This is a genomic window from Candidatus Hydrogenedentota bacterium (assembly GCA_013359265.1).
Taxonomy (GTDB): Bacteria; Hydrogenedentota; Hydrogenedentia; order Hydrogenedentales; family SLHB01; genus JABWCD01.
The window spans coordinates 1-114855 of the sequence record JABWCD010000018.1 but is presented as its reverse complement, the minus strand read 5'-3'; the positions used below and the strand labels follow the sequence as shown (position 1 = coordinate 114855).

At 60.5% G+C, this 114855-nt stretch carries 100 protein-coding genes; 31 read left to right on the top strand and 69 right to left on the bottom strand.

All coding sequences use genetic code 11. The annotated features are described in order from the left end of the window. Positions 1 to 521 precede the first annotated feature (521 nt). Together HUU46_16375 and HUU46_16370 are read right to left on the bottom strand one after the other, a co-directional pair. Positions 522 to 1487, bottom strand: a complete 966-nt coding sequence (locus tag HUU46_16375) for a fasciclin domain-containing protein (GenBank protein ID NUM55222.1) — start codon at positions 1485 to 1487, stop codon at positions 522 to 524. Positions 1488 to 1614: 127 nt separating this feature from the next. Further along, positions 1615 to 1809, bottom strand: a complete 195-nt coding sequence (locus HUU46_16370; GenBank protein NUM55221.1) for a hypothetical protein — start codon at positions 1807 to 1809, stop codon at positions 1615 to 1617. A gap of 48 nt (positions 1810 to 1857) precedes the next feature. Between HUU46_16370 and HUU46_16365 the strand changes: the two genes are divergently transcribed. Then, on the top strand, positions 1858 to 3090 hold the full coding sequence (locus HUU46_16365) for a metallophosphoesterase (protein NUM55220.1): 1233 nt from the start codon (positions 1858 to 1860) through the stop codon (positions 3088 to 3090). Between the two features lie 14 nt (positions 3091 to 3104). Here the strand turns inward: HUU46_16365 and HUU46_16360 are convergent, their stop codons facing one another. The 5 genes from HUU46_16360 to HUU46_16340 all read right to left on the bottom strand — a co-directional run bounded on the left by HUU46_16360 (position 3105) and on the right by HUU46_16340 (position 11418). After that, a complete protein-coding gene (locus HUU46_16360) occupies positions 3105 to 6311 on the bottom strand; it encodes a CusA/CzcA family heavy metal efflux RND transporter (protein ID NUM55219.1) in 3207 nt (1068 codons plus the stop codon). A gap of 12 nt (positions 6312 to 6323) precedes the next feature. Next, positions 6324 to 6665, bottom strand: coding sequence for a P-II family nitrogen regulator (locus HUU46_16355; GenBank protein ID NUM55218.1), 342 nt, complete (start codon positions 6663 to 6665; stop codon positions 6324 to 6326). Between the two features lie 14 nt (positions 6666 to 6679). Beyond that, a complete protein-coding gene (locus HUU46_16350; protein NUM55217.1) occupies positions 6680 to 8173 on the bottom strand; it encodes an efflux RND transporter periplasmic adaptor subunit in 1494 nt (497 codons plus the stop codon). Then, positions 8170 to 9819, bottom strand: coding sequence for a TolC family protein (locus HUU46_16345; protein NUM55216.1), 1650 nt, complete (start codon positions 9817 to 9819; stop codon positions 8170 to 8172). Before HUU46_16345 ends, HUU46_16350 begins: the two co-directional genes overlap by 4 nt. A gap of 660 nt (positions 9820 to 10479) precedes the next feature. Further along, the gene (locus HUU46_16340; protein NUM55215.1) at positions 10480 to 11418 is read right to left on the bottom strand and encodes an alpha/beta fold hydrolase; all 939 of its coding nucleotides are present in this window, start codon (positions 11416 to 11418) and stop codon (positions 10480 to 10482) included. A 176-nt stretch (positions 11419 to 11594) separates the two neighbouring features. Here HUU46_16340 and HUU46_16335 point away from each other — a divergent pair, with 176 nt between their 5' ends. Genes HUU46_16335 through HUU46_16325 form a run of 3 tightly spaced genes read left to right on the top strand, consistent with a single transcriptional unit; the run spans position 11595 to position 14221 of the window. Further along, complete coding sequence (locus tag HUU46_16335) at positions 11595 to 11993, top strand: cobalamin biosynthesis protein CbiX (protein ID NUM55214.1); 399 nt, start codon at positions 11595 to 11597, stop codon at positions 11991 to 11993. Then, the gene (locus HUU46_16330) at positions 11990 to 13588 is read left to right on the top strand and encodes an FAD-binding oxidoreductase (protein ID NUM55213.1); all 1599 of its coding nucleotides are present in this window, start codon (positions 11990 to 11992) and stop codon (positions 13586 to 13588) included. Before HUU46_16335 ends, HUU46_16330 begins: the two co-directional genes overlap by 4 nt. Before the next feature lie 60 nt (positions 13589 to 13648). Further along, positions 13649 to 14221: a peroxiredoxin gene (locus HUU46_16325; protein NUM55212.1), complete on the top strand. Its 573-nt coding sequence runs from the start codon at positions 13649 to 13651 to the stop codon at positions 14219 to 14221. Between the two features lie 76 nt (positions 14222 to 14297). Here the strand turns inward: HUU46_16325 and HUU46_16320 are convergent, their stop codons facing one another. From HUU46_16320 to HUU46_16310, 3 genes are read right to left on the bottom strand one after another with little or no spacing between them, the layout of a single operon-like run. Then, positions 14298 to 15359, bottom strand: a complete 1062-nt coding sequence (locus HUU46_16320) for a hypothetical protein (protein ID NUM55211.1) — start codon at positions 15357 to 15359, stop codon at positions 14298 to 14300. Between the two features lie 55 nt (positions 15360 to 15414). Beyond that, positions 15415 to 16035, bottom strand: coding sequence for a redoxin domain-containing protein (locus HUU46_16315; GenBank protein ID NUM55210.1), 621 nt, complete (start codon positions 16033 to 16035; stop codon positions 15415 to 15417). Between the two features lie 24 nt (positions 16036 to 16059). Beyond that, positions 16060 to 16692, bottom strand: coding sequence for a redoxin domain-containing protein (locus HUU46_16310; protein NUM55209.1), 633 nt, complete (start codon positions 16690 to 16692; stop codon positions 16060 to 16062). 238 nt (positions 16693 to 16930) lie between these two features. Here HUU46_16310 and HUU46_16305 point away from each other — a divergent pair, with 238 nt between their 5' ends. Further along, positions 16931 to 17518 (top strand): acyloxyacyl hydrolase, encoded by a 588-nt coding sequence (locus tag HUU46_16305; GenBank protein ID NUM55208.1) that lies wholly within the window; start codon positions 16931 to 16933, stop codon positions 17516 to 17518. A 74-nt stretch (positions 17519 to 17592) separates the two neighbouring features. On the opposite strand, the gene mutY is transcribed toward HUU46_16305, so the two are convergent. Beyond that, positions 17593 to 18678 (bottom strand): A/G-specific adenine glycosylase, encoded by a 1086-nt coding sequence (mutY, locus tag HUU46_16300; protein NUM55207.1) that lies wholly within the window; start codon positions 18676 to 18678, stop codon positions 17593 to 17595. A 133-nt stretch (positions 18679 to 18811) separates the two neighbouring features. Here mutY and HUU46_16295 point away from each other — a divergent pair, with 133 nt between their 5' ends. Next, the gene (locus HUU46_16295; GenBank protein ID NUM55206.1) at positions 18812 to 19435 is read left to right on the top strand and encodes a hypothetical protein; all 624 of its coding nucleotides are present in this window, start codon (positions 18812 to 18814) and stop codon (positions 19433 to 19435) included. A 275-nt stretch (positions 19436 to 19710) separates the two neighbouring features. Here HUU46_16295 and HUU46_16290 read toward each other — a convergent pair whose 3' ends face one another. Next, positions 19711 to 20655, bottom strand: a complete 945-nt coding sequence (locus HUU46_16290) for a hypothetical protein (protein ID NUM55205.1) — start codon at positions 20653 to 20655, stop codon at positions 19711 to 19713. A 16-nt stretch (positions 20656 to 20671) separates the two neighbouring features. Then, positions 20672 to 21955 carry a DUF1080 domain-containing protein gene (locus HUU46_16285; protein ID NUM55204.1) on the bottom strand — a complete coding sequence of 428 codons (1284 nt, stop codon included), beginning with the start codon at positions 21953 to 21955 and terminating at the stop codon, positions 20672 to 20674. A 265-nt stretch (positions 21956 to 22220) separates the two neighbouring features. Between HUU46_16285 and HUU46_16280 the strand changes: the two genes are divergently transcribed. The 4 genes from HUU46_16280 (at position 22221) to HUU46_16265 (ending at position 27542) form a co-directional block, all read left to right on the top strand. After that, entirely contained in the window at positions 22221 to 23894 is a 1674-nt protein-coding gene (locus HUU46_16280; GenBank protein ID NUM55203.1) for a TolC family protein, read from the top strand. A gap of 39 nt (positions 23895 to 23933) precedes the next feature. Next, positions 23934 to 24623 (top strand): inorganic pyrophosphatase, encoded by a 690-nt coding sequence (locus tag HUU46_16275; protein NUM55202.1) that lies wholly within the window; start codon positions 23934 to 23936, stop codon positions 24621 to 24623. A 191-nt stretch (positions 24624 to 24814) separates the two neighbouring features. Further along, positions 24815 to 25864, top strand: a complete 1050-nt coding sequence (locus tag HUU46_16270) for a type II secretion system protein (GenBank protein ID NUM55201.1) — start codon at positions 24815 to 24817, stop codon at positions 25862 to 25864. A gap of 64 nt (positions 25865 to 25928) precedes the next feature. Further along, positions 25929 to 27542: a hypothetical protein gene (locus HUU46_16265; GenBank protein NUM55200.1), complete on the top strand. Its 1614-nt coding sequence runs from the start codon at positions 25929 to 25931 to the stop codon at positions 27540 to 27542. Between the two features lie 104 nt (positions 27543 to 27646). Here the strand turns inward: HUU46_16265 and HUU46_16260 are convergent, their stop codons facing one another. The 11 genes from HUU46_16260 to rpsF form a co-directional block, all read right to left on the bottom strand. Continuing rightward, positions 27647 to 28411 (bottom strand): Hsp20/alpha crystallin family protein, encoded by a 765-nt coding sequence (locus tag HUU46_16260; GenBank protein ID NUM55199.1) that lies wholly within the window; start codon positions 28409 to 28411, stop codon positions 27647 to 27649. A gap of 205 nt (positions 28412 to 28616) precedes the next feature. Next, on the bottom strand, positions 28617 to 29795 hold the full coding sequence (locus HUU46_16255; protein NUM55198.1) for an SDR family oxidoreductase: 1179 nt from the start codon (positions 29793 to 29795) through the stop codon (positions 28617 to 28619). Positions 29796 to 30047: 252 nt separating this feature from the next. Continuing rightward, on the bottom strand, positions 30048 to 31058 hold the full coding sequence (gene rfbB, locus HUU46_16250; protein ID NUM55197.1) for a dTDP-glucose 4,6-dehydratase: 1011 nt from the start codon (positions 31056 to 31058) through the stop codon (positions 30048 to 30050). After that, complete coding sequence (gene rfbD / locus HUU46_16245) at positions 31055 to 31903, bottom strand: dTDP-4-dehydrorhamnose reductase (GenBank protein NUM55196.1); 849 nt, start codon at positions 31901 to 31903, stop codon at positions 31055 to 31057. The genes rfbB and rfbD overlap by 4 nt, the downstream gene beginning before the upstream one ends. A 372-nt stretch (positions 31904 to 32275) precedes the next feature. Further along, positions 32276 to 32749 carry a type II toxin-antitoxin system VapC family toxin gene (locus tag HUU46_16240; GenBank protein ID NUM55195.1) on the bottom strand — a complete coding sequence of 158 codons (474 nt, stop codon included), beginning with the start codon at positions 32747 to 32749 and terminating at the stop codon, positions 32276 to 32278. A gap of 420 nt (positions 32750 to 33169) precedes the next feature. Next, positions 33170 to 34570: a replicative DNA helicase gene (gene dnaB / locus HUU46_16235; protein NUM55194.1), complete on the bottom strand. Its 1401-nt coding sequence runs from the start codon at positions 34568 to 34570 to the stop codon at positions 33170 to 33172. 91 nt (positions 34571 to 34661) lie between these two features. Further along, the gene (locus tag HUU46_16230) at positions 34662 to 35198 is read right to left on the bottom strand and encodes a 50S ribosomal protein L9 (GenBank protein ID NUM55193.1); all 537 of its coding nucleotides are present in this window, start codon (positions 35196 to 35198) and stop codon (positions 34662 to 34664) included. A gap of 241 nt (positions 35199 to 35439) precedes the next feature. Next, entirely contained in the window at positions 35440 to 36471 is a 1032-nt protein-coding gene (locus HUU46_16225; protein ID NUM55192.1) for a DUF2232 domain-containing protein, read from the bottom strand. A gap of 18 nt (positions 36472 to 36489) precedes the next feature. Then, positions 36490 to 36756, bottom strand: coding sequence for a 30S ribosomal protein S18 (locus HUU46_16220; GenBank protein ID NUM55191.1), 267 nt, complete (start codon positions 36754 to 36756; stop codon positions 36490 to 36492). Between the two features lie 24 nt (positions 36757 to 36780). Then, complete coding sequence (gene ssb, locus HUU46_16215; protein ID NUM55190.1) at positions 36781 to 37227, bottom strand: single-stranded DNA-binding protein; 447 nt, start codon at positions 37225 to 37227, stop codon at positions 36781 to 36783. Between the two features lie 109 nt (positions 37228 to 37336). After that, entirely contained in the window at positions 37337 to 37777 is a 441-nt protein-coding gene (rpsF, locus tag HUU46_16210; protein NUM55189.1) for a 30S ribosomal protein S6, read from the bottom strand. Between the two features lie 225 nt (positions 37778 to 38002). Between rpsF and HUU46_16205 the strand changes: the two genes are divergently transcribed. Both HUU46_16205 and HUU46_16200 read left to right on the top strand, forming a co-directional pair. Next, on the top strand, positions 38003 to 39946 hold the full coding sequence (locus HUU46_16205) for a sigma 54-interacting transcriptional regulator (GenBank protein NUM55188.1): 1944 nt from the start codon (positions 38003 to 38005) through the stop codon (positions 39944 to 39946). A gap of 387 nt (positions 39947 to 40333) precedes the next feature. After that, on the top strand, positions 40334 to 41110 hold the full coding sequence (locus HUU46_16200) for an isoprenylcysteine carboxylmethyltransferase family protein (protein NUM55187.1): 777 nt from the start codon (positions 40334 to 40336) through the stop codon (positions 41108 to 41110). Positions 41111 to 41200: 90 nt separating this feature from the next. Here HUU46_16200 and HUU46_16195 read toward each other — a convergent pair whose 3' ends face one another. From HUU46_16195 to HUU46_16160, 8 genes are all read right to left on the bottom strand, one after another. Beyond that, positions 41201 to 42517, bottom strand: a complete 1317-nt coding sequence (locus HUU46_16195) for a GntP family permease (protein NUM55186.1) — start codon at positions 42515 to 42517, stop codon at positions 41201 to 41203. A 215-nt stretch (positions 42518 to 42732) separates the two neighbouring features. Further along, positions 42733 to 44331, bottom strand: coding sequence for an exo-alpha-sialidase (locus HUU46_16190; GenBank protein ID NUM55185.1), 1599 nt, complete (start codon positions 44329 to 44331; stop codon positions 42733 to 42735). 393 nt (positions 44332 to 44724) lie between these two features. Continuing rightward, a complete protein-coding gene (locus HUU46_16185) occupies positions 44725 to 46905 on the bottom strand; it encodes a sigma-70 family RNA polymerase sigma factor (GenBank protein ID NUM55184.1) in 2181 nt (726 codons plus the stop codon). Between the two features lie 75 nt (positions 46906 to 46980). Beyond that, a complete protein-coding gene (locus tag HUU46_16180) occupies positions 46981 to 48417 on the bottom strand; it encodes a DUF1501 domain-containing protein (GenBank protein NUM55183.1) in 1437 nt (478 codons plus the stop codon). Further along, positions 48404 to 48814, bottom strand: coding sequence for a HEPN domain-containing protein (locus HUU46_16175; protein ID NUM55182.1), 411 nt, complete (start codon positions 48812 to 48814; stop codon positions 48404 to 48406). Before HUU46_16175 ends, HUU46_16180 begins: the two co-directional genes overlap by 14 nt. Further along, complete coding sequence (locus HUU46_16170; GenBank protein NUM55181.1) at positions 48804 to 49130, bottom strand: nucleotidyltransferase domain-containing protein; 327 nt, start codon at positions 49128 to 49130, stop codon at positions 48804 to 48806. The genes HUU46_16175 and HUU46_16170 overlap by 11 nt, the downstream gene beginning before the upstream one ends. 305 nt (positions 49131 to 49435) lie before the next feature. Continuing rightward, entirely contained in the window at positions 49436 to 49702 is a 267-nt protein-coding gene (locus tag HUU46_16165) for a hypothetical protein (GenBank protein NUM55180.1), read from the bottom strand. Positions 49703 to 49739: 37 nt separating this feature from the next. Beyond that, entirely contained in the window at positions 49740 to 49997 is a 258-nt protein-coding gene (locus HUU46_16160; GenBank protein NUM55179.1) for a hypothetical protein, read from the bottom strand. A gap of 211 nt (positions 49998 to 50208) precedes the next feature. On the opposite strand from HUU46_16160, the gene HUU46_16155 reads away from it, so the two are divergent. The 3 genes from HUU46_16155 to HUU46_16145 are packed head-to-tail and all read left to right on the top strand — an operon-like array spanning position 50209 to position 53226. Further along, complete coding sequence (locus tag HUU46_16155) at positions 50209 to 51354, top strand: glycosyltransferase family 4 protein (GenBank protein ID NUM55178.1); 1146 nt, start codon at positions 50209 to 50211, stop codon at positions 51352 to 51354. Next, a complete protein-coding gene (locus tag HUU46_16150) occupies positions 51351 to 52514 on the top strand; it encodes a glycosyltransferase family 4 protein (protein NUM55177.1) in 1164 nt (387 codons plus the stop codon). Before HUU46_16155 ends, HUU46_16150 begins: the two co-directional genes overlap by 4 nt. After that, on the top strand, positions 52504 to 53226 hold the full coding sequence (locus tag HUU46_16145; GenBank protein ID NUM55176.1) for a PIG-L family deacetylase: 723 nt from the start codon (positions 52504 to 52506) through the stop codon (positions 53224 to 53226). The genes HUU46_16150 and HUU46_16145 overlap by 11 nt, the downstream gene beginning before the upstream one ends. A gap of 5 nt (positions 53227 to 53231) precedes the next feature. Here the strand turns inward: HUU46_16145 and HUU46_16140 are convergent, their stop codons facing one another. Continuing rightward, entirely contained in the window at positions 53232 to 54431 is a 1200-nt protein-coding gene (locus HUU46_16140; GenBank protein ID NUM55175.1) for a TonB-dependent receptor, read from the bottom strand. 135 nt (positions 54432 to 54566) lie between these two features. On the opposite strand from HUU46_16140, the gene HUU46_16135 reads away from it, so the two are divergent. From HUU46_16135 to HUU46_16125, 3 genes are all read left to right on the top strand, one after another. Then, on the top strand, positions 54567 to 55637 hold the full coding sequence (locus tag HUU46_16135) for a YjgP/YjgQ family permease (protein ID NUM55174.1): 1071 nt from the start codon (positions 54567 to 54569) through the stop codon (positions 55635 to 55637). A 15-nt stretch (positions 55638 to 55652) separates the two neighbouring features. Further along, on the top strand, positions 55653 to 56879 hold the full coding sequence (gene rhaI / locus HUU46_16130) for an L-rhamnose isomerase (GenBank protein ID NUM55173.1): 1227 nt from the start codon (positions 55653 to 55655) through the stop codon (positions 56877 to 56879). A gap of 127 nt (positions 56880 to 57006) precedes the next feature. Further along, a complete protein-coding gene (locus HUU46_16125; GenBank protein NUM55172.1) occupies positions 57007 to 57594 on the top strand; it encodes a hypothetical protein in 588 nt (195 codons plus the stop codon). A gap of 178 nt (positions 57595 to 57772) precedes the next feature. On the opposite strand, the gene gyrA is transcribed toward HUU46_16125, so the two are convergent. The 6 genes from gyrA to HUU46_16095 form a co-directional block, all read right to left on the bottom strand. Continuing rightward, positions 57773 to 60286, bottom strand: a complete 2514-nt coding sequence (gene gyrA / locus HUU46_16120) for a DNA gyrase subunit A (protein NUM55171.1) — start codon at positions 60284 to 60286, stop codon at positions 57773 to 57775. Between the two features lie 21 nt (positions 60287 to 60307). After that, entirely contained in the window at positions 60308 to 60763 is a 456-nt protein-coding gene (locus HUU46_16115; protein ID NUM55170.1) for a GNAT family N-acetyltransferase, read from the bottom strand. Positions 60764 to 60790: 27 nt separating this feature from the next. Further along, positions 60791 to 61297, bottom strand: a complete 507-nt coding sequence (locus HUU46_16110) for a hypothetical protein (protein NUM55169.1) — start codon at positions 61295 to 61297, stop codon at positions 60791 to 60793. 29 nt (positions 61298 to 61326) lie between these two features. After that, entirely contained in the window at positions 61327 to 63801 is a 2475-nt protein-coding gene (gene gyrB / locus HUU46_16105) for a DNA topoisomerase (ATP-hydrolyzing) subunit B (protein ID NUM55168.1), read from the bottom strand. Between the two features lie 199 nt (positions 63802 to 64000). Then, positions 64001 to 64786 carry an HAD-IIA family hydrolase gene (locus tag HUU46_16100; protein ID NUM55167.1) on the bottom strand — a complete coding sequence of 262 codons (786 nt, stop codon included), beginning with the start codon at positions 64784 to 64786 and terminating at the stop codon, positions 64001 to 64003. Positions 64787 to 64808: 22 nt separating this feature from the next. After that, positions 64809 to 65813, bottom strand: coding sequence for a hypothetical protein (locus tag HUU46_16095; GenBank protein NUM55166.1), 1005 nt, complete (start codon positions 65811 to 65813; stop codon positions 64809 to 64811). A 150-nt stretch (positions 65814 to 65963) separates the two neighbouring features. On the opposite strand from HUU46_16095, the gene HUU46_16090 reads away from it, so the two are divergent. The 5 genes from HUU46_16090 (at position 65964) to HUU46_16070 (ending at position 70767) form a co-directional block, all read left to right on the top strand. Next, entirely contained in the window at positions 65964 to 66263 is a 300-nt protein-coding gene (locus HUU46_16090) for a hypothetical protein (GenBank protein NUM55165.1), read from the top strand. Further along, entirely contained in the window at positions 66263 to 67171 is a 909-nt protein-coding gene (locus HUU46_16085) for an alpha/beta hydrolase (protein ID NUM55164.1), read from the top strand. The genes HUU46_16090 and HUU46_16085 overlap by 1 nt, the downstream gene beginning before the upstream one ends. A gap of 94 nt (positions 67172 to 67265) precedes the next feature. Further along, complete coding sequence (locus HUU46_16080) at positions 67266 to 69956, top strand: DUF4091 domain-containing protein (protein ID NUM55163.1); 2691 nt, start codon at positions 67266 to 67268, stop codon at positions 69954 to 69956. Positions 69957 to 70034: 78 nt separating this feature from the next. Continuing rightward, complete coding sequence (locus HUU46_16075) at positions 70035 to 70349, top strand: type II toxin-antitoxin system MqsR family toxin (GenBank protein ID NUM55162.1); 315 nt, start codon at positions 70035 to 70037, stop codon at positions 70347 to 70349. A gap of 52 nt (positions 70350 to 70401) precedes the next feature. Continuing rightward, positions 70402 to 70767, top strand: a complete 366-nt coding sequence (locus tag HUU46_16070; protein ID NUM55161.1) for a hypothetical protein — start codon at positions 70402 to 70404, stop codon at positions 70765 to 70767. A gap of 13 nt (positions 70768 to 70780) precedes the next feature. Here the strand turns inward: HUU46_16070 and HUU46_16065 are convergent, their stop codons facing one another. From HUU46_16065 to HUU46_16045, 5 genes are all read right to left on the bottom strand, one after another. Then, entirely contained in the window at positions 70781 to 72223 is a 1443-nt protein-coding gene (locus HUU46_16065; GenBank protein NUM55160.1) for a hypothetical protein, read from the bottom strand. Between the two features lie 5 nt (positions 72224 to 72228). Further along, positions 72229 to 72504: a hypothetical protein gene (locus tag HUU46_16060; GenBank protein NUM55159.1), complete on the bottom strand. Its 276-nt coding sequence runs from the start codon at positions 72502 to 72504 to the stop codon at positions 72229 to 72231. A 10-nt stretch (positions 72505 to 72514) separates the two neighbouring features. Next, on the bottom strand, positions 72515 to 72805 hold the full coding sequence (locus HUU46_16055) for a hypothetical protein (protein ID NUM55158.1): 291 nt from the start codon (positions 72803 to 72805) through the stop codon (positions 72515 to 72517). A 4-nt stretch (positions 72806 to 72809) separates the two neighbouring features. Beyond that, complete coding sequence (locus HUU46_16050; protein ID NUM55157.1) at positions 72810 to 73505, bottom strand: hypothetical protein; 696 nt, start codon at positions 73503 to 73505, stop codon at positions 72810 to 72812. A 374-nt stretch (positions 73506 to 73879) separates the two neighbouring features. Further along, entirely contained in the window at positions 73880 to 75400 is a 1521-nt protein-coding gene (locus HUU46_16045) for an amidohydrolase (GenBank protein ID NUM55156.1), read from the bottom strand. Positions 75401 to 75559: 159 nt separating this feature from the next. Here HUU46_16045 and HUU46_16040 point away from each other — a divergent pair, with 159 nt between their 5' ends. Both HUU46_16040 and HUU46_16035 read left to right on the top strand, forming a co-directional pair. Next, the gene (locus HUU46_16040) at positions 75560 to 76462 is read left to right on the top strand and encodes an alpha/beta hydrolase (GenBank protein ID NUM55155.1); all 903 of its coding nucleotides are present in this window, start codon (positions 75560 to 75562) and stop codon (positions 76460 to 76462) included. A gap of 409 nt (positions 76463 to 76871) precedes the next feature. Beyond that, positions 76872 to 77822, top strand: coding sequence for a DUF1559 domain-containing protein (locus HUU46_16035; GenBank protein NUM55154.1), 951 nt, complete (start codon positions 76872 to 76874; stop codon positions 77820 to 77822). Between the two features lie 249 nt (positions 77823 to 78071). Here the strand turns inward: HUU46_16035 and HUU46_16030 are convergent, their stop codons facing one another. The 11 genes from HUU46_16030 to HUU46_15980 all read right to left on the bottom strand — a co-directional run bounded on the left by HUU46_16030 (position 78072) and on the right by HUU46_15980 (position 93135). Next, entirely contained in the window at positions 78072 to 81326 is a 3255-nt protein-coding gene (locus HUU46_16030) for an ABC transporter permease (protein NUM55153.1), read from the bottom strand. Next, positions 81319 to 81996 (bottom strand): ABC transporter ATP-binding protein, encoded by a 678-nt coding sequence (locus tag HUU46_16025; protein ID NUM55152.1) that lies wholly within the window; start codon positions 81994 to 81996, stop codon positions 81319 to 81321. Before HUU46_16025 ends, HUU46_16030 begins: the two co-directional genes overlap by 8 nt. A 17-nt stretch (positions 81997 to 82013) precedes the next feature. Then, on the bottom strand, positions 82014 to 83234 hold the full coding sequence (locus tag HUU46_16020; protein NUM55151.1) for a PQQ-binding-like beta-propeller repeat protein: 1221 nt from the start codon (positions 83232 to 83234) through the stop codon (positions 82014 to 82016). Positions 83235 to 83312: 78 nt separating this feature from the next. Then, positions 83313 to 84659 carry a glycosyltransferase family 4 protein gene (locus HUU46_16015; protein ID NUM55150.1) on the bottom strand — a complete coding sequence of 449 codons (1347 nt, stop codon included), beginning with the start codon at positions 84657 to 84659 and terminating at the stop codon, positions 83313 to 83315. A gap of 81 nt (positions 84660 to 84740) precedes the next feature. Further along, positions 84741 to 86048 carry a PQQ-binding-like beta-propeller repeat protein gene (locus HUU46_16010; GenBank protein ID NUM55149.1) on the bottom strand — a complete coding sequence of 436 codons (1308 nt, stop codon included), beginning with the start codon at positions 86046 to 86048 and terminating at the stop codon, positions 84741 to 84743. Positions 86049 to 86249: 201 nt separating this feature from the next. Further along, a complete protein-coding gene (locus tag HUU46_16005) occupies positions 86250 to 87866 on the bottom strand; it encodes an iron ABC transporter permease (protein ID NUM55148.1) in 1617 nt (538 codons plus the stop codon). Next, on the bottom strand, positions 87848 to 88840 hold the full coding sequence (locus HUU46_16000) for an extracellular solute-binding protein (protein NUM55147.1): 993 nt from the start codon (positions 88838 to 88840) through the stop codon (positions 87848 to 87850). The genes HUU46_16005 and HUU46_16000 overlap by 19 nt, the downstream gene beginning before the upstream one ends. Before the next feature lie 97 nt (positions 88841 to 88937). Beyond that, positions 88938 to 89834, bottom strand: coding sequence for a DUF1259 domain-containing protein (locus HUU46_15995; protein NUM55146.1), 897 nt, complete (start codon positions 89832 to 89834; stop codon positions 88938 to 88940). 22 nt (positions 89835 to 89856) lie between these two features. Further along, a complete protein-coding gene (locus HUU46_15990; protein NUM55145.1) occupies positions 89857 to 90558 on the bottom strand; it encodes a DUF1080 domain-containing protein in 702 nt (233 codons plus the stop codon). Positions 90559 to 90779: 221 nt separating this feature from the next. Beyond that, positions 90780 to 92135 carry a chromate efflux transporter gene (gene chrA / locus HUU46_15985; GenBank protein ID NUM55144.1) on the bottom strand — a complete coding sequence of 452 codons (1356 nt, stop codon included), beginning with the start codon at positions 92133 to 92135 and terminating at the stop codon, positions 90780 to 90782. After that, a complete protein-coding gene (locus HUU46_15980; GenBank protein NUM55143.1) occupies positions 92104 to 93135 on the bottom strand; it encodes a chromate resistance protein in 1032 nt (343 codons plus the stop codon). The genes chrA and HUU46_15980 overlap by 32 nt, the downstream gene beginning before the upstream one ends. A 198-nt stretch (positions 93136 to 93333) precedes the next feature. On the opposite strand from HUU46_15980, the gene HUU46_15975 reads away from it, so the two are divergent. After that, the gene (locus HUU46_15975; GenBank protein NUM55142.1) at positions 93334 to 94572 is read left to right on the top strand and encodes a PQQ-like beta-propeller repeat protein; all 1239 of its coding nucleotides are present in this window, start codon (positions 93334 to 93336) and stop codon (positions 94570 to 94572) included. 104 nt (positions 94573 to 94676) lie between these two features. Here HUU46_15975 and HUU46_15970 read toward each other — a convergent pair whose 3' ends face one another. From HUU46_15970 to HUU46_15960, 3 genes are all read right to left on the bottom strand, one after another. Next, positions 94677 to 95807 carry an alginate lyase family protein gene (locus tag HUU46_15970; GenBank protein ID NUM55141.1) on the bottom strand — a complete coding sequence of 377 codons (1131 nt, stop codon included), beginning with the start codon at positions 95805 to 95807 and terminating at the stop codon, positions 94677 to 94679. Between the two features lie 112 nt (positions 95808 to 95919). Beyond that, a complete protein-coding gene (locus HUU46_15965; GenBank protein ID NUM55140.1) occupies positions 95920 to 97311 on the bottom strand; it encodes a PmoA family protein in 1392 nt (463 codons plus the stop codon). Between the two features lie 57 nt (positions 97312 to 97368). Continuing rightward, the gene (locus HUU46_15960) at positions 97369 to 98145 is read right to left on the bottom strand and encodes a hypothetical protein (GenBank protein NUM55139.1); all 777 of its coding nucleotides are present in this window, start codon (positions 98143 to 98145) and stop codon (positions 97369 to 97371) included. A 265-nt stretch (positions 98146 to 98410) separates the two neighbouring features. Here HUU46_15960 and HUU46_15955 point away from each other — a divergent pair, with 265 nt between their 5' ends. Continuing rightward, on the top strand, positions 98411 to 99787 hold the full coding sequence (locus HUU46_15955) for a hypothetical protein (GenBank protein ID NUM55138.1): 1377 nt from the start codon (positions 98411 to 98413) through the stop codon (positions 99785 to 99787). 182 nt (positions 99788 to 99969) lie between these two features. On the opposite strand, the gene HUU46_15950 is transcribed toward HUU46_15955, so the two are convergent. From HUU46_15950 to HUU46_15935, 4 genes are all read right to left on the bottom strand, one after another. Continuing rightward, a complete protein-coding gene (locus HUU46_15950) occupies positions 99970 to 100653 on the bottom strand; it encodes a class I SAM-dependent methyltransferase (GenBank protein NUM55137.1) in 684 nt (227 codons plus the stop codon). Beyond that, positions 100650 to 101339, bottom strand: coding sequence for a class I SAM-dependent methyltransferase (locus HUU46_15945; protein NUM55136.1), 690 nt, complete (start codon positions 101337 to 101339; stop codon positions 100650 to 100652). Before HUU46_15945 ends, HUU46_15950 begins: the two co-directional genes overlap by 4 nt. Positions 101340 to 101445: 106 nt before the next feature. Then, positions 101446 to 103017 (bottom strand): glycosyltransferase family 39 protein, encoded by a 1572-nt coding sequence (locus HUU46_15940; protein NUM55135.1) that lies wholly within the window; start codon positions 103015 to 103017, stop codon positions 101446 to 101448. Next, positions 103010 to 103810 (bottom strand): class I SAM-dependent methyltransferase, encoded by an 801-nt coding sequence (locus HUU46_15935; protein ID NUM55134.1) that lies wholly within the window; start codon positions 103808 to 103810, stop codon positions 103010 to 103012. Before HUU46_15935 ends, HUU46_15940 begins: the two co-directional genes overlap by 8 nt. Before the next feature lie 268 nt (positions 103811 to 104078). Here HUU46_15935 and HUU46_15930 point away from each other — a divergent pair, with 268 nt between their 5' ends. Beyond that, on the top strand, positions 104079 to 104246 hold the full coding sequence (locus tag HUU46_15930; GenBank protein ID NUM55133.1) for a hypothetical protein: 168 nt from the start codon (positions 104079 to 104081) through the stop codon (positions 104244 to 104246). Positions 104247 to 104305: 59 nt separating this feature from the next. After that, positions 104306 to 105325: a tRNA preQ1(34) S-adenosylmethionine ribosyltransferase-isomerase QueA gene (queA, locus tag HUU46_15925; GenBank protein ID NUM55132.1), complete on the top strand. Its 1020-nt coding sequence runs from the start codon at positions 104306 to 104308 to the stop codon at positions 105323 to 105325. Here queA and HUU46_15920 read toward each other — a convergent pair. The 7 genes from HUU46_15920 to HUU46_15890 all read right to left on the bottom strand — a co-directional run bounded on the left by HUU46_15920 (position 105314) and on the right by HUU46_15890 (position 112123). Continuing rightward, complete coding sequence (locus tag HUU46_15920; protein NUM55131.1) at positions 105314 to 107524, bottom strand: PBP1A family penicillin-binding protein; 2211 nt, start codon at positions 107522 to 107524, stop codon at positions 105314 to 105316. The genes queA and HUU46_15920 overlap by 12 nt on opposite strands. Positions 107525 to 107605: 81 nt before the next feature. Continuing rightward, complete coding sequence (locus HUU46_15915) at positions 107606 to 108028, bottom strand: VanZ family protein (GenBank protein ID NUM55130.1); 423 nt, start codon at positions 108026 to 108028, stop codon at positions 107606 to 107608. An 8-nt stretch (positions 108029 to 108036) separates the two neighbouring features. Beyond that, positions 108037 to 109473, bottom strand: coding sequence for a hypothetical protein (locus HUU46_15910; protein ID NUM55129.1), 1437 nt, complete (start codon positions 109471 to 109473; stop codon positions 108037 to 108039). A gap of 80 nt (positions 109474 to 109553) precedes the next feature. Then, complete coding sequence (locus HUU46_15905) at positions 109554 to 109970, bottom strand: STAS domain-containing protein (protein ID NUM55128.1); 417 nt, start codon at positions 109968 to 109970, stop codon at positions 109554 to 109556. Then, entirely contained in the window at positions 109963 to 110391 is a 429-nt protein-coding gene (locus tag HUU46_15900) for an ATP-binding protein (protein ID NUM55127.1), read from the bottom strand. Before HUU46_15900 ends, HUU46_15905 begins: the two co-directional genes overlap by 8 nt. A 61-nt stretch (positions 110392 to 110452) precedes the next feature. Beyond that, a complete protein-coding gene (locus HUU46_15895; protein NUM55126.1) occupies positions 110453 to 110950 on the bottom strand; it encodes a glutathione peroxidase in 498 nt (165 codons plus the stop codon). A gap of 90 nt (positions 110951 to 111040) precedes the next feature. Beyond that, a complete protein-coding gene (locus HUU46_15890; protein NUM55125.1) occupies positions 111041 to 112123 on the bottom strand; it encodes a DUF1573 domain-containing protein in 1083 nt (360 codons plus the stop codon). A gap of 198 nt (positions 112124 to 112321) precedes the next feature. Here HUU46_15890 and trxB point away from each other — a divergent pair, with 198 nt between their 5' ends. Both trxB and HUU46_15880 read left to right on the top strand, forming a co-directional pair. Continuing rightward, entirely contained in the window at positions 112322 to 113281 is a 960-nt protein-coding gene (gene trxB / locus HUU46_15885) for a thioredoxin-disulfide reductase (protein ID NUM55124.1), read from the top strand. A gap of 95 nt (positions 113282 to 113376) precedes the next feature. After that, the gene (locus tag HUU46_15880) at positions 113377 to 114408 is read left to right on the top strand and encodes an IS110 family transposase (GenBank protein NUM55123.1); all 1032 of its coding nucleotides are present in this window, start codon (positions 113377 to 113379) and stop codon (positions 114406 to 114408) included. The last annotated feature ends 447 nt before the right edge of the window (positions 114409 to 114855 follow it).

Below are 114855 nucleotides of genomic sequence, written 5' to 3'. Positions count from 1 at the left end.
CGAATGGAAGCAAGGCGAAACGGATACGGACCCAACAAGGAAGACCGCCACGCCGGTCAAGGTTGATTTACCTTCTCATGGAAGCACGAGCACGACGAAATGTGCGAATTTCAGACTCATGGTGCTGGAGCAGGTTAAGAAAGGTCGTAGCCGGTATGTCCTTTCGGATACCAAGAAGCCATGAGAAATCAATTTCAAATTTGAAATCTCAAATTTCAAAGCAACACGAGCAGAATGTCTTAGACGTCTATTTTCGGGACAGCACGGGCACGAGAATTCGGCTACGCAATATCTCGAATTGCTCTGGTGTCGTGAATACCAAGTTCGTTCGAAAGGTCGAGCGCGCATAGAGGTTGTGCGGGAGTTCGAATGCTCGATTACGATTACGAGCACGAGCATGAGCACGACTGAACCCGTGTGACACATCCGCTTTTCGAGGGGTGCGTGAGTCTATTGATGCAGAAAGGGCGCGCCCACCGTCGTGGACGCGCCCTTCGGAATATCTTTCGGCAAAACTGCGATTACTCGGCGGCGGCTACTTGCACCGCATCTTCGGCTTCCGCCTTCGCGACCTGCATATCGGCGGGAAGCAGCACATTGTCGATCGCGAGAACGTTGCCGTTGCTGGCGACCATCGCGTCCCCGACGATGCCGGCGTTGTTCACGCTTACCTTACCGGAGACGGGGCACTGGCTGACGGCGAGGTCCGCGCCGCCGGCGCTCTTCGCAGTCTTGGCCTCGGCAAGGCACCCGGACTTCAGCGCGGCGCCCTTGATAATGTGGTTGGCGACGAGGGCTTTCAGCTTGGCGTCATCCTGAAGGATTGCGGCCCATTGTTCGGCCGGGATTTTCTGGAAGGCTTCGTTCGTGGGCGCGAGGACTGTCTTTGGGTCCGGGCATGTGAACTCGCCCGACATGCCGGCGGCCTTCACCGCGAGCGCGAGCGTCGTGAAGCGGCTATCGCTCGTGACCAGCTTCGCGATGTCCTTGCCTTCGCACGCGGAACCATCCGCGCACGCGCCGTCCTTCGCCGCGACCTGCTTTGCGGCTCCGTCCGCACAACATGCGCCCTTCTCTTCTTTGGCGAGACTTGCGTTCTTTGCGGAGGATGGGCAGGTCCCGGCGGCCTTATCCGCGCAGGTACCGCCTTTTTCGTCTTTCGCGAGGCTCGCGTTTTTCGCATCCGCGCAGGCGCCGCCCTTTTCACCCTTCGCCAGGCTGGCGTTCTTGGCGGACGACGGGCACGTGCCGGCGGCGGCCTTGCTGGCGCTGCACGTGCCGCCCTTGGCATCGGCGAGCTGAATCCGGCCGTTTTCCAACGCTTCGCCGCGTTCCGCGGCTTCCTCAGCTTGCCATTTCGGGCATGACTTGCCGCCGTACGCGGTCGAACCCGCGTTGGTTGGCAGGGCACTCCACCCCAGCGCAACCGTGAGTGCGACGCCCGCCGAGATGATCGCGCCATACGATGCAAGCTTTTTCAACAACATACGAATGCCCTCCGTTGATGAGACAGAATTAGTACCACCTTCTGTATTCGTAAACCCGCCAGGGCCATGTCAGGGTTCCCGCAGGCGCCCAGCTTTGCAGTGCCGCCAGTCTACCACAAATCGGGCGTTACGCAAATGGGGATATAAGGACGGCGAAGAAGATGCCGAGGCCGTCCGCGGCGAGGTCGTATACGTCGGCTACGCCACCGGTGACGACGTCAATAATCTCCTTGCCGACACCGGCGATCATTGCGAGGCCGGGTTTGAAAAATGCTATAGCGAAGCTAATCCAGAAATGCAGGAGCTTGTCTGTCTCGACCATACGTACCCCCTATGGTGACGGCTGCGTTGGCAGAGTATGCTATCGCGGATGGAAACAAAACAAGAGGTTCGCCGGCACTTTCTTAGAAAGACCGTGCGCCTGTTTGCGGCGCTGCTCGTCGCAGGCGCCATCATCTTTGTACCCACCGCGCTATCCGAAAACCTATCAGCCCCGGCGTGGGCGGAGCCAATTATCCGGGGTCTTTCTCGCATAGCCTATATGTTGCGGATGCCGGTGATGATGGTTGCGGCATCAATTGCGCCTTTCGAGGGCGCGCACGTGAAATCGCCGAATCTCTACTATGCGTGGACTTCGTTAGCCGCGCCGATTTTCTGGGCGGCGATGTCGCTGCCGCTGATACGTATCGGAAGGAACGTTCGCCGTAGGCACGAGAAACGCCGGCTGGCGAAGGGCAAACCCGCGATGTCGCGCAGGACGTTTCTTGCGGGCGCGGCGACGTGCGTGGCGGGCGCGGGCGGGTTGGGCGGTTACGGTGTCTTGGTCGAACCGCAGCGGGTGCGGCTCGCGCGATACACCGTGGCAGTGCGAGACCTGCCCGCATCGATGGACGGGTTCCGCATTGTGCATATTTCCGACACGCATTACGGCCCGTTCATTTCGTTGCCGTTTATCCGCGCGGTGATCGATCAGGCGAATTCGCTCGACGGCGATCTCGTGATTCTCACGGGCGATTATGTTCACCGCACGCCGCTCGCGATTGGCGCGGGCGTGGATGTCTTGAAATTCGTGAGGGCAAGGCTCGGCGTCGTCGCCACACTCGGCAACCACGATCATTGGGAAGGCGCGGACGGCGTGCGCGCGGCGTTCGACGAGATCAAACTGCTGCTGATCGATAATGCGCGGCGCTTCGTCACGCGCGACGGCATCCACGACGAACCGGTCATCGGCGAATCAATCTGCATCGGCGGCGTCGGCGATCTCTGGGAAGACGCGAACGATTTCACCCGGGCGCTCGCGGACGCGCCGGACGGCATGCCGCGCATCGTTCTCGCGCACAACCCCGACTCCGCGGAACACGTCGCGCCGGGCACTCGCATCGATTTGATGTGCAGCGGCCACACCCACGGCGGACAGGTCTGGGTGCCTGGCTTCGGCACGCCCGTCACGCCCAGCGCCTACGGCCAGAAATACGCCGGCGGGATGTGCCGGGGCCCGCATTGTCCCGTCCTCGTCTCCCGCGGTGTGGGTATGGCGATCATGCCGGTACGTTTCGGCGTGCCGCCGGAGATCGGGGAAATCACGTTGGCGAAGCCTGCCTAGCGCGGCTCGCTCGCCTATGCACGGCTGATTGTATCGGCGCCAACGGCATCCGCGGGAACGTGTGGCGTGGACGTATTGAACATTCGATACAGGACCGGCAATACGATCAGCGTCAGCAGTGTGGACGAGATGATTCCTCCAATGACGACCGTAGCAAGCGGGCGCTGGACCTCGGCGCCGGTACCCGTGGCCATGGCCATTGGCAAGAAGCCTACGGATGCAACCAGCGCTGTCATCAAGACGGGGCGCAGCCGCGTGACGGCGCCTTCGGTCACCGCTTGCTGAAGTGGAGTACCCTCTGCCAGAAGCTTTTTGATGAAGGAGATCATCACCAGCCCATTGAGCACGGCTACGCCGGACAACGCAATGAACCCGACACCGGCCGATATCGAGAGCGGCAGGTCGCGCATCCAGAGGGCGATTACGCCGCCCGTGAGCGCCAGCGGGACGCCGGTGAACACCAGCAGACAGTCCTTGATGTTGCCGAACATCATGAAGAGAAGGATGAGAATGAGGAACAGCGCGAGAGGGACGACGAGTTGGAGCCGTTGCGCCGCGGAGATCATTTGCTCGAATGTGCCGCCCCATGTCACCCAGTAGCCGGCGGGAATGCTCACCTCTTCTCGGACCCTGCGTTGCGCCTCGCTGACGAACGACCCGATATCGCGTCCGCGCACGTTGGCGGTGACGACGACACGGCGTTTGCCGCTCTCACGGCTCACCTGGTTCGGTCCCGGTGCAACCGAGAAGTCAGCGACGCTTCCAAGGCTCACATAGCTCTGGCCGGCGCCCGCCGAAATGTCGTTCAGGTTGGAAGCCAGGACGATGTTGCCGCCGCTGGGAAGCGGCACGGGAAGCCGCTTTAGCATTTCCACATCGGACCGTAGATCCTCGGGCATTCTGACGATAATGTCGAACCGTTTGTCCCCTTCGAAGATGCTGCCCACTTCCTTTCCTCCGACAGCGACTTCGATGACGTCCTGGACGTCCGCGACGCTCAGGCCCAACCGCGATATGGCCGCGCGATTGGGCGTGATGCTGAGCAGGGGAAGACCGGTGACCTGTTCGACCTTGACGTCCTGCGCCCCCGGCACCTTCTCGATGATCTTCGAGGCGGCTTTCGCCGTATCGAGAAGAACTTCCATGTCGTCGCCGAATATTTTGAGCGCCACGTCGGTCCGCACACCGGCGATGAGTTCGTTGAATCGCATTTGAATGGGCTGAAGGATTTCGTAATTGTTCCCCGGGACATTCGCGATAATCGCAGACAGTTCCTGAACGATTTCCGGTCCGGTCTTTTCCGGGTTGGGCCACTCTTCGCGCGGTTTCATGATGATGAAATTGTCCGCAACGCTGGGCGGCATTGGGTCCGTGGCGATTTCGGCGGTGCCCATTTTTGCGACAATCTTGTTTACTTCCGGCATCTTTTTGATTTCGGACTCGAGCACATTCTGCATCTCGATGGCCTGGCTGAGGCTGGTCCCGGGAATGCGCAGCGCGTGCAACGCGATGTCGCCCTCGTAGAGATGCGGAATGAATTCGGTGCCCATGCGGGTGGCCAACGCGGCGCAGATGCAGAGCAGCGCGACGGCGCCCGTGAGCACGGGGGCCTTAAGCTGCAGCGCCCACCGCAGCGAGGGGACATATAGCGCCTTTACTGCCTGGACCAGCAGGTTCTCCTTTTCCGCGACTTTTCCGCGCAGCAAGATGGCCACCGCGGCGGGAACGAACGTAATCGAGAAGATCATCGCGCCGCCGAGCGCGGCCAGTACGGTGAACGCCATCGGCCGGAACATCTTCCCTTCGACCCCCGTGAGGGTGAGAATCGGCAGATAGACGACCATGATGATAAGTTGGCCGAAGAGAATCGCCCGGCGCGTTTCCGCCGACGCCTGAAACACGACGTCCAACCGTTCCGCGAAATTCAGCCGCCGGCCCAAACGGTGTTGTTCCTCGGCCAGACGGCGGATGCAGTTTTCGACGATGACGACCGCGCCATCGACGATGATGCCGAAATCGAGTGCGCCGAGGCTCATGAGGTTCGCGCTGACGTGATTCGTCACCATGCCGGTGATGGTAAACAGCATGGCGAGCGGGATGATCGACGCCGTGATGATCGCCGCGCGTATGTTGCCCAAGAACAGAAACAGGATGACGATGACCAGCAGCGCGCCTTCGCTGAGGTTCGTCCAAACGGTCTGGATCGTCTTGTTGACCAGTATGGTGCGGTCGTACACCGTTTCCGCGACCACCCCTTCCGGCAGCGACCGATTGATCTCGTCGATCTTTTTGTCTACGCCTTGCGAGACCGTTCGGCTGTTCTCGCCGACGAGCATGAAGACGGTGCCGAGCACCGCTTCCTTTCCGTTTTCCGTGGCCGCTCCCGTGCGAAGTTCCTGGCCCAATCCCACTTTCGCGATGTCGTGCAAGTGAATGGGCACGCCGTCCTTGGCCGTGACAACAATTTGCGACAGATCGTCCGCCGTGGACGCCTGGCCCGGCGCCCGAACAAGCCATTGAGAGCCGGACCGTTCGATATAGCCGGCCCCAACGGTCGAGTTGTTTCGTTTCAGCGCTTCCAGCACGTCCTGAAACGTCAGACCGTATTCGATCATGCTTTTGGTGTCGGGCGTGACGTGATACTGTTTCTCGTACCCGCCGATCGTGTTTACGTCGGTTACGCCCTTGACGGTCCGTAACTGCGGTTTGACCACCCAATCCTGAATTGTCCGCAGGTCCGTGGGCGTGTAGGGAGTGCCGTCGGGTTTGAGCGCTCCTTCCTTGGCCTCGACGGTGTACATGTAGATTTCGCCCAGTCCGGTGGCGATGGGGCCCATCGTTGGGTCGATGCCTTCGGGAAGGTTTCCCTTCGCCTCCTGGAGTTTTTCGTTGACCAACTGCCGCGCGAAATAAATGTCCGTGCCATCCTCGAATACGATGGTCAATTGTGAGAGACCGTAACGGGAGAGTGAACGGGTGCTTTCGAGGCGCGGCAAACCGGCCATAACCGTTTCGAGCGGGAACGTAATGCGCTGTTCGACCTCGAAGGGCGAATACCCAACGGCTTCGGTGTTGACTTGCACCTGCACGTTGGTGATGTCGGGGACCGCGTCGATTGGCAGCAGGAACGCGTTGTATACCCCGAGGCACGCTATGGCGAACGTTACACCGACTACAAACCATCGGTGTTCGAGCGAAAACCGCACGAGTCGATCGAACATGGGTTCCTTTCCTTACAGCGCGTTGTCTTGTTGCTGTCCGGTGTGAATTCGGACGGCACGCGTCATTTCCGTTACGGCGATGATGCCGTCGCCGGAGTTGCCCGTGTGTGCCGCTTCCCGTATTGTCTCTACGAGGTGGTCGCAAACGTCATCGCCGCAGAAAATTTCGATCCGTTTTCGCGGTTTCAGGAAGAGCGACTCCATCGTGGCGACATAGTGTCCGTCCGGACCGCGCCCTCGGCCGTCGCCGTCGCAATCCGAAATCGTCATTCCCGGATAGTGTGTGCACTCGTGCAAGCGCCTTACGACGCGTTGCAGCATATGTGGTTGAATAACCGCCAGGATGTGTTTCATGTCACGCCTTTCGATCAGTGGTCGTGGGTAGCGCCCGACTTCTCAATATCCGCCTTGATCAGGTAGCTGTTCTTGCTTACGTACGTCACGCCCGCCTCGAGTCCGGAGGTCACTTCGACCCAGTCGCCGAAATTCCTCCCCAATTCGATTGGACATATTTCGTACAGGTCGCCGTCCCGCATAAAGACGACTGACCAGTCCCGAAACTCCTGGATCGCATCGGCCGGCACCGCGATTGGAAGCTCCAATTCGGCGTCGTCAACGAGTTCCACGGTGACATAAAGGCCGGGGCGCCAGAGGCCCTCGGGGTTGGGGATATTTACGATCGCGTGTGCGGTCCGGGTTTCCTGACCGACTAAGTCGCCGATGAAGGACACGGCGCCTTCGGCGGAGATGTCCAAGTCTGCGGAGCGTACGACCGCTTTCTGGCCGGGCCGCAAGCGTTTGAGATCGGTCGCGTAGACGACGATCTTCACCCAGACGTTGCTCAGGTCTGCGATGACAAAGCAGTCGTCGCTTTCCTGGACGGCCTCGCCGAGCGCCAGGTGTTTCTCGATAATCGTGCCGTTAATCGGCGAGCGCAGTTCGAAGTGGGTGAGGGAGTTTCCGCCGGACGTAATCGCGGTATCCGGCAATCCGAGCGATTCGAGCTTTTGTTTTGCGCTTCGGACGGCGATTCCCGCTTCCGCCAGGACTTGCCGGGCTTGAAGCAGTTCCTGGTCCGCCGAGATTTTTTTCGCGTGCAGGTCGCTTTCAATTTTGTATCGGGCTTGCGCGAGTTCCTGCCGCTCGACGGCGGCCAGGTATTCGCTCTTGATATCGGCAAGTTCTTTGCTGTCGATCACCGCGAGCAACTCGTTCGCCTGCACCTTGTCGCCCATTGCTTTCTTGACTTCACGGGCAACGCCGGACAGGCGCGGGGTAATGTGCACGAGCCGGTCGGCGTCCAATGCGATCTCACCGGGCAGTTCGATCGAGTCGTTCACAGAGATTGGGCCCGCTACGGCGAACTCGACCCCTGCCTGGACCGCGGCGGCCTCCGCCATCGTGGTGCGGCCCTCGTAGCTTGCGAATTGCCAATCGTGGGATTGGCCATTGTAGGTTGCCTTGACGTCCACGTCGAAGGAGTGGGGTTCCTCGACGACTTGCTGGCCGAGGAGGTAGTCCTCCCGCGAAACAAACGCGATGCGGTCGGTCCGCCCGCCGAACCGGTGGAGATCAATTGTCAACTGGACGTCGTCCGGCGGAAGCGGTTTGCCGTCGCTATACGGGAAGATGTGGAATTCGGGCGGAATGCCGGACTCGAAGATCGTGATCTCCAACTCCAGATCGCCGCTCCGCAGGAGTCGTCCATTGTGAGGTCCGCGTTCGTATTCCGCCTTGGCGGGCGCTCCGGCATGTTCCTCGCTCGTGTCAACCGACGGCGGCTCCGAATTGACGATGTAAACGAAAACGGCGCCGCCGGCAATCAGCAGAATTGCGGTAAGCGCCAGACTAATAGCCTTCATCGAGTAACTCCTTCAGCCGGGTTTGCGGGGGCGACGCCGTCGTTAACGGCCTGGCCGGTATAGCGCTCCATTTCGACCTTCGCGTCGTAGTGCCGCCCAACGGTCTCGAGCAGTTCGCGCTTCGCGTCGAACAACGCCCGCTGACTCAGCAACACGTCCACCAAGCCGAATTTGCCCTGACGATACCCTTCTTGTGTTGCATCGAACGCGTCTTGGGCTTTGGGCAGTATGACTTCTTCCAAGGTCTTTGCTTCTGCATAGGTCGCGTTTAACGTCTGCCAGTGCGCGGCAATTGCCGCTTGAATACGGACGCGAAGCGCGCGCTCTTCGTCCGACACCTGCGAGACGGCGGCTTCGGCTTCGCGTATGCGTCCCTGATTTCGATTAAAGAATTGCAGCGGAACGGACACGCCGAACAGGACACTGAATTCCCGATCGTGCGAGTTGTCAACGTTTCCGCGGTACAGTTGAAGTCCGTCGCCGAGGGACCAAGCATATCCACTGGCGCCGGCGCGGCCGCCCGTGCCGGTGGCGCGAACGCCCGCGGACACCGTGACGTCCGGTTTTCCGTTTGCGCGTTCGAGATGCACCTCGGACTCGCGGCGCTCCCGTTCGGCGATCCACCGCTGCACGTCCGGCGATTGTTCGATTCGCGAGAGGAAGCTTTCGACGGTCTCGGGAGCGGCAGGCACGCGCAAGGACCCTAAGACCTTGGCGAAGCGGGGCGTGGTCGAGCCCCAGTGCGCCGCGAGCCGTATGCGGGCGGAACCGAGTTCATGTTCGGCATGTTCGGCCTCGAGCTGTATACCGCGCAGGTCTACTTCGCTTCGCGTTTCCTCGAGCGGCGACAGTTTCCCCGCGGCAACGCGCTCGCGCGTTATACGATGGGCCTCTTCGGCGAATTGCGCGAACGACGTCGCCGTGTCGAAGCGATGCTGCAGCAACAAGACTTCGTAAAAGGCCCTGGCAGCCGACGCCAGGACTTCCGCGCGGCGGACCTCGTAATCCATGTCCACCACACGCTGTTCGTCCTGAGCGACACGGATTCGCTTCATTCGCTTTCCGCCCAACTCGATAACTTGCGAAAGGCTCAATGTAATCTCGGCGGAATCGAAACCGCTCGACGAGTCGGCTACTCTGTCCTTATCGAATCCAACCGCGATCGGCCGGGACGGACTTAACGAGACGCTGGTCGTACCCGTATTCGGATCGCGATCCACGCTCACGCTGCCAAGTGCGCTCGACGGATTCAGCGTAACGCTGGACGCGGATTGCGTCTCGCCTCCGTACTTCCCGATGCCAATGTCCTGAACTTCAACATTCAGAACCGGATTCGGCCGCAACCCTGCTTGAATCGTGCGCGCCTCCGCCAATCGCGGTTCCCATGCGTAGGCGGCAAGATCTGGATTGTGTTCGAGCACCAGGCCAAGGCAATCCGCGAGCGCCAAGTCGCCGGCCGGATCGGGCGCGACGAGCGAAGGCTGGGACGGCCCGTCCTGCGCCAAGCACATCGTGCCCATCGCGGCAACGGCGCAAAGCCGGATCGTTCGCAAATACAACGTCACTCGGATCGATCGCTTTCGTTCGCGCATCGCGTCGAGCGGATCAGTTTGGATGCAATTTGAGAGACTGCGCTCTTCAATCATGTTTGATTTCCAGTGAGTCGGCTACACTCTTTTGTTTACTGGAGACGGACAGGGACTTGGGCTGCTCTTCCCGCGGACATTCGTGCGTCAGCGAAGACGCGCGCGCCTGCAAGGAGAACAGTAGCTCCCGCCCAAACGGCGCGCGGCCTTTGGCGCGGGACAGGGATTGCCTATAAAAGGAGGGAACAGATGTGAGGGGATTGGGCCGCCGCGCGCGGATACGTTCGGAAGACCGAACGATCGACGACGCTTTGGGGCGGCTGCGGGACCGCCGCGAGCACTGGAGACAGCGCACAACTTGCTACGCCGGCGGAATGACCCGATGTGCTGCCACTCGGCGCCCAGGAGTAATGGTGATCGTGATCGCCCGATTGTCCGCCGCCTGGTAGCGGCTCTTCGCAGCCGCGGTGGTGGATTTCCAGATGGAGAGCAGAGCAGTACCCATGAACATCGTGATAGCCCGCCTGCTGAGCGTGGCCAGGCAAATGACGAACACCATGATGCCCAGACACTGCGTGCTGCGAAAGGCACAGAACGGCGAGACAACACACTATGGATACGGACAGCCGCATGTACCACAGGCTACCGGATTCACCGGGTAAAGTCAACTTGCGTTCGCCTCCTTAGATTGCAGCGTTGCGGGCCAGGATATGAGAGTCGTTACAGGTGTGACTTGATCCACGCGAGCGCGTCCTTCACGTAGACGCGCGTCAGTTTGTGGTCCTGGTTGTACCATTTGATCTGTGAGTTGGGGCTTTCGATGTAGGCGGCATACGTCGCGTTCATCTCGGGCACCGTGTAGAAGCCGTCTTTTTCGCCCAGGAGCATGAGGATCGATTTGCCTTTCACGCCCCACGTGAAGTCGACGGGCGCTACCGGGCCGTAATCGAGCGACCGCATCGGCGGGACGCACGCGACGGCGGTCTTGATGCGCGGCTCCGTGGCCAGGAGATAGATCGAATCCATGCCGCCCATGCTGTACCCGACGATGCCGATGCGGCGCATATCGATGTCGCCGCGGGTGGAGACATAGTCGAGCGCGCGGCGGTAGTCCTTCACCGTTTGCACGGCGATTTCCGTAAAGTTGAAGTAGTTGATTTTCTCCGGCGCCGTTGGGTCTTTGTAGGCGTTCACGTGGAGGTAATCGATTTCGTTGCTGCGTTCGCCGTGCGCGGGTGCGTCGAGCGCGAGCACTGCGAACCCGTCGTCAAGCAGGCCCTTGCGCACCTCGCCGCCGTTGATGTAGTTGCCGTCCTCCCACCAGTTCTCCTTGCCGCCGGACCAGCCGTGCAGCAGCAAGACGAGGGCGCAGGGTTTCGGCGCGTGTTTCGGGATTTCGATGTAGCCGGGCACGAGGAACCCTTGTGCGCCGCGAAACACGACCTTCTGTCTCACGGAGGGATCGCGTTCGGCGTCCCAGTCGCGCACGATGCGCGCCTCGAGCGGGACGTTCTTGTTGTAGTCGAAGAACGGGAGGCGCGCCTTGTAGGCTTCCTCCGTGATGCGCGGGTACGGCTGCGCCGATTGCGCCGTCGCGCCGGCCGCACAATAGAAGAAGATTAGGCCCAGAACGGTGTGAAGAATTGCGTAGGGTTTCATGGCCGTTTCCCCGAGTAGTCCGATTATGATTACGAAGCACGAGCAGGAAGATACTACAACAAGACGATTTGAATGTGCGCAAGAAGGGTCTACAAATCTGCAACGAAGCAGAGACGCACGCTTTGAAATCTCAGATTTCGGATTTGAGATTTTGGATTGAGGTACAATGCCGCGGTATGAGGACGCATTCGAAGATCGCAATAATACTCGTTGACCACGGGTCGCAGCATGCGGAGGCGAACGACATGCTCGTCGAGGTTGCGCGCCTGGTGAAGACCCAGGCTGGCGGGGCGATTGTCGAGCATGCGCACATGGAGTTGGCCGAGCCGACCGTCGAGCAGGCGTTCGAGGCGTGTCTCGCGAAGGGAGCGGAACATGTTGCCGTTCTTCCGTACTTTCTTGCGCCGGGACGGCACAGTACCGTTGACATTCCGCGTTTGGCGGCGGAGGCGGCCGGCAAATTTCCCGGGATAACCTACACGGTGACGGAGCCGCTGGGAATCGATTGGCGCATGATCGACCTTGTACTGCGGCGGGTTGACGAAGCGTTGGCGCCCGAGGCTTCGCGTCGATGAGCAATGCGATAGACGCATGGCGCTCGGCGCTCGGGCCCGACAAAGTCGACGACGCGCCGGCGACGCTCGAACGCTATGCGCGCACAACCTTGCCCACCGCGACGCGGCCCGCGTGCGTGCTTTATCCGGCGACTACAGAGGAAGTGCAAGCGATTGTGCGCATCGCATCCGAACATCGGGTGGTCGTGTATCCGATATCCCGGGGGCGGAACTGGGGATACGGGGATGCATGCGCGCCGACGGACGGCGCGGCTATCGTCGACATGAGCCGAATGAACCGGATTCTCGAAGTGAACACCGAACTCGCCTATACGGTTATCGAGCCGGGCGTGACGCAGGGCCAACTCAACACCTATCTCAAAGAGAACCGCACGGGATTGTGGATGGACTGCACCGGCGCGGGCTGCGAAGCGAGCGTCGTCGGCAATGCCATTGACCGCGGATTCGGTCACACGCGCTACGGCGATCACGTTCAGACGACGTGTGGGATGGAAATCGTGCTCGCCGATGGGCGCGTACTGAATACAGGTTTCGGGCATTACGCCAACGCGAAAGCGGCGCGCGTGTACGGCTACGGCATTGGACCGTCGCTGGACGGGATTTTCTACCAGTCGAATTTCGGCATTGTCACAAAGGTTGGACTTTGGCTTCTGCCCGAGCCGGAAGCGTTCAACTTCTTCTTCGCGCGGCTGGACCGCGACGAGGACATTGGCGTCTTCGTGGATCGCATGCGCCCGCTGCGGCTTGCGGGCGTCGTTCAATCCGCCGTGCACATGGGTAACGACTACCGCATCTTTTCCAGCCGCGGCCGTTACCCGTGGGAGGCGACAAACGGCAAGACACCGTTGCCGCAGGACCTTCGCGAGCGGTTGCGCAAGAAATACGGACTCGGCGCCTGGAACGTGGCCGGGGCCTTGACCGGCACCCGCGGGCAGGTCCGCGCGTCGCGCACAGCGGTGAAGCGCGCGTTGAACGGCCTGGGCGGCGTGCGCTTCGTAAGCGACAAACAACTCGACTTCGCGGACCGCGTGTTCGGGCTGCTGAGCAAGTTCGGCATCGCGCGCGAGACGGCGCACTTCATCACCTCGGCCAAGCCCGTGCTCGACGCGGCCAAAGGGGTGCCCGCGGACCAGCCCGTCCGTGGGACCTATTGGCGCCTGCGCCACGAACCGCCGGCGCATGTGAACGATCCGATCGAGGCGGGCGCGGGATTAATGTGGGCGTCGCCGGTGTTGCCGATGCGCGGCGAAGACGTGCGGCGCGTGTTGCAGATCGCCGATCCCATCTTCGCGCGCCACGGGTTCGAGCCGATGACCACGCTGACGCTGTTGAACGAGCGTTCGCTCATCGCGGTGTTGAACGTTTACTTCGACAAGAGCGCGCCAGACGAGGCCGCGCAGGCCACCGCGTGCCACAACGAATTGATCGATGCATTGGCGAAGGAAGGGTACTATCCGTATCGCGTGGGATTGGACACCATGCCGAAGATGGTCCACGAAGGGGACGTCTTCTGGGAGGTCGCCGGGGCGCTCAAACAGGCGCTCGATCCGCTGGACATCATTGCGCGGGGACGTTATATCCCGCCGCGGCAATAGGTTACTGCGTCCTGAATTCCTGTGGTATTATGTTCGTCTAATTCTGCAAGGAGTAACACCATGTTCAAACGAATTTCCATAGTGGTCGCGGCCGCGTTCATGGCGATGCCGCTGATCGCGATTGCCCAGGACGATGCCGCCGCGAAGTTGAAAGTCGGCGATACTGCTCCGGACTTCGACATTCCGGAACAGAAAGCCGTCGAGGGCGCGCCGAAAAAACTGTCCGATCTGAAGGGCAAAAAGAACGCGCTGATTGCGTTCTATCCCAAGGCGGATACGCCCGGCTGTACAAAACAGATGTGCGGGTACCGCGACGACATCCAGCAAATCCAGAGCGCGAACACGGAAGTGATTGCGATCAGCGTCGACCAGCAGATGGACAGCGAGAAGTTTCAAGAGAAGCACAAGCTGCCGTTCTCGCTGGTCGGGGATCCGCAACACAAGATCATCGAGGCGTACGGCGTGCCGTTGAAGGACTACAGCGGCAACAAGTTTGCGCAACGGTCCGTGTTTCTCGTCGACAAGGAAGGCAAGATTACGTACGTCGACTTGGACTACAAGGTCGCCGAGGACAAGGATGCGCTTTACGGGCAGATGAAGGCGCTCGACGGCGGCGGGAAGAAAGAGTCGTAGCCAAGCCCGAAACAAAGCCGGCGGCGCGCCGCTCGAAGTGGCGCGCCGCCGAATCGTTTTCCAGAAGTGGCCGGCGCTACTGCTGGGCGCCGTACATTCCCGGGTCGGCGAGTTTTTCCTCGAAGATTTCGACGCCGTTGTCCTTGCGAAGCTGGTCCATCACTTTGGCGTAGAGGATGTTTCGCTGCAGTTCCGGCTTCGATTCGTCGAGCGTCTTGGGCATTTCCTCCGTGCGGCCCGTCACGACGCAAACAAGCATGCCGTCCGGGTAGGGGCGCTGCGTGACCTTGCCCTGCGCGTCCTGTGTCGCTTCCGTCCAGCCTTGAATGAAGATGGGGCCGATGACGTCGCCGACGTTCGCGCCCGAGGCCTGTTGCCAGAACGGCGCGAATTTGATCTTCATCGGATCGTTCTCGAGTTCCGCCTCGACAATCGCGGCGCCAGGGAGCGGCGTCGGACCGTTCACGAACTCCCGCGGGGACGCGCCGGCCTTCAGTTTCTTCGCCAATTCCGTGCTGGCGCCGCGAACCTCGCTGGAGTCGCCCGGGATAAGCACGCCCGTGAACGCAACGCGCTCCGGGTGCTTGAGCTGCGCCTTGCGGACTTCGAACTCGTCCGCATATTCCTTGTCGCTGATGGCGATCGTATTCTCGGCTACCGCCTGTTCAATGCGCAGGTAGACGCCCTGCTCGGCTTCGAGGTCCTTGACCATTTCGTCGATACGAATTTCCTTCTCCTGCTCGAAGTACTTCAGGTCCTCTTCTTTCATCTTGTAATCTTCCGGGTTTTCGATCTTGATGAAAACCTCGGGATCGTTAATGCGAAGCACGGCCTCGGCCAATTCGCGCGGCACGTGGAGTCTGTTCGCCGCGACCAGTTCTTCGGCGTTTTGTTCGCGCACGCGCCGATCGAGGTAGTCCTGCACGGCTTTGAGCATGTCGCCCTTGGTGCGGATAAGCGGACGTTCCTTCGGAGACATCTCGCGCAGCACTTTGTCGAAATCGCCTCGCGTGATGGGTTTGCCGTTCAGCATGGCGATCTTGATGCGGTCTTTGTCTGCGATGAATCCGCACGACGACATAAGCACGAATACGGCAAGCGCGGCGGCCGCGGCGCCGCGAAAAGACTGGGTAAGCACTACTGACTCCTTCAAATCCCAAAGAACCAAGTCTATCATTCGGCGCGGGAGCCAGTCATCCTTTCGTGATTTCGGCGACAGCCTGAGTCAGGTCGTTCAGGTGGACGAGTTCGAGCCAGTGCCTTTTCAGAGCGCCGCTGGTATCGAATACGAAGGTCGCCGGGAGTTCGCCGTCCCAACCGGATGTACCGGCGCCGAGCGCTTTGACCAGTTTGTCCGGCGGCAGGTCTTGGAGCACGAACGCGGGAAACGGCAGCTTCTGTTCGACGACAAACGGTTTCACGGTATCGTCGAGCGCGTATTCGGCATCGGCGCTAAAGCTCAAGAATGCGACGTTCTCCGCGTCGCGCTCGCGGTAGAACCGCGCGAGTTCGGGCATCTCTTCAATGCACGGGATGCAATAGGTCGCCCAGACGTTCACAACGAGGACCTTACCCTTGGCGGCGGCGAGCAACTCAGCCACCTTCACGCCGTTCGCGAGCGACACACCGGGACTGGCAACCGGCACTCGATCTATCGCGGGGGCTGACGGTACCTCGGATACGGTTTGCGCGGCCGGGGCTTCGGCGCCATCCGGCGATGGTGCGCCGCATCCGAGCTCCAGCACGGCGGTGACAAGGAGCAACGCGGCAGTGCGCCGGACCGTAAACGATCCGGCGCACGCGCCACGTGCCATAACGCGTATTGAAGTCACTCGGGGTTACGCGGCTTTGCGTTTGATGCCACAGCCATATGCACTGTGCTTGGGTTCGGAGACGGGTTTGCCGGCAAGCAATTCGTCGAGCGCGGCGGCCACGTAGTTCTTGTAGTCCGCGTCGGTCGGCTTTTTCTGATTGTCGATGCTGCCGTGGTAGGCGAGTTTGCCGTCCTTGTCCGCGATGTAGATTTCCGGCGTGCGCTTCGCCCCCATCACGTCGGCGTATTTGTTGTCCACATCCTTGAGGATCGGGTATGGAAGCTTCTTTCCGGTCCGGTTGTCGGACGTGGCGTATTTTGCGATCTCCGCAGTTGTCGTGCTCGCATGCGAGTCGATGCTCAGGAAGACCACCCCCTTGTCGCCGTATTTCTCCGCCAATTCGGCATAGCGCGGTTCGCACTCGTGCGATACGGGGCACTGCTGTGACGTGAACGACATGACGACAATCTTGCCCTTGTGCGCGGACAGGGAGTGTTCCTTGCCCTCGTAATCGGTCAGCTTGAAATCGGATACCGCTGTCCCGATTTCGGGCGCGTCCGATATAGCCGCTCTCACGGGGCCGGGTGTAACGAAGGCGAGAGCCAACGCCATCCCCGCGACGGCAAGGCCAAATAAGCCGAACTTCTGTTGCTTCATGTCAGGGTTCCTCCGTTGGATGCGGCGCCGCGCATCGTTGGTTTGCTGAACGGAAATGGTAACACCACCGGACGATGTTTTGTGCCCAATGGAACGGCATTGACGATTGGGGGATAGTGACTGGGAGAAGGTGATAGCGCAGGGCTGGGAACGACAGCGACCCAGTATTTAATTGACAAAATATGTGGATTTCGCTACCCTGTCGTGTGACAGCCAGGCATTCTGGGAGTTTATCGAAATGCGTCGGTTTCGTTTGCGAACGCTTCGCGTCATTGCGATCCCTGTGGTATTTCTTGCGGCGGCTATGCTGGCGCCGGTGGAGACGTCTGGGGACGAATCGTACGGCGTAATTGATGGATTCAGCGATGGACGGTGGCGGACGGAAGTCAGCGTTTCGACCGGGTTCCATTCGGGACGCCGCTCACGAACTGGTGACGTGCAGGTGACGGGTAACGTCGAATACGAATGGCCGGTGTTCGCTCGGTGCACGCTGGGCCTGCGCGCCTACCCCCTGTTCCTGTATAAACAAAACGACCCGAACGACACGCTGTGGGGCGGGGGCGTCGGCGGGGTTGGCCGCGTGTACCAAAACGCGGGCGACCGGAACGGCTGGTTTGGCGAGGCCGGTGCGGGTGTTATCTGGCACACGAACCATATCGAGGGCAACTCCGCCACGATGGACTTCCTGCTCGAGGCGGGGGTGGGATACCAGTTCAAGAACAACTGGCACGTGACGCTGCAGGCGTCGCACCTTTCGAACGCGGGGTTGAGCGACGACAATGCGGGGGCAAACAGTTTGGGATTGGCAGTCGGGTTTACGTTTTAGCGCCTTCGCAGACGCGGATGATGGGAGCTGTACGAGGAGTGCAAGCAGCAGGAAGCGTTGGCAATCCAACTAGGTTACAGCGCGCCCAGGAACTTGTGAACGACTTTAGGTAGCGCCAGCCGATTGAGTTGCTGCCTCGTACTCCACCGCATCTCGTCATGATGTTTTGCCGTCAATTCGCCGCGGGATATGGCGCACGCATACACGTGCAACGACACCCGGAAGTGCGAGTATGCATGTTGGACGCTGGCGATTAACCCTCCCACTTTCACGCGCACGCCAAGGCTTTCGCCAAGTCCGCGTATAAGCGCCGATTGATGTGTCTCGCCGTTGTGCACGGTTCCGCACGGGAATTCCCAGAGTCCGCCGAGCAGCCCGTTGCTTGGCCGCTTTACGAGCAGGTAGCGTCCATTCTGATTGATAACCGCCGCGACCATTTCGCGGCGTGGCGTTTCGGCCTTCGCTTTGCGCACGGGACGTTGATCGACGACGCCGGCGACGCGCGCGGCGCAAAACCGTCTGGCCGGGCACGTACCGCACTGCGCGGACTTCGGCGTGCAGATGCGCGCCCCGAGCTCCATCATCGCTTGATTGAAATCGCCCGGGTGTTTCGCGGGCACGAGTCTGTCCGCGAGTTTCCACAATCGATCGCGCACCTTTGCGTCGTCCGTGCAATCGGCGATGTTGTAGAGGCGCGAGAGCACGCGGATGACGTTACCGTCGAGCACGGGGACGCGCTCGCCGTACGCGATACTCGCAATTGCGCCGGCGGTGTAGCGGCCTACGCCGGGGAGGGACTGCAGTTCTTCGGCGGTGCGCGGGAATACTCCCCCGCATTCGTCGGCTACGATTTTTGCGGCGCGATGGAGGTTGCGCGCACGCGAGTAATACCCGAGCCCTTCCCACAATTTGAGGACGCGGTCTTCCTTCGCGGCGGCGAGTGCCTGCACCGTCGGGAATGCGGAGATAAAGCGTTCGAAATATGGTAATCCCTGATCGACGCGAGTCTGCTGGAGCATAATCTCGGAAAGCCATATTGCGTACGGGTCCGTGGTGCGGCGCCACGGCAGATCGCGCGCGGCGCGCCGATACCACGTGAGCAGGGCGCGGCGGAATTGCGAAGGGGACGATTGTGGCGTTCGTTTGTTCTTCGTCGTCATGATGCAGCCGATCGAACCATGCAAGGCGGTACTACCGTACCGCACTCGACGGCGCGCCGCGCAAATTTTCGCGGTGGGCGGCGCGCTCTGTTAGTGTTTCTCGATGGGCGCCGTAAATGGGAGAAGTTCGTAGATGGGCCGGCTGAGACGGGTATCGATTGTCGTTGCGATTGTCGCGCTTACGTTTGTCATTGTGGCGGCAACACTGGATTTTCAGTTGGCACGCGCGGCAACGAGTTCGCGCACGAACTTTGCGGAAGCGAGCGTCGCCCGCGGAGGAGCGCTGCACGTGTTGTCCGGCGATCGCATCTACCTCCACGCCGAGAACCGCGAAGGGCTCGGTGGGAACCTCGTATGGGAAATGAGGCGTCAGTTGCAGGACGTCTGCGGGGTGACGGTGACATTACTGAACAACAAGCCCGGGCCGGAGGACTTTCCGCTGGTGATGACCGCTGTGCGCGACGACGCTGCGTTTTGGACGCCGTTCTACGCGAGCGGGTCGGCAAAGGTCTTCGCGAAGTTTGCGTCGAACACGAGCCACATAACAGTCGATACCGGGGCGGCGGTGTTCGATGAAGACAATGGAGGCTCAAAAGTCATTCCACTGGTTGTTTCGCTGAATGCGACCGTCGAGAATTCGACCTTTGGGTTGGTATCGCTGCCCGCGTTTCGGAAATTGATGCTGCGGGACGCGGCACGGGGGTTTGCGGAATATTTGAAGAAGGCCATCGAAAAGGCGGAGGCAGGTGGAGCGTAGGAGCTATAGGTCCTGATGCATTCCAAGATTGCATGCAAGTGGCTGACATCCCCCTAAATCCCCCTTCAAAGGGGGACTTAATGCGGCGCAAATGACGTCGTTCCGCAATTCTTAAAGTCCCCCTTTGAAGGGGGATTTAGGGGGATGTTGAAGGCGAATGTTGAAGGCGGACTTAGGGGGATGTTGAAGGCGGACTTAGGGGGATGTTGAAGGGGGATTTAGGGGGATGCGGTTTACCGCAATCCGTTGCGCCAAAGCTTGACGCGCCAAACGGTCTATGGGTTGAGGTAGGCGCGCACTTCGTTGAGCACGTCCGCGCGATCTTTCCAGGGCTTGTACGCGAGGCGCATCTGCCAGTCGTATTCTCTGCCCACTTCGAAATTCGGCACGACCAATTGGAAGTCCCACGCGGGGCAGGAATCGTCTTTGGCCGCGTTATCGCCACCACCACTGGGGGAGTGCGCAAAGCGAAGGTATGGATTTGGCTTCCACATGAAGATCAGCACCATGTTCCTGAAGCGCCCGTAAAAGAACGGCTCGGAGAACCGCAGCGGCGAAAAACCTTGATAGAGTGTGTCTGATGGCGGGGGCATGGGCAGTTCCGCGGTGTCGCCTTCCCAACGCACGGTGCTGTCGCGTCCGTGCTGCGCGGTGCAGAGCTGCGCCCACTTCGGGGCGTCGAGCGTCGATCCTTCGCGCAGGAAATACATGCTCTTGTCGAGCGGGCCATTGATGTACGACGCCCAGAACACGCCGAAGTATCCGCCCTCGAACACGTCCTCCGTCGGTACGCATTTGAAAGTTGCGTCGATGTAGTACGGCTCCGCGAGCGTGAACGTGGTCCAGCTCTCGACCTTATAGAACGGTGTCGGTGCCTGATGCAGTTCTGCCGTCTTATCGTTTACCTTTCGAAACGTGATGGGAGAATTTCGCGGCTCGAAGAAGATATTGGAATCTTCGTGACGCGGGCGCGCATCGAAGTAGTGCTCCAGATTCAGACCTGCGTACGCGGGAACGAACGGGCTCTCGGCTTCGTCCGGCGAGGTGATACTGAACACGCCGTTGTACCGTTGGCGGTGCGGATTGTTGCCGAGGTTGTTGCCGATGAGGCATGTAAGGCGCGAGACCGAAAACGTATCGAAGTCGACGCCTTGCTTCCCTTGCACGTCATCGGCCGGGCCCGCGGCGATTACCGCGGCGCACAGGACTTGGATCAGCATCGTGCCTTCCTCCGGGCTATGGCAATTCCTTGATGCGAATGTTGCGGTACATGACCTGGTCGTTATGTTCGGTAAGGACGATAAACCCTTCGCGCAGGCGCGGGCGGAGTTCGTCGACAGCGTCCATGTCGGCCTCGTTTACTTTTTGTCCGTTGAGGTAGTAGGAGATGTGCGTGCCATCGAAGATCGCCTCGGATGCGTTCCATTCGCCGTGCGGTTTGGATGCGTTCACCGCGGGCGCCTGCACGTCGTAGATCGCGCCGGTGCTGTTCTTATCCGGATCCTTGCCGTAATCGCCGAGCATCTGGTATTCGAAACCGACTTTCGAGGCGCGTTGCGCGCGCGGCGCGCGGAAGTGGACGCCATTGTTGCCGCCGGTGGGCAGGTTCCATTCCCACTTCATATGGAAGTTCTTAAAGCGGCGTATCGTGCGAAGGCCCTGCGAACCGCCGGTGTTGCGGCTCAGCGCACCGTCCGCAATCGTCCACGCGTCTTTCTTGGCGCCAAGGACAATCCAACCATTGAAAGTCGTGCCGTCGAACAGCGCGACAAACCCTTCGGCGCGCTCTTCCGGTGACAGCCCCGAGTTATCCGGCGTCCATTGTTGCGATTCCTCGGGCAAGGCGGAGGCCGTCTCGAGCGTGTCGTAGCTTGATTGGTCCGCCATGAGCACAAAGTGCGCCGCATCGTCCAATTGGTGCGGCAAGCCACCGAGCACGAGTTGGGGCTTCTTCCACGATTTTTCGTCCGGCGCGATCACATCCAAGTCGCCGTACCGTTCGCACGCGAGTGTGAGATGTTTCGACACGCGGTTAAACGCGCGCGCGCACTGCTTGGCGTCACCGCCCGTGATGAGAAATAGGAACCCGGTATCTTTCGCGAAGGCCTTCGCAACGGTCCGCGCCCATTCGAGCCTGGCCTTCTCGCCATGCGGCGCGGGCGCGCCCATCACGTTTATCACGCTGACCACGGCGCGGTCCGCGCCTACGGCGTGCACCTGGCGCGCGGCTTCCACCGCGTCATTGGCGATCGACTTGCCATCGTCGGAGGCGCCGTACACGTCGAAGCAGATCGAGTTCCCGCCTACGGTGGCGATCCGGTTCATGGCGCGGGCAACGTCTTCTCTCGTGACGCCCGGCTTGCCGATCTCCGGCACGCTGATGGCGCGAACGGTGTAGGCGTTGGCGCCACGCTTGAGCGTTCGGGCGGCGACGGAGACCGCGTTCTTGTCCTGCGCGTACGCGTTCCACGAAAGGGCCGAGGCCAGCACGCATGCAATCACAAAAGTAGGACGTGACATACCCGAATAACCCCTTTCTTGCGCCGCAGTTGGAGAGACAACTGTAGCAAATGACGGACAAAAGGTCGAAAGTCCGCGACCCGGCGTCAGGGCACGCGGGGTGCCGATAGTGCGACCCGCGGTGAGCGCGCTTGCGAGAGTCCTTGCAGGCGAATTAATTGTGGCGCCCGCAGACATTCGACCATCGGGCGATGCCCCGAACGGCTTTGATTGGTATTCGGGCACTGACGTATCATTGGTGGACGTGGAAGGAAGTAACCATTCGATGTTTAGAACCTGCACTCTCGCCCTCGCGATGGCGTTTTGCTCCGGCGTTTCACTGGCGGACGACGCCGCGCCGGCGGCTGCGTCGCCCGAGCCGGCTGCGACCGAAAGCGTCAACGAGCCCATCGGCCCGGTGACGTCGGATGCCGTGCTCGAGATGATGAAGTCGCTCGAGGATTTCATGGCGCAACAACCCCAGGACGTGCCGAAGGGCGAACCATTGGTGCTCGACGCGCGCAAAGCGGTCGAGCTCGCGACCACGCAGAATGCCAAAGTGCTGGTCGCCGAGGACGACGTGGAGGCAGCACATGCCAAGATCGGGCAGGCCCGATCTCGAATTCTCCCGCAGGTCACGGTGTCGTCGACGCAAACGTGGACCGAGTTTAACGAACGCGACCAGAATTTCCTTCAGGAACTGATCTATGGCGGCAGTCTGGGCGGTGGCGGCCTTGGCGGAATCGGTGGCGGCGGGCTTGGCGGCGGCCTGGGTGGAGGCGGCGGCTTGGGTGGAGGCGGCGGCTCGAACCAGATACCGGGCAGCCGCGTTGCGCGATTTGTGCTGGGCAGGGTTGTGACCGAATTGCTCGATATCGACAGCCTGTACGAGCGGCCGGACGATTTTCGAACGGACAAGCTGACAATTAATCAGGTGATCTTCGCGGGCGGCCAAATCAAGGCGGCGATTCGCGCGTCGAAATACCTCGCGGAGTCGCAGGAATTTCAGCAGGAGGCAACTCTGGCGCAACTCGAGTACGACGCGAAAGAGGCGTACTACACGGCGGCGGCGTCGCAGGCCCTCGTGCGCGTGGCCGAGGAAAGCGTGCGGACGTTCGAGCGGCAGTTGAACGATACGAAGCAGATGTTTGACGTTGGGATGGTGAGCAACTTCGAGGTGCTGCGAGCGGAAACCGAACTTGGCAGCCGCAAGTCGAGTCTTGTCCAGGCGCGCAACGGACAACGTCTCGCGTTTGCCAACCTGTGCCGTGTCGTTGGCGTCCCGCAGGATACGCCGCTGACGCTCGACACCAAATTCGACTATGTGCCGAACACGCAGGACCTCGACGCGTTGGTCGCGTACGCGTACGAACACCGGCCGGAAATCCTCGCGTTGAAGAAAGGCATCGACGCGGGCAAGGAAGATGTAAAGCGGGTCCGCGGCCAGTATCTGCCGCAGGTAGCGGGCAACATCCAATGGCAAAACGTCGACAACGGCGGGCTGACGCAGCCCGATGGCTGGACCTTCAGCATCGGCGGCCAGTGGGACGTTGCGACGGGCGGCCGGCGCAAATACGAGCGCATCGAATCGAAGGCGCGCCTGAGCAGCCTCGAGCATCAACTGAACGATCTGGAAGCGCTGGTCGAACTCGATGTGAAGGCCGCACAAATCCAGATTCAGGACGCGATGGCGCGCGTCGCGAGCGAACGCGGCACGCGCGAACTTGCCAAAGAGGGGCTGCGTCTGGCGGAACTGAGGTTCCAGGAAGGCGCGGGCACGCAAACAGAAACGCTGGACGCGGAACTCGCGCTGACCAGTGCGGACACCGCGTTGGTGCAGGCGCTGCGCGATTTTGCGGTGGCGAACGGTTCGCTCGAGCGCGCCATCGGCAAGAGCTGGGTGCGCGATGAGGGCCAGACCGGCGAAGCGGCCGCGACACCCCCTGCCGGCAACGAGTAGCAGACACTCCACGCACACGTTCGGTTCAAGGTAGTACGCATGAGCGAATCGAAAGAAACCATCTCGGCCCTACTGAGTTTATTGTACCGCGCGCACCCCTGGCACGGCGTACCGATTGGGGAACGCGCGCCGGACGTCGTGACAGCCTACATTGAAATGACTCCGACTGACCCGGTGAAGTACGAGCTCGATAAGGGGACCGGGCTGTTAAAGGTAGACCGGCCGCAGAAGTTTTCGAGCACCTGCCCGACGCTGTATGGGTTTGTGCCGCAAACCTATTGCGCGGAGCGATCCGGCGCATACTGCGCGGAACGCACGGGGCGGACCAACATTATCGGCGACGGCGACCCGCTGGACATCTGCGTGCTGACCGAGAAACCGATTCGCAAAAGTAACGTGCTGATTCAAGCCATTCCGATAGGCGGGCTGCGCATGCTCGACGGCAGCGAGGCGGACGACAAAATTATCGCCGTGATGGTGGACGACGAGACGTTCGGCGAGATGCGGGACATTGCGGACTGTCCCAAACGGCTGATCGATCGGCTGCGCCATTACTTCCTGACCTACAAGCAGGCGCCGGACGCCCAGGACAAGGTTTGCGAGATAACGCACGTCTACGACCGCGTGGAGGCGCGCGAGGTCATCATCCGCGGGCGGGAGGATTACCTGCGGCGCTTCGCGAATATTGGCAATTTGTTGAACAAAACTCTAAAATTTGGCGAAGCGTAGGCGGGTCGCGGTTCAGCCGATTGCGGGAGCGCTTGTTTGCCGTTTGACTCGACAGCGCGAACGTATTCGATTGACGGACTCCCGCGCCTTATGCTACTGTGCGGGCTGTAGTTAGACGTATAATCCCCGGCGCGGCATTCCTCGTTCCGGCGCCTTTGGGGTCGGGGTGTGCGCAAACCAGTAGGTGGGCGATGCGGCAAGCTAAGAGGCGGCGCGGCTTCACGCTGATCGAACTCATGATGGTGATCACCATCATTTCGATACTTGCGGCGCTATTGCTTCCGGCACTGGCCCGCGCGCGCGAACGCGCCCGGCGCGTGGTGTGCTCGAACAACCTCAAGCAACTGGGCCTCACGTTTATCATGTTCGCCAATGAACACCAGGGAAAGTTTCCGCCGGGGCACCCCAACCACTACTACGGCGAACCGGACACCCGCCCGCCCGCCAACGATGACGCCGTACTCATCCGAAATAATCTGACCTTCGATCCGCGCGGCATGTTCCCGGATTATCTCAGCGATGCCAAGGTGCTGCGCTGTCCGTCGAACGCGCAATTGCTCGAGGACCCCCAAGTGAACTGGTTCTCGGACCTGACGTTCGTGCCCCGCTACGTATCGCCTGTCGTGGCAAACGACCCGCGAAACGCGACGCTGCTTCCCAAGCTCATGAAGGAACGTACGGATTACGAATGCATCACGAGCCAGTTTTACATCTATTTGCCATTTGCCGTCGAGACCGAGGAGAATCTGCTGTTTTTGAAGGACGAAATCGACCGCCAGATGTCGCTGGGAAACACGGATTTTCTTCGCGAAGACTTTACGATGACAGGCGGTCACGGGACAGCGGGATCGGACCAGTTCTACAGACTCGACGTCGGCATCGCGCGCCGGTTCATCGAGGACATTAACGATCCCGCGGCGTCCGCCGTATCCGACACGCAGATTCCCGTCATGTTCGATACGATGGCGTGGGACGACGACCTCGATCCGAACCACTTCGCGCCGTACGGCGGAAACGTGCTGTATCTGGATGGGCACGTGGAATGGTACGAGCTGAAAGACAACGAACTTCGACCGCCGTATACGTTGCTGTTACTGGAGTTTTGGAAGGCGAACGTCTACACGAACGAGGGTATCAAGAACATTCCTCCGTGGTGCAGCAACCGGGCGAAGGGCACACCGTTCCGTCCGCGTTACGAGTTCTATCCAAGCGACGAGATGTATAAGGGATTGTATTTCTGAGGAACGCGCCCGGCAGGCGGTGCGCCGCCGGCCGCGCGAGGAACTGGGGAGAAAGAGATTGAACATGGTCCATCGGTATAAACGAATCGCGTTGCCGGCCGCGTTGGCGCTTCTCGTGTGCGGGCAGGCGTACGCGTGGGGCCCCGTCGCGCAGCGCTCGATAGTGGCGACCGCATTTCAGGTGATCGGCCGGGGATTCGCCGACCCATTCAAGACCACCGACTACAACTACGAGAGAGACGTGCTGGCCGGCGCGGAAGCCGGCCGTGCGGTGCTCAATTCCGAGGGCCAGCTCGGGTCCAAGCAGGACGTGCTAAACGCCATCGGCACGGAAATGCAGTTGCTTCGCGAGGTGCGAAAGCGCGGGAGCGGCGGCAGTTACTTCGCGTACCGAATGGGCGTGCTGGCGTCCATGGCGTCGGACGTTATGTTTCCGTTGACGTTCGAGAAGGATACGGCGGGTGCGCGCCTTGCCAAACAGGTCGAAGACGACATCGACAAGCATCTGAAGTCGTATCAGTCGCGGACGAAATCGCCACGGCTCGAATACATCCGCAATCCCGCGCAGTACTTCCAGCAGCGCGAGGCGACCTTTGCGGACGCGCGGTTGTTGCTTGAGAACGATTACGCGGCCGGCAGCGGTTACGCGGGGTATGCGAGTTCCGCGTCGCCCGCGATGATGCAGTCCTCGGTCGAAGCGGTCGCCGACGTCTGGTTCACGGTGATGCGTCCCGAGGGCGATTCGAGCGATGTGAAGCCGTCGGACAAGTCGTTGACCGCGTATTTCACGGAGCAGGTCGTCTACCAGCTTCGGACGAAGAAGAACCTGCGCGAGGCGGAGCGCGCGTACAAGCAGTTCGCGGAATTGAAGACGACTTCTCTGGCGGCGTACGACAAGATTGGCGACGCGTTTTACGCGTTCGGCGGCGAAGGCCGCGACCGCGCGGTCCAGGAGTGGACGAACGCGCTCACGCTGCCGGGACCCGGACGCAACGACGTGATGAAAAAGCTTTCGCAGCATTACCTTAATCTTGGAAAGGCATATCTGGCGGCGGCGCCAAAACCGAACGCGCCAAAAGATTCGTTGCCGAATGCGTTGGCGAATTTCACGAAAGCGCTCGAGTTCGACCAATCGAACGAAGAGGCCGGTCAACTTATTAACGAAACACAGATTCAAATCTCCGAACGTGACCAGCGCCTCGAACTCGCGATCCGCACGCTTTCGGCCGCGGAGTCCGTGGTGAAACAGGCGGAACAAAGCAAAGTAGACCAACAATTCGCCGAGGCAATTGCGCAGTACAAGAAAGCCATCACGGTCTACGAGCAGGTGGGCGACGAGTTCACCGAGCAGTTTGAAGCCGCGGATGCGGGAAAAGAAGACGCCAAGCTGCGCATCGCCCAGATTATCAAGGCCGTTTTGGATTTGGCTTCCGATCGCATCGAGGACGGCGACCGGCTTATCGATACGAAGAAGTTCGACGACGCGATCAATCAGTTCAATAGCGTCGAGACTCTGCTGAAGGTTGTACCGGAGGACTTGCAGGGATCGCAATTACAGGAGAAGAACACGCTGATCGAGCAGGCCGCGCAAAAAGTACAGGATGCGGAAAAGGCCAAACGCGCCGAGGAACAATTGCAGCAGAACAAGGCTGCGGTGGGCGGCCCGCCGGCGCGCTGATACGCGGATCGGAACTTCCAGAAACACGTGCGGGGCGTTGGGTGTGTGAACTACTCAACGCCCCGCCTATATTTCGTGGGCCTTTGACCGCGGCCTCGAATTAATCAGTTCCGCACACTCTGCGACAGGCCCGAATTGCCGGCTGCGCCGGCGCGACCTGCCTTGGGAATGACAACGGTTAGCACGCCGTCGTCAATGGACCATTTCATTGCGGCGCCGTCGACCGGGCCGGGCATCGTTACACGCTGTGTGCATTGGCCCGCCAACCGCTGACGGTCGGCGCCGCTGCCATCCGCGCTTTGCACCTTCTTCTCGTGCTTCACGCAGATATACAACGTCTGGTCTTCCACGCGCACATTGACGTTGGCGGAGTCAATGCCGGTGAGTTCCGCCTTCACCAGATATGCACCGGCTTGTTCGTTCATACGCAACTGGCGCGCGGCGCCAACGATTCTCGGAATGCTCTCGGCCTGCGGCGCGATGTCCGATTGTGCGCGCATTTGGTCCATCATACGCTCGAGTTGCGCGCGCATCTGGTGAATATCGGAGAAAGGCAGACCGATTCGGCGATCGAGACTGGCGTACGGATCCGCGGACTGCGGCAAATAGATTGGCGATCGTGGAGTTGTTTGCGTAGTGTTCGCAGCGTCGGGCGGGTTCGATTTCGGAATCACGTTCCACTCGGCGTTGTCCGCGAGGTCTCGGACATGCTCCAACTCGGCGACTGTCGCGCTGAGTTTTTCGTTGGTCTCCCAGAGCACATACGCTTGAACGCAGAACGCCGTCGCGAGCAGAAACACAAGCGCGTTCAGCGCACGTTGCTTCTTCCCTTGGCGCCTCTCCGCTGATTCTGTCTGTAGCTCGTCCACAACGTAATTCTCTCTATGCGAGACAAAATAAGCAAGGTGTGTGCCGTCGGCGCAACGTGGAACCGTATGGCGTAAGTAGTTGATAAGAAGCGAGTTGCCAAAACGCTCGCGCCGGCCAAGCTTGTACAAATGTGGACGATTTCAGGCCCGGCAATGCTGCTCCTGCCTCAAATGCGATGATCGTCTGGAGCGGGCGTGGCCCAATCTATGCAGGCAATGCGGCGGCCTCAAGTTCGGCGGGCGAGTCCAATAGAACTTGCGGGACGTGGGCGGAAGACAGCGCCCCTTTCCAGCGGCGGGTGCGGGCGAAGTGGTAGAGGGTCTCGAAGTAGTCCTGGTCGAGCGTGGGCAGTTCGAGATGCTCGCCCGTCGCGCGCAGGGTGTTTTCCATGTCGAACCGGGGTTGCCGGAACGCGTATGGGCGGTAATGCGCGAGGGCGGCGCGGGCCATGGTCTCGAGGGCCGTCGCGTTGCCGTTGAGGCGGTCCACGAGTTCGAAGCGCAGGCCAAACGCCTCGACGAAGTCATTGACCCATGTGAAGAGATCGGCGATGGTCGCGCCGCTGGAATCCGTGAGGTGATAACTCTGATTGCTTGGACCTTCGCTCTCGATAATTCTCCACAACGCTTTTGCAGTCCAATCGACGGGCACGAAGTTGCACAGTGTATCCGCGTTGCCTTCGAGGCGGATGACGCTTTCGCGGCCCGCAAGCCGCGTCTGCGCGAGGTGCACCAGGCGGAAGAACGCGTAGATGTTCTGGAAGTCAGCAATGGCGCCGTCCGCGCTCGATCCGACGATAATGCCGGGGCGGAACACGGCGCCGCGCACGCGCCCCGAATCGAACGCTTCGCGCACGGCGGATTCCGCGTGCCATTTGCTGCGTTCGTAGGCGTTGGTGAACCCGTGGCGATCATCGAGTTCGCGTTCGTAGGCGGTTCCGGCGCGCGAGCCGGCAACGTACGCGGTGCTGACGTGATAGAAGGGCACGCCGCGATTGGAAAGCAGATCGAGCACGTTTTGGACGCCGCCGACGTTTGATTCCCAAACGCAGTGATTGTCTTTTGGATTGAAACTTGTGGACGCGGCGCAGTGGATGAACGCGCGCGCGCACCCAAGCAATCCCCCGGCAATGCGGGGTTCCATGCCGAGCCACATGCGGCGCACGTCGCCTCGCACGATGCCAACTTCATCAGCCTCGGAGCGAAGTCCAAAAACGCTGAGCACGGCGCGTATGCGCACACGGGCCTGTTCGAGGGACATATCGCGCATGATGGCGATGGGCCGGTGGCCGCGTTGGAGCGCTTCGGCCATCACGGCGCTGCCAAGAATGCCGGTCGCTCCCGTTATCACAACGGCGGGTTTGGACAGGGCGGTAGTGCGCACAATCTCTCCTTAAGACAACACCTTAGGTTCAGGCCCCTGAACACCCTAATAGACAGGGTGCGTGCGGGATGGGTTTCACCAGGCAAATCACACGCACGCTACACAACGACGCGTAAAATGTTACGCGGATAGAGTACCGCAAACCGGGGGGACAAATGGATAGGGAGTAACCCCGATGTGGCGTTTTTCGCGAAATGCGCGGTATTAGCTCGCATTTCTCACGAAGTAACCCAGGAGCGCGTGGCGAGAGGATTAGCCCGCCTTCTCGCGATCCTCGTACTGGCGCTTGTAGTACTCTCTAAATGCACCGCTCTTAATGGGCCGCCACCACCATTCGTTGTCTTTGTACCACTTCACCGTGAGCGCGACGCCGTCGTCCCAATTCATGAGCGGCTTCCATCCGAGCGCTTTCAGCTTGTGCGAATCGATCGAGTAACGACGGTCGTGCCCCGCGCGGTCCTTCACGGGCTTGATGAGATCGGCGCCCTTCCCCACTTCCTTGAGTATGCGATGCGTAAGTACGACGTTTTCGCGTTCGTTCTCGCCCGCGATGTTGTACACGTTGCCCGGTTCGCCATGGCGCAACGCATGATCGATGCCGCGGGCGTGGTCTTCGACGAACAACCAGTCGCGCACGTTTTTGCCGTCGCCGTAGAGCGGAAGGGGTTCGTTGTCAATCGCGTTGGTGACGAAAAGAGGCATGACTTTTTCGGGATACTGGTACGGGCCATAGGTGTTCGATCCGCGTGTGACGATCACGGGGAGATTGAACGTGTGAAAGTACGACATGCCGAGCAGCTCGCCGCCGGCCTTGCTCGCGGAGTAGGGATTGCGCGGATTGAGGGGATCGGTTTCTTTGAACGACCCCTGCGCGATGCTGCCGTAGACCTCGTCCGTCGAGACAAGCAGGATGCGCTGTGTGCCGAGTTTCTTCGCGGCTTCAAGAATGTTGTGAACGCCGCGGACGTTCGTCGCGATGAAATCGCTCGCTTCCATGATGCTGCGATCGACGTGGCTGTCGGCGGCGAAGTTTACGACGGCATCACACCCTTCCATCGCTTTTTCCATCGCGGCGGCGTCCGCGATGTCGGCCTTCACAAACGTGTGGCGTTTCGGATCGACTTCCTTCAGATTATCGAGGTTGCCGGCGTAGGTGAGTTTGTCAACCGTGACGACGTGAACGTCAGGATAGGTCTTCAGCGCAAAGCGGACGTAGCACGATCCGATAAAGCCGGCGCCCCCGGTCACGACAATGCGGTTCATTCGGTGTTCTCCCTCTGCTTCATATAGCGCGCCAGGCCGTCGCGCCAGTCGGGCATGACGATACCACTCGCGGATTCCAATTTCTTGTTTGACAACACCGAATAGGCGGGACGCGCCGCTTTCATCGGGTACTCGTTCGCGGAACACGGCTCTATCGGTGTGTCAAGGCCGGCCTCCCGCACAATCGCCTGCGCAAACTCGTATCGGGAGCAACTGCCGTTATTGACGCCGTGGTAGATGCCGTAGGCCTTCGTTTTCACGAGCGCGAGCGTGGCCATTGCGAGGTCGCGCGTGTACGTGGGCGATCCGACTTCGTCGTCGACAACGCGCAACGAGGGGCGCGACTTCGCCGCCGTCAGGATTTTCTCCACGAAGTTGTTGCCGCCGGGGCCGTAGAGCCACGCGGTGCGGATTACGAAGGACTGCGGGTTGCCCCAGCGGGAGTTCTCTTCCCCGCGGAGTTTCGATTTTGCGTAGACGCTTTTCGGCGAGGTTTTGTCTTCCGGCGTGTACGGCTCGCGCTTGGTGCCGTCGAACACGAAGTCGGTGCTGAAATACACGACCGGCACCTCGATCGCCGCCGCCGCTTCCGCGATGCGCTGTGCGCCGTTTGCGTTGACATGGAACGCGCCGCGCTCGTCGTCCTCCGCCTTTTCGACGTCGGTATACGCGGCGGCGTTCAACACGAGATCGGGCCGTGCGTCGCGAACGGCAAGGCGCACCGCCTCGCCCTCAACAATGTTGAGTTGGGAACGGGTCAACCCAATGACGGTGGAGTCCGCCTGAAACACGCGGAGCAGGTCGCGCCCGAGTTGGCCGCCTGCCCCGAAAATTAATACGCGCATGCAGTAGTTCCGGTCGGCATTCGGCGCAGATTGTAGCAGGAAGAAGTGCGCATTGAAACCGGCGTACCCGCTGGGGACAGGCTCGGTAAATAGTGTGCTGTCGCCTGACTTAACGCGATGGCATCGCGCGCGTCATGGTGCGATGAACAAGGCAGTCGGTGCATTTCATTTTGAGTATTCTTCCACAGATCAACGGTTCGACACGGTTTGTGTCCGCTTTGGCTTCGTTGCGAAGGAAGCAGTCTTGGACCCCGACCGGCTTTGCCGTTTTTTAGCGGCTGCTAGAATCGCATCGAGGTCGAACTCGTACTTTGCCGCGAGCTGCTCGCGTATACGTCGTACTTCTTCTACTACAGGGTCCTTTGTCATGTTTCAAGCTCCCATCAATTCTTCCGGCGTGCAAATTACCGGGCACTCGAAACCGTTTTGCGAGCAAATCTTTGCCACCTTCTTCGATATGGCTGCGTTCGCCAAATGCACACAGTTCCACGTCATCAGGAAGTCCATCGCGTGGACCGCGGCAATAGCTATATGCGTCGCATCGATTGCCGCTTTCTTCGGCATGACACCGGAAGCCAAGAGTTCGGCCGCCAGCGTGCCAACTTCCGGAGTGATATCCAGCGATCGCAGGCCCGCAATCGCTTGTAGCCTTTCGCGCGCCGCCTTCTTGTCTCCTGCTTTGGCCTCGTCAAGTACGAACTGGGACACGTAAATCTCGAAGGCATGGCGACGTTTCCTCCACCATTCCTTTGTGATTTGCTGGTGTCCCGCGATAACAAGATCGCGGCTCGGCCATGAGACGAGATAGCTCGGAATGGTGGTTTCGAGATACAACCTGGGCTTCATTTGGTCCCAATACTACGCGAAACGCCCTGTTGCGCGAAACGCACGCTTTTCGTTGTCTGCGGATCGACTACAATTAGAGCATCATCGCTGTCTTGAGGGCTCAAGTTGTTGGCCAACCTGCCGATATATAAGGCATAAGCCAAGGCACGGAGGCCGAGGCTAGACCAAAGACACGGATGTCGCGACAGTTGAACTCGAGGTTGGGTTGCGCAAGCGCCCAACACTCGGAAATTCGGCGGGTGCCATCCCTCACCCGCCATCCCATAGCGGGCGTGTGAATCCCTGCACACGATCGCACGAGACTCTTGCAGGTCTTCCCTCCCACGAGTGGCGCCACAATCCCATAGTTGTGGCGCACTTCTTTTTTATTGCTTCACCATTACGGGCACGATATTCGTTTGCGCGGGGGAGCGCAACGAATCAGAAAGGAATACCTTCGTCTTCGTCGGCGGGTTCGTCGACGTCGTACGGCGGTTCGTCGTCGCGCGCGCCGGGCACGTAGGGCGGGGCTTCGGCGCCGCCCGCGGCGGGGTCCTGGAAGCGCTGCGTGTTGCGGTCGAAAAACAAATCGAGTTTGCCGGTCGGGCCGTTACGCTGTTTCGCGACATTGACGTGGATCAGCTTTTCGTGTCCGCCACCGCCACCCTCGTCGTCGTCCTCTCCCCCGCCCTGACGCTTGTACGCGGGCGGGCGCGACAACATGATCACGACATCGGCGTCCTGCTCGATGGCGCCGGATTCGCGCAGATGCGAGAGCTTGGGCGCGCCGGTGTCGTCTTTCTCGGCCTCGCGGCTGAGTTGCGACAGCGCGATGACGGGGACGCGGAGTTCGCGCGCGATACCCTTGATCGAGCGCGAGATTTCGGCAATCTCCGTCTGGCGGCTTTCGGTGCGGCCGGGCGCGCGCATGAGCTGGAGATAGTCGATCACGACGAGATCGAGATTGTGCTGCGCCGCATGTCGGCGCGCCTTCGATCGCAGTTCGAGGATGCTGATATTCGGGGTATCGTCGATGAAGATCGGCGCGGCGCTGAGTTTGTTCGCGCCGAGCTGGACTTTTGGAAATTCGTTGCGCGCAAGATAGCCGGATCGCAGGCGTTGCGAATCGATGCCGCCGGCCATGCACAGCAGGCGCTGCACGAGTTGTTCCTTCGACATTTCAAGGCTGAAGACCAGCACCGCCTTCTTCTCGTGTATCGCGACGTGCGACGCGATGTTGAGCGAAAACGCGGTCTTGCCTACCGAGGGACGCGCCGCGAGCACAATCATGTCCGAGGGTTGGAACCCGGAAAGCATCTGGTCGAGTTCGTGAAATCCGGAGGGCACCCCGGTGTAGCCCTTGTGCGAGCGGATGATCGCCTCGATGCGATCGATGGCATCGGGCACCAGTTCGCCGACAGGGAAGATAGGACTGAGCTGGCGCGTCTCCGCGATGGAGAACATCGCCGCTTCGGCCTTGTCGAGGAGCGCGTTCACATCGCCGGGCGATTCGTAGGCCTCGCCCGCCAGCGTGCTGCACGCGGTAATCAGGCGGCGCAGGACGGCGGCATCGAGCACAATCTTGGCGTAGTGCTCGACGTTTGCGGAGGTGGGGACTACGCCCGCGAGGTCCGCGATGTAACTTGGGCCGCCGGCTTTTTCGACCGCGTCGTCGCGGCTCAGGCGCTCCATGAGCGTGACGACGTCCACGGGCGTGGCGTCGCGGTACAGTCCGACAATCGCGTTATAAACAAGCTGATGCGGCTCAGCGTAGAACACGCTGGCCGCATCGTCTTTCAGAATCTCGATGGCCGTGCCGACGGCTTCGGGGTTGAGCAGCATCGCGCCGAGCACGGACTTCTCCGCGTCGATGCTCTGCGGCGGGACCCGATCGAATACGGGAACGGGCTTTCGCTGCTTGACGGTCGCCACGTTATTCCCCGGCCTCCTCCTCCACTACTTCGACTTCGGCTGCTTCCGCCGCGGGCGCTTCCGCGACAATCGTCTCGACGACGGGGACTTCCTCCTCGTCCTTCACGACATTGACGGTGACCTTCGCCTCGATGCCGCGCATTAGTTTAACACTAACTTCGTGCGCGCCGAGCGAGCGGATGGGTTCGTCGATATGAATGCTCTTGCGGTCAACGGCATATCCGAGCGGTCGAAGCGCTTCGGCGATTTGCACGTTGGTGACGGAACCGAATATCTTGCCTTCTTCGCCGGCCTTGGCCTTGATCTCGATGGAAATGGACGCGAGCTTCTTCGCTTCTTCGGCGAGGTGCGCGCGGACCTTTTCCTCGCGCCGCTTGATGTTGCGCAGCTCGTGTTCGATCTGCTTGGCGCTGCCGGACTCGGCGGGCACCGCGAGCTTGCGCGGCAGCAGGTAATTGCGCGCATAGCCCGGCGCGACTTTAACGGTAGTCCCCATTTCGCCGAGGTTCGGCACGTTCTCGCACAGAATTACTTTCATGTCGTCGTCTCCTTTTGCGCAACGCATGCCGCGTGGCGCCTAGCCTTGGGGTGTTTGCCGCAACCGCGCGGCAACCGTAAAGGTTTACCCCGTTTTCAAAAACCTACATCAATTCTCCAATGCCTATGGAGTCGTACTCTTAATCCTATCTCGTAATCGAGTTTTGGGTTTGGGGCTTGGCAGAGAAGAACCCCAACTCCATACTCGCCCGAGACTCTTTGCTTCCCGGCTTCCTCGCTACCTAGCTCTCTCCCGACTGCGCATTTCGGATGGCTTCAGCAAGCCGATCCATCCGCATGCGGAAATTCGCCCACGTATCGAAGAGGCCAATAAAGCTCAACGCCGGGTATAGTCCCGACATCAGGAACACGACCACGAGCATCGCGATTAAGAACAGACTCGGCGCCAATACCTGCAAGCCGTATAGGAAGATTGCACACCCATTCAAAAAGTAGATTGAGCTCAATCCTACGGCCACGTTCCAAGTCACGAAGCGCAATTCGAACCCGCCGTACTCGCGATCGACGAACCACGCCAGCGCAGTCACGATTCCCACCCATACAAGCCAATCGGGGGGGTGCATGTCTCGAAACGCGCCGACGGGCCCGGGATCGGCAAAGCGCCGCCGCAAAACGATTGCGGTGATCGAAACAAATGCACACGTCAGCGCAAGGTACACGGCGAATTCGACGCCCACGACGAACGCGAACTTGTTCTGCCCGAACCAGCGAATGCTTTCGAGCTGGCGATCGACGATTTCTCGATCGAGGTTCGCGGCGTTTGTATTCAACTGTTCCACAAATAGTGCGATCATCGAGTCGATGATGCGATTAAACGCATCCCAACACAGCGCGAGGTACGTTCCGACCACGGCGGTTACCGCCGCCGCGGCTGCCGCAACTACGCGTCCGTAGCTCCAGCCGCGCCCGGTACCAACGCCAATGGGCAGCCCCAGCGCGGCGACGACTACGGCATTCGCCGATGTCATCGCGACCATGCCGGCAATCTGCGCGGTCGATAGCTGCACGCTGTTCGCGTCGCCCCGCCCGGGCATGGCGGCTATCAGCAGTCCGCACCCTGCAAGCGCGGCCAACGGGGCGCCGGCAATCAGTCCCGCGGCCCTGCGCCATTCGCGAAAATGCGTATAGACCGCAACAGGCACCACGTACAAGAGCGCGGGGCAACTCACCGTCAACACCGACAGCGGGTTCGGCAGCAGGTTGAACAGCGCCGTGACCGCGAACAGCAGCGTCCACAGGCCGGGGTACGGCATAGCGCCGCGCTCCGCGGCCTAGTCGGCCACGTAGGGCAACATGGCGATCTGCCGCGCCAACTTGATCGCGCGGGTCAGCATGCGCTGGTGCCGCGCGGTCGCGCCGGTGATGCGGCGCGGAATGATCTTGCCGCGCTCCGTCACGTAGTGCTTGAGCAGACCGATGTCTTTGTAATCAATATAGACGACGCGGTCCACCGTCAACCGGCAAACCTTGTTGCGCGACATCGCCTTCTTCTTCTTCTTCTTGGCGCGCGCTTTCGCCTTCACAGCAAATCGAGCCATTATCCGGATATCTCCTGTATTCGCTTAAAATGGAATGTCATCATCCGCGGGCGGAACGGGTTCTTCGATCGTGCGCGGGGCCGGTTTCGATCCGCCTCCGCCACCGGACGGACCACCCTTGCTATCGCCCCAATCGAGTTGTTGCACACGGTCGCCATTGACTTCGATTACGGTGCGCTTCTGGCCGGACTTGTCTTCGAAATCGTTGCTGCGCAACGATCCTTCGACCAAAACCGGCCGGCCCTTGCGCAGGTACTCGTTGTTGTACTCCGCGGTCTTGCCCCACGTCGTGACGTTGATGAACATCGTCTCCTCGCGTTTTTCGCCGTCCTTTGTCTTGTAGACGCGCGAAACGGCAAGGCCCATTTTGCACACCGCCATGCCCGAAGGCAGGTAGCGCAGCTCCGGATCGCGCGTAAGGCGCCCCGCGAGGAAAACCTTGTTCACGTCCGGCATGCGGAAGTCCGACATTCGACCGATCCCTCCTTAGGTGTTGGCACGAGCGGTAGTGCGGCTCGGACGGAGCCTCGCCCCACCCGGGAGCACCGTTTGTGCCCGTCTTCGCAATCGAATTCGAGTACTACTCGTCGTCGTCTTCGTCTCTGCGGCGGCCGCGCTGCGGACGGCGATCGTCTTCTTCCTCGTCGTCCTCGTCGCGTTCCGCGGTGCGCGCGGCGCTGGCGCGCAACTCGGCCTCGGTGCGCCGTTTCTGCTCCTCCTCGAGCCGCAGGGTCTTGTCGTCGAAATAGACGATGACGTCCCGGATGATGCTCTCCGTGAGCCGGAAATGGTTGGCGAGTTTGCCGACGAAACTGGCTGGCGACTGAAATCGCAACAGCACGTACACCCCTTCGGTGTACCGGTCCACTTCGTAGGCCATCTTTCGCTTGCCCCAGGTCTCCGAGCGCACGATAGCTCCGCCACTGGACGTGACAAGTGTCTCGACGTCCTTCGCTACCGTCTGGATCTCATCGTCTTTCATGTCTGGCTTGACGATGTAGAGCGCTTCGTAAGTTCTCAATGCAATTCACCTCCTCCAAACGCAGTTCTGCCATACCGGCGGTATTGGGCGTAAACCGAAAGTCTATCAAATGAACGGAACTTGACTCAACCTGCCCGCGGGCGCGCGCTTACCGTTACCGGCGCAGTGCCCCGGGGGTTGAGTCACCCCCGGATCGGCGGTATCCTACGGGAGCGAGCTGTCTGTCCAGTGCCGGTAACTCCGGCGTCTTCGGAGGGTTGGGCCATGTCTGCTCATACGGATGCAGCCGCCAATGAGCCCACGCGCGCGCCATTCGACGAACACGTAGTCCTGCGCAGAATTCTCGAAGGCACGGCCACGGAAACCGGCCAGCAATTCTTTGCTGCGCTCGTCAAAAACCTGGCCGCGGCACTGGGTACGCACGGGGCATGGGTAACCGAGTATATCGAATCCCGGCGGGTACTCCGGTCGCTCGCCTTCTGGATTGGTGGCGAATTCGCCCCGCCGCAAGATGAACCAATTGATGGCACTCCGTGCGAGCGCGTGGTGCAGGGATTTGACATCGTTCATTACCCCGACGACTTAACCGCGCTGTTCCCGGACGATGCGCATCTCAAAGTATTCGGCTTCGAAAGTTACATGGGGGCGCCGCTCTTGGACGCCAATCGGAATGTAATGGGACATCTCGCCGTGTTGGATACGAAGCCGATGCCGGAAGCCCCGGACTTGTTTGCGGTATTTCGTATTTTCGCCGCGAGGGCGGCGGCCGAACTGCAACGCATTCGCGCGGAAGATGCGTTGCGCGAGCGGGAAGCGAAATTGAATCGCACCTTGACCGGCGCGATGGATGCAATCATTGAATTGGACGACGCGCTGCGCGTCACGCTCATTAACCCTGCTGGAGAACGAGCGTTCGGCGTGCGCGCGGCGGACATTTCGTGTGGTTCGTTTGAAAAGTTCTTCGAGAAAGCTGATGCCGCGCGGCTCGCGTCGATGACGGAGGACCTAAAGTCGCAACCGGCCGGGAAGCAACACGTCTGGATCAAGGGCGGCCTGCGCGCAAAGACTGCCGTGGGCCAGACGTTTATGGCGGAGGCGACGATGTCGCGGACCGAATCGAATGGAAAGGCTTTCTATACACTCGTGTTGCGCAACGTTAACGATCGCATCGAAGCGGAACGCAAGATCGAAACATTAATGGTTCAGACGGAGTACCTGCGCCGGGAAGTGCAGGAATTGCAGAATCACGGCTCGATCCTCGGCGCCAGCACGCCGATGAAGCAATTGATGGAAGACATCGCGCAGGTCGCGGCGACAGACGCCACCGTGCTCGTGCTCGGCGAGACCGGCACCGGGAAGGAGCTCATTGCCCGTGCAATTCACAGTGAAAGCGCGCGCAAGAATGGTCCACTCGTCCGCGTAAACTGCGCGGCAATTCCGGCCATGCTGATGGAAAGCGAATTCTTCGGCCATGAGAGGGGCGCTTTCACCGGCGCGACGGCAAAGCGCGAGGGACGTTTCGCGCTCGCCCACGAGGGCACGATCTTTCTCGATGAAATCGGTGAGTTGCCTCTTGACCTCCAGGCGAAATTGCTGCGTGTATTGCAGGATGGCGAGTTTGAACCGGTCGGCAGCTCCAGGACGCGAACGGTGGACGTGCGGGTCGTCGCGGCGTCGAATCGCGATCTCGAAGAGGAAATACGCGGCGGCACGTTTCGTGAGGACCTGTATTACCGGCTCAATGTGTTTCCGATCCGCGTGCCGCCGTTGCGCGAGCGCGGCAACGATATTCCACTGTTGGCGCAGGAATTCGCGAACCGGTTCGCACGGCGCATGGGAAAGCGTCTTGCACCGTTGACCCCGCGGTGCTGCGATCGGTTGAAGGCGTACACATGGCCGGGCAATGTGCGCGAGCTTCAAAACATCATGGAACGCGCCGTCATCACCGCGCGCGACGGCCACCTCAATCTTGACCGCTGCCTGCCCGATATTACCGACACGCACACCATTGACGCGGTGAACGACGCGGGCGCGCGAATTCTCACAGTCAACGATCTCCGCAACCTGGAGCGCGCCAACATTCTCCGCGCGCTCAACGGGACAAACTGGAAGATCGCGGGTGATGACGGGGCGGCGCGGGCGCTCGGTATGAACGCAAGCACGCTGTCCTCGCGAATTAAGGCGTTGGGAATTGTGCGGCAGCGCTGATTCGCGACTCGTGAGATTTCCACGAGGTACTCGCGAGATTTCGCGAATCGCGAGTTTTCACGGTCTTCTGTAGTCCCAGCGGGGTCCTTCAAGCCGCACTGTGCAAAGAAGTTAACCAAACCCTCCGCGGCTTGGCACAGTATGTGCTCTTCCCAAGTGTGAAGGTTGGTCCAGACATGTCGACGATTCGGTGCCACGGGGAACGGGCCCCCGTGACACAGCAAACGGACGATATACATCAACAAGGTGATTCGCAGCCCACGGCGCACGATGCGAAGGATGATGACGGGACGACGGCCAAGAGTGTGAGCAACCTGAGTGCATGGCGCCACGCAAACATCGCGCTCTGGCGGGCGTTCACGAAAAAGGAAAGTGAGGGAACCGAGTATGAGTAGGACATTCTCATTGCTGTACGGAATTGCATGCTACGCGCTGTTTCTCGTGACATACCTTTACTTCATCGGGTTTGTCGGAAACGCGATCGTGCCGACGACGCTCGACGGTACGCCACGCGTTCCGCTGGCATGGGCGTTGATCAACAACGTCGCGCTCATCGCTGTGTTTGGCGTCCAGCACAGTGTCATGGCGCGGCCCGCCTTCAAGCGCGTGTGGACGACCATCGTGCCGCAGCATCTCGAACGCAGCACATACGTGTTGTTCTCGTGTATAGCGCTCTTCGCCATGTGCTGGTTCTGGCAGCCGCTGGGCGGAACGGTGTGGCGGGTGCACAACGAGATAGGCCGAAATGTGCTGTATGCCCTTTTCGCAATGGGCTGGCTGATGGTTCCATTGGCGAGCATGTTAATCAATCACTTCGACCTGTTCGGCGTGCGCCAGGTGTGGCTGCACTTCCAACGCAAGCCCTATTCACCGCTCGCCTTCAGAACGCCCGGGCCCTACAAGTATTTGCGTCACCCGCTGTACGTGGGCTGGCTGCTGGCCTTCTGGGCGACGCCGGACATGACGCTGGCGCACTTGCTGATGGCGACGGGATTGACGGCGTACATCCTCGTGGCGATTCCATACGAGGAACGCGACTTAGAAGAGTTCCACGGCACGCCGTACACCGAATACCGCAAACGCACGCCAATGTTCGTGCCGCGCGTTATGGGTGGAATTAGCAGGCGCCCGCGGGTTGAAGCGGAAGAAACGAAGTCTGCGTAATTGAACTCGACCGAATGCTCACCGGACGGTGGGTCGTATATGCGTCCGCGGCCCGGTTTCTCTTTTCTTGCGAAGTCCTGCCCGCGCAAGTTAGTTCAACGAGAACAAAAGTATGGCGAGTGCCGCGCCTAACGCGGGGACGACCACCGTCAGGGCGGCGAAGGCCGGGTAAGCGCCGGCGTAAGGTTCGCGGCAGATGGATCGGATCGTCGTCACGACGTAGCCGTTGTGCGGCAGCGTGTCGAGCGCGCCCGAAGATATTGCGACGACGCGGTGCAGCGCGTCCGCGTTCACGCCCAACGAAAGATAATGGTGCGCGAATAGCGGCAACGCAATGGTCTGACCGCCGGACGCGGAGCCGGTGAGCCCGGCGATGACGCTGACAGCAACTGCGGCGCCGACCAATGGCGGTCCGGGGAGGTTCGTCATGAATTCGACGGCGGCCTGAAACCCGCCGGTGAGTTTCGCTACGCCGCCAAAACCGACAACCGCCGCCGTGTTGGCGATAGCGACGAGCGCGCCGAGCGCACCGGCGGATGCGACATCGGCGAGTTGTGCGCGTCGAAGAAAGCGTGCGTTCAACAGGAGGCCGGCCGCGACGCCCGCGCCGAGCGCGACGATCAGCGCGGATTCCTTGAGCGATTCGTGCAGGAAAAACGACGCCACGAGCACACCAAGCAACGGAAGCACTCCACGCCATACCGCGGGAAGTTCGCGATCTTCGACGACAGGATCGGCGGGATTTGCCTCGAACTGTTCGCCGGCCGCCGTCGCGCGGCGCACCATGCGCGTCAACCACCAGTAGCCAAAGCCGGCCATGAGAATCGCGACAACGAGACTTACCTCCCACGCCGCGTACGGGGTTGTCCCGAGATATTTGGTGGGAATCCAGTTCTGAATTTCGGGTGAACCGGCGGATGTCATCGTGAATGTAACAGAGCCGAACGCGAGCGATGCGGGGATGAACCGGCGCGGGATATTGGCGGTTCGGAACAGGCTCAGCGCCATCGGGTACACGGAGAACGCGACAACGAACAGACTGACCCCGCCGTAGGTGAGCACGGCACACGCCATGACCACCGCCCCGACAGCGTGTTGCGCGCCAAGCGTCGAAACAATCCATCGCGCGACACTGTCTGCCGCGCCACTGGCTTCCATCACCTTGCCGAAGACCGAACCGAGCAGAAACATGAAGAACCATGTCTTCACGAACGAAACAAAGCCGTCCATGTACGCCGTGGTGAAGTTAGGCGCGCCTTCCGCAGCGCCTTGGGGAAAGACGGGGAAACCGCCCGCCACCGCGACGAGCAACGCGCACAACGGCGCGGCGATGAGCAACTCCACCCCGCGCATCGTGAGATACACGAGCAGTACAAGACCCAGCAGCAGTCCGGCAAGGCTCAGCATTAGTTTGCACCCGGGTTACCTTGACAACAGCGTGTCAGACTAACGCAAGGCCTTGCGTCATTTCGATTCGATCGGGAAAGCGGCGTAGATGAACTGGAGTACGCAAGTACTCGCGAATGACGTGAGCGTGCACGTCGGTGGGGCGGAGGTCAGTCTTTTCGGCGCAAGCAGTTGACTCCGCGCATTCGCGCGACGGCGTCGGAATTCGGCGGCACTTACGCGGCCAATTGCGACTGCCTGATTGTCCAAACCACGCACGCGCCCAACGCAGCAATGAGCAGCGTCAAAAGCGCCAACGCAAACGCCCGCGATGCGGGCAGAGGAGCGTCTGGACTGGTCGGATCTGTGCGGTTCGTGAACTCCTGCAAATTGGTCATGCCGTCGCCGTCAAAGTCGTCGTCTGGCAAGACGCTCGCAATTGAGTCGAAGGTGTCGCTCTCGTCGAAGTTAACGATGAGTTTTTCAAAGACATCATTCATACTATCGCCATCAGAGTCGACGTAGAACGACACGGTCTCTATGTGCCTGACACCGGTCAGCGGATGGTCGAAGATCCAAATTCCGACCCAGTTGCCGTTGCCATCGGTGACGAGTTGCGGCGGCTTTTCATGCACTTCATGATCTGCCGCGTTTTCACGTATCGAGACTGGTGCGGACCACGTGGAGCCGTCGTCGGCTGAATGCGCCGCGAGTACGTGGCAGTGGGGGCCAATTTGGTCGATGTTGGACCACCATGCGGCAACCCAGTTACCGAATTCATCTTGAGCAATAAATGGGCTTTGGTCGTCGCGCGAGTTCGGTACGGTCGAGCTGAGGAAGCTTGGATCGCTCCATGTGACTCCGGCATCGTTTGAATGAGTAATGAGCAATTCTGCATCGGCGAGTGAACCGCCGATATCCTCCTTGATTTCCCACGCGGCCAGCCAGTGCCCATTTCCATCCGTTTCGACGTGCGGCAGGCGGGCATAACGGCTGGGTTGCGTCAAGGGTGCAGGGGCTGTCCACGACAGACCGTTGTCGGTTGAGCGCGCTGCTACAATCTGCGCTAAGCGGGGAGACTGAGGAATTGACCTCGGCCAAACAGCAACCCAAATGCCGTGTTTATCGGTTGCCAACACCGGAGAGATGTCTGCAGCGTTATCCGTAGGGGCACCCGGATCCAAAGTGACAGGCGAGGTCCACGTAGAGCCATTGTCGGTTGAGCGCGATATATAGACATCGCGTTCCATTCCGTCCCCGAGGACTTTGTCGAAGCAGTCCCAGGTTGTTATCCACGTGCCATTCTCGTCTGTTTCGATTCTGGGCCGTTCATCGTCCAATGAATCTAATTCGGCATCGGTATTCAACGGCGCCGGATCGGTCCAAGTAATACCATTGTCCTCGGACCTTGAGAACACAATATCGGCGTCCATGCCGAGCGGACCGCCCGGAAACGTTGAGAAATTGTTCGATTCCCATACCGCAATCCAATGCCCGTACGAATCCGTCGCCAGACTCACGTTCATATCATCGCGATCATCGATGGATGCGTTGTTATTCAAATGGGTAGGCGTTGTCCACGTTGCACCGTTATCGGTTGAACGCGCGACGAGGATATCCCAATCCCTGAAAGTTGGCCTGGGCAGGAACGTATTGCGCGTAGTCCATACGGCGACCCAGTGTCCGGCCCCGTCTGTTGCGAGAGCAGGCTCGTCATCGTCTGAATACGAAAGCTGCACTGGCGAGTTGACGTTGAATTGAGCATGCGCGCTGCCGCTGGAAAGGAAGATTGTTAGGAGCATCGCGCCGATTCGAAAAGTCTCTGGGGCTCTCATAGAATCTTCTCGACTTTCTGACCCATCGGAAGCAGGTCCAGCACAGAATCCATAGACGCCCGGTGACCTCGTAGGGATTCTCGTGACTACACAGTGCCGCATATCCCATACCAAGCGTCACATTAGACGGCGGAAAAGTGTGCAAAATACTGAAAGATATGGGATTAAGCGACAGGCCTTTCTTGAAATGCTGCCGTGCCGGATAGGTGCCCTCATGTCCCGATTCCAGAATCGGGACGGCGCTTTGTTCAGTATCTGGACATCAAACTTGAGTAGCGTCGGATGAAGTTACTTACGTGAAAAGCAGGGGGCGGCGGGCGATGCCGTTGTTTCTGTAGGCAGGCTGTGAGCCGGTCGGCGCGTCGCGGTGCGATTGCTCGTGACAGTGTTGGTCTAGCGCAACGCTCTCAGTATGCTGCCCGATCCGTTCGGCGCGGTGGTCGCGATATAGATGGTACCATCCGGCGCGAGCGCGATGCTCTCCCCCACATCGCCGTGCGGCGGACTTACGCTCATCTGCCAGAGGATTCGGCCGTCGTCGCGATCAAGGCAATAGAGCGCGTTCGTGCCCGGGAAATCGTCGCTGCCGCCACCGAGAATGTAGACGGCATCGTTCGTAACAACCGGACTGCCCGCGACAACATCGCCTTCGAGTGGTGTGTGCCAGATGGACTGGCCGTCCATGCTAACCGCGTGTACCGATGCCGGGTAGCCTCCAAAAGCGTGATTTCCAAATACGCCCATGTACACGGCCTCGCCGTCGGTCGCAACAAGCCGGGGACTGTCGCCGGTCGCATTGTAGATCACGAATTCTGCCGAAGTTGGTTCAAAGGGCTGAGATGCGTGGGCTGTCGCGGGCCAGAATTCCCAGAGTTGCGATGCCGAGTCACCGTTGTCCCGAATCGCGTACAATACGTTCAACCCGGCATCCTGAATGAATACGGTCCCGTCGCCACCGACCACGGGCGTGGCCCAATTGCTCATGAAGTCATCGTTCCCTTCAGGTACGTAGCGCCACAATACGTCGCCATTCTCTGCGTTAATGGCCTGAAGGCTAAAGTCAACCGTAAGGAAGCCGTTGGGTTGTTGCGCGCGCGCATACAGGGTGTGTTCGTCAAGCGACAGCGCGGCGGGCGGAGTTACCTGCGCGAGCGGTTCCCACAGCGCGACGCCTGAAGAAGCATCTACCTTCTCCAGCCCCGCACGGGAACTGGTATAGACATTGCCCTTGCTGTCCACAAGTAGTTCCCGACTTGCAAATTCTGCGCTCCAGGCAGTGGCGCCGGTTATGGGATCGAACGCGCGCGTGACGTGATCGTTAAACGCAAACAGCACGTTGCCATCTGGCGTAATCGCAGGGGCGCCGGTGCTGCGTATGTAATCGACAGGGCCGTAATCCCAAAGCGGTTCTCCGTTGGGAGAAAACGCACTGAGCCAGTCCGGTCCACGCGCGTCACCGTGGCTCATGAAGATTCTGCCCTGAGCATCGATCGCCGAGGTTGTCCCGGGGGACCCGCTCATTTCGGATGTCCAGCGCACGGTGGGCAACGTCAGCGGCGCGGGCACGTCGAAAAAACCCGTGCGTTGTGGATTGCCGCCCACCATTGACGATCGATCGGACTTCGCGACGCGATGGTTCGAGGCCGCCGGTACCGTTGACGGTGCATTGGTCGCGGGAATAGCGGTTACATTGGCTCGATTCGGTGTCGGTTCGCTGCGAGAGGCCGTTTCCAATGACGTGTCATTCGCATTCACCGCACGCGCCGCATAAGGACGCGCACCCTTCACTGCGCTCGTTTCGCGGTCCCGGACCGAGAGTGAATACGACACGATGCCCAGTCCAGCGAGCAACGCCACCGTACCCATTACCGCCAACGTCTTCGCTTTCATGACAAGTGTGCTCCAACCGGTTAATGCCGACGCAGCTCCGGTTTTCGAGGTGAGCAGCCATACCGGCTGCGCCATGGCGATTGCGCCCGACACCTTCGCGGCGTGCTCCTTATGCGGCGCATATGCTTCCAGCAATTCGCCGACCTGTGATGTGATATGCGACTCCAATACTGCCCGCGCGCGTTGCAACCGCTTCTTGGCCGCCTCGCGGGGGATGTCGAGAATCGCTTCGATTTCCCCCATATCCTTTTTCGAGAAGTAGTAAAGGAGAAGAATTTCGCGGTGTTGCACGTCGAGATCGTGCACAGCTTGTTCGAGCATTTGGTGTAGCTCCCGTTTTGCAGGGTCATCGGTCGTGGAAGCGGGCGACGTGTTGCGCCACGCGACGGCGTTGCGTTGCGCGCGTTGGCGGACCTTTGCGTAACGAACGCACTCATGGCGCGTGATGGACGCGAGCCAACCGGCGAATTTTTCGGGATTGCGCAGCTTATCCAGTGAATGGAACGCGGAAAGAAACGCGTCCTGCGCGATGTCGTCGATATCGCCCATCAAACCGAGGTTCGCACGCACCAGGGCATGAACCATGGGCATGTATCGCTCGACCAATCGACCAAACTCGTCTCGTTGGCCGGACAACACCCGCCCGACTATCTCGGCGTCGTCGCGATGTAAAAAGTCGGCCATGCGCTAAAGGCTCCTGAGTCTATTCTACAGAGAGCCTTTGGTCGAATTTGGGGACAGAATCAAAAATTGCAGCCGTCAGGCGATGATCTCGCGAATCACGTGTCCGTGCACATCCGTCAACCGCCGGTCAATGCCATTGTTGCGGTAGGTGAGTTGGGTGTGGTCGATGCCGAGAAGGTGGAGGACGGTAGCGTGGAGGTCGTAGCAGTAGGTGGGGTTTTCGGCGGCTTTGTAGGACCATTCATCACTCGTGCCGTAGCTTGTTCCGCCTTTGATGCCGCCGCCGGCGAGCCATGAGGTAAACGTAAACGGATTGTGATCGCGGCCCGCGCCGCCTTGGCTGCAGGGCATGCGCCCGAACTCCGTGGTCCAGATGACGATGGTGTCGTCGAGCATGCCGCGCGATTTGAGATCGATGAGCAGCGCGGCAGCGGGTTTGTCCATACCCTTGGCCATGATGGCGTGGTCGCGCGCGAGGTCTTCGTGCGAGTCCCAGTTGCGGCGCGGGTGGCCGTTGTCCGCCCCGCTCCACACCTGCACGAAGCGCACGCCGCGTTCGAGCAGACGCCGCGCGACAAGGCAGTTGCGCCCGAAATCTTCCGTTTCGTGCTCGTCGAGGCCGTAGAGTCTTTTCGTCGCTTCCGTTTCGCCGGAGAGGTCGAGCACTTCCGGCGCGCTGACCTGCAGTTTCGCGGCGAGTTCGTAACTTGCAATGCGCGCGTCGAGTCGCGAATCGCCCTCGCGCGTTTGCGCATGTTCCCAGTTCAGTTGGTTCAACACCGCGAGCGCGTCGCGATCGTTCTCCGGCGTGACGAAGGAGTCTTTCGGAGGAAACAGATCGGCAATGGGATTCGGCGCGCTGGGCCGGATCATCGTGCCTTGATACGAGGACGGCAGGAAGCCCGCGCTCCAGTTCTTCGGACCGTTCGGCGCAAACCCGCGCGAATCGGGCAACACGACAAAGGTCGGCAGATTGTCGTTCATGCTGCCGAGGCCGTACGCGATCCACGCGCCCATACCGGGGAAACCAGGCAAGACGAAACCCGTGGCCTGCATGAACGTCGCGGGGCCGTGCACGTTCGACTTCGAAATCATCGAATGCAGAAAGGCCATGTCGTCCGCGCACTCGGCGAGGTGCGGGACGAGATCGGAAATCCACTTACCACACTGTCCCCGCTGTTTCCACGCCCACGGCGACGGCATCACCACGCCGGCCTCGCTCTGAAACAGTTCGACCTTCTCGCCCGGATCGAACTTCTGACCCGCCTTTTCGATTAAGAGCGGCTTGTAGTCGAAGGTGTCGCACTGGCTCGCCGCGCCGGACATGAACAACTGCACCACGCGTGTCGCCCGCGGCGTATGGTGCAGGCCGTCCGGCAACCCCGCGCCCAATCCGCCGCGGCGGACCGCCGCCTCCGCGCGCGGCAACAGACCGTCCCGCGCCAGCATCTGCGCCAGCGCGATCCCGCCCAAGCCCCCGCCCAGTTTCCATAAGAAATCACGGCGATTCATGTTCTTCCACTTCAGCCTCGGCCCAAGCCAAAATCTGTTTCGCCTGCTCTTTCGCTACCAGGTATTCCTCGTAGCTAACGGCTTCCATGAGTCCCGGGTACCGCGACTCCCATGCGTAATCCGTCAGATCGGCTGCAAGCTTTACATCGTCAGGAATCACAACCGAGTTTTCGCCAAGCGTATCGAGTAACACTTCAAGATCATGCGTATACCGGAACGTTAGACCGTGAACTCGATAGACGGCCTTGATAGCCTTCTCCGCGGCTTGCTGCAAGTGATAACATAGATCTTCGTAGAAACCGCCTTCCGGTAACGTCACACATGCCAAGGCGAAATCGCCCTTCGCGCGCGAGAGCCAGTCCGAAGGAGTTCCTGGTATCGGCGGCTCAACCGGCACTGTAGATTTCCTTGCCCTCGCGCAAAGCCGGATAAATCACCAATGACGGCTCGTCACCGAATCGCCGCAAGTCGTCTTCCGTGACGACGATGATGTCTTTGGACACGCCCAGCCCGCCAAGCGCACGGTAAACTTTCCGCGCAGTGTCGCGACGATGGGTCCCATCGGGCATGACCAACAAAAGATCAACGTCGCTGTTCTCATTCATCTCGCCCCGCGCCGCCGATCCAAACAATACCACGCGAAGCGGACGCACGGCCTCCACTGTACGGCCAACAATCCTCTGAAGAAGAGTGTCTTCTATCGATGCGCTCATGTTCCCGTACCTGCGTCCCTCAATCATACTTGGATCGGTATTGCCGATTCGTATTTCCGTTTTCGGGTCGTGACCAACTCGGCCGTATTCATCCACTCCCGCACTGGCTCGCTGCGCTGAACATCAACAACTGCACCTCCCGCGTCGCCCGCGGCGCATGGTGCAGCCCACCCCGGCAAGGCCGGCCCGAACCCGCCGCGGCGGACCGCCGCGTCCGCCACAGCTTTCGAGCCATGCGTTCACCGCCTGCGCGCTGGTGTCGCTCTCCACGAATATCGCAAACCATGCGCTTGTATCGACGAACGTCACCAGTCGCGCCTGTAGATCGCTTTATCGTGTTGCGACGCGTCAAAACCATCATCGGGGCTTTCATCGGAAAGTGCGTCCAGTTCGACTAGGAGCGCTTCGATTGCACGGCGCTGATTCTCGGCAACGGCAGCGCTGTACTTCCGCGGTGTTTCCGAGAGGGCCCTTTTCACCAGTTCTTCGAAAACCTCGTCGACAGTCTTGCCGGTAGCCGCGGCGAGACTTTCTATTTGTTGCTCGTATTTTGGGTCGAGATAAATGATCATGTCCGTGACCTGTTTGCTTGAGTATACCCCAACCGGGTCAGCGTGCGGTGAAGAAGTAGTTCTTGGTCGACGCGACAAGGATGACGAGGACAAGGTTGATCATCGCCACGCCCGGCGCGGAGGCCGCAAATCCGAGGACGTGGATTGCGCCAAAGACGAGGTTCAACGCATGCACCGGGCGCCAACGCCGAAAGAAGCCCACGATGAACAGGACTTTCCACGCCAGCCATGTCGCTGCTACCGGCGCGGTGAACATGGATACGAAGTTCCCCATGCCTTCGATTCCGAGAACCATGGTAACGACCCAGAGTTGCCACGGTAACGGCGGGCGCGGCGAGCGGTCTAGCGAACGAAGGTGCGTGTGTGCCGGTTGCGTCGAGCATGACCTGTTCCTCCCGGGACGGGGCCAGCGTAGCACATCGAGGCGGCATGTCATAGCCCGCGCGGCACTTCCGAAGAACGCGGCTTGTGCCGCCGCGGCATGCATTTGTTTACAATGTCGGCGCATGACCGGCAAACGAATCCGCATACTTGTTGCTACGGTGGACTACCCGCCCATTGACGGCGGAATCAGCACGCTCGCATTGGAACTCTCGCGCGAATTGGCGCGGCAGGGTTTCGAGGTTACGGTATTGGCGCCGCGCTTTCCCGGCATGGAGACGTTCGATGCGAGCGAACCCGCGCGCGTAGTGCGTTTCGGGGGATACGGTTCGGGTTGGTTCCGCTTGTTTCCGATGCTGGCCGCCGCGCGTGCGCTGATTCCGCACCACGACCTGGTGCTGGCGATCAATGTGGCCTACGGCGGAATCGTCGGGCTGTTTGCGCGGAGCCTGTTCGGCGTGCCGTACGCGGCGTTTGCGTACGGGTACGAGTTTTTGAAGTTCAAACGGTTCTGGCCGGCGGCGGCGCTTCTGCGCTACATCTACGCGCAGTCGCGCGGCGTCATCGCCATCAGCCGTTACACGCGCGACCAATTGGCCGCGTTCGGCGTTCGCGAGAAGCAGATCGCCGCAATTTTGCCCGGCGCGGCGCCGAGTCCCGATGTCGAGGGTTCCGCGCTGGAAGCTGTTCGCGCGAAGTATCCGCTCGATGGTAAGCGCCTGATTCTGTCGGTCGGCCGCATGGTGCCGCGCAAAGGGCACCTGACGCTCGTGCGCGCGATGGCTCGCGTAATCAATCGCGTGCCCAACGCACACCTTGTAATCGTCGGGCAGGGGCCCGCAATGGCGGCGTGCTCGCGCGCGGCCTTTCGCATGGGCGTGCGCGATAACATCACCTTCGCGGGCTCGATGCGCCGCGACTACGTGCAGGCGTTGTACGCGTTGTGCGAAGTCTTTGCATTGCCCACGGGCGAAGACCGGGGCGGGCACGTCGAGGGGTTTGGCCTCGTGTTCGCGGAAGCGCACGCGCACGGCAAGCCGGTCGTCGCCGGTAGGTCGGGTGGCGCGACGGAGGCGGTGATAAACGAAGAAAGCGGATTGCTTGTCGAACCGGACGACGCCGAAGGGCTCGCCGACGCGATCGTGCGCATTCTTCTCGACGCGGAACTTGCGCGGCGGCTCGGCGAGATTGGGCGTTTGCGCGTGGACAACGAACTCAACTGGCGCGTGTTCGCGAACCAGATGCTGGCGGTGCTCGGGGTGCGGAAATGAGGCGCATCCGCGTCGCGCACGTGATCACGCGAATGTGCAAAGGCGGCGCGCAGGAGAATACTTTTCATACGGTGCGCCTAGCGAACCGCGAGCGGTTCGAGGTCGATCTGATTAGCGGTTATACTGCGCCGGGCGAACCCAGCATGGAAGACGCGGTGCGCGCGGCGGGGATCGAAATCGTCCGCGTGGCGAGTCTTGTGCGGAATCCGTCGCCGCTGCGCGACCTGCGCGCGTATGGAGAACTCACGCGCATCTTCGCCCAGCGCAAGTACGACATTGTCCACACACACACATCCAAGGCGGGATACCTCGGGCGAATCGCCGCCGCCAAAGCGCGCGTGCCAATCATCGTGCACACGCCGCACGGGCACGTGTTCTTCGGCTACTTCAACGCCGCGCTGACGGCGCTCTATACGATGCTCGAACGAAACGTTGCGCGAAAATCGGACAGGCTGATCGAGTTGACGCGGCGCGGCGTCGAACAGCATCTTGCCGAGGGCGTGGGGACCGCGGAGCAGTGGACATCGATTTTCAGCGGGATCGATCTTGCGCCGTTCACGGCGGCAATCGAACATCGCGATGCCACGCGCACGAAGCTGGGCATTGGTCGCGACGATTTCGTGGTAGGCGGCGTGGGACGCCTTGAACCCGTGAAGGGTTTCTCGTATTTTGTGCAGGCAGCGCACATCGTCGCGGAATCATTGCCGAACGCGCGATTCGTTCTCGCGGGCGACGGCGCGGAGCGGAAGTCGCTGGAATCGGAGGCGAAGTCGCTGGGGTTGCGCATCCAGTTCCTGGGAATTCGCGACGACGTTTCCGAACTGATGGCAGCGATGGACGTGTGCGTGGTGCCGTCGCTTAACGAGGGGATGGGGCGTGTCATTCTCGAGGCAGGCGCGGCCGGCACGCCGGTGGTGGCAACCAACGTTGGCGGAATTCCGGAAGTCCTGATCGAAACAAAGACCGGCCTGCTGGTGCGCCCCCGCGATGAAACGGGAATCGCGTCCGCCGTACTGTCGCTGGCCGCCGACCCTGCGCAACGCGAACGCCTTGGCGGCGCCGCGCGCGAGCATGCGCAGCAGTTCAGCATTGCGCGGATGGTGGAGCAGATCGAATCGCTGTACGAAACGTTGATCCGGGAGAAACGACTTGACGCCTGAAGACGTCTTCCTTTCCAAGCAACGCTTGTTGGTCATTGCGCCGCACGCCGACGACGAGTGTTTTGGCTGCGCGGGCACAATGGCGCGCATCAAGCACCTTGGCGGCGAGGTCTACTGCATCGTGTGTTCCGTCGGGGATTTGAAGCATTACGACGGCAAACCGGGAGAAGTCAGCGGCGGCACGCGCGAAGCCGAATTGAAATCGGTGATGGACTACCTGAAGGTCGACGATTGGGAAATCCTGTTCCGCGACGAGCAGACGCACCTGCGTCTCGACGCGATGCCGCGGCGCGATTTGATTGCGCTGTTCGAGCGCGACGCCAAGTTGGCCCTGGATCGGTTGAAACCGACGATGGTCGCGATTCCGGTGTCATCATACAATCAGGATCATGACGCGGTTTTTCGCGCCGCGTGGACGGCGCTGCGTCCGGGCGTGCCGTCGGCGAAGCCGTTTCAACGGATCGTGCTGGGATACGACAACACCTCGCTGTTCTGGAGTCTCGAGCGCGAGAAGTTTCACCCGAACTTTTACGTCGATATCAGCGCGTTCCTGGAGCACAAGCTGAAGGCGCTGTCAATGCACAAATCGCAAATGCGCGACGCGATCCACCATTCGAGTTTGCAGAACGTCGAGTACACCGCGCGGGTGCGTGGGCGAGAGATCAGCGTCGAAGCCGCTGAGGGATATATGGTCTTCCGGCACGTGTTGTAGTCGGATCAGAATTTGAACGTGTACTGGAACGTGTACGCGTCTTCTTCGTATTGCACGCGCGAGCCGCGGCCGAGTTTCGAGAAGATGTCGCCGGTGCCGTCATCGGCCCTATCTTCGGGAAATGTGTGGGTCCACGCGAAATGGAACTCGGAGCGTTCGGTGAGTCTCTTGGTGAAGCCGAACGTGAAGTGGTCTTCGGCGATCGCGGGCGTCAAGATGTTCGCGAAGATATGCTGTTCGTCCACGGCGGGGTTGCCGCGCGAGTAGCCCGCGCGCAGAATCCAGTTGTCATTCACCGTGTAGATTGCGCCGACCTTGTAGATGTCCTGATCGTTCCACCCCAACCCGCCCTTAATCGTGGGGTTGTGAAACTGCTTGAGCTTGGACCAATGCTGGAACTTGTAGTCGGCGAGAAGTTGCAGTTTGTCCGTCACCTTCCACGCCGCGCCCACCTGAATGACTTCCGGCAGATCGAGGTTCCAACGGATGGGTTCTTCGTACAGCTTGTACTGTTCGACAAACTGGCGCGAGCGCCACGTTGCGCCAAAGCTCAAGCGCTCCCACTCCTTGTACAGGGCGAGCTGGACGCCGATGCCGAAGCCCACCTCGCGCTTGTAGTCGCCCTCGGTCGGCCGTAGCTGCAGTGTAAGCGAATCGGTGCGGAACACCGTGAAGACCGGCATGATTGACCCGCCAATGGTCCAGCCGTTGTCGAACTGGTACGCGTAGGATATTGGCATGCGCGCGACCTGAAGGTCGGAGCGGCGATCGTTACCGCGCGAAAACGGCAAAGTCGTACGCGAGCGGTCATAGTCGGCATTGTTGCCCTGTGTCCCGAGAATTCCAAAGCCCAAGGTGCCGTGTTCGAGCGGCCAGACCATCGCGATCGAAGGCACAAAGATCGTGCCGTGGTCCGCGAGTTGGAACGCGCGGGGGTTCACGATAATCGGCAGGCCGTGGGGTTCGGCCCCGCGGTAGAGGTCGAGGAACTCGCCGGACACGTCAATCCGCTTGTCGAGCGCGATGATGCCGGCAGGATTGAGCAGTATCCACGTGGCGTCCTGCGGAACAGCTACGCCCGCGCCGGCGGTGCCCTTCTGGATGGCGCCGATGCCAATTAACTCGTTGCCGTCCGTGGCAAGGGCATGCCGGACGGCGAAGAGCACGAGAAATGCGTGGGCGTACGCATACCGCTGAAGGCGCACGACTGGGGTCTCCGTTGCAGCAAAGAGAACCTTCCCGCTCCAATGTACCACCGCGATTCCCGATTATCACAGCAGGTCAGGAAGCATGGTCTGCCCATCTGGTAGAATTGGCGATTGAGTGGGAATCCCCGGCACGTGAAAACGCTTGACAGATACCTCCTGTTTCGCATGACAACCACGCTCCTCCAGGCGCTGGTTGCACTGTCGCTGGTCTATGTGTTCATCGATCTGTTTACACATCGTCTGGTAGATATTCGTAAGTACAATGTTCCCAGTGACGTCGTCATTCAGTACTATCTCAATTTCCTGCCGTCCGTGATTCAGCGGGTTGCGCCGTTCTCCCTGCTGATTTCCGCGCTGTTGGTGCTGGGGGACGCCGCGCAACACAACGAAGTCACCGCAGTGACCGCGAGTGGGATCAGCCTGCGGCGGTTCGTGCGGATGCCAATTGTGCTATCGATGGTCTTTGCGGGCGGACAGTTCGTGCTGAACGAGACGTGGGGCACCTCCGCGGCCGTCGAGGCGGAGCACATCGACCGGAACTACTTTTCGCTGAGCGACCCCCGCGATCGCAGGGGCAGGACCTGGTCCAACCTCGAAGGCGGCTGGACGTGCAACCTCGAAAAGTTCAACCGCGTCGCGCTGACCGGCGAGGGCGTGCTGATGTTCGCGCGGGAAGGAGACACAATCCGCCAGGTCCGGGCGCGCCGGATGTACTGGGACGAGAACCAGCGCCAATGGATGCTTGAAGACGGGTTATGGTGCGAGATCAGCGACGTGTTGCTGTCGCGCGCGATTCGCCGCGCGCCCGCGCCAATCACGGAAACGCCGGACGCGCTGTTTGCGCTCGACAAGCCGGCGGAGACCAAGACGGCGAAACAGCTCAAGGAGGATATCGTGATTGCGTCCGAGCGCAACATTCCTTCCGCGCGGCTTCAGGTAGACTACTACGCGAAGTACTCGCAGCCCGTGCTGAGTTTCGCGATGATCTGGCTGGCGATTCCGTTTGCAGTGCGGCTGCGCCGCGGCGGGCTCGCGATCGGCTTTGGGACGAGCGTCGTGATTGCCATTACGTACATGCTGGTGTTCTCGTTCACGACGGGCTTGGGTTACGCGGAACGCATTTCGCCAGTCGCCGCGGCGTGGTCCGCAAACGCGGTCTTTCTCGCCGCCGGAATGTTCATGTACTGGCGAACGCCAACCTAGTTTCGGAGTCGTGCCGTGAAGAATTCGGACCACAACGCGCTTTCAGCGCTCGAAGAACTATTCGGCGATCTCGGGCCGATAAAGGAGCGCATTAAACGCCACCACATCGAAACGCCGTCGTGGGCGTACGGCAATTCAGGCACGCGATTCAAGGTGTTTCCGCAGGAAGGCGTGCCGCGCAATCCGTTCGAGAAGATGGAGGACGCGGCAATCGTCCACAAATTCACGGGCGTGGCGCCGTCGGTGGCAATTCACATTCCGTGGGACAAAGTGGACGATTTCACCGCGTTAAACGCCTACGCGAAACAATTGGGCGTGCGCATCGGCGCGATCAATCCGAACCTGTTTCAAGACGATGACTACAAGCTGGGGAGCTTGACGCACGAAGACGCGCGCGTGCGGAGGAAGGCGCTCGAACATTTGATCGAGTGCATCGAGATCGCGAAAGCCTCCGACTCGGACATTCTGAGCCTTTGGTTTGCGGACGGCACGAATTATCCGGGTCAGGGCGATTTTCGGCGGCGCAAGCGGTGGATGCAGGAAGGACTGCAGGCGTGTTACGACGCCATGCCACCGAATATGCGGATGTTGGTCGAGTACAAGTTTTTCGAGCCGGCGTTTTACCACACGGATATCGCGGATTGGGGCATGTCGTATGCCTTCTGCAAACGACTCGGCGATCGCGCGCAGGTGCTCATCGATCTCGGTCACCATGCCCTCGGCACGAACATCGAGCACATCGTCGCGTTTCTTATCGACGAAGGCAAGCTGGGCGGGTTCCATTTCAACAACAAGAAGTACGCGGATGACGACGTGAGCGTCGGCAGCATCAACCCCTACGAGCTCTTCCTAATCTATAACGAACTTGTCGCGGCAGAGGACGACCCGGCGGCCCGCATGAATGTCGCATACATGATCGATCAGAGCCACAACCTTAAATCGAAAATCGAGGAAATGATTCAGTCCGTGGTGAACTGCCAGGCGGCGTACGCCCGCGCGTCGCTGGTCGATCGCAGGGCGCTGCGCGAAGCGCAGGAGAATGGCGACATCGTCGCGGCGGAAGAGACGCTGCAAGCGGCCTATCAGACGGACGTGCGGCCGCTGCTTGGGCAGGTTCGCGCCGAGATGGGTATTGACCCCAGCCCGCTGGCGGCATTCCGCGCGAGCGGCTACCTGGAAAAGGTGCGGAAGGCGCGAGCAGCGAACACGGGAAGCTCGTTTGCGTCGGGCTATCCCGGGTAGTTCGGCGCCACGAACGCGGTTGTACCGGAAGGTTGCTATTGTACCGCCGCGTGGATCGCGGTAGAGTGTGGTACGTGTGAAGGGGCCGCGCAATCGTGCGCGGCGGGACTACCGGGGAGATCGCGCCATGTTACGTCGGGGTTGGATTGCATGCCTGTTCGTTGCCTTGCTTGTCGCCAGTGCGCCCGCGCACGGAGAAGTAACCGTCTCGATCACGATTTCGGGACCGGTCGAGGAGTTGGTGCCCATACTTCAGAAGTTGCAGGAGCTTGGTCTCGGCGGCGCAACCGCGACTGCCGACCCTCTCAAGTTGAACGTCCACAGCGTGATGACCGAGGAGGAGAAGGCCGCGGCCCCCGCGGATGCCACGCAGCCGGCGATCAAGTCCGTGACGGTTGAACCAGCGTCGGCCAAAGCGGGGGAAAACGTCCTCATCACCGCGATCGTCGCCGACCCGAACCGCGCCATCGACACGGTGGCCGCGACCGTTGGCGATAGCAAGGTGGACTTGTTCGACAACGGCACCGAAGGCGACGTAACAGCGGGAGACGGGGTTTGGTCACGCAGCACGGCGCTTCCCGCGGCGCTCGCGGCGGGGGAGGTTGCGGTTGCGGTGAACGCCTACAATGCGAATGGCGAGGCCGTTCAGGCCCCCGGAGCCGACGGCCAGCCCGCGCCACTGACTGCCGCCGCAACGTTGACAGTCACGCTGTAGGGCATTGGGTCCGGGGCGGTAGTTTGCGCTACGGCATTGGCCCGCGTGGCGCTGCGTCGGATTGAGCTACGTTCACGGTGTGCGCGAAGAACTCCGGCTCTGCCGGGAGCCAAAGCGGTAGCGCCGTCCGAAGCGGACTCTGCTACCGCACTCCATAGAATCCTCGCGTCGAGGGTGCTTATTCTTCCTCTTCCGTGGCATCCGCGTCGCTCGCGGGCACGCCTTCGGGCGCGGCGGCGTCCGCGGCTTGATCGCCCTTCTCTTCGGGCACGGCCCGCGCGACGGCACTGACCTTCGCGCCCGCGCCGGGCGTCATGACCTTCACGCCCTGCGTATTGCGGCCGATCGTGCGGATGTCCCTCACCGAGCAGCGCATGACAATGCCGTCCGTCGATACGCAGACGATGTCGTCGCTGTCGTCAACGGTCATCATCGCGACGACGTTGCCGTTGCGTTCGGTGGTTTTGATGTTGATGATGCCGGACCCGCCGCGGTGTTGCAGGCGGTACTCACCGACCTGCGTGCGCTTGCCGTAGCCGTTTTCAACGACGCTCAGGACGGTCTTGTCATCGCCCGCGATGGACACGCCAATCACGCGGTCGCCTTCCTCGAGGCGGATACCGATAACGCCTGCGGCGGCGCGGCCCATCGGGCGCACGTCTTTCTCCGGGAAGCGAATCGACATGCCGAGATACGTGGCGATGAGGATGTTGTCCTCGCCGGAGGTGATTTGCACGTCGATGAGTTTGTCGTCCTTTTCGAGACCCAGCGCTATGATGCCGGTCGCGCGCGGGTTACTGAACGCCTTGAGTTCGGTCTTCTTTACCGTGCCTTTCTCGGTGACCATGAAGACGTACTTGTTTTCTTCTTCGAGATTGCGGACGGGCAGGCACGCGGTCACGACTTCGTCGCCGGAGAGGTCGAGCACGTTCACGATCGCGCGGCCGCGCGCGGTGCGGCTGGCTTTTGGCAGTTCGTGCACCTTGCGCCAGTAGACGCGGCCCTTGTTCGTGAAGAACAGCATGTACTGGTGCGCGGACGCGATGAACAGGTCGCGGACAAAGTCCTCGTCCTTCGTGTCCATACCGGTGACGCCTTTGCCGCCGCGGCGTTGCTTGCGGTATGCGGCGACGGGCACGCGCTTGATGTAGCCCATGTTCGAGACGGTGACGACCATCTCTTCGTCGGCGATAAGGTCTTCGACGCTGAACTCGGTGCGCTCGCCGAGGATTTGCGTGCGGCGCGCGTCGCCGTACTTGTCCTTAATCGCGACGAGTTCCTTGCGTACTTCGGCGAGAATCGTGCGTTCGCTTGAGAGGATGTGCTTGAACATTTCGATCTGTTTCAACAGATCGGCGTATTCCTTTTCGAGTTCCTCGCGTTCGAGACCGGTCAGGCGGCGCAGGCGCATCGCGAGGATTTCGTTCGCCTGAATGTGCGTGAACTTGAACCGTTCCATCAATCGGTCGCGCGCGGACTCCGGCGTTTCCGAACTGCGAATGATCTGGATGACTTCGTCGATGTGGTCGATCGCTTTGAGCAGGCCCTCGACGATGTGCGCGCGCTCTTCCGCTTTGCGCAGGTCGAACTCCGTCCTCCGGCGCACAATCTCCGCGCGGTGCTTGACGTAGTAGTGGATGACCTCGTAGAGCGACAACACGCGCGGCTGGTTATTCACGAGCGCCAGCATGAGGATGCTGAACGTCTCCTGCATCTGCGTGTGCTTGTAGAGCTGGTTCAGGATCACCTGCGGTTCGTCGCCTTTGCGCACTTCAATGAGGATGCGCATGCCGTCGCGGTCGGATTCGTCGCGCAGATCGGTAATGCCCTCGACCGTCTTCTCGCGCACGAGCGCGGCGATGGATTCGATGAGGCGTGACTTGTTCACCTGGTAGGGAATCTCGGTGACGATGATGCGGTCTTTGCCGGACGCTTTGTCGTGCTCGAACAGGACCTTCGCGCGCACGCTTATTTTGCCGCGGCCGGTGTGATACGCCTCGCCGAGACCTTCGCGGCCGTAGATGATACCGCCGGTCGGGAAGTCCGGCCCTTCGATGAAGCGCATCAGGTCGTTCGTGTTGCACTCGGGATTGTCGATGTAGTGAATGACGGCGTCGCACACCTCGGTGATGTTGTGCGGCGGACAACTCGTCGCCATGCCGACGGCGATGCCGTAGGAACCGTTGACGAGCAGGTTCGGGAACGCCGACGGCAGCACGGTCGGTTCTTGGAACTTTTCGTCGTAGTTCGGCGCCATGTCGACGGTCTGCTTCTCGATGTCCTGAAGCAGCAGGGCGGTGATGGGCGCCATACGGCACTCGGTGTACCGCATTGCCGCCGGGCTGTCGCCGTCCACGGAGCCGAAGTTGCCCTGGCCGTCCACGAGCACGTTGCGCAGGGACCACGGCTGCGCCATGCGCACCAGCGTGTCGTAGATCGCCTGGTCGCCGTGCGGGTGGTATTTACCCATTGTCTCGCCGACCACCGCCGCGGACTTGCGGTACGCGCGGTTGTGGACGAGGCCCATCTCGTGCATCGCGTACAACACGCGCCGGTGCACCGGCTTCAGCCCGTCCCGCACGTCCGGCAACGCACGGCTCACGATCACGCTCATGGAATAGTCCATGAACGAGGTTTTTAGTTCTTGCTCAATCGCGATAGGGACGATTCGTTCGTTACTTTTCTCTAGCATTCACCCATACCCTTGTAGGTCTCACAGTTCCATCGTCATGAAAACGCTGTTCGGGTCCTCTACGTAGTCTGCGAACGGCGCGCAATACACGAATCCAAACTTCGAATACAATCTTCTCGCGGGTTCGAAGAAGGCCATCGATCCCGTTTCCAAACTCAACCGACGATACCGGCGCTTCCGTGCTTCATCCAGCATCACATTCATCAACGCCGACGCGATACCTTTTTGTTTATAGGCCTTCGCCGTTCGCATCGACTTTATCTCGCCGTGGTCTGCATCCAACTCTTTCAACGCCCCGGACCCGATAAGCGCGTTGTCGTCCCACACGGTCCAGAACGTGATCTCCGGCCTGCGCAATTTTTCCAAGTCCAGCGCATGCACGCTCTCCGGCGGCGAGATCGCGCGCATCTCGTTCAAATGTTCTTCGAGAAATGCCGCGATCTCCGGACCATCCAAATCATCGATACGTATCAGCATGGCTGAAGATATGCACGGCCAATGGCCCTAACTTTCCGAAAGTTGGCCGCAGATCGCGTCGAACTCCGCGAGCGCTTCGTGACTATCGAACACGCGCACGGGAACGATCCAGTATGTGTTGTTTGACAGGCACAATAATCTCATTTGTTCTGCTCGAATAATCTGGTAAAACCACATCATGCGCGCGTATGTGCGTTCCGTCTGGTACGTAACAAACCCTTTGCCATAGGTCAGTTCCAGGGGTTGGGAAAGCACGGAACTCATGGATGCATAATTCTTCTTTGCGGCATCCATCATTGCGCGCATCGTCAAAATTGGACTCAGAACCGCCAATACGAAAAAAAGCAGCGCTATCATGAGACTGTCGTGCAGCACAAAAAGCACGCCGATCAGCGCAAAAGCGATTCCGATAAAAATCAAGGTCTGAACGATCTGCTTACGTGACGGGTGAATACGCGTTGCGGCCATGTAATCGTCCAGCGTTAATTGGTATCGCACAATTTTCGGCGGCTCCGGCACGGCACTACTCGTCATCGACTCACGCTCATGCGCCGCCATCACGGTCAGATATCCAAATTCCGCACATCCAGCGCGTGTTTTTCGATGAATTCCTTGCGCGGTTCGACGAGATCGCCCATGAGCGTGACGAACATTTTGTCGGCGGCCATTTCGTCTTCGGCGTCGACGCGGAGGACGGTTCGCTTTTCAGGCGACATCGTGGTTTCGTGCAACTGTTCCGGATTCATTTCACCGAGACCCTTGTAGCGCTGGATTTCGAGGCCTTTGCGTCCCATTTCGAGCAGGTGCTGGCGCAGTTCGAGCGGGTCTTCCGTTTCGAATTGCGCCTCGCCCTCATTGTTCTCGATGCGGAACGGGGCATTGCCGAGCGCGGCGATGGGTTCGTCGTGGCTCATCAGCACGGAGAAGTCGTGGCTCTGGAAGAACGCCAGGTCCACCTGATTGTCTTTGCGCTTTGCTTTGGGCAGTGCGCCGTTGCCTTCGACGAGTTCCATCTGTTCCGAGCGCGAGTTGATGATGTCGAGCCCGGGAAACAGCTTCACCAGCTCGCTGCCGGACAATTTGCCGGGGTCAATCCGTTTCTCGCGCGGCAGGGCGAGCGCCTGGATCACGGATTCGCGCGGCGCGCCAAAGACGCGCTGCAACCGGTGGAACATGCGTTCGCGTTCCTGCGCGGCCTGCAACCCGCGCAGCAGCGTCTTCAATTGCAGCTTCGAGCGCTTGTCGCCGCCGTTCTGCGACGTGACGTTGGTCGAATCGAGCACGGCCTCGAACAGAAATTTTTCCATGTCGTCTTCGGTGCTGAGGTAGCGCGACTTCTTGCCCTTCTTCACGAGGAAAAGGGGCGGCTGCGCGATGTAGAGGTGGCCGCGCTTGATCAGTTCCGGCATTTGCCGGAAGAAGAACGTGAGCAACAGCGTGCGGATGTGCGCGCCATCCACGTCCGCGTCGGTCATGATGATGACTTTGTGGTAGCGCAGTTTTTCGATCTTGAAATCGTCGTGGCCGATGCCCGTGCCGAGTGCGGTGATGATTGCGCGGATCTCTTCGTTGTTCAGCATCTTGTCCGCGCGCGCTTTTTCGACGTTCAGGATTTTTCCGCGGATGGGGAGGATCGCCTGGAACTTGCGGTCGCGCCCCTGCTTCGCGGAGCCGCCCGCACTGTCACCCTCGACGATATAGATTTCGCAGAGGGCCGGGTCTTTTTCCGAGCAGTCGGCGAGTTTGCCGGGGAGCGCGAAGGAATCGAGGGCGCCCTTGCGCCGCGCGAGGTCTTTGGCTTTGCGCGCCGCTTCGCGCACGCGGGCCGCTTCCATGGCTTTGTTCACGATGCGGTTGGCCATCGTGGGGTTTTCTTCGAAGTGGGTCTGCAGCCCCTCGTACACCAGCGAGTTGACGATGCCCTGCACCTCGCTGTTGCCGAGCTTCATCTTCGTCTGGCCTTCGAACTGCGGATTCGGAATTCGCACGGAGATGATCGCCGTGAGGCCTTCGCGCACGTCGTCGCCGGAGATTTGCGTGTCGGCCTTTTTTAGCAGGTTGTTTCGCTTGGCGTAATCGTTGATCGCTTTCGTCAGCGCCGTCTTGAACCCGGAGAGGTGGGTGCCGCCCTCGTGCGTGTTGATGTTGTTGGCGAAGCTCGAAATCGTCTCGTTGTACGAGGTCGTGTATTGCAGCGCGACCTCGACCTGCACACGGTCTTTCTCTGCCTCGAGATATACCGGCTTGCGGCTCAGGGGGTCCTTGTTTTCGTTCAGGTATTCGACAAACTCGCTGATGCCGCCCCTATACTGCATCACGGTGGGCTCGGCGTCGTTGCGCTCGTCCTCGAAGACAATTTTCACGTTCTTGTTCAGGAACGCGAGTTCGCGCAGCCGGCTTATCAGCGTGGCCGCGTTATACACGAGGTCTTCGAAGATTTCAGGGTCCGGCTTGAACGTCACTGTCGTGCCCGTTGTCTTGGCTTTCCCGCGCACTTCGATCGGGCCGGCGGGCGCGCCACGCTTAAACGACATGAAATGGATTTGGCCGTCGCGCTTGACTTCGACTTCGAGCCACTCGGATAGGGCGTTCACACAGGAGATACCCACGCCGTGCAGACCGCCGGACACCTTGTACGAGTCGTTGTCGAACTTGCCGCCTGCGTGGAGCATGGTCATGACGACCTCGAGCGCGGTCTTGTTTTTGAATTTCGGGTGCTTGTCGACGGGGATGCCGCGGCCGTCGTCGATGACGGAAATGCTGTTATCGATATGTATCTTAACATGTACTTTGGTGCAGTACCCCGCGAGGGCCTCGTCGATGCTGTTGTCGACGGCCTCGTAAACGAGGTGGTGAAGGCCACGGGTGCCGGTGTCGCCGATGTACATTGCCGGGCGCATGCGTACGGCGGACAACCCTTCGAGAACTTGGATGGAACCTGCGTCGTAACTCTTTGCGGACATTCGGTTTACCTTATCTTGAGCGGATTCGTCCGGGGCAGGAACAGACTTCGCGCTGTCGTCGTCTTGGTCGGACATGCCGGTGAGCTCCCACTAACTGCACAAGTATAGCAAAATTGGGGGGTTAAGCACAACCGAAAATAGCGTCTTTATCCGATTTTTTGCGCTACCCAGGCGGGGGTCCGTGCCCGTGCTCCCGCATCTTCACTCGTACCCGAATTTCGGGGCTCGAACGTTCCGATCGACGAGCAAGAGCACGAGCACGAAGGCGGCTGGGCTAGCCCTCGGTCGGGTCGAGCGCCGCGTGCAATTCCTGCACGGACTCGAAGACGAAATCTGGCGTGCGGCCGGCGCCGTCGAGGTCCTTTCTCGCGGTTTCGCCGCTCAGGACCAGGATGGACGTCGTGCCTGCGTTGTAGGCCATCTGCATATCGGTGTAGAGGCGATCGCCGACCATCGCGGTCGCCCCCGGCGTTGCGCCGATCTTCGCCATGCCCATGCGGACCATCGCGGGATTCGGCTTGCCTATGAATTCGGGGGTGCGCTGCGCCGCCTCGTGCAACAAGGCCGCGATCGATCCGCAGTCAGGGATGTATCCGTACTCGGTGGGGCAAACCTTGTCCGGGTTGGTCGCATAGAAGGGGAGGCCCTGCCGAAGCAGGAGACAGGCGCGTTCGAGCTTTGCGTATGTCAGCGTGTTGTCGAACCCAAGTACGACGGCGTCGGGATTTGAATCGGCGAGTTCGAAACCGGCTTGTCGTAACTCCAGTTCAAACGAAGGTGTACCCACGACGAATAAGCGGCGGTGCGGTGTTTCGCTCAGCAGGTAGCGGGCGGTCGCCTCGCCGGAAGACAGCACGTCGTCCGGTGTCGAAGGGATTCCCATCGTGGTCAGCTTTTCGGCGTACTCCCGGGCGCTTCTCGAACTGTTATTGGTGAAGAAGAGATGCGGCCGGCCGGACTCGACAAGGAACCTAATGAACTCCGCCGCGCCGGGGAGCGGGTTCTTGCCGAGGTAAATGGTCCCGTCGAGGTCGAGGAGGAAGTAGCGTAACCGCTTCAACGCAGCCGGATCGTTCGCCACGCTACCGCACTGCCTTCATGGTGGCGAAAGTCGTTGAAACCGGAAACACGCTCGGATACTCGACAAACTCGACATGCCCGTCCATATACAGGACGTTGCATCCCTCGGGTGCGCGATGATTGAAGACCGGGTTGCCCGACGGGTCCTGGCGGATGGTGTCCCACATCACGGGCACGCCGGCGGTTCGGGCCATTTCCTCGTCCGGGTTTATACCGAGAAGGGCCGCCGCGGTGCCTGAAACGGTCGCGGAGATATCATAGAAGGGACCGACCATGGCACGGCCGAGATCGCCGCCGTGTTGCACGTACGGCCAGCCCAGTTGCGCCATGTAGTCGCCGCGGTTATATGCTTTGCCGCGCAACGCCTGCGCCTTCGCAAGGTCCGTTTCGTCATCGACCTTAAACTGTTCGAGCATCGCAACGACATTCGCAGGACCGGTAGCGGGCAGGCCGACAAGCCGGGCCTGAGCGTCGGAAATCTGGGGGTCTTCGTCGTTGGCGTAGGCCATGTGAAACCCCAAGTAGGTGTACCCCGCGCCCGGCCGCGTGATTGTGCCCGCGGCGCCGCATGAGCCTTCCGCGATTCCGAATGTCCTCGCATCCAGCCGTGGCGGCGAGACTACGAGGGGGCCCAACGTTATTGCGGATACCACGCCGCCTGCGTCCGGGCAGGCAAGAATAACGGGATCGGACGCATAGTCCGGGAAGATGATGCGGGCGTCCGGCGCGAAGTCGAACGCATCGTCAATGTTTGTGCAACCGGGCATGGCGCTGGCCGGACCGAACGTCTCGTACCCGTGTGGCAGGGGAAAATAGTAGCCGTTTTCCGCGCGGTACACGGCGAATATCGCGCCCCACTCCTTCAGGTTTCCCTGGCACGTGCGGTCAAGTTTGGCGTTAACGGTGTTTCGAAGCAGCGGAAACGCCAACAGCGCGAGCACGACCAGCAGCACAATTCCAATGATGACCTCGCGCAGGCCCTTACCGCTATTCGTTCCGGCACCCATGGTTACCCTCTTGAGCACTTGTCCGTTCGATAGAAAGGGGGCATTTTGACAAGCAAACGGCGTCACTATCAAGCGCGCGCCGGGCGTTCGCGGCATGTACACGCAGTCGTGTATGCTCTTCCGTTTCTGAGAAGTATGGAAAGGTGGGGCGTGAACGATCCGTTCGATTATCCGATTTCGATTGATGCTGGTCCTTTTCGAATTCCTGCCATCCCCGCGCTTGCATTTTTCGCGACGGAGGCCGGACGCGATATTGGAGTGTTCACACGGTTACGCTTCATCTGTCGGTATTCCGATGAACTCTCGTTCATGCTGTCATGGGACCACCTCTTTGCAAGCAGCGATGTCGCAGAGGGTAGTTTCATTTTCTCGAATGGACTCGAACTGCTCAGTGGTTCGACTGACGATGACGCGGACTATTTCGAGTTCGAATCGCGAGTGAGGTTCTAGTGCGCAGGGCCGTGTCCATTTCGGCGGTGCTCGTCTTGCTCGCCGCTGCATCGTACGCGGATGCAAACAACGCTGGGCAACGCGACGCGCCACCGGGCTTTGCATTCAGACAGGACATTGTGTATGGCCCGCAATCGGAACGACAGCGGCTCGATCTGCTGCATGCGACGGATTCCGGCGCGCCCCTTCCCGTCATCGTTCACATCCACGGCGGCGGGTGGTACACCGGCGACAAGGGCGGCGACAAGACGTTTCAACTGATGCGCGCGTTGTCCGAGGCGGGTTATGCTGTGGCGTCCATCGCGTATCGCTTGTCGGACGACGCGCCATTTCCCGCGGCGATCGAAGACTGCAAGCTGGTGGTGCGATTCCTGCGCGCACATGCGGCGGAGTATCGCGTCGACGCGGACCGAATCGGCGCCATTGGCGCGTCCGCGGGAGGGCACCTCGCCGCTATGCTCGCCGTGACCACGCTGAAAGACGAATTGGAGGGGACGGGCGGCTACGACGATCAATCCAGCGCGATTCAGGCGGCGGTCGTTGTCTGCGGGCCGACAAACCTTACGGTACCGCTATCGACCAAACTGAAGGACAAGGACGACCCGTTGGTCGTGCGTTTCCTCGGCGGTTCGTTGGCGGAGAAGCAAGACGAAGCGCGGCGTGCGTCACCCATCTTCTACGTGAACAAGACCACGCCGCCGATGTTCTTTATGCACAGCATGGAGGACAAGCGGGTGGACCCAAGTCAATCGACGTCGATGGCGGAGGCGATGGCGAAGGCGGGCGCACGGTTTCGCATCGCCCTAATCGCCGACGGCGTTCACGGAATGGAAATCGCGCGCGACGATTCCGGGCGCGCGGCAGTCATTGCGTTTTTCGACGAGTATCTCAAGCCGCCGCGCAAGTGACGCAGGCGGCTTCGCACGCGCCGGATGTAGAAGTGCGCCTATTCCGGACGATCTGTACAATAACCGTCTTTCCCCGCGTAAGGAGCCCTCGTTCATGCGATTCCTGGTGATTACTGTAGCCCTTGGGGTGTGCGCGATCGGCGCGCCGGTGACGGACGACGTCGAGGTGCCGGCGGCGCACTACGAACTCCGTGTTGCACCCGGCGATGGAGCGGGCGTGGAGTTGTTCCGGCTCAACACGTCGAAGATGAACCAATCCGCTCACGACGGGTTGCTCGTGGAAGGTTTTGGCATAGGCAATTTTTATGTGCCGAACCGGCGGATGAACGAATCGCTCGAAGTGCTCGACACGATCAAGGACCGGCCAGTCCTTCAATACACGTACGAATGCGACGGGCCGAACATTCGCGGCTTGCACGTCACGCGGACGATGGAGCCGCTGCTCGATCAGGCGTCCGTGCGCGTGCGCCTGCGCATCGAGAATAAGGGCGACGAGGACCAGTGGGTCGCGCCGTGGGTGCGTAACGAGCTCGCGCCCGGCGGAAAGTTCGACGAGAACGACCGCATTGACGTGCCTTCGCTGGGTGGTATCGTGAGCGCGGAGCGCAGCGCGTATTATCCCGCCGCGCGAAATTGGATCGCCGCAACGGACAGTGCGACGAAGGAAACGGTCTATGCCGTGTTCAACTGCGACGAGACACATTCGTATCTCGCGTTGCGCGATGACGCGGAAACGTATTGCGGATTTCAGACGTCTTTCGTGCCACGGCTTATGAAGAAGTCCGGCGCGTGGGAAACGACGTACCGCATCGGCGCGGTGCGCGGTTTGACCCACGTGAACTTCGCATCGGACGAACTGGCCGCGCAGATCGACTACGCGGAGAAGAAACTCAGCGTCCTGATCGCGCCGGTGCGCGCGATGCAGGGCGTCACAATCAAAGCAAGCGTGGCCGCCGCGAACGGGCGTGTGTGGCAGTTGCAGCCGCTGAACGCGAACTTCGCGCCCGGTTCCGTGGTCCGATGCACCTACGACTGGGAGCCAATCGGCGACGGCGCGTACGACTTTCTCGCCAGGATTTCGCAGGGCGAGAAGGACGTCAAACTTGGCGCAGACACGGGATCGCCGCACGGCGGTGTCGACGCGCAGTTCCTTGTCGGCGAACCGAAAGCGGTGGCGTACGAGGCGTGGACGGATGCGCCGCATGCGCTCGAGCGGGGCAAGCGACCGCTGACCCGCGCCCTCGCGGCGAACGGCGCAGCAAAAGTGTGGCTCGAAAGTTCGCTGGAAAAGGTATTCCCGGAAGACGACCCTGATTCCTCCGGGCCAGCGAGATCGATCGCGCGCGTCGCGCTCGCGAAAAACGAGGGCGAATCGTTTCAAATCGTAATTCGTCCAAAAGAATTCGCGCTCGATCCTCTTACCATCCATGCGAGCGAACTGACGGACGCGAAGACCGGCGCAACGATTGAGGCGAAGAACATCATGCTGCATCGCGTCCGGTACTATCCCGTGCGCGTGCCGACGCACTTCGAAGGCCCGACCGGCGAGTGGCCCGATCCGTTGCCTCCGTATGAGCCGTTCACCGCTCCCGCAGACCGGTGCTCGCCGGTTTGGGTTACGATCCACGCGCCCGCGAACACGCCCGCGGGAACGTATGAAGGCACAATCGAAGCCGCGGCGGCGGGCATGGACCCCGTTGTCATCACGTTGCGCGCCGAGGTGTGGGATTTTGCACTGCCGGTGACGCCAACGCTCAAGACCGATTTCGGTTTCTGGCCTGAGAATGCGGAATCGATGTCGAAGCGGTTTGGTTTTTCGGGCACCGCAAGCGAACTGAACGCGGCGTATTTCGCCAATGCGGCGCAACACCGAGTGACGCTGCGCGCGCTCGCGCAATTGCCGGCGGAAAGCGCGGACTACGCGGCCAGCCTGCGCGCGTATGAGCCTCAGCTCAAACAGTTGCTTGCAGGCGGCGCGACGACGATCGGCGTACCGGCGCCGCTGCTCGACGTGCCGGAACAGTTGCGGTTGGCGAACGAGTTCGTGAAGAAGAACAACTTGTCGGCGCGCGCATTCTGTCAGATTGCGGACGAACCGGAGCGTCCCGCGTGGCAGCGGCTGTTCGACACGATGACGAAGTGGCGTACCGAGGCGCCGGACATTCCGCTGATGCTGACCACGCACGGCATGCAGCCATTCTTTCACGAGGCTGCGTCGATCTGGGCGGTCCACACGCCGCTGATGGACACGCTGAACAACAAGGCTGTACTCGAGCGGATTGCCGCGGGCAACGAGGTGTGGTGGTACGTCAACCATACACCGCCGCGGCCCTACGCGAACTTCTTCATCGACTTTGCGGCGATCGAGCACCGCGTGCTGTTCTGGCAAACATGGGCGCTCGGCATCAAGGGCATGCACTACTGGAACGTGAACTACAGCGAAGGCGGCGTGAACCCATTTCTATCGCAACTCGACGTGACGCCGGCGAACGGCGACGGTTTTCTCGTCTATCCCGGTCCGAACGGCCCCGTGAATTCGATTCGGTGGGAAACCATCCGCGACGGCATCGAGGATTACGATTACCTCGTGCTCTTCCGCGACCTCATGAAAAGGGCTGAAGCGGCCAATAACACCGCGCTCCTGCAAAAAGTGCAAGCCGCGTACAACCTCAAGGAAGTCGTGCCCGATCTCGTCACCTTTCCGCGCGATCCCAACGTGATGCTCGCCAAGCGCGAGGCGATTGGCAAGGCGATCGTCGAGCTGCGGCGCGGGCTGGACATGTAGGCTCCGTCGGATTCCGACGCAACGTCTTTGTCGCATTTTCCGGTTGACATTTTCAACCAGATTTGAGAGGATGACGGTGTGGAAAAGCGGCGTGCGCACTACGATTTAGCGCGAGCAAAACACCTGATCCGTCAAGGAGCATTTCGCGTTACCACGGTCGCCCTTTCATGTGCGAGACGCGACTTCGCAATTACGGACGCAAGACGGATCGCGGAAATCGTATTGACTCTCTCAAGTACGCAGCTTCATAAATCGATGACAACGATTGCCGATCCCAGGGTTTGGCAAGATGTCTATCACGGGAACGTCTACGGAATTGACGCTTACATAAAGATTCAGATCGCTAATGAGACAACCGTCATAATCTCGTTCAAGGAGTTGGAGCACGACTAGGATGCGGGAACGGAAATGGATAGATTGTCCGGTTTGCGGAAGCAAGAACTGTATGAAGGTTCGACGCGGCGTAACGGAACATTTCGAGCTTAAGGGATATCCGAATCCCGAGAAGCTAACGGGGCTAAGTGGGCTATTTTGTTCGGTGTGCGGCGACGGGTTCTGGTCTCTGTCGTCGGAACGAAAAATCGCGCGGCATCTGGCAAAGCACATGGCGGAACATGATTCCAAGCGCGTTGTTGCCGCGGACTTGGCGAGCGTGCAGGAAACGGCGAAGAAGCTCCGGGTGAGTCCGCAGGGCGTTCACAAAATGATGGAAACCGGCCGGCTTCGATCCGTGTTTGTCGCGGGGAAGCGCTTGCCGATTCGCGCCGATGTGTTGAAGAAAGCCAAGCAACGGAGCCGCGTGGCCGTTTAACTGCTGCCTGCCATCATGGGCTTGGCCAAAGCCCGTTTATCGCCTCGACCGTCTTCTCGACGAGCACCTGCCCACCTTCCGCGCCGACGACGTTGCTCTCGACGATTGCGCTGTAGCCGCCACCGCGTTGGGCGCGCGGCGTGGGCACGTAGGTGCCCGGACCGGCGAGTTGTATGACGAATGTCTGCAACGCAGGACTGCGCGACTTCATCTGAACGCCGAATTCCGTGTAGAGCTCGAAATCGTTAGTCGCAATCGCGACGTCCCCCAGCCGGATCGCGTGCAGCATCATTTTGTATGGCGTTGCCGTGCCCGCATTCTGGCGCTCGTAGCGGTCGACCGCATCCTGATGCCACACCATAATGCGTCGTTTACTCGCGTCCTTCGAGTACTCCTCGGCCTTTGCCTTCGCGGCCGTGTACTCCTCGTCCGTCACGATGCGAAGCGGCAGCTCGATCGTTTCTACCCTGTGGGCAAACACGACGTCGCCGTGCTTTTCTTGACGCGCACCGTCGTAGGCCTCTTCCCAGCCCTGCACGATCCGCCGCGCGAGTTCCTCGAGGCGTGTCAGCTTGCGCAGTTCGCGCATGCGCTCCTCGGCGCGTTTGTTGTACATGAGGTGCGGCGACTGATCGCCCGCCGCTCCGGTCCATGCCAACACGACAAGATCGCTTCCGTGTTTTGCTCGCAATGATTCGCGCACGGGGTGCCAAAAGTCCGCGTCGATCATCCAAAGTCCTTCCACTTCCTGTGACGGACACGCAACGTTCACCGCTGTCGCGATTAGCTTTTCATCCGCGCCCCAGAAGCACAGCGCCTCGACGGTGTGGTCTTCGCCGCCTTCGAAACCGCGAAAGTTGGGCGCGTCGGTCGGGCCGTACATCTGCGCGGTGCCGTCCGCGTATACCGATCTCCGATTAATTGCTACGACGGCGTGACCGAGTCCCCATCCAACCGACGCGGGTTTGCGCGCTGCCCACGCCTGCGCGACGACATCAGCAATGCGATCCGCGAGAAACTCGACATATTCCGCCGGCTGCATCGCGCTGCTGGGGATTTCGTAGGTTCCCGTTTCGGTGACGGGCGCGGTGTGCGTGTGTGTCGCACTGATGATGAGTTTATTTACGTCGAAATCGGGTACGCGTTGCGTCACGCGTTCGTGCGCCCCACGCGAAACGCTCTCGACAATGAACGGCAGGTCGCAGGACACAAACACGGCCTGTTCGGTCACTGTATTGCCATCCCGCGTTTCCAATGCGAGCGCGTTTGCGGTCACGGGAGTCAAGACGCTCTTCGACACGCGCGTCATCATTTGACCATCGAGCGCGACAGGTCTGTCGGGCGTGATGCTGACGCTCGCCGCGCCCACATGAAGCGTGCCCGCAAAAGAAGCCATCGCAGGCACGAGGCCAATGGCAAAAGCAATCAGTACAGGCGCATACGAGAAACTTGTCATGATCCTCACTTCGTAATTCTGCGAAAACGCAGGTGGTCCTCCAGGACGTGGCGGAACTCGTCGATGTCCACGTCGCGCTCCACGCACACCAGCATCAGATTGCCGTCCATGCGAAAATTGCCGTCCCACTCCATGACCTGTTCGTCGGTCCACGATGGATCGTACTTCGCGAGGTGCTCGTCGGAGAGCCGCGACAGATACGCGCGCAGGCTCACGTCGGTCTCATCCATAGGTTGACCCGGCGGCAGATGTTCGTAATCCGGAGTCGCGTTTGCAGTCATTTCGATGCTCCTATTCCTTGGTCTTCGTGTACCGGACCAACTCCGCCGTTTTCGGCTTGATCAACAGCAGGGCCGAACATTTCGGACACACCTTCACCGTGCCCACAAGCGTCGCGGATCTCGCAACGTAGCGCAGCTTGGACTGCTTATCGGGGGCCGCAAGCGCCTTGCACTCCAACCGGACGCACCTGACGTAGTCTTCGTCCGCGATTATCGCGTACGATTCATACTTCCTCTTCTTTCGGCCCCGGATTGAGGCAAGCGCCGCTTTGACAAAATCGAATCCGCACGTGCATCGCATACTCCTAGTACTCGCATGTTTCGCTGTGCCGTTCGTATGGGCGCACGGCCTTCAGCGGTCCCTCGCCAATGTGACAGACGAAACACGACGGCCGCGTCTGGAGCATTGTGTGTTTCGCGGCCGTTTCGCCATGTACGTCGTGGCACGTTGTGCACATCATGTCCGTCTTGCCGAGCACCGCTACGTCGCGGACGTTCTGCAGGATGTGGGCGTCGCCCAGCCCCTCCTTGGCGATGCGGGCTTCGGACAGTTCGACTTCGAAGTCCTTCAACAAATTATCGCCCGGGACAAAGTTATTCGGATACGCCAAACCTGTGCTCTTCGATTTCCCGCCACGCAAATGGCACGAGCCGCAGATCGAAACCTCGACTTCCGGCCGCGTCGAACCTTGGACCGACAGCAGCATCAGCCCACCGTCCTCCGTGTGTTCGGGCACCGCGAGCCCGTGGCACGTGTGACAGTCGAGCGACGGCATCTGAAATGTCTTTGTCGTGCTATCCACTCCCGACGCATGACACCCCGAGCATTTTGCGCCGAATTTCGCGCTGTCCCACGTTGCGCTACCCTTCCACGTCTTCGTCTCGGGCAACCACGACGCGCCCAGCAGCGCAAGCGTACCGTACGCATCGGTCGGTTTTAGAAACCGCAGCCGCGCGTTCCGGCCCATGACAAATTCGGCGCCCTTTGCTTTCTCATTCAATTGTGCTGCGTTGGGCTCGTCTGCCAACGAACGAATCGTCGTCGCATGCCTGTTTGTCTGCCACGCTGGACCTATCGACGTACGGTGACAGAACAAGCACGTATTACCGTCCTCGTACGTAGGCACGGGCTGACCAACGTGATCGCTACCCCATGACGCGGGATCGAGTTTTGGCGTCGCCCCACCACATATTGCACCGGCGCCTATGAATAGAACCACGACGCATGTTGCCGTGCTCGTGCTCCTGCTCGTCATCGTATTCGATCTTTTCGCCGCTCGAATTCACACAATCGATCTACGAGTACGATGACGAGCACGAGCACGAGCACGAGCACGAGCACGAGAATGGCTAACATGTTGACCGGACGCAATCGCTACGCGCTCTCCGCCCGTACCCACCCATGTGCGGCATTGTCGCGCAGAATGCCCTGTTCCACATACGCCGTCTTCAACCTGCTCAACGTATCCTTCGGGAAATTCGTGCGCGCGGCGTTCACATCGATGCCGTAAATTCTCGCGGCATTTAGCCCGAAGATTTTCGCTTTGTCTTCCTTCGTCAGCTTCGAATAGCCATACTTCTCGCACAATTCATCGGAAATCTCGAGCCGCTTGAACGCATCGATGACCCATTGTGGCGAACCCCACCACAGACAGTCCGTCCCCCAAATCACGTGGTCTACGCCATAGTGCTTGATATTCTGCCCGATGAGATGCTGCGCGAGTTGCGGATGTACGATCGCGAGCGTGCCGAACGCCGAGCCAATCTCGCAATAGACGTTGTTCATCCCCGGATTGCGCTTCTTAATCGCCATCAGCTCGCGGTGCCACTCAAAATCGCCTGTCTCCGGATTGAACGTGCCGTCCTTGTCGAACTCCGGCTCGCCGGGGCCGTGTTTCATGGCCGAGTGATAGACAATGAACGAAATGTCGGGGTGCGCCAGCGCCGCCTTCTCGACGTCGCCGGGATGCGCGAAATGACCGAGCATGCGCGATTGTGACGCGTAGCCCTTGTGAATGCTGAAGGTTTTCAGCCCCAGTTCCTTCGACTTTTCATAGAACGGATAGGTCATCGCCTCGTCGTCGAGCCGGAACCCGTTTCCCGATTTCGCCGGGTCCATGTGGCAATACCACTTCCACGAATCGATCTTGTACTGCTTCACCTCGCGTTCCATCTGCTCGAACAGTTCGTTGAACGCGGGTTTGTTCGCCGCCTTGTCCCAATAATGGTTCGGCGCGCAATTGCCCTGGCACAGCGCGCGCTGCGACCCTGCGATTTCGTTCAGCTCATACTTGCGTTCCGACATCAGCCAGCTTGGCAACAGGCCCAACATTCCCGGCGAACGGTCCTTGCCCTCGAGGATCGCGCCGTCCGCGCCACGGTTGATCTCCTTTCCTGGCACGCCGGAAATGCAGATGAGGCTCGTCTCGCTGTCGAAGAACATCTCCTTGACGAAATTCTCGAAGCTGTACGCCTCCGCATCTTCGCTTAGCTTGAAACCCATGCTGCGGATGAACGGCGCGCTGCGAAAGCCGAGATTGAAACCGTTCGTGAAGTGCGTCTGCACGTCGAAGATGAAGTACTCGCCCTTGGGAAACTTGTCCTCGTACGCGCCAGGTTCCAACGTCTCCGCCTCGGCGACGTTCCAGTAGTTCCCGTAGACCATGTTGCTCGCCATGAAGGCGGTCGCGATGCCCATTGAACTCGCCAGAAACGCGCGCCGCTCCATGCCGAGCTTCCTGGATTTCTCCTCGGCGAGCTTGCCGATCAACCATTCGACCTGCGCCTGCTCGCGCGTCTGCGGGCGCGGGATGAATTCCTCGTTCGACACGACCTGCGTCGGAATCGGGCTCTCGATGCCCTTCTTCCGATCCCGATACCACTTCGGAACCCACATGAACCGGCCCTCCGTTACTGGCAGCTCCCACCTGTCCGTCAATTGCACGTTTCGCGCGGTCGCGCATCGCACATTGCAGCCCGACCTCGATTGTGCGCAATCTGTCCCCCTTGTGCAAGGCTTTTCGCCGCTGCTACGGTTATTGTCCCGGGAGGCGCCATGCTGGAAACGTACATTTATCGTGTCGTTCAAGGCTGTTCAATTCGGTACGACCTTTACCGCCCGAAGATCACCGTACCCGCTCCGATCATCGTCTGGATACATGGTGGCGCACTCATCGGCGGGGGCCGATCATGGACGCATCCCGTCGTGCGCGAGATGCTCACCGAGAAGGGGTACGCGCAGGTCTCGATCGATTACCGCCTCGCGCCCGAAACCAAACTGCCGGAGATCATCGAAGACGTGCGCGAGGCGTTCCGCAGCATCTGCGAGGCGCTGCCGAAGCAGTGCAACCTCGACTCCACCCGTGTAGGTGTTATCGGTGGGTCCGCCGGCGGCTACCTCACGCTGATGACGGGGTTCGCGGTGGTCCCGCGCCCGAAGGCCCTCGTCTCGCTCTACGGCTACGGCGACATCGTCGGCCCGTGGTACAGCGAACCCGATCCGTTCTATTGCCGGATGCCGCGCGTATCCGAAGAAGAAGCGCGCGGCGTCGTAGGCGGCGACCCGATATCGGAGACGCACCGCGGAGGGCCGGATCGTTTTCGGTTCTACCTTTGGTGCCGGCAGACCGGGAACTGGCCGAAGGAGATCATGGGCGTTGACCCCAGGTCGGACGACGCCGCGTTCACGCCGTACTGCCCCGAACGCAACGTCACGCGCGACTACCCGCCGACGCTCCTCCTCCACGGCAATGCCGATACCGATGTGCCGTACGAGCGGAGCGTGGATATGGCCAGGAAGTTGAAGGATGCAGGCGTAGAACACGACTTTATCACCGTCGATGGAGGCCCACACGGCTTCGATGGCCGCATCAAACAGAAGGATTGGCCCGGCGAGAAAGACAGCCCAATCGGACGCGCACTGCTGCGCATCGTGGACTGGTTCGCTGGCCGCGTTTGAGCCGCACACTCCCGCGAGTTCTCAGTTGACACGCGAATTGAATTTTGTCTGGACAACTTTGCCTCTGCGGCGTAGACTGAACTTTCTGGTGACAATGAAGTGAGGGGCTTCACTTCGTTTTTGGGCGCTGCGAACAATTTGGCGTGCGAAACCTATGGTCCGATTGCCCTGTTGCACAACGCATAGGGGATGCGCCTGACTTTCTTTTGCGCAAGAAGTTCTTGCAGTGGACTCGCTCGGTAGGGAATCAACATAGGAGGAATCAACCAGCGCAATCTCCGTTACGGCTGTGTGTGGTGGTTCCGCGTGCGTTACAGCACCCATTCAGGGGGAAGCGCACGAACGCACACGGAACAAAAAGTCCGGGTTGTATTCAAAAAACAATAGCGTGACTTTGGGAGACCGAACGATGAGATTAAGACACGGATTTACGCTAATCGAACTGCTTGTGGTTATCGCCATCATTGCCATTCTCGCGGCGATACTGTTGCCGGCTTTGGCGCGCGCACGCGAGGCCGCCCGCCGCGCTTCCTGCCAGAATAACCTGAAACAAATGGGTATCGTCTTCAAGATGTACAGCGGCGAGTCGCCGGGAGAAAAATTCCCACGCCAGAAGATGATGGCATGCGACGAACCGGAAGGGGAGTTCATCCTGAACTTCTTCGATGTCTTTCCGGAATACCTAACGGATGCGGCCGTGAGTTTGTGCCCATCATCCACGACGGGCAATGACGTCGTTGAGGTATACAACCAGGCCGATAACTTGGCGAATATTGTGATCGACAATGTGGGTAATTCGACTGCGATAGTTTCCCCCAATGAGCAGTTCTATCCCTGTGAACCGGACGATGGTACGTGTAGCTATTTGTACCTCGGTTGGAACAGCACGATACCCGGCCTGTCGGATGCAAACTGGGCAGGCGTGATCGATCTGGATACGTTGCTTGCTCATCCCTTGGGCCTAGACGCCGCGCTTTTTCTTGGAAACTGGCAGGGAATTCTCGATGCAGTGGGCGGCGTCGCTATCCCTGCTACCACTCCAGCCGGCCAAACCGTGCTAAATGCGATGGATAATGATTTCACCGTTTCATTGCCAACCTTTGGGAATCAGACCATTCGTCGCGTGCGCGAAGGCATCGAACGGTTCATGATCACCGATATCAACAATCCCGCAGGCTCGGCGAAGGCCCAGTCCGAACTTCCCATCATGGGTGATTGGGTGAGTACCGACATGGGACAGGAATTCAATCACCAACCCGGCGGTTCGAATACGCTGTACATGGACGGGCACGTCGAATTCATCAAGTATCCTGGTAAGTGGCCGGTTAACCAGTTAATGGCGGTCTTGCAGGGTCTATAGTCCGACCCAAGTCACCGTCGATAGTCCGGGGGCGTCTCTTCCAGATGCCCCCGGCTTCCTTTCGTATGGCCTCGATGCATCGTGTCGTGGAACGGTATAGCGTCCCAATCATGGATTCCGCGCGGCGCAATTTGAGAAATTGATTCCAAGGATCGATACCACGAGCGAAATCCGCAGACGAAAATCCGCTTATGCTCGGCGGCCTGTCAAACCGCGAAAAACGGGCCCCGCCAAACTCTTGACTTAGGACTACTCAGCGCGGAGGTCGTCCGTCCCAGTTCTCTTGAGACCGGCGGCGATGGCTGCCGCAGCGCACACGAGCGCGCTGACCAGTACGAGCGCGAAAACCGCAAGGCGCCATACCGGCGAGGTTTCGGCGTGCGACGATGTGAGTGCTGGGAGCATCGCGATGACGGACGCTACGCCGCCGATAAGCGTGCCCAGCACCAGGAGGAACCCATACTCGTAGGATAGCAGGTTGACGACGGCGCGCGGCGTGAACCCTACCGCGCGAAGCAACGCGATTTCGCGGCGGCGCTCGATGAGATTGCGCAACACGACGACGCCTGTAGCCGTGGCGCCCAGCAACAAGCCCACGCCGCCAAGCACAAGGAACATGCTCAGGTAGGTGCCCTCGACGGCATGAAACAGTTCGAGGCGGTGGACCGATGTGACGACATCAAGCCCGCTACGGTCGAATTCCTTCTGCAATTGTACAATTGTGTCGTCTGAATCGAGGGCGGGCGCGTCGATCACGAACACGCGAAAACCTTCCTGGGACGGCCAGAGGCGCGTGAAGTGTTTTGCCGACACGAGCAGCGTGCCCGAGAATACCGACAGGCGCATGGGCAGTTTGCCTACAAGCTTCAGCGTTACGTCCCGGCCCGAGTCGTCGCGATAGGCGAGCATGTCGCCATTTTCGATTCCGGTCTTCTTTTTCAACGTCCACATGGCGGTGTCCGAGTCGCCGACCAGCGCGGGAATGACGCCGTCGCCGAGGTCGCGATCGAGCAGGCGCCACAGGTCTGCGCCCGATTCGTCGACGAACGCGCCCATCGCCGCAAACTGTTCCGCGTCCACGCCGAGCACGCGCGGACGGATCGCGTGGTTGAGGTTGAGGCAGCTTGCATCGTCGCCATCGAGCACACGGACGCCGTGCGCAGTCACGCCGGGCGCCGTCTTGTCGATCTCCGCGGGATCGAGAATGGGCAGCGTCGATTCCGCGTAGAGCGCAAACCCGCCGGTGCCGGACCAGCGCTTGTCCGCGTCTGCGCTCACGTCGCTCTGCATCGACGACACCGCAAGCACAAGGAATCCGCCCGCGGCGAGCGACGAGACGATACCGAGGCTGCGTCCGCGGCGGCGCGTGGCATTCAACAGTGCGAGGCGCGCCGACGTCGGCCGCCGGGGCGTAAGCTTTGCGCTTGCCGAGCGTGACAGAAGGTGGCGCGCGATAAGCAGTCCGCCGGCCAATGCGAGCGTGCCGGAACCGAAGAATATCCCCGCTGCGTCCGCGGGCGGGGACACGAGCGCGAACACGACCAACGCGACGGCTAGCAGGATCGACACGCACGCGAACGACAACGCGACCACGCCGCTGGACCGCACGCGGTGCTCCTGCGTGAAGTCCGCGCGCACAAGATCGCTGACTTGGTGCTGCAACAGGCGGCGCACGGTAAATGCGGCGATGACAAGTGCGCACGCGATGGTGCAAACAAGTCCGACGATGAAGGTCAGCGGGGTCGTGCTAAACAGAATGGGGATGCGGCCGACTGCGTTCTGCCAGTAGTGCGCAAGGCCGATCATCAGCGCCCAGGCGTAGCCCACGCCGAACACCGTGCCGAGCAGCGCGCCGGGCAACGCCACGAGCAGCGCCTCACCGAGCATGATGCGGTAGATGCGGCCCTTCGCAAAACCGAGCGCGGCCAGCACGCCCAGTTCCTCTGAGCGCTGCTGCGCGCCAAATGCATATAGCAGGCCCGTGAGAATTAGCGCGGAGATAAGAAGGAAGAAGCTGAGGCCGAGAAACAAACCACCGAGGTTAGTCGCCTGGTTCACGGCGGCGGCGGCGTCCTCGCGGATCGCGCGCACTACGAGACCCGCGTCGCGCGGAGACATGCGCTGTGCAAGTTGCGCCATCACCTGATCGGGTTGTGTGTCCGCGAAGCGAACGGCCGTAAGGTTGCCAAACCGGTTCGCCCACATCGACTGGCCCGCCGCGAGCGAAACCAGCGCCTTCGGCGTTTGCTTGTGTTCCTTCCAATACTCCTCGTTCGGCTTGTCCTCGAGCAGCTTTTCGTCCATCGGCATACCGATCTTCCAATCCTTGCAGCTCTCGACGTTGCTCAGGCCCGGGAACTCCGGCACGAGTTCCCTTTCTTGCGCGAGATCGGCCATTGGCACCACGCGCTTTATGGTGAATTCACGCACGTGCTCGACAAACTTGTTCGACGGCAGCACTTCGTAGTAGGCGACGGAGACGTTCTCGCCTTCGCGCGTTGCGAGTTGGTCCGCGAGCCATTGGTTGACGACGATTTCGTCGTCGCGCAGGTCCGCAGTCAGCGGGCCGCCCGCGGTCATGAACGAGTACGGCGTCGATCGCGCGCCTTCGCCGATCGAGTTTACGAGGTATGTCAACGCGCCTTGCCCGCCGGGAATCTCGAGTGCGGCACGTTCAGTGGCCGCGTCAAAGAATATGCGGTCTGACTCCAGTTGCACGACGCCGCCGCGCACCGTTGCGCGCAGCCCCGAAAACTCCGGCTTCCACGATTTCGCGAGCGCGTCGTCTATCGCGTCGAGCGTCGCGCCTCGCCCCGCGAGTATCAGGTTCGCTTTCCCCTCGTTTTCGGCAAGTTGTTGCAGGTCCGCGATATTCACGAAAAAATTCGACGGCGGGAATTGGCTCGCGGACAGGCTGAACCTCCCGAACTGCGCGTCCGTCGCGATGGTCTTGACGGTGAAGTTCGCCCGGATGGAGGCTTCTTCCTCACGCGAGGAAAGCGGCGCGTCACGCGAGAGGAGGCCCGGCTTCGGAATGCGCAGCGCCACGGTGTCGCCGGGCTTCGCGCCGAGCGATTCAGCGAGGTGCGAATTGAGCACGGCTTCGCGGCGGCCCGGGGCGATCGGGGGTGTGTCCACGAGTCTCCAAAGCTCAGCATCGACACCAATGGCCTGCACGTTGTTCGCCTGTGCGCGATGGCCGGACGATGCGTCCTGGTAGATGGCCATGCCTTGCAGGACGAATGCAGAGGCAATAGGCGCGCTCACTTTTTCGCGCAACGCCGTAACGAGCTCGTTCGAGAAAAGGCGATCCGCCGACACGACGGCGGCTTCCGCGTTGCCCAGCCGCTGTAAAGCGTAGGTGCGCAGCGTATGATTCACGGAATCGCCGACGGCGAGCGCGCCGGTCACGATCGCCGCGGCAAGCGCGGTGCCGATCATCAGTCCGAGGTGCGCACGGCGATAATGAACGAGGCTCTTGAGAACGAGCGCGAAGCTAGACATGGCGCGCCGCCCGTTCGTGGAGAGCGCCCTCCCGCAGTTCGAACACGCGGCCCATCATATGGGCGACTTCTTCGGAATGTGTGACGACGATTAGCGTCATTTGTTCTTCGCGGTTCAATTCCAGCAGGAGCTGCGCAAGCTGCTCGGCGCCGTGCTGATTGAGCGAACCGGTCGGTTCGTCCGCGAGCAACAGGCTGGGCTTATTAATTAGCGCGCGCACGACTGCCGCGCGCTGGCGCTCTCCGCCGGAAAGTTTTCCGGGCAGTTGGTGCGCGCGTTGCAGGAGGCCGACGCGTTCCAGCAGCCGTTGCGCGCGCTCGACGCACGAACTCGAATTCGCGTTAACGAGTGTGGGCACCAGCGCATTCTCGAGCACGGTGCATTGCGGGAGCAGGTGGTGCAGTTGAAATACGAAACCGATCTCCGTGTTGCGCAACGCTGCGAGTTCCGCCTCGGATAGACCGGCGAGGTCGCGGCCCTTGATCGAAATCGTCCCGGAGGTCGGGCGGTCCAACGTGCCGATCAGATTCAACAACGTGCTCTTGCCGCACCCGGACGGACCTACAATTGCGACACTCTCACCACGCATCAGTTCGAGGTCAACGCCGGACAGCACGCGCAGGGGTTGCGGCGAATCGGGATATTCTTTCGATACGCCTTTCAGCGTCAGTATGGCATCCGGCACGGCTATGCGGCCTCCTTTCCGGCGAAAGCGGTAAGGCTTCCGTCGTCAGAACCGACGAGGACCAGTTCGCCCGCTATAGACGGCGAAACGACGAAATCGCTGACGGAGAACGACCATAGTTTCGCGCCGTCCTCGAGTCGAAGCAAATACAGTTCGCCACCCGCGGTGACGACGACCTTGTCGCGCGCGATGATTGGCGAGTTCGGCGTGTCGTCGAGGTCTTGCTTCCACTTCAAGGCGCCCGCCGCGCGATCGAGCGCATAGAGCACGCCGTCGTTTGCGCCATAGACGATCGTAGTCGCGTCAATGGCCGGCGTCGAGTATGACTCGCCTTGGCAGTCCTTGTTCGTCCACACCATTTCGCCGGTTTGCGCATTCATGTGCACGAACATGCCGCTGCGGCTGCCGGAATAAATCGAATCGCCGAGCAGCACCACGCCGCCCGCGACCTGCGAGTCGTCGTCCAGCGGCGTTTCGCGCAGCAGCTTTCCGTCGATCGCGGAGAACACATGAATCGCCGCGGCACAGCTTCCGTAGACCGCCATCGCGCCGTTCAGGGCGGGCGATCCGTCGCATCGTTGAACGGGGGGGCCTTTCCACAGCAGTGTGCCGGATTCAAAATCGATGCACTGCAACGCGCCTTCGGCCTCGTCGATGACATACACACGCCGCTGCGCTTTGCCGTCAATGACGACGTCGGCGAAATTTGGCGAACCAAGAATCGGCACGCTCGTCTCGCATTTCCATTTCACGTCGCCCGACTCGGTATCGAGGGCATAGATTGTGCCGGACGACGAACCCGCGATGAGCGTCGAATCGATGAGCAGCAACGGCGCGTCGAAATAAACGGTGCGGGGCGGCTTGCCTTCGCCCATTGGTTCCGTAAACGATTTCGACCACGCCTTCGAGCCGTTGGTATCGAGGGCGAAGACTGAACCCTTCAAATTCGCGAAGTAAATGCGTCCATCCGCCGATACGGGCGGATTCGGAATCGATGCGCCTGCATCGAACTGCCACGCCTGTTCGAGCGCGTTTGGAAACGCGATGTCCGCTACGCCATCGAGCGAAGTATCGCCGTGATATGTCGGCCATGCGACATCGGGCGGCGGTGGGGCTGGCGGAGACTCGATCTTAGCCGTGATTTGTTCCGACGCAACCGGCGGTGTGTCGGAGGGCGCAGATTGCGCTGATGGCGTTTGTTGGCCGTTTCCGCAGCTTGTCAACAGGCAAACACCAAGGAGTAACGGGAAGATATAGACTCGAGCACGAGCGCAAAGTAGTAATACGCGTGACATCGTGGGTCAGACCTTCGCGATTTCGGCGGGGAACTCGTGCCCGGGAACCAGCTCGTGGAATACCGCCGCGATGTTCGCGGCCATCGCGTCCGCGGTAAATTTTTCGTGGACCGCCGCGTGCCCGGCGCGGCCCAGTCTGCGCGCGAGCTCGCGATCAAGCAACACGCTCTTGAGCGATTCGACCAGCGCGGTCTCATCGCGCGGATCATAGACGATCCCGCCTCCGGTCATCTCGACCACTTCGCGGAACGCGCCCGCGTCCGGCTGCACCACCGGCACGCCGCACGCGCCGGCTTCGAGGACGAAGAATCCAAACGCTTCGCCCTGCGGCGCGGGTGCGGAAAGTACGCTGAGCGTGCGCAGGAATTGCTGGCGGCCCGCCTTGGTGAAATCCTCGACGATCTCGACGTCGTCCGCGACACCGGCCGCGCGCAGCTTTTCGTAGACGTGATCGACAAAGTGCCGATCGCCGTGCGTCACACCGCCCGTCGCGCGCAGCTTGAGACGCGCGAGCCGCGGGTCCTTCTTCAACTCGATGAACGCGTCGACCAATTCGCTGAATCCGAGTGCGGGATGGATGCGCGAGAGAAACCCCAGCACCGGCGGGTCGGCATCCAGCGGCGACGGATCGCAGCGGTCCCACTCCGTGCCGAGCGGCACAACACGCATGCGGTCCATCGGAATGCGCGCACGTTCGGCCATCTTCGACGCGTACCACTTGCTGACTGCGACGAACAGGTTTACATCGCGCGCTTTCTCCGCGATGATATTCCAGCAGCGATCGCGCCACACCGGGTCCATCGCGTCGATCCACGTGTCCTCGTCCTGCAGACTGCAGACGATTGGCACCTTGAGTCTCTCGCGGATTTCGCCTGCGAGTCCGAGCAGCAGCGCGTTCGAGATGTGGACGAGATCGGGTTTCGGTTCGCCTTGCAACCATTCGATGAAGCGGTGCAGTTCCTTTCGCTGGCGCCCGTCACGCCCCTGAAGCATGGAATACGTCATGGGCGCGAGATCGCGCGCGCGCGTTGAACCTTCACGGGCCGCCGCGCGCCGCAACATCCACGAGGAATCGAGCATTTTGTCCAGCCAGCGCGGCGTGTTGCGGAAAATGCCGAGGTTTTGCTGGAGAAATACGTTTACACCGCCGAAGAACACGCCAGTACCGTTGTCGAGTCCTTCGGAATCGAGGAGAATGGGCAGATAAAGCGGGACGACAATTACGTCATGGCCGCGCCGCCGCAGGCCGCGCACCATTTGCCCGTCGCGCAGGCAGTTCTGGCAGTAGAAGGTCCCGCCGGTCCCGGGTGTGAGCGAAAGAATCCGCATGCGTCTAACAACGTCCAGCCACATACTCCTCATTCCCCCGCATCGCGGGGGAACGAGGAGACGCCTCAGTGTGAATTGCGTAAGCGGGCGGACCCGCCTTTCGATCTACTCGAGCGCCGCGACCTTGGGGTTCTTCAGGTCGAGGCATTTGAGAATGTCCTGACTGCGGACAAGGAGTTTCCCATCGGAGATCGCGAGCGGGCCCCACAGTTCGCGGCCCTCGACGACCGGCGCCATCGCGAGTTGCTTGTACCCCTCGGGCGACGGCTCGACGAGGTACAGTATGCCCGTCTTTCCATCGAGTGCGATGATTAAATCGTCCGCTATGATGAAGTTCCCGCGCTCGAACAGCGGATTGCTCTCGGCATCCTTCGAGCGCCACTTCAGCGCGCCATCGAGCGTGAAGCAGCTCATGCCGTCCAGGCGCTCGTTCGAGTTGCTGTTCACGTAAAGGTGGTCCTTGTACACGATTGGCTGGTGAATCTGGCTGCCGCAGGTGTCCGCACTCAATTTCATCACTTCTTTCGCTTCGAAACCGCCAGCGCCCTTTGCGACCTGAACGATTGCCGACCCTGCATTGTAGCCGCCGGTGATGAACAGTTTGTCGCCCGGCAACGGTGTAGCGTTTGGAATCGGAATCCAGCATTGCCAGCCCTCGTATTTCCAGAGGATCGAACCGTCATCAAGCGAAATGCCGGCAGTCGCGCCCAACTCGGAGCCATCCCGCGAACCCGCGCCCGTCATGACCAATTGTTCGACGCCCGCAAGCGTCACCACCACCGGCGATACGTACCCCACGCGGCCCAAACCCGCCGACTTCCAGACCAGATCGCCTTTCTCGCGATCGTACGCAACGATGAACGCATCCGGCGCCTGCGGGGCGACGATGACAAGGTTCTTGTACAGCACCGGCGACTGCGAATAGCCCCAGCGCGGAAGTTCCGTCCCGAATTCCTTGATGAAGTTTTTCTGCCAGGCAGGCTTGTGGATTTTGCGGTCCGTGCACAGAAAATCGCCCACCATACCGACGGAGTAAACATACTTTTCGTCCACCGTCGGCGGATTGCGCGAACCGGTGTGGCCTACATTGCCGGGCGCCTCGTACGAGTAGTTCCACAACTCGTTGCCGTCGTTCAGCGCGAAACAGCGCAGAATGTCGGTCGTGCCTTCCCTGCGGTCGAGCACATAGACCTCGCCATCGCGCACCGCGGCGCCCGCATATCCCTCACCGACGGCGACGCTCCAAAGCACGCGCGGTCCGCCCTCCGGCCACTCGCGCGCAAGGCCTTTTTCATCGGAAACGCCGTTTCGGTTCGGGCCGAGGAACTGCGGCCAGTCCGCGAACGACGCAATCGGGTATCCAGCCAAACCGACAAGCACCAACATCATGGACACAGACCGGTAAAAACTCATGATTACAATTCCCTTGGATTCGGTACGGTGTAGTCACCGATTGACGCGCGGACCCGCAGTCCGGCCGCGCCCAGCTACTATGGCCGCAATACCCCGCCAAAAGCAATTCTTGGCCGTTTGAGCGGGCAACTCCAGCGTCCGACTCGAATTCCCGAGTCACGTCATTTCGCTTGCGCTGCGGTACGCCAATCGTTTGCCCTGCTACCGGCCGTCGCCGCGGATGAGTCTTGCGATCATCGTCCCCACCAACGCCAAGGGAATTAGTAGCGCCGCCAATGTTACAAGCGCAAGACTGCTCACTTCGGCCCTTGGCGCGTTGGCCTCGATTGCATAGAGAACGACGGGAAGGGTTTCTCCCCCGGGCGGGTACAACAAAATCGCGCTGCCCAGATCGCTAAAGCCGAGAATAACCAGTATGGCCGCCAACAACAGCGCCGGTAGTCGAATCAGGGGGAACAGAACGCTTCGGACGATTTGCGTGGAACTCGCGCCGTCGATTTTGGCCGCCTCGATCAATTCGCCGGGGATTTGCGCAAGTGACTGAGTGAATCCGCGAAAGGTCACGATCTGAAATCGTGCGGCGAGTGCGGCGATGAGCAGCAACGCCGGCGCGCCGAATCGCGCAACCGGTCCTTGGCCATACAGGCGTAACAGCGCGAGCGCCAATATTCCGCCCGGAACGGCGAACGCGGCCATGAGAAGCACGTCCGTTACGCGCCGTTTGTACTCTTCTCCCTGCTGAAAAAGCGCCGCAAGGAAAAATGAAAATGCCAGGCTCACGAGGGTCGCGGTCAAAACGTATCCGTACGTTACAAATGCCGGACGGACAGCGAGCGCCGTCATTTTCGCAATCGCCGCCCCGTCCCACGATTCGACAACGAGGGAAGTAAGCGGCACGACGGCGCCCGCTGTTGCGCAAAGCAACAGCAGGAGGAAGCGCGGTACCGATTTGCCGAACGTTTGGCGGGGCGCCTTTTGGTAGTCAAGTTCAGGGCGTTCCCACGTCGAGCCGCCCCCGAGCCGGAATTCCCCAAGGACGAGCACCGCCCCAATAACGATCAGGGGACCGCACAGCAACGTTGCGCTCCGCACGTCGTTGAATGCGCTAAGCTGCGTGAGGACTTCAAAATTGAACGCCCGCACCGACAGAATTGTCGGGACACCGAGTTCGGAATTGGTCAGCAGGACGATCACCAACCCACTCGTCGCGGCTGCCGGCCGAATATGCGGCCATATCGCGTGCCGCCAAACCTGCAATCGAGTCGCCCCATATACGGTCGCGGCTTCCACAAGCGAACGTGGGATCGCGTACAGGGCCCTCTCCGTCATGATCATCGCGAGCGGAAAGTAGGCAAGGGTGTAAATGAATACCGCTCCGCCAAGCGAGTAAATGAAGTTCGTCAGTTGTTCCTCCGGAAGACCGGCCGTGTTGAACGCGCGCGCCACCGGTCCGTTCGCGCGAAGGAGGTTCGTCCACGCTATTGCGTGCAGGTAGGGCGGAACAAGCAGCGGCAGAATGAGCAGCAAACGTACCATCGATCGGCCCCGCCACTCGGCGTGTCCGAGCAGGGATCCGGCGAATATGCCAACCGCCGTAGCGCCGATGGCCGCACCACCGCACATCACCGTCGTCGTTGTCAGCGTATCCCACGCGATCCCCGCCAGCGCGTGCCGCCCGCGAACGGACTCCGCTGCGGCATCTCCGAATAACGCAATCAGCGGGACGATCGAGAATGCAAGCGCCGGCGAGAGCAATAGGAGCCAACAGGCGGAGCGGATAAATCCTCCACGGCCCGCCTTCACGGCGAATCGGCCCAAGCCTTAAGCTCCGGCATTATGGCGTCGAGCCGTGCTGCGACGGCCGCGTAGTCGACCCGCATGGGCGCCACGCCATCCAGCGTTATTACACCGGGCGTTGCCTTGACGCCCGCACTCAGCGGCGCCTGGGCGCACGAAGCGGCCAGCGCTTCCTGCACGCGAGTCGAGAGCAGGAAGTCGAACACTTTTTTCGCGGCGTCCGGGTTCGGCCCGCCGCGAATGAGCGAAAGTGTGTTTGGCATTACGAGCGTTCCCAACGGTTCGCCGTCGCCCGATTGCTGGTCCAAAAACACGGCACGCACCGGTTGACCATCCTTGATGGCCTCAGCCGCGTCGTCCGTGTCGGTAAGCCCGACAGCGGCTTGGCCGGACGAAACTTGGCGTTTCACCTCGCCGTTGCTCGAGACGACGCGGACGCCGTTTGCCTTCATCGCCGCCAACCACTCCCTGGCGCGGTCCTCGCCCAGGGCCTCGAACAACGCCCCCATATGATACGACGTCGTGCCAAACAGCGGGTTGGCAATGGCTACACGGTCCTTCCACTCCGGCTTGGCGAGGTCCCAAATACTCGCGGGATCGTTCTCGTTAGATACCAGATTGGTGTTCACGAGCAACACGCGGGCGCGCGCCGAAAAGCCTACCCAATGGCTTTCACCGTCACGAAACGATGCGGGAATCGTTGAAGCGGCAGGACTCTCATACTGCGCGGTCAGGTTCTTCGACTTCAAAAGGGCGGCCCGGCCCGGATCGCCGCTCCAGAAAATGTCGCCGTCGGGGTTCTCTTTCTTTGCGATGATCCGGTTCACGAGTCCGGTGCTCTTCGTCTCTTCCGTGTCGTACACGCCAACTACGCGAGTGCCAAGCTCTTGCTCGGCCAGTTGCAGCACCGGCTCCGAGAAAATGCGGTCTACGCTGGTGTAGACAACCACTTGGCCGCCATCTACGCCGGTGCCACCGCAACCCGCGACCATCATGACGACAAGAAAACATCCGAGTGGAACTTGCAGGTATCGCATTCGAGATTTCCTTCGCAATCACGCTCCGTTCGTTGTCCCGGAAATTGTGTAGTGTTCACCTCTTCTCGATGATGTCCAATGCCGCCCGAAGGCCCTTCGCCAACTCAGCGGCAACGCCTCGGCCCCAGTAGTGCAGGAACAACACTCTCGGGTTCTCGGACTCCATATGGTTGTGGATCGCAACGATGTTGATTCCCGACTTTCGCAGCGACGACAGCACCGGCTGAAGCTCGCCTTCGAAAACCGCGAAGTCGCCGTCTACCAGCGCGTCGCTGTCCGTGCCGTAGAAGGCGGCCCAGGTATTGACGCCCATCTCCTTACCGGCCTCGCAGCCGCAAGGCATCTTCGTCGTCCGCCCGATTACGACCTTGTACATCCCATCGTTGACCTGTCCTTTCCCAAGCAATTCCTCCAGCGGGCCGGGTGAAATGGCGCTCTCGGCCGTCAACGCCTTTTGCCCAAAACTGTCCGCGACCTTCGGAGAAGCGGCGCGGACCTCGCCTACCGTCTCTTGTACCTTCCTAACGGCGGCAGCCAATGCGACAGCCTCTCCCTCCCCGCCGATGTGCATGAAGTACACCTTGGGCTCGTCATAGAAGAAATGGTTGTGCAACGCCGTAACGGCCAGTCCGTTCTCGAGCGCGGCGCTCATCGCGGGATTCACCTCGTCCTGAAAGAGCACCATGTCCCCCATCACCATGGCCTGCGCTTTTTCCCCCTCTTTGAACGCGGCCCAGCTTGTCAACCCCATGAACGGCGGCAGCACGGTCCCGTCAACGCGGACTGTCACGTCCTTGCGCGGATACGTCACCTTGAATACGCCCTCTTCGTGATTCAGCGTCCCTTTCGCTCCGGCGGCTTCCTCGATCTTCGCGGTGTCGAGTTCCGCCCCCGCGGCGATCGCCAATATGATCGCGGCGTACACGGCCCCTAAGCAGCGATTCTGCAACATAGCTCGTCCCTCCAATCGTATGTCACTTGCTCGTCGCCGACGGTGAAGGCGCCTCGGAGGCTGCGCGGGGACGAATTTCCAGATCATCGAACGACGTGGCTGCGTCGGCCTTGGTCCACAGCCCAATACCACCCGGTTCGGTGAACGTAGTGTCCTCCACCTCCATGGCGATCGCATCGCCCAGAAAACACTGAATGCGGGCGCCGTCCTGAGTTATTCGCAGGGTGTGCCACTGTCCGGCCGGCATGTCGATCTCCTCGCTCTTGAGCATCGTACGCTTGCCCTCCTTCACCCAGTACAATCGCAGGTTGTTCTCGAGAGGGTTGGCGCGGCAGATGTAGTAGTTGTCTTTGTCCCGCGCGCGCCAAATCACGCCGCCTCCCTGATCCACTTCGCCGGTGTTTCCCTTCAGCCGGACCGAGATTTCGCCGTCCTTGAATCGGACCTTGTCGGTCCAGCACAGGTTAAACGTGCCTCGAGTCGTATGGTTCGGCTTGGTAAGCGCGAGGGCCTTGGATTCCTTCGAGGCGTCTTTCTCCATGACGACTTCCCATGTCGCGAGTGGGCCATCCTGGTTTGTCCCTTCCACTCTCCAACCCTCGGGCAATTTGCCAACGGCTACATCCTCGAAATCCCACCGCTGTGAAGCCGATGGCTCTGCGGCGTGCGTGCAAAACGAGACGAAAACACCAAGCCCGAGCACGAGTACTATTCTGGTTCCCATTCGCTTACCCTCCTTGTCTGGTTCGGACCGCTATGTATCGTTTTTGTCGAAGATACCGAAGAATGTTCGCACTTTTCGCCTAAATGTCGGCGATGTAGCGTGATGTTGTCAGAGCGCTGAAAGCGGAGATTTGAGAACGATTGAGATCTCCTTGTTTTGCCGCCGGCGGGCCCTCGGTGGACGCCAAATTCCGGAACAAGATGCAAGCGCTCGCTTATTCGTCAAAGAACGAGTTTCACGATGATGCCGCAAAGCGCGCACGCAGCCAGTACTTTGAACATGCCGGCATGGTATCGAAACGTCGCGATCATCGCGCCGGCGGCCAGCACAAGCGCCGCCCAATCGATGGTGCCGAAATCCGGTACATGCAACATTAGAGGTCCGAATCGTACCGCGTCGACCCCGCCGAAAACCGTGTGTAGGAAGAACCACACGGCGAGGTTGAGGACCACTCCGACGACCGCGGCCGTTATCGCGCTCAGTGCGGCATTCAGCGCCTTGTTGCCGCGAAGCGATTCGATGTACGGCGCGCCCAGAAATATCCACAGGAAGCAGGGCGTAAACGTGACCCACGTCGCGAGCAACCCGCCCAACGTTCCCGCGAGCATCGGGTGCATGCCGCCGGGATCGCGGAATGCCGCCATGAACCCCACGAACTGCACCACCATGATTAACGGCCCCGGCGTGGTTTCCGCCATCGCGAGTCCGTCAACCATTTCGCCGGGCTTCAGCCAGCCGTATACATCGACCGCCTGTTGCGTCATGTAGGCGAGCACGGAGTACGCGCCGCCAAACGTGACCACCGCCGCCTTGCTGAAAAAGACGCCCACGTCCACATATACATCGTCAAAACCGCGCGCGACCGCGATCGCAACGAGTGGCACAAACCACAGTGCGCACCAGACAGTCACGACCTTGACCGAGCGCCACAGCGTCGGGACGGCGCTGTGTGCGTGGCTCTCTGCCGGATCCATGCGCGAAGAAATGGCGGTTCGATTCAGAAACCGCTGTGCGGCGCCGATCGCCGCGGCCGCAGCGACAATGATCGGAAACGAAACGTTGAAGAAGAAAATCGCGACGAACGCGAGCGCGGCGATACCGATCGAGGACCGCGTCTTGAGCGCACGTTTCCCGATGCGCAACACGGCCTCCGCTACAATGGCGAGCACGGCCGCCTTTAGTCCGAAGAATAGCGCCTCGACCGTCGCAACGTGCTGGGCGCCCGCGTATAGGTAGCTCAATATCATAATGACTGCGACGCCAGGCACGATGAATAAGGTGCCCGCAACCAGCCCGCCGCGCGCGCCGTGCAGCAGCCAGCCGATATACGTCGCGAGTTGCTGCGCCTCGGGGCCGGGCAGCAACATGCAGTAGTTCAATGCGTGCAAGAAGCGCTCTTCGCTCACCCAGCGCTTTTCCTCCACCAGTACGCGGTGCATCACCGCGATCTGGCCCGCGGGCCCGCCGAAGCTGTTTAGCCCAATGTACGCCCACGTTCGCGTCGCCTGCCCGAACGTGGGGAGGACGATGGAGTGCTCCGGCCCCTCAGCGCGTACCGCCGGTGCGGGCGCCTTTATTTCGCTTGTTTGGGCCACGGCCCGATGTCTCCTCGGTAGTAGTCAATTCCTTATAGATTGCGTCAAAGTAATCGCTCGCCAGCGCGAGTCGCTGTTCGTCGTTCTGGCAGGCGGACCGAAAGCCGCGCAACGCGAGCGCCACCCCGGGCGCTTCCTCGCGCGCGTACCGGCCGTCCTTCATGTCGATGTCGTGGACGATCTCCGCCAATTGCGACAACGCGGGATCGTGCAAGTGAAACGCGTCGCACAACACCTCGAATGTACAATGTCCGCCGCGATGCGTGAACTCGCCCTCGTACGTGTCAAACCGGATTTCGTCCCGCTTCCACCGGTATGTCTCCGGATCGACGAACCTGAACTTGGCGCGCGGGTCGATGAAGCGCCGGACCAGCCACGCGCTGGCCATGCGGTCCACAAAGATATTCGCGCGCGTGACCCAGGTGCGCCCGCGCAACGATCGCTTCGCGTACGTATCCGGATTGCCCGTCTCGTTCCCGCGCGTCGCGGGCTTCAGTCGCCGGTCGATGTCGTCGAGTATGCTGCGCACCGTTTGGCCTCCTTTCGCGTCGAAGAAATCGCGCTTGGCGATCCTCTGCACGGTTTCCCGCAACCGCGCGCGCTCCGACTCCCACCGGCCCTTGCCGCGCGCACCGTCGCGCGTCTTAATTGTGCGCAACAGGTTCCGGGCTTGCCGGGCGGCGTCTGCATAATGCGCGTCGCATTGCGCGTGAAAGAGGCGGACAATTTCGTTGTCCGTAAGGCCGTCCACGAGTTCCGCGTCGCACATCAGTCCCTCGCCGCCCTCGCGACGGATTTCCTTGAGCACCCACTCGAAATCTTCGACGGTCTCCTCACGCTTGGGCAGGACGTACACCGTGTTCTTGATCGCGACCGCGCCGATGTCCTGCAACCTGCGGCCGATCTTCACGCGGACGTATGCGGGCTTCGGCGGCAGTTGATGAATCAGCAGCAGCCATTTGACGTGGGAGGTCTGTGTCATTGGAGATAGATACGCATACGAATTTGATTCAACTGTATCATCACTATGTCAACCGAATCAATGCCATCGCACCGCGATCGGTTTCCGGGGCCGGAATGTTGCGAAAGGAAGGCGTGTTTCGTACCCTGACATCGGACTGCTTTTGGTGCGAACCGTTGCGCAATGGGTAGAGCTGTAACATTTCATGGAGTAAGTGCAATGCATCGATTTGCCAAGTATGGGTGGACACTTATGGTCGTCGCCGCGTTGGCGGTTCCGGCGCTTGGGGCGGATACCCCCCAGTTCCGTGGCCCGGCGCGCGACGGAATATTCCCGGATACCGGGCTCCTCAAGACCTGGCCTGCGAACGGCCCCGAAATGCTGTGGAAAGTCGAAGGCGTCGGCCAGGGCTACTCGTCCGTCTCTGATGTCGGCGGCACGATTTACGTGACGGGCATGTTAGATGACAACAAGGGGTACTTGTTTGCGTTGGATGGAAACGGCAAGGAGAAGTGGCGTGTCACGTACGGCGACGAGACGCTGGACAAACAGGCCCCAGGCGCGCGCGCGACGCCAACCATCGACGGCGATCGTCTTTATCTGATGTCAGGCCGCAGCTTGCTGGTCTGTCTATCCGCGAAGGATGGCTCGAAGATTTGGGAAGTGGACGCGCGCGAAAAGTTCAACGGTGTATCGACGACGTGGGGCTTCTCGGAGTCGCCGCTGGTGGATGGGGACCTCGTCTTTGCGACGCCCGGCGGGCCGGACGCGGCGGTAGTCGCCTTGAACAAGATGAACGGCGAGACAGTGTGGACGAGCAAGGGCTTCAGCGAGGTGAGCGCGTATTGTTCGCCGGCCATGTTCACGTTTGGCGGCAACAAGGTGCTCGTGACGATGACGGGCAAGTCGGTAGTCGGCATCGATCCGAAGACCGGCAAAGTGTTGTGGTCGCACGTGCACGAGACCAAGTACGATATTCACGCGGTCACGCCGGCGGTTGAAGGCAATATCTTGTATTACACCGGCGGCTACGGTTCGGGCGGCGGCGCACTCGAGGTCAGCGCGGACGGCTCGAGCGTGAAGCCGCTCTGGTCGGACAAGAACCTCGACTGCCAACACCACGGCGTCGTCATTCTCGACGGCTACGTATATGGCACAGGCCACGACAACAACAAGTTGATGTGCCTCGAACTCAAGACCGGCAAGTTGATGTGGAGCACGGATGAGGTCACGCAGGGCGATATCCTGTACGCGGACGGCATGCTGTACGTGTACGAAGGACCAAAGAAAGGCGTAGTCAACCTCATTAAGCCCAACCCGGAGAAGTTCGAGCGCGTCGCGTCGTTCGCCATCCCGGAAGGAAAGGACAAGCATTGGGCCTTCCCGGCGATCTCGAACGGCAAGCTGTTCATCCGCCACAACGGAAATCTGTACGCATACAAAGTGGCGGCAAAATAAGCCGTCCTTTGCTGGGAGCTATGAGAGGAATGAGAGCTATGGGGCAACCCGCCCCATAGCTCCCGTAACGCTCATAGCTCCCAACATTCCTGAAGCATGCCCGTTTAATCCGGCTTGAAATACATCAGGTGATCCATCGCGACCGCTTCGGCGTCGGCGGGAAACTTCGCAAGCGCCTCCGTGTATGGCCCATCGGGATACGCAGCCGCCGCGCGCCGCACGACGGGATAAAGTCTTGACGGATCGAACGCTTCGATCTGTTTCATTTCCCACTCGCGATCGCCGGTCGCGAATGGGAGCAGATAATCGAGCGCGGCGCGAATGCCTCCACCCCCGTCGGGGACGTAGTTCCACAAATCGCAATCGAGCCGCCGCCCAAGCATCGCGAGGCGCACCATCGCGTCGAGGTTCATCACGCTGTAGTCCCACGACTTTGTACGCGCGAGTTCGAGCGGTTGTTTGCCGTCGGGCCGGATTTGTTTCGCAATGCGCTTTTCCGCGGCGTCGCGTACGGTCTGCCTCGCAAGGTCGATGTTGCCGCCTTCCATCGCAAACGTCGCCACCATGACGTCGTACCAGGTGCCGTGATTGTTGAGTGCTTTCGACTCGGCCTTGCCAAGGTCGCTTTCGGAAAGCCATTTCGAGAAGTCGGCCAGCCACGCGTTCCACGCGGCTTCATCCTCCGGCTTCCACGCGCCGGAGTCTTCGAGTACCCGCAACGCATCGATCAGATCGAGGATTGTCATGCCGCGGATAATGCCGGTGCGCGATCCCTTGTTCACGCCGGGGACGAATTGCGCGTAGTTCAGGTTCGGGCTCATGCGCGTCTCGGGCGAGACAAACCAAGCGCGCAGCGCGCCCGCGGCCTTCTCCGCGTACTTCGCGTCACCGGACAGGCGCCAGGCAACTGCGCAGTACTCCACAGTGTCCGACATGTGGAAATACGCCACGCGATCGTATTTGTCCGTTTCGGCTTCGGGATTCACAACGCCGTCCCGCATCACGTACGGCTTGCCGTCGACTGTGGACGTGTTTGGCCAGTGGTACGGTGAGAGCGTAAGAAAATCATGCTTGTCTCCGCTCGGCGGCGTCGCGGACTTGTCCATCACCGTCTTCACGGACGTGGACAACAGCTTGTCTGCCTTTTCAATCACTTCCGCCGAGGCATTGGGATACGCCTGTTTCAACGCCTCGCGATTCGTCGCGTCATCGGCACACGCACATACAGCGGCCACTGCCGCAACCCCAAATGCGAATCGAACCATATCGCTGGTCACTCCGATTCATCGACAAGAAAAAGCGCCCGGGCCGAAGCCCGAGCGCCAAGAATCACGAACGAATTATAACCTATTGGGCGGCTTTTTCGTGGCCCGGAATGTCCTTGTGCGCGTCGACGCCTTTGCTGTTGATCCTGATGTCCGACCAACTGACCTTCGGCGGGTTGACGTAGTCCGCGTACCGGTCGGCCACCTTCGCGCCGTTGGCGTCGCCGCGATGGACGTATACACGGTAGTTGAACGTCAGCGACTCGCCCACCTTTATCGTGTAGTCGCCGTTCTTTTCCTTGTTTGTGAAATAGCTCAGGCCAAAGCAGTTCGCGCCCATGAGGCCGTAGTCGCGCACGTGCCACGTGGTGGGGTAGCGCAGGTTGTTCGGATTATCGAACACCGTGATGCCATGCACGCCTTGGCCGTCGATCGTGCCGCTGTAGTCGCACCATGGCGACGGTTTGCCCCAGCATTCGGCCATGCCGGTCTTGCCTTCCGCGTTCGTGATAACGCCCTTCGGACGCACCACCACCTTGCGTGACTCGGCCTGTTCCTGCGCGAATGCGTCCGCTTCCTTGCGGTCGTCGAACATCTTGAGCACTGCATTGCTCCCGGTATCGACAACCGAGTACGTCTCGCGTTCGATGATCTGATCGTTCACGCGGAACGCGGCAATACCGCCCTCTTTGGTGTCGCCAAAACGCACGTCCGTGTCGATCGGCCTGAACGTTACTTCAAGATCGACCAGGCGGGCCGTCTTCTTCCCGGGGTAGAAGCGGTATTCGCGCTCTTCCTTACACACCGGCGTGCGGTCCGCGGACATCCACGTGTTCTTCGCGTGTATCCAGCCATAGCCGTCGCCGGAACCGTAGGTCAGCTCGTCCGTCACCTGATAGCCGGCCTTCTCGTTGCGCTCGTCCCAGCAGTCCGCTCCGTTCACGTCGCCGTAGGACGACCAGAACGAGCGCTGGTGTGGATGGTCGGAGGTCATCAGCGCTTCGCCCATCGGATAATCGCGCGTGACGCCGACGGCGCCATCGCTCAGCACGGGCCAAAGATAGGGTTTGCGTTCGTCCTTCTTGTAGTGGTACGTCGTGAACGGCACATCGTCGATCACGACATCGAGCGCGTTGCCCGCCTCGTTCTGCGTAATCTGCACGCGCGGCGGCACGTCGTCCTTGCGCACCTTGACAGTGTACAGGTGCTCGGACTTAGGCCGCGCGCCCTCGGGCACGAAAGTGAACTGCCCATTGCGCAGCGTCCCGGGGAATTCCTTGCCCGTCTTCGGCTCGATCACACGAATGACCTCGCCGTCGCCGATCGTCCCGTCAAACGGTAGCGACACGGGCACGTCTATGCTGGGCTGATCGTTCGCTTCGAGAACAATGGTTTTCCCGTCCGGTGACTCCGCTCCCGCGTTCAACGAGAACGCCGCAACAAGCGCGGCGCATAGTGACATTCGTGCGTACATGGGGTCCCTCCTGTGTGGATCGATGCGCGATGGGCGACGGGCCGGGCGCCGGTGCGGCTAACAAGCGGCCCCGCCGAGCGCAGCCGCTTCGGCTTTAATGCGATCATACCAGTCGATTTCGACCACCTCAATGCCGCGGATGATGATCGGGAATTCGGATTTCTTCAGCGATTGAAAGAGCTCGAGGCCGCGGCTGAGCACGTCGTGCCCCAGCGAAAATCCCGCCAATTCCTCGTCGTGATACAGGTCGGGACGGGACTCCATCAGTTGCTTGGAGTTGTCCATAATCTCGACGGTCGCTTCGAGCAGCCTCACGTTCGACAGATGGTGGAAGAGCCGAAGGATTTCGTTGCGAAACGTGAGCATTTCGTCTTCGGGAAGGTTCGCGACCATCTTCACCATCGTCTCGTGCGTCTCGATGTCGCCCGGCTTCAGCTTGTGCTTCACGGCATACTCGATCAGCCTGCCCTCGATTTTGCGCGTTTCGAGGTAGGCCTCGAGTGTGTTCCTTCCCGCGGCGACCGCAGACGGAAACATGAACCCGAGGCGCCAAACGGACTTCAACGCGATCGTCATCAATGGCATCAGCCGTTTTGGCGATTTGATGATGTCGCCCATGCGGTCAAACGCGTCGTCCAGTTTGTCCCGGTTGTCTGACGCGGGGTAAATGCATTCGAGAAAGTAGTCCCGCAACGCGGCCAGTTTCGCGTCGGTGATTGGCTTCAGCTCCTTGAACCGCCGGCAATTCTCCGGCAGGTACCGCAGCCGCAACTGCTCGCGATACAGATCGATGATCGCGTGCTTCAGCGAAAGGTTCTTTTGCGACGTGGCCATACTACCAGCACATGCGTTCCTTCAAATCCACTATGTGTCGTGCGCAAATTGGGCACGCGGTATCATACCCAAATGGCGCATCTACTCTCAGCCTAAAACCGTGCTGCCGGGTTTGGCCCGCGGTTGCCAGCGCGCTATTGTTGCGTTTCAAATACTCGAATCGGTGCGCTTCCTCATTCGCCCTCAAATCGTCCCGACAAATGCCATTTACGGCCGCCGCCACGCGTGCTAGACTGAACGTGTCATGGCAAGAGGGGGAAATGCCATGCGATGTCCAGCAGGAGTATCCATCGCACTCGCCGGCATTGTGGCGTCGTTGTCGGCCGCCTCCGGCGAACTCGTCCAACCAGACGACTTTGCGTATCTTGGCGCGTTTCGTCTGCCCGGTGGGGAAGAACGGCCCGAGACGTTCGCGTATGGCGGATACGCCATGACGTTTTGCCCCACGGGCGATGCGTCCGGCGGCGCGGACGGGCTTTCGGGTTCGTTGTTCGTGATGGGACACGATCGGTTGCCGTACGGCGAGCTGCCCGATGGAAATCGCATCGCCGAGATTACGATTCCCAAGCCGGTGAAATCGAAAGACCCCAGCGCGTTGAACACGGCGGAGTTTATCCAACCCCTTACGAACGCCGCGCGCGGATTGTTCACGGAGTACGACGAAATCCCCCGCGTGGGCATGCAGTACCTCGACGCGAGCGGCATCGGCCCCATTTTGTTCCTCGCTTGGGGACAACATTTCCACGAAGATGCGGTGAAACAAGGGCCGACACACGCGTGGGTTTCCGCCACGTTGACGAAGCTGGATGCAAAGGGCGCCTGGTACGTCGGCGATGTGTCGCACTACAGCGTCAGCGGATACGTGTTCGACATACCCGCCGCGTGGGCAAACGACAATGCCGGTGGAAAGTTTCTTGCCACGGGCCGCTACCGCGACGGCGGCTGGTCGGGCCAAGGGCCGGCGCTCTACGCGTTTCGACCGTTCGACGCGAACGGGGCCGCCGCGGCAAATGGCGCGCACCTCGAATGTGCGACGCTCCTGCAATACGAGACTTCGCGCAATTCGGAGGACGTCGTGTCCAAATCCATGCGCGGGTATCAGCACGCGGACGAGTGGGAAGACGGCGCGTGGCTCACGACGATGAGCGGCAAATCCGCCGTACTGTTCGCGGGCACGAAAGGCGTCGGCGCAAAATACTGGTACGGTTGGGCGAACCCCGCGGGACCCGATGTACCATGCGTCGAAACCGAATTCGTGAACGATTTCCCGACCTGCCGCAACGCGGACGGATCGGCGTGTCCCCGAACCGACCTCGGCGGGTGCGACGGCCACAACGACTATCGCGGCTGGTGGAGCAGCGCGTTCAGCGCCCAGCTTGTCCTGTATAACCCGGACGACCTCGCGAAGGTCGCGAGCGGCGCCATGCAGCCGTGGGGACCGCAACCGTACGCGGCCGTCCATCTCGATGAGCACCTATTGCTTAACCCGGCACACGTCGAAGAGGACATGATTGGGCGTGGCGTGCAGCGCCGCTTCCGCATCGGCAGCATCGCTTATGACCGCGCCCACGGTCTCCTCTATGTGCTCGAACCCTTTGCCGATGGAACCAAACCGGTCATCCACGTGTGGCGAGTCTCGTAGCCGGTGAATCGAGCCACGTTCGACTATTCGCCTCACCCTTTATGCCCAGTGTGTTGCACTCGGCTTGTTGTGACTTCGCCTGCGAAACGACCCCCTGTTTTCTTGCCGACCAAAGGCAATACCACAAAAACAGAGATTTTCTCTAAATAGTGGCTGCAATCATTGATTGGTCTTACCGCCGCTCATTTCTCGATTTTCGCGACGATGGCGAATTTGTTCGGGCGGTTTCGATAGAGGAACGCGACCGCCAGTACGAATGGGGCCTTGGCAATCCGCTGCCATAGGGGAAACACGTTCCGCACGACCTGTTCGCCCGAGACGTGAATCGGGGCACAGGTGCACGCGTAGCCCTGTCCTTCGAGCAGGGGGAGCAAGTCGTTCGGGTCGATTGCCGGTTCGTTGTTGTACGGCGCAACGCGCAGGAGCGAATGGGGCGCTTGCGTGATTCGAACGAACGGATTGCGCGCATCCGGCTCGACGATGACCAATGTACCGCGCGGGCGTAATACGCGGCGCACTTCAATCAATAGTGGCGCCCACCTGCCTTCGAGGTGGTGCAACACGTCCACGCAATACACGGTGTCGAACGAACGCTCCGCAAACGGGAATGCCTGAGTTGCGTCCGCCACAAGCGACGAAATGCCACGTGTAGCGCTCAAATGCGCGCACCGCTGCGATACGTCGAACCCGATGACGAGCGGTGCGGTCAACGCCGCGGCAATCGCGCCGTCGCCGCAGCCGACATCGAGCGTGCGCCCCTTGTCCGGCACGAGGGCATTCAACTTTTCCAACGATTCGGGCGGGTAGACGTAGAGCGCTTCACCCGCGGCCAGTGCGTCAAACAGCGCCGCTTGCGGACGCCTCACGGTTTCCGGCCCACGTAGAGGATGGCGTCGCCGCGGAACCGCATGAGAAGCCGGTGCAGCGCGCGCGGAAACAGATTGCCCGCGACGAAGAGATTGTGATTGTACGCGCACAACTCGAGCGTCGTCATACCATGCGTCTCGAACAGGAACCGCATTGCATCGCGCGTGAACGGCCGCTTATGGGTGATGTCATTCCAGAACCGGAACTTGTATTTCATAATGTCCGGCACGGTGATGAACGCGATTCCGCCCGGTTTCAGCACGCGCCGGATTTCCGTGGCGATCCTTTCGGGACAGTTGAGGTGTTCGAGCGTGCTTGTCATCGCGAGCAAGTCGACGGAATCTGCCGCGAGCGGGATGCATCCGCGCTCCATATCGGCAAGGACGAAGCCGATCCCCTGCTGTTTCAGTTGCTGCGCGTAGTGGGAATCGAAGTCCAACGCGATCCGCTGCCGAATCGCGGGCACGTTGTAGCTCAGGAACCATCCGTTCCACGCGCCGCAATCGAGCACGCGCAGCCCGGACTTACCCGCGAAATATTCGTCCAACACCCACTTCAACGACCAAATCTTGTGGCCCGTTTGCCCGAGTTGTAGCGCCTTCCGCGCAAGCACACGCATGAACAAGCGCTGAAACGCGCTCGTCTTTTCGAGACAACACCGCTCGTAATTTTCTGCGTAGTTCATGTCCCCAAACTCGGGCCGGGCGCTGACGCGTCGTCACGCCCATCGTAATCGTTAACGCGCTACGTATTCAGTAGAAGGAAAAACACGAATTGTATTCCCCTTCTCGTTACGTTGCTTCCTCGCTTCCCCACTCGTACAGCGAAATGTCGCCGTTCGATGCTTCGTCAATCTTCTTCATGTTCCGTTCGACCCATTCGAGGTCGTCTTTGAAAAACGGCCACATATGGAACCGGCGATGCTCCGCGATAAAGTACCCGCGCGGATGCTCGGATACAAACGCCTTCAATTCGTCCAACGTTCGCATGCCGTCCATACCCGACTCGATATACTCCCAGACAATCACGCGACTTGGGTACCAAGTGTCGATATGCCCCACGTAGTGGAGCGCTGCAATGTACGTCGTGCAGACGATGGCCGCGTCACCGCGGTGTTCTTTCACATACGTGCACGGTTGCCGCCATTGGGGGTGGTGGACGGCCAGCGTCGTGCTTGCGCCGCCGGCGACTTCGATGCAGTCCGCCGCGAGCCGATATTGCGAGACCGTGAGCCGGGCGGTAAACGCCACAATCGCGACGGCCGCAGCCATTCGCCACGCCGATTGCCGCGATGTGCGCACAAACTGGGTCAGGTACACGAGCGCATATGCGCACGCAGCGACATAGAACGGATAGGCGAAGAATAAGAACCGGTATCGCCGATGCTGCGTGATGCCAAAGTTCAGGAGCAGGATTGGGACGACGAACGCGAGTGCGATAAACAGTCCCGGTTTCCCTGCGCGGGCCACGAGAAGCGCGAATCCGGCACATGCCAAGACAAAAAAGCCGGACCCAAGATTGTTCGTATAAAACCGAAAGTAGTACAGGGAATCGGACTGATCGTGATCGACCAAACCATCGTCGGGAGTGTCCGCCCGCAGCGCTTCCTTGAAGATGGCGTCGTGCTCCGCCTTGGGCAGCGTCAGGTAGTAACCCAACAACGTTGCGGCGCCGAGCAGACCGCAAATCGCAATCAACACCGTCCATCGCGATCGAAGCGTTCGGACGCCCAGCCAACGGCAGGCCGCGTACGCGCCGATCGGCCCGAGGAAAAACACGGTTTGCGGTCCGGCGAGCAGACCGATGCAGTAGGCGGCGGCGAAACCGGCCCCCCAACGCGACAGTTTTGTTCGATCAGCCTCGCCAAACCGCCATACGAGCAACATCGTGACGAGATACACGGTTTGGTGCAGCATGTAGAACCGAGCCTGACGCGCCCACGCGAGTTGCCACGGCGACCACGCCATCAGCAGCGCGGTCAATGCGGCCGAGGGCCCGCCAATCAACGGCCTGAGCATCCGGTAGGTGAGGTATACATTCACGACGGCGAATACGGCGGAGATCGATCGCACCGCCGCTTCACCATCGCCGAAGATCGCGATGAGGCCCGCGAGCAAATAATTGAACAGCATGCCGTTGGTGAATACGCGCCCGCTAAGCAACAGCGGCAAGCCCGTTTCGAGGATCTTCTTGCCGACGTAGACATGAATCAGCTCGTCGTGCCACAGGCTCGGGCCCGCCAAATTCGCAAACGCCAGAACGAAAACCGACGCCACCGCCAGGGATACCACACATCGTTCAAGCAATGGGGCCGGGTGGAGCGAAACCCCGGGCGAGTCATCTGTGTTCGTTTCGTTACTCACGCAATCTCTCGATCTCGACGGTAATCATGCTGCCCTTCGAAAAAAACAGGAGTGCGTCCTCACACCTTGCCACCAGCAATAACGGAACCGTAAGGATTTCCTTCAAGACAAATAGCCATGCCGGTGGAGCGCCGCGCTCGACGGACACGGCGGGGTTGCCCGACATGCCCAGCGCGCGAGCCAGCAAGAACTGGGCGTCGGAAACGTTGCTCTCTATCGCGCGGCCCTGGTACGAGACCCGCGTCACCCGATTGCCCGGCGGCAGCATCGCGGCAATGTCGGCCGAATCATAGCCCTGAACCGCGTGGTCGTCCGGGTCGAGCCGCAGACCAAACCAGAGGCCTACCCGCAACGCATGGAATCGCGACGGACACGACACGCGCAACACTCCACCCGGACGCAGCACACGGATGCATTCGCACAAGAATGCGCGCGGCTCGGGCAGGTGCTCGATGATGTGCGATGCGATTACCACGTCGAACAAGACATCGGGGAACGGCAGCGCCAGCGAATCCGACTGCGCATAACCGGCACGTATCGGCGGGCGGACGCGCCCGGCAGTATCGCGCAGCGCGACAAGTGCGCCCCGGGCAAGATCGCTTGCAGTCACGCGGAACCCCATCCATGCGCCGAGTATGACGTTCGCTCCGCCACCCGTACCCGCATCGAGAACGTGCGAGTACCCGCGCGCCCGCATGCGCGCATAGAAGCGCCGGACAGTCCCGATTCCCATGCGCGCGCCAAAATGCCAGAACGGCATGTAGCCGCGCGGCACGCGGTACGCTTCAAACATTCCCGGTCACTCGATACTTCCCCCCCGGCAGGAGCCATTGCTGCGTAATCGTAGTCGTCCTTGGAGTCGTAATCGAATTCGACGGGTGAAAAAACTGAAACGACGTAAGGGACCGAAAGGACACAACAGGGGGCGCGCGGCCATGTTCGATTCGAAGGGATTCGATTACGATTACGAGGACGATTAGGATTACGGGCCGTGACGAAGCGGAGCTTCACGCGAACGGTTGCGAATTCATGGACCGAATGGATGGGTTGGACGAGATGGATTGCATTCAAGGCGAACGCCGATAATCGATTACGATTACGAGCACGAGCACGATAAGTTGACAGCACGAGACTACGTGCAGGCCAGCACGATTACGAAGTACGAGCACGATAAGAAGACAGCACGAGGCTACTTGAAGAGTTGCACGGTTACGATGCACGAGAAGTAGGCAGCACGAGATTGTCTGCTGAGTAGAATCAGCGACGTTTCCGGACCCGATTGATTGCGATGCACATTTCCGAACTGGATTACGATCTCCCCGAGGAACTTATCGCGCAGCACCCGTCCGACCGGCGGGACGCGTCGCGCCTGCTGGTGGTGGACCGCGCTACGGGCGCCATGCGCATCGACGTGTATCGCAACGTCGCGTCGTATCTTCGACGTGGCGATTGCCTGGTGCTTAACCGCACCCGCGTCATTCGCGCGCGGCTGCGCGCGAGCCGGCCGACGGGCGGCAGCGCGGAAATTTTTCTGCTGCACGAACGCGCTCCGGGCACGTGGGACGCGCTCGTGCAACCGTCGGCGAAAATTGCGCCCGGTACGGCCCTGCGCGTGGGCCCGATCACAGCAACCGTCGAGGAACGACTCGGCAACGGCCGACGCCGGGTCGTGTTCGATCGCGTGGACGTGTTGCGGATCCTTGAAGAGGCCGGCGAAGTGCCCTTGCCGCCCTACATTCGCCGTGCGCACACCGACCCCGCCGACGTGGAGCGCTACCAGACGATATACGCGAAAGAACCCGGGTCCGTTGCCGCGCCCACGGCGGGGTTGCACTTTACCGAGGACGTCTTCTCATCGCTCGACGCGGCGGGAATAACGCGCGCAACGTTGACGCTGCACGTTGGCTATGGAACGTTCAGTCCCATTCGCGCCGAACGCGTCGAGGACCACACGCTCGAACCCGAAGCGTTCGAACTGACTGAAGAAACGGCGGCTGCGCTCAACGCCACGCGCGCGGCGGGCGGGCGCATCGTCGCGGTGGGAACGACGACGACGCGCGTGCTGGAATCACAATTCAGGGACGGCGCGATTCGCGCGGGGACGGGCGAGACTGCACACTACATCTACCCGCCATACACGTTTCGCGCCGTGGATGCGTTGCAGACGAATTTTCACCTGCCGCGCAGCAGTCTGTTGGCGTTGGTATACGCGTTTGGCGGGACCGAACTGGTGCGTGAGGCGTACCGGCTCGCGATTGCGGAGCGGTTCCGCTTTTACTCCTACGGCGACGTGATGCTACTCGTCTAACGGCGACGGCGTGTGCATGGCCGCTAGGCTTCGCTGCTCCATTTGCTGTTCGATAGCCTCGATGTCGTCCGGGCCGATATCGGTCGATTCCGGCGTGGGTTCGTACTCGCGGTAGGTGCCCTTGACGAAGGCCTCTTTGAATCCGCCCTGCGAACCTCCGCTCTTCTGTCGCGAGACATTGTGCCATTCGACTTTGCCTTCCGGGACCACGAAATCCTGCACCGGTTCGCCGTCCAGGGCCGCCTTCATGAAATTCGTCCAAACCGGCACTGCCTGGCGCCCGCCGGTGAAATCCGCGCCGCGGCCGAGCGACCGGTTGTCCTTGTACCCGATCCAGACGATGCAGGTGTATTCCGGCGTGAACCCGCAAAACCACACGTCGCGCGCGTCGTTCGTCGTGCCGGTCTTCCCGGCGCGGGGCCGGCCCAGTTCGCGCGTGCGCGCGCCGGTGCCGTACTCGGCAACGCCCACCAACATGTGCCGAAGCACGTAGGAAACGTCTTCGCTCATCACCCGCGTATGTTCGGGTTCGCACCGGTATCGCTCGATTCCATCGCGATCCTTTATGGATTCGATGAAAATCGGCTTCGTGTACATCCCTCCGCACGCAATCGCCTGATACGCCGAGCACTGGTCCAGCACGGTCACTTCGTTCGTGCCCAGCCCAATGGTCAGCCCCACGTCGTTTCGTACGGAAACCTCCGGGAAACACTTTTCAATCGTCGCCTTGACGTTTTCTACGCCGAATTCCTGCACCAATTTCACCGAAACCACGTTGATCGAACGCTCGAGCGCGTAGCGCAACGTGACCGCCCCCGAGTAATCGCCCGAAAAGTTTTTCGGCGCCCATACGGACGCGCCGCGGCGTATAACAAACGGTTCGTCCATGCGAATTGTCGCGGGGCTGATGAACTTGTCGCGGCCGAATTCGAGCGCGGTCGCGAAGACGAACGGCTTGACGCTCGAGCCGGGCTGGCGAAGCGCCTGCGTGGCCATGTTGTATTGTTCGACGTCCCAATCGCGCCCGCCCACCAGCGCGCGCACGTACCCCTTGAAGCCTTCGCGATTGTCGATGCACACGAGCGCGCCCTGTACCGGCACGAACTCGTCCTCGCGCCTCGCGCGCTGCAACGATTTCAATTTGAGTTCGTCGAACTTCTTGAGTTGCGCGAAAAGGGCCTCCTCCGCGGCGCGCTGCAGGCGCATGTCGAGCGTCGTGTTAATTTCGTAACCGCTTTCGAGCAGCGTCTCGTCGTCGAACAGACCTTCGCGTATCGCGCGGACCTTCATCTCGCGGACAAAGTATGGCGCGTCGAATTCGTTCGGGACGTACAAGTTCTTCGCGGTCTCGAGCTTTTCCGCGAGTTCGGCCGGTGTAAGCGCGTCTTCGGTGACGGGCCTTGCGCGCGCCTCGTCGTATTCCTCGCGCGTAATGAAGCCGTGTTCGATCATACGGTCGAGCACGAGATTGCGCCGCACCTGGGCCGCTTCGGGATGCAGATCGGGCCGGAACGCGTTCGGCGAACCAAGTATGCCCGCGAGAGTCGCTGCCTCGGTCAGCGTCAGGTCCTTGCACGACTTGAAGAAATACATGCGCGCCGCCGCCTCGACCCCGTGCGCGCTGCCACCAAAGAAAACCTGATTGAGATACAGCTCGAGGATTTCGTCCTTCGTAAACTCCCGCTCGACCTGCAACGCGGCGATCATCTCGCGCAGCTTGCGCGTAGCCGTGCGCTCTTTCGAGATTCCAGTTGCCTCTTCCGCGTTGCGCACGAGCTGCATCGTAATCGTGCTGCCGCCGCGCACGCGCCCGGTCTTCGCGATGTATAGGACGGTATTAAACATCGCGTCGGGCCGCACGCCCTTGTGTTCATAGAACAGCGCGTCTTCGCCCGCGACGACGGCCTTTTGCAGGATCAGCGGCATCTCGCTTAACCGGATCAGTTGCCGGTTCTCGACGTTATACTCGCCCAGCTTCGTCGCGCCGCCATCCGCGTACACCTTGCTGCCGACGCGCGGACGGAACTGGTCCAATGTCGCGATCTGCGCCTTCGCGCGCTCCATCTGGAATGCGAATACGCCCAGCCCTGCGCCAAAACAGGCGCCGACAACGGTTATGAAGACGAAGAAGAGCGGGGCGCACCCGCGCGCTTGCAGGCGTTTCGCAAGGCTGTCGACGTTGGGAAGGCTCTCGGACATTGGAGGATCGTACCATGCATGTTTGTGCCGCACAACGGCGGCTTGCACGTACTGTTTATCCCAATCGTTCGGGAAAAGTTCTCACAATTCGGCTTGCGCCTTTTCGTCCGATAAGGCCTTCGGGACCTCCTGGGGCGCGCGGCGCCAGTACGCGTAACACAACCCCGCCTGCGCGAGCGTTGCGCCGGCGAGGTTTGCGAGCAGGTCGCCCACGTCAAAGGTGCGGTTCGGCACATACAACTGATGGATTTCGTCCGTAAGACCGTAGAGCGCCGCAAACAAGATCGGCACGAAGCATTGCGCCCACGCCGAGACCGGTTTGCCCGACCGCCGCATGCCCACCGACACGATCGTGCCCAATACCGCATACAGCGTAGCGTGGACAACCTTGTCGAGGCCGAGAATCTGCCATGGGAATTCGAATTCCGGCGGGCTGGTGTCCGATGAAAGCACCCAGAGGAATCCGCAGTACAACGCGGTTGCGACAATGTAAGGCAGGCGCATCGCGGGCGTTACCGGAGGTACCCGTGGGTGATGCCGTGCTCGTCGAAGCTAAACACGTAGGTCGAAGGGCCGTAGGAAATGCGATTGCAGAACCACAGATCGACCGGGATGGCAGGGTTGTACATCAGACCGGCGTTCGCCGGGTAGGGTGCTCGAATCCAGTTTCCGTGCACGCGGCCAATCGCCGCCGGCGCGCTCACGACCTCTCCCAGGAGCGAGGTCGAAAGCAGCGGTGCAGTCGGTCCGCCGCCTGACAGCAGGTCCGCGAGCAAGAGGAACTGGTCCACGGTCTCGTGCTGATTCAGGAGAAAGTACCCGATCGCCATTTGGAAAACTGTGCGCGAATCGATTACGTAAATATACGCCAATGCCGGCAGTAGCTCGTCGGGGTTGTTCATGTATGTTGCCGGATGGACGATGCGGAAGTGGCGCAAATACCGCGCCTCGACGGCGCCCGCGTTCGCGAGAATAATGTCGCGGCGCGCGATCAACGCGGGCCGGACCCAGAATTGCACGGCCTGCACGGCGCGCACGATTTCCTGCGCGGCGATTGCCGTGAACTGCGGCGCGATCGGCCCCTGGTTTTCGATGAACTCTCGCGGCGACGTGTATACGTCCATCGAAATGTACGGCAGGTAGACGATCTGACCGGAAGTGGAAAAACCGGTCCCGGGCGCGATGCCCGTTGCACTCGGCACGATAATGGCGCGAATCGCGTGCAACTGCTGCGGGATCGCGGCCAACAGCGACACAAGGCTTGCGTAATGGCGGTCGCCGAATGCGCCATTGTCGAACACCAGGATACCGAACCGTTGCCACACCAACATTGGCGCGGGCGGCAGACCCAGCAACTGTCCGACGGTATCGCGCGCACGGCTGCCGGCGTATTCCGTCAGGGTCAGCGCCGCCTGCACGAAGAGCGCGTATCGCCGAGGGTCTTGTGCGAACGTGCGTAACGAACCGCCACCGAGGGTCCGCGACAACTCGTCGAATGCCATCGACTGGGCATGTGTATCCAGAGCCTGGAGGGCATAGTGAAGCCAGCGAAACGCTGTCGCCAATGAATCATAGGCGGCGGGCAACTGCGCGGCTCGGGGCAGCGCGGCCTTCGCCGCCTCGCTCGCGCAGAGCGCCGAGATAAGCCCCAGGCGCGGGTGCTCCCGGTCGTCCGCTTCGATCAACACGGTTTCCCAGAACGCGCCGAGCGCTTCCGTGAACGCGCCGGTGGTGAAGTATTTTTGGAAATCGCGCCGCCACTGATCGACGGTCACCGTCTCGTCGTACAGGCGATCGGCAAGCGCGTTCGCCGCGGACCTGTCGCCGGAAAATGCGACGGCGCTCAAATAGTCGGCAATCTTGGCGGACGGATCGGAAATCTGCGCAAACGCGCTGGGAGCGGCCGCAGCCATCAATGCAACAAAAACCAACGCGAACCGCCGCATCATTGTGGGTCCCCCGCGACGCTGCACCGGCACAACCAACGCTTAGGCGTACGATCGCGCCCGGCGGCGTCGGAGTGGCGAAACTATACGTCTTTCTGGACGTGCGACCATGCGGTTTCTTCAGCTTCGATCGTCAGCGAGCGCGCGTATTTGATTACGGCCTCGTCCGCCGGCGCGCTGTAGATCGTGAACAACTTGTCCAGGTTTGTAATCTCGAACACCTTTGCGATGTCCTTGTTCAGCGAACACAGCTTCAAATCGCCACCGTCGGCCTTGCACGCCTGATTGATGCGCAGCAACTCCGTCAATACCGCGCTCGACAAATACTCGACGCGCCCGAAGTCGAGCAGGAGCCGCAGCCCCGGATTGCGTTTCACATAGTCGCCGACCTGCGCGCCGAACTGCGATACGTTCATCGCGTCCAACACGCTGCCGGCCTCGATCTGTCCGACGGTGATCGCGCCGCGCACGTCGAAACTTACCAATGGCTTGTCACTCACAGGAAGCCTTCCTTCCACTCAATGCCTTTCGGCGCATCCGCATCTCGAGGCATTTGCATTCGTTGTTGTAGGTAACCCTTTCCATGCAGTATCGGATGAGACAAATCCCGCGCCCATTCGCCTGCTCCAATTGGGGCAGATGAATGTCTTCGGGCGCGAAACCGCCGCCCTCGTCGTACACGCGGATGGTGCACAGATCGTTTTCTTCCACCATCTCGATGCGCACCTTTTTTGCCGGGTCGCACTTGTTGCCGTGGTCGACGGCGTTCACAAGCGCTTCCTCGAGGCACAGTTGCGCATAAAACTTCTGATCGGGCTCGACCCATCCATGCTCGACGAGCGCGCGCAGCGCCGCCTGTAACACGCGCCCCATGGCGTCCATCGTGCTGCCGAACTGTTCTACGAAGAACGGTTTCGTCACAAGCCTGCCCCTGTGCCGAGCCAACCAAGCCTAACGAAGGATATCATACGGCCCCGCGTGCTTAAACCCGCGGCGGCCATTCCGTTGCGAGCTCGCGTTCGATGAGTTTTACCACGCTGGACGCATCGGGCGGTGTCGGCGGTTCGATGCGCGCCTTCACACGGCCGTCCCGCCCGACGAGGAATTTGGTGAAGTTCCATCGGATTGGCCCGCCGAGGCCGCTGGACGTGTCCAGTGTGAGCGCGCGATAGAGGGAGGCGGCTGAACCCCCTGAAACGCCGGTCTTGTCAAAGAGTTCGAATGTCACGCGGTAGTGTGTATCGCAGAACGTCCGGATTTCGTCGTTCGTCCCCGGTTCCTGCCCGCCAAACTCGTTGCACGGGAAGCCCAGTACGGCGAACCCTTGACCGCTGTATCGTTCGTGCAGTTTTTGCAGCGCCTCGTACTGCGAAGTAAATCCGCATTTTGACGCGACGTTGACGATCAGCAACACCTTGCCCGCGTACCGATCGCCAAGACGAGACGATTCGCCGTTCGCTCTTGTCACCGAGCAGTCCATTACATTCGCACCGTCACCCTGTTTTGGCGGCACTACCTGGCCGGCAGTCCGCAACACGCGCCGCGCTATCGTCCGCAACAAGCCCATGGGTTAGAACCTGTCCGTCTCGTGCGCGTCGGCGTCGCCGGCTTCGACTTGCTGCTTTGCCGCGGGCGTGTCCGGCTCCGTCGTGTAAAGAACGCCTACGTGCTCTTCTACTTCCACGCCGCCAACGCTGGCTCTTACGCGGAGTTGAGCGGGAATTTTCGACTTCTTCGCCTTATCGCCCGGTCTGAAAGCAACGCGCACCCGCACCGTTCCGTCGGGGGCGTCCGGCTCGATGGTCGCCGTGAAACGCTTTTCACGTGTAATCGACGCGGTCACTTCGGAAACGGGATCGCCGTAGGTCGACTTGAATTCCACGATCGTGGATACGGGCTCCCCGTCTGCTCCGGGTCGCAGCACAACCTGCCGCACCACCGCTTCCAACGGCTTTGTGACGTGCGCGCGCACGAGGATGAACTTGTCCGGCGCGTCGGCATCGTTCGTTGTGACCACGATCTGATCGGCTACTGATCCAAACGGCGCGTCCGGACGCGGCTTAATGACGACATCGACCGTGCCGTCCTTCGCGCCGGGGCGCGACGTGATGTCGAACTTCTGTGTGTCGAATTTGATATGGGACACCGCCAACGGTTGCTGGCCGGGATACGTCGCCAGCGTGACTATCTGCTCCGGTTGCTCGCCTCGCTTGAACGGGGTGAAATCGACGGACGGCGTGTATTCTTCCGCCGCGGCGCCTTTCAGGACGAGCTCGTCCGGTGTCGCGCCGTCGGCGTAGTTGACGATCACCTTCGATTCGATCGCGCCTTTCTTACCGCGAAGATTCAATTTAACGGGCAGCTCCAGCGATTTCCCCGGTTCGATTACAGTGTTCTTCTCGACCTTCGCCGCCGTGCAGCCACAGGTCGTCTGCACGCGGCCAACCTTGACCGGCGCCGTGCCGGGGTTGGTCAGTTGGAAGGTATGCTCGATGGTGACGCCCTGCCGCGCCGTGCCGAAGTCGAAAGTTTGCGTGCGGCGCTCCGTGATTTTCGGCCGCGAATTGAGTTCGTTCTTTGCGCCGGTTTGCCCGCAGGACCAGGCGATCAGTCCAGCGGCAGCAACCAGAACATATGACACAGCGGTGCGCACGCGCGTACTCCTTGTTCCTTCTGCGATACCAATGCCGAAAGTGAGAATCATACACAATAGCGCGGTCCCGATAGCTCTTCGAAGTTGCTGCGTGCGCGTTCCAGTCCGTATAATCCGGCCCTTGTACGTGAACAGTCCCGCCGGGATGAATTCTTGGGACAAGTCAGTCTCATTCCGCCCCTGCGTTAGGAGTAATTGATGGAAAAGGTCATCATTATCGGTTCGGGTCCGGCTGGGTATACCGCCGCGTTGTACTGCGCTCGAGCGAACTTGTCGCCGCTGCTGTTCGAGGGCGAATTGAGCAGCGGAAACCTCCCCGGCGGCCAGCTCATGACCACCACCGAGGTCGAGAACTATCCCGGTTTTCCCGACGGTGTCACCGGCCCGGAGATGATGGAACTGTTCAAGAAGCAGGCTGAGCGCTTCGGGACGCGCATCGAACCCAAAACGATCACGGCGGTCGATCTGTCGAAGCGGCCGTTCACCGTTACGTCCGAATCGAAAACCTGGCAGGCGAAATCGATCATCATCGCGACCGGCGCGACGGCGAAATACCTTGGCCTGCCGTCGGAAGAGAAATTCATGAACCGGGGTGTATCCGCATGCGCCACGTGCGACGGCGCGCTCCCGCGGTTCCGCAACAAACCGCTCGTGGTCGTTGGCGGAGGCGACACCGCAATGGAAGAGGCCATCTTCCTCACCAACTACGCGAGCAGGGTCCATATCGTCCACCGGCGCGACAAATTCCGCGCGAGCAAGATCATGGCGGATCGCGCGATGGCGAATCCGAAAATCGTGTGCGAGTGGAACTCGGTTGTGGATGAAGTGTTGGGCGACGAAAAGCCCGGCGTGACCGGTGTTCGACTGAAAGACGTGAACACGGGCGCTACGCGCGAAATCGAGTGCACGGGGTATTTTTCCGCCATCGGCCACAAGCCGAACACCGAGCTGTTCAAAGGAGTGCTCGATATGGACGAGACCGGCTACCTCATCACGAAGCCCGGCTCGACGTACACGAAAATCGACGGCGTCTTTGCGGCCGGCGACGTGCAGGACCACGTGTACCGCCAGGCCGTCACCGCCGCCGGCTCGGGCTGCATGGCCGCGATCGATTGCACCCGCTGGCTTGAAACAAACGAGTACTGTTTGAATGTATGAGAGGGAGTTAAAGATGGCCTGCACAGCCGGCCTCCCTGGGGTTACGATGCTGGTGTCTGTATGCGACAGCGGCGCAACCCGCAAGGAGGTTCAGCATGTGTTCACCACATTACTACGCAGGGCTGGATTTGCACAAGAAGACCATCGTCTTCTGCGTCAAGCAAGCGGACGGGACGCTCGTGGAGGAAGGGACGATTCGCGCGGTGAAGCCGGAACTGGAGCGATGGCTTTGCGAACGCGACACGCGCTGCGTGGTGGCCTTGGAGGCGACGATGTTTACGGGATGGGTCTACGATGTGTTGGTTTCGCACGAGGTCGAGACGCACGTGGGGCATCCGTACATGCTGCGGGCCATTGCCGCGGCCAAGAAGAAGAACGACAAGGTCGATGCGCGGATGTTGGCGGACCTGTTGCGGTGCGATTTGTTTCCGTCGTGTTACATGGCCCCGGAGAAGTTGCGGGAACTGCGGCGGGTGATGCGGTACCGCAATTTTCTGGTGCGGGAGTCGGTGCGCATGCAGACCAAGACGGCCGGTCTTCTGATGGAGGTCGGGGCCGAGTACAACAAGAAGAAGTTGAAAGGCCGCAAGTACTTTACCCAGTTGGTCAACGAGCTCACGCAGGTTCCGGAATCTGTGCGCCGCTTGCTGCGATTGAGTCACGACACGATGGAGGCCTTTGAACGGCACCAGCAGTGGATGGTGGACGAGTTGGCCCGACACCCGGACCTGTGCGAGCGGGTCGAGCGGCTCATGACGATTGACGGGGTGGGCGTTGTGACGGCATTGACGTGGGCGCTCGAGATAGGCCCGCCGTCTCGCTTTGCGTCGATCGGCAACGCCGTGAGCTATTGCGGCCTGTGCAGCGCGCAACGCGAGTCCGCCGGAGTGGCGCACCGCGGGCCGATTTCCAAGCAGCGCAACAAACATCTGCAGCGGGTCTTGGTCGAAGCGGCCAAACTGGCGCCGCGTTGGAACGCGCACCTGGCCGGTGTGTACGACAAAGAACGTGAACGCGGGGCCGATCACAACCAAGCGACCTTGACCGTGGCCCGCAAGCTGGTGGCCTACCTGTTGGCGGTCGACAGGTCCGGCAAAGTCTTTGAACAGAGGAAGGAGGCTGCATAACGGGTCATACGCATGCGCTTTTGCCCGCCGGTCCTCGCGTAATAGGGACTGGGCGAACCGAGCCAGAAGCGAGGGGATGCTCCCTGTAGTCTGTTTCGAGGCCGGCGGGTTCACCCCAACTCAATCTTCGGCGAAAGGGCGCAAGCCTCGGATGCCGCAAATGGATGTCTGGCCGCGTTCGGTATACGACGCGTCGGTCACGAGTGAAAGCAATCGCGCACGCACCATTCGCGTTTATCGCTTTGTGGACTACCAGGTACAAAAAGAGGCAGAGCCGAAAGCCCTGCCTACCCGTATAGCCACCCGCGTCGGCGCTCGGGTCGCTCGCCAGCGTTGCCCTATCCTCCGCGCGGGTAAGGAAAATTATATCCAGACAATGACACTCGAGCTACCCAGGGACGCAAATCTCCACTTTGCTCTTGACTTTTCTCATCATGGATGTCCCTA

Bases quoted from the DNA above. Each gene is read 5' to 3' on its own strand.
- HUU46_16375 (NUM55222.1), bottom strand. From the start codon at position 1,487: ATGTTGTTGAAAAAGCTTGCATCGTATGGCGCGATCATCTCGGCGGGC.
- HUU46_16370 (NUM55221.1), bottom strand. From the start codon at position 1,809: ATGGTCGAGACAGACAAGCTCCTGCATTTCTGGATTAGCTTCGCTATA.
- HUU46_16365 (NUM55220.1), top strand. From the start codon at position 1,858: ATGGAAACAAAACAAGAGGTTCGCCGGCACTTTCTTAGAAAGACCGTG.
- HUU46_16360 (NUM55219.1), bottom strand. From the start codon at position 6,311: ATGTTCGATCGACTCGTGCGGTTTTCGCTCGAACACCGATGGTTTGTA.
- HUU46_16355 (NUM55218.1), bottom strand. From the start codon at position 6,665: ATGAAACACATCCTGGCGGTTATTCAACCACATATGCTGCAACGCGTC.
- HUU46_16350 (NUM55217.1), bottom strand. From the start codon at position 8,173: ATGAAGGCTATTAGTCTGGCGCTTACCGCAATTCTGCTGATTGCCGGC.
- HUU46_16345 (NUM55216.1), bottom strand. From the start codon at position 9,819: ATGATTGAAGAGCGCAGTCTCTCAAATTGCATCCAAACTGATCCGCTC.
- HUU46_16340 (NUM55215.1), bottom strand. From the start codon at position 11,418: ATGAAACCCTACGCAATTCTTCACACCGTTCTGGGCCTAATCTTCTTC.
- HUU46_16335 (NUM55214.1), top strand. From the start codon at position 11,595: ATGAGGACGCATTCGAAGATCGCAATAATACTCGTTGACCACGGGTCG.
- HUU46_16330 (NUM55213.1), top strand. From the start codon at position 11,990: ATGAGCAATGCGATAGACGCATGGCGCTCGGCGCTCGGGCCCGACAAA.
- HUU46_16325 (NUM55212.1), top strand. From the start codon at position 13,649: ATGTTCAAACGAATTTCCATAGTGGTCGCGGCCGCGTTCATGGCGATG.
- HUU46_16315 (NUM55210.1), bottom strand. From the start codon at position 16,035: ATGGCACGTGGCGCGTGCGCCGGATCGTTTACGGTCCGGCGCACTGCC.
- HUU46_16310 (NUM55209.1), bottom strand. From the start codon at position 16,692: ATGAAGCAACAGAAGTTCGGCTTATTTGGCCTTGCCGTCGCGGGGATG.
- HUU46_16305 (NUM55208.1), top strand. From the start codon at position 16,931: ATGCGTCGGTTTCGTTTGCGAACGCTTCGCGTCATTGCGATCCCTGTG.
- mutY (NUM55207.1), bottom strand. From the start codon at position 18,678: ATGACGACGAAGAACAAACGAACGCCACAATCGTCCCCTTCGCAATTC.
- HUU46_16295 (NUM55206.1), top strand. From the start codon at position 18,812: ATGGGCCGGCTGAGACGGGTATCGATTGTCGTTGCGATTGTCGCGCTT.
- HUU46_16290 (NUM55205.1), bottom strand. From the start codon at position 20,655: ATGCTGATCCAAGTCCTGTGCGCCGCGGTAATCGCCGCGGGCCCGGCC.
- HUU46_16285 (NUM55204.1), bottom strand. From the start codon at position 21,955: ATGTCACGTCCTACTTTTGTGATTGCATGCGTGCTGGCCTCGGCCCTT.
- HUU46_16280 (NUM55203.1), top strand. From the start codon at position 22,221: ATGTTTAGAACCTGCACTCTCGCCCTCGCGATGGCGTTTTGCTCCGGC.
- HUU46_16275 (NUM55202.1), top strand. From the start codon at position 23,934: ATGAGCGAATCGAAAGAAACCATCTCGGCCCTACTGAGTTTATTGTAC.
- HUU46_16270 (NUM55201.1), top strand. From the start codon at position 24,815: ATGCGGCAAGCTAAGAGGCGGCGCGGCTTCACGCTGATCGAACTCATG.
- HUU46_16265 (NUM55200.1), top strand. From the start codon at position 25,929: ATGGTCCATCGGTATAAACGAATCGCGTTGCCGGCCGCGTTGGCGCTT.
- rfbB (NUM55197.1), bottom strand. From the start codon at position 31,058: ATGAACCGCATTGTCGTGACCGGGGGCGCCGGCTTTATCGGATCGTGC.
- rfbD (NUM55196.1), bottom strand. From the start codon at position 31,903: ATGCGCGTATTAATTTTCGGGGCAGGCGGCCAACTCGGGCGCGACCTG.
- HUU46_16240 (NUM55195.1), bottom strand. From the start codon at position 32,749: ATGAAGCCCAGGTTGTATCTCGAAACCACCATTCCGAGCTATCTCGTC.
- dnaB (NUM55194.1), bottom strand. From the start codon at position 34,570: ATGCTGCTCAACCCCGAAGCCGTCGGCACGGCCATCGAGATTCTGAAA.
- HUU46_16230 (NUM55193.1), bottom strand. From the start codon at position 35,198: ATGAAAGTAATTCTGTGCGAGAACGTGCCGAACCTCGGCGAAATGGGG.
- HUU46_16225 (NUM55192.1), bottom strand. From the start codon at position 36,471: ATGCCGTACCCCGGCCTGTGGACGCTGCTGTTCGCGGTCACGGCGCTG.
- HUU46_16220 (NUM55191.1), bottom strand. From the start codon at position 36,756: ATGGCTCGATTTGCTGTGAAGGCGAAAGCGCGCGCCAAGAAGAAGAAG.
- ssb (NUM55190.1), bottom strand. From the start codon at position 37,227: ATGTCGGACTTCCGCATGCCGGACGTGAACAAGGTTTTCCTCGCGGGG.
- HUU46_16205 (NUM55188.1), top strand. From the start codon at position 38,003: ATGTCTGCTCATACGGATGCAGCCGCCAATGAGCCCACGCGCGCGCCA.
- HUU46_16200 (NUM55187.1), top strand. From the start codon at position 40,334: ATGAGTAGGACATTCTCATTGCTGTACGGAATTGCATGCTACGCGCTG.
- HUU46_16195 (NUM55186.1), bottom strand. From the start codon at position 42,517: ATGCTGAGCCTTGCCGGACTGCTGCTGGGTCTTGTACTGCTCGTGTAT.
- HUU46_16190 (NUM55185.1), bottom strand. From the start codon at position 44,331: ATGAGAGCCCCAGAGACTTTTCGAATCGGCGCGATGCTCCTAACAATC.
- HUU46_16185 (NUM55184.1), bottom strand. From the start codon at position 46,905: ATGGCCGACTTTTTACATCGCGACGACGCCGAGATAGTCGGGCGGGTG.
- HUU46_16180 (NUM55183.1), bottom strand. From the start codon at position 48,417: ATGAATCGCCGTGATTTCTTATGGAAACTGGGCGGGGGCTTGGGCGGG.
- HUU46_16170 (NUM55181.1), bottom strand. From the start codon at position 49,130: ATGAGCGCATCGATAGAAGACACTCTTCTTCAGAGGATTGTTGGCCGT.
- HUU46_16165 (NUM55180.1), bottom strand. From the start codon at position 49,702: ATGATCATTTATCTCGACCCAAAATACGAGCAACAAATAGAAAGTCTC.
- HUU46_16160 (NUM55179.1), bottom strand. From the start codon at position 49,997: ATGGTTCTCGGAATCGAAGGCATGGGGAACTTCGTATCCATGTTCACC.
- HUU46_16155 (NUM55178.1), top strand. From the start codon at position 50,209: ATGACCGGCAAACGAATCCGCATACTTGTTGCTACGGTGGACTACCCG.
- HUU46_16150 (NUM55177.1), top strand. From the start codon at position 51,351: ATGAGGCGCATCCGCGTCGCGCACGTGATCACGCGAATGTGCAAAGGC.
- HUU46_16125 (NUM55172.1), top strand. From the start codon at position 57,007: ATGTTACGTCGGGGTTGGATTGCATGCCTGTTCGTTGCCTTGCTTGTC.
- gyrA (NUM55171.1), bottom strand. From the start codon at position 60,286: ATGCTAGAGAAAAGTAACGAACGAATCGTCCCTATCGCGATTGAGCAA.
- HUU46_16115 (NUM55170.1), bottom strand. From the start codon at position 60,763: ATGCTGATACGTATCGATGATTTGGATGGTCCGGAGATCGCGGCATTT.
- HUU46_16110 (NUM55169.1), bottom strand. From the start codon at position 61,297: ATGACGAGTAGTGCCGTGCCGGAGCCGCCGAAAATTGTGCGATACCAA.
- gyrB (NUM55168.1), bottom strand. From the start codon at position 63,801: ATGTCCGACCAAGACGACGACAGCGCGAAGTCTGTTCCTGCCCCGGAC.
- HUU46_16095 (NUM55166.1), bottom strand. From the start codon at position 65,813: ATGGGTGCCGGAACGAATAGCGGTAAGGGCCTGCGCGAGGTCATCATT.
- HUU46_16080 (NUM55163.1), top strand. From the start codon at position 67,266: ATGCGATTCCTGGTGATTACTGTAGCCCTTGGGGTGTGCGCGATCGGC.
- HUU46_16070 (NUM55161.1), top strand. From the start codon at position 70,402: ATGAAGGTTCGACGCGGCGTAACGGAACATTTCGAGCTTAAGGGATAT.
- HUU46_16065 (NUM55160.1), bottom strand. From the start codon at position 72,223: ATGACAAGTTTCTCGTATGCGCCTGTACTGATTGCTTTTGCCATTGGC.
- HUU46_16060 (NUM55159.1), bottom strand. From the start codon at position 72,504: ATGACTGCAAACGCGACTCCGGATTACGAACATCTGCCGCCGGGTCAA.
- HUU46_16055 (NUM55158.1), bottom strand. From the start codon at position 72,805: ATGCGATGCACGTGCGGATTCGATTTTGTCAAAGCGGCGCTTGCCTCA.
- HUU46_16045 (NUM55156.1), bottom strand. From the start codon at position 75,400: ATGTGGGTTCCGAAGTGGTATCGGGATCGGAAGAAGGGCATCGAGAGC.
- HUU46_16040 (NUM55155.1), top strand. From the start codon at position 75,560: ATGCTGGAAACGTACATTTATCGTGTCGTTCAAGGCTGTTCAATTCGG.
- HUU46_16035 (NUM55154.1), top strand. From the start codon at position 76,872: ATGAGATTAAGACACGGATTTACGCTAATCGAACTGCTTGTGGTTATC.
- HUU46_16030 (NUM55153.1), bottom strand. From the start codon at position 81,326: ATGTCTAGCTTCGCGCTCGTTCTCAAGAGCCTCGTTCATTATCGCCGT.
- HUU46_16015 (NUM55150.1), bottom strand. From the start codon at position 84,659: ATGTGGCTGGACGTTGTTAGACGCATGCGGATTCTTTCGCTCACACCC.
- HUU46_16010 (NUM55149.1), bottom strand. From the start codon at position 86,048: ATGAGTTTTTACCGGTCTGTGTCCATGATGTTGGTGCTTGTCGGTTTG.
- HUU46_16000 (NUM55147.1), bottom strand. From the start codon at position 88,840: ATGATGGTCGCGGGTTGCGGTGGCACCGGCGTAGATGGCGGCCAAGTG.
- HUU46_15995 (NUM55146.1), bottom strand. From the start codon at position 89,834: ATGTTGCAGAATCGCTGCTTAGGGGCCGTGTACGCCGCGATCATATTG.
- HUU46_15990 (NUM55145.1), bottom strand. From the start codon at position 90,558: ATGGGAACCAGAATAGTACTCGTGCTCGGGCTTGGTGTTTTCGTCTCG.
- HUU46_15980 (NUM55143.1), bottom strand. From the start codon at position 93,135: ATGACACAGACCTCCCACGTCAAATGGCTGCTGCTGATTCATCAACTG.
- HUU46_15975 (NUM55142.1), top strand. From the start codon at position 93,334: ATGCATCGATTTGCCAAGTATGGGTGGACACTTATGGTCGTCGCCGCG.
- HUU46_15965 (NUM55140.1), bottom strand. From the start codon at position 97,311: ATGTACGCACGAATGTCACTATGCGCCGCGCTTGTTGCGGCGTTCTCG.
- HUU46_15960 (NUM55139.1), bottom strand. From the start codon at position 98,145: ATGGCCACGTCGCAAAAGAACCTTTCGCTGAAGCACGCGATCATCGAT.
- HUU46_15955 (NUM55138.1), top strand. From the start codon at position 98,411: ATGCGATGTCCAGCAGGAGTATCCATCGCACTCGCCGGCATTGTGGCG.
- HUU46_15945 (NUM55136.1), bottom strand. From the start codon at position 101,339: ATGAACTACGCAGAAAATTACGAGCGGTGTTGTCTCGAAAAGACGAGC.
- HUU46_15935 (NUM55134.1), bottom strand. From the start codon at position 103,810: ATGTTTGAAGCGTACCGCGTGCCGCGCGGCTACATGCCGTTCTGGCAT.
- queA (NUM55132.1), top strand. From the start codon at position 104,306: ATGCACATTTCCGAACTGGATTACGATCTCCCCGAGGAACTTATCGCG.
- HUU46_15920 (NUM55131.1), bottom strand. From the start codon at position 107,524: ATGTCCGAGAGCCTTCCCAACGTCGACAGCCTTGCGAAACGCCTGCAA.
- HUU46_15915 (NUM55130.1), bottom strand. From the start codon at position 108,028: ATGCGCCTGCCTTACATTGTCGCAACCGCGTTGTACTGCGGATTCCTC.
- HUU46_15910 (NUM55129.1), bottom strand. From the start codon at position 109,473: ATGATGCGGCGGTTCGCGTTGGTTTTTGTTGCATTGATGGCTGCGGCC.
- HUU46_15895 (NUM55126.1), bottom strand. From the start codon at position 110,950: ATGGACTGCTCGGTGACAAGAGCGAACGGCGAATCGTCTCGTCTTGGC.
- trxB (NUM55124.1), top strand. From the start codon at position 112,322: ATGGAAAAGGTCATCATTATCGGTTCGGGTCCGGCTGGGTATACCGCC.
- HUU46_15880 (NUM55123.1), top strand. From the start codon at position 113,377: ATGTGTTCACCACATTACTACGCAGGGCTGGATTTGCACAAGAAGACC.